The sequence below is a fragment of the Candidatus Palauibacter polyketidifaciens genome (assembly GCF_947581785.1).
GTDB classification, from domain to species: Bacteria; Gemmatimonadota; Gemmatimonadetes; order Palauibacterales; family Palauibacteraceae; genus Palauibacter; species Palauibacter polyketidifaciens.
Map to the genome: position 1 here is coordinate 173,015 of NZ_CANPVO010000015.1, position 115,343 is coordinate 288,357.

Sequence of the window (115,343 nt, forward strand, 5' to 3'; positions counted from 1 at the left end):
AGACGCGGTCCTCCAGCCAGCCGTCCCCCTTCTGCATGGCCTTGATGATCGCGGCCGCGTGTACGCCGGTCCCCGTCCGGAAGGCGTCGTCCCCGATGACCGGATAGTTGTGGGGCACCTCGACTCCGCACATCTCCGCCGTGAGCCGGCAATAGTCCGAAAGCCGGTCGATCGGGTGATTGTGCGTCCCGAGCAGGTGAAGGTTCACGAGCAGCAGATCCATCTCGACATTGCCGATCCGCTCGCCGATGCCGAGCGCGGTGGCATGCACGCGGTCCACACCTTCCTCGATGGCCGCCAGCGCATTCGCCAGCCCGAAGCCGCGGTCCCGGTGTCCATGCCAGTCGATCTTCACGGACTCTCCCGTGCCGGCCACGATGTCCTTCGCGAAACGCACGAGTCGCCGCACGCCGTGGGGCGTCGAGTGACCGACGGTGTCCGCGAGACAGATCCGCCGCGCCCCCGCCTCGACCGCGGCCGAGAAGAGCCGGGCGAGCGTCCTGGGCCGCGACCGCGTCGTGTCCTCCGTCACGTACATGACGTCGAGTCCCTCGCCGATGGCGAACCCGATGGCGTCGCGCGTCGAGGAGAGGATCTGGTCGACATCCCAGTTCTCGGCGTACTGGCGGATCGGCGAGCTTCCGATGAAGGTGGCGACCTCGATTTTCAGACCGGTCGCCTGCTGGACGCGCGCCACGGGTTCGATGTCGGCCCTGACCGTGCGGGCGGCCGCGTTGGCCCCGATCGGGAGTGCGCACTCGGTGATCTCCCGGGCCAGCGCGAGGCACGACTCGTAGGCACGGGGGCCGGCGCCCGGAAGGCCGATGTCGACAGCGTGGATGCCGAGGTCCACCATGAGGTGGAGGAGTTCGATCTTCTTCTCGATGGGCGGGTCCTTGACGGACGGATTCTGCAGGCCGTCGCGCAGTGTCTCGTCGTCTAGTTCGACGCGGGTCGCCTCGTAGTCGTGGCTCCCCGGAAGCGCGTTCCAGTCGTATATGAGTTCGTCCTGGCTCACGTCCGCTCGCCTTCGACGACCCCGTCGTCGCCCACGTTCACTCTTCCGCGCACGCCCCGCAGCGTCACGCGGTCCCCGACGAGCGAATCTACGAGGTCGCAGTCTTCGATGACGCTGTCCGCGCCGACGATCGTGTGGCGGAGGCGCGACCCCCGGACCCGGCTTCCGGATGCCACGCTCACGTTGGGGCCGACCGCCGAAGTCTCGACGACGGCGTCCGCCGCGACCGCGATGGCGCCGTCGACGGCGACGGAGTCCGGGAGGTCCGGGTCCCCTCCGTGCCCGCGCTCGAGCATCGTCCGGTTCGTCTCGAGCAGCGTCTCGGGCTTCCCGCAATCAAACCAGCCGCCCACTTCCGCCGTATGGAGACGTGCGCCACGGTCGATCATGTACTGGAAGGCGTCCGTGAGAAAGAACTCCCCGAGCCCGGGATCCCGGTCCATCACATGCCGAACCCCCTCGAACAGCAGCTCATGATCCTTCACGTAGTAGACGCCGATGTTCGCGAGCTTCGACACGGGTTCCGATGGCTTTTCGATGATCCGCTTCATGTATCCCGCTTCATCGGTGAGGATGACGCCGAACCGCTGGTAGTCCTCGACTTCCTTTGCCCAGATGATGCCGGACGCGGAGGCGTGGCGGTGCAGCACGCTGAAGTCGGCATCGAAGAGCGTGTCCACGAAGACGATGATGACCGGCCCGGTCACCCAGGGTTCCGCCAGCGCGACCGCGTCGGCCGTCCCCCGCTGGGTGGCCTGCTCCACGTAGGTGATCGAGAGGCCGGGGAACTCCTCGGCCATGAAGGCCCGGATCTGACCGGCGAGGTGCCCGGTGATGAAGATGAACTCGTCGACGCCCTCGGCTCTGAGCTGCTCGACAACGTAGGAGAGCACGGGCCGATTAGCCACGCGGAGCAAGGGTTTGGGACGGGTGTGGGTGTGGGGACGGACCCTTGTACCCATTCCCGCCAACGGTATTATGGCCTGCATGTTTAGCCGTCAGAGTTTCGGGAGAGTGGTCCTGCTGTCTGCGGGGGCCGGGAGCCCGGGCCAACCGGGCCCCGCGGACCGCCAAGCTATCCGACCGCAGCGGACGCGGGCAACCGGGGAAAGGGGATTTTCGGGGTGACGGAGGCATCTCCCGACGGCGGGCAGGCCGGCGGGCTTTCCCGCTGGTTCCACCAGAATTCGGCAGATACCCGTGCGCCGGACGGGCCGGAGCCGCGCCTCTATGAGGTGGCCTTCTCCCGGGTCTGGGACCAACTGCTGAAATACGCGGGGCGGCGCTGGTTGTGGACACTCGCCCACCGCGACGAAGACCTCGGACTCATCTCCGTGAGCTGCACGGTCCCGCTCCTGCGGTGGGTCGATGACCTGACGATCTGGGTCGCCCTGGATGCGAACGGACTCACGCGGGTCGAGGCGTTCTCTCGCGCGCGGCGGCGAAATTTCGATCTGGGCGTGAACCGGCGAAGGATCCGGCGCATGCTGAAGTCGCTAGACCGGGCCCTGGGACCGCGAGCCAGGCTGCCCGACCCCGCTCCCGGCGGGGACGCCTGGGACGCGCCGGGGGAGACGTGATCGGGCGATGGTCGTCCGGTGTGGCGGGCGCCGCCCTGATCCTCTCCGCCTGTGCAGGGCCTCCTCCGGATGGAACAGCGGAGGCTCGCGGAGAAATCGCCGGCGGCCCGCTCACGCCGGCGGTCGACGCACGGTATCTGACGCACCTGCTCTTCGCCGCCGACGACGGGACGACGTTCATCGGCTCGTTCGATCAGACGGCCGAGGGCGAAGATCTGCTCCTCGACTACGACGTGCGCCTCGCAGAAGGAGACGCGTGGCGGTCCCTCGTTCTGACGCACGACACGGTGTCCGTGGCCCGTGCGGCGTGGCGCCTTCTGCCTACGCCGGCGATGGCAGTGCGTATCGGCGACGCCGGCCAGGTCGTGAGCCTTCTGTTCACCGAACCCGACGGCGGAGGCACGGATTCGGTGCGTCTCGTCGCGGGCGAAGAGGTGTCCGTCTGGACCGGACCGACGGGGCAGCGCGAGTCGCTGGGGATCGCGGCGATGGTGATGAACGACAGGACCGTGCCCGGCATCCTCTTTTTTCGTCGCGCCGCCCGGGCGCTGAGCATCCCCGGCGCGTCGACGGATGGCCGGACGTTCGTGTTCGCCGACTCGCTCGGGAACGGACTCGTCGTCCATGCGGGCACCATCGGCCAACCCACCGTTGCCCACACCTGGCTCCATGGGATAGAGGCGGCCTGGGGCGATGTCACGCTCGAATCGCCGGAGGCGGGTCGGACCGGGGGTTCGGACTCGGCCTGGCGGTTCGAGATCTCCGGTACGACGGTCCGCGGGAGCTTTCGGCCGCTGATGGACGGAGACCCCGGCGACGGGACGCTCATCCGCATGGAGGCCACCGTCTACGTCGGAACGGAAGTGCTTTACTTCAACGGGTTTGCCGCCACGCTGCCATCTCCCTGATGGAATTCGACTGGCTGCGCGCCCTCGTCACGGTGGCCTTCGGCGCTCTGGCGGGCGGGATTACGAACCGGATCGCCGTATGGATGATCTTCCATCCCTACCGTCCGCCGAAGGTTCTTGGCCGCCCCGTGCGCTGGCTGCAGGGAGCCGTGCCGAAGAATCAGAAGCGGCTGGCGGATTCGGTCGGTGGCGTCGTCGGCGGCGCGCTCCTCACGCCGGAAGACATCACCTCCGAACTGCGGCAACTCGAATCCGCCTTCAGGGAGCGGCTGCGGGAACTCGCGGTCGAACTCAGCGAGGGCGAGCAACCCGCGCTCGCCGACCTCCTCCCCGAGGCCGCGCTCGTGGAGGTCCGCACGATCCTCACGCAGATTCTCGGGCAGGGCCGGGAGTTCCTGGCGGGGACGCTGGATTCCCCGGACTTCGGGGACGAATCCGGGCGCCTCCTCGAATCGATCCGGGAGTCGCTGAGCGACGAATCCCTTGCGCAGACGCTGGAGCCGGAACGGATCGCCGCCATCCGCGACACGATGGACGGCTGGCTCGCGCGGCTCGCCGATTCGTCCGCCTTGGAGATGACGGTACGCCGCCATCTGGACGAGGCCGCGCGGCAACTGCTCAGGCCGCACCGGACCTTCGAGCAGCTGATTCCCGCGGGGCTCGTGGCCGCACTGGAGCACGCGATCAAGGACTATCTCCCGGTCGCGATCGAGCGTTTGAGCCGACTGTTGGACGACCCGGATGCGAGGAAGCGGATCGAACACGTGCTCGGGGAACTGTTCGACCGCTTCATGCAGGATCTCCGCTTCCACCAGCGCGTCGTGGCCCGCCTCGTTGTCACCGAGGAAACGGTGACGCACGCACTCGATACCCTCCGGGAGGAAGGCGCCGACCGTCTCGGCGGCGTGTTGCGCGAACCGGAGGTCCAGACGGCGATCGCGCGGCACGTCAACGATGGCGTCGTCGAGTTCCTCCGGCACCCTCCCTCCGAGGTCATCGGCGACGCGGGCGATCCCCAGGTCGAGAGCGCGCTCGATGCCTTGGCGGAGTGGCTCGTGAAGGCGGCGCGGGACCCGGGCTCGCGTGCCTTCCTGCTCGACCGGCTCGAGGGACTGCTTGAACGCTTCGGCGAGAGGAGCTGGGCGGACGTGCTGAATGCGGTTCCAGCCGACCGAGTGGCGGCCTCGCTCGCCGCGGGCTTTCGGTCCGACGCGGGACGCGTCCTCTTCGACTCGATCGCCGAGCCGATGGCGGACCGGCTCCTTCACACGCCGATCGGGCGGCTCGGGCGTTTCCTGCGCGAGGACGCCGCGGTACGGCTGGCGGATACGCTGGCTGCGCCCGCATGGGACTGGATCGTAAACCGGGTGCCTGAGGTGGCGAAGCGGATCCGGATCTCCGAACGTATCTCGACGAAGATCGAGAACTTTTCCATCGAGCGGATCGAACACCTTGTTCGCGATATCAGCCAGCGCGAATTCGACCTCATTGTGCGGCTCGGATACCTGCTCGGCGCCGGCATCGGCACCGGGCTCGTGATTCTGGATTCCCTCCCGGTACTCGAGTTTCTCCGGGGGCTGTTCGGATGAGGCCGGCGCGCGTCGGCGTGCTCGGCGCCGTTGTGTGCAGCGTCGGTCTCGCCGTGTCCGCCTGCGCCTCACCCGACACGGCGATCGACCGCACGGAGGGCACGGGGGAGCTGCGCGGGCTCGCGCTCGAACAGCCGTTCGAGGTGCCGGAGTTCAGCCTCAGGGATTCCCGGGGGCGCCGGTTCGACTTCCGGCCGGAGACCGCGGGGTCGCTCACGCTGCTCTTCTTCGGTTATACGCACTGCCCCGACATCTGTCCGGTGCAGATGGCGGTGCTCGGCGCCGCGCTCGACGATCTTTCGTACGCGGACCGCCGCGAGATCGAAGTCGTCTTCGTGACGACGGATCCCCAGCGCGACACGCCGGACCGGCTCCGGAGCTGGCTGGACCTCTTCGATGCGTCCTTCGTCGGCCTCAGCGGGGAGTTGGAGACGGTGAACGAGATCCAGGCCGGATTCCACCTTCCGCCGGCGCGGATCGAGGAGACCTCGCCCCCGCCGGGTGCGGGAGAGCCTTATCTGATGGGACACGCGACGCCGATCGTCGCCGTCACGGGCGACGGCGTGGCGCGGGCGCTGTACCCGAGCGGCGTGCGCCAGACCGACTGGCGTCACGACCTCCCCCTGCTCCTGCGCCTCAACCGGTCGGTTTCGCCGCCGGCGGGCGGAGCGGACACGAGCGGCGACTGAGGCCACGCGATGCAATGGTGGTGTGCGGCCCAGAGCATCCCGTGGGACTGGTCGTGGCGCCCCTATCCGGGCGTCTGGCTCTTCATCGCGTTCGTGTGCCTCGCCTATCGCGCCTTCACGCGTGGCGCCGCGCCTTCGCGACTCGAGATCGCCCGGTTCGCCGGCGGGGCGCTCGCACTCTGGATCGCGCTGGACTGGCCGGTGGGCGCGCTGGGCTCGGGATACCTGGCTTCGGTGCACATGGTGCAGTTCCTCCTCATCGCGCTGCTCGCCCCGCCTCTCCTCATCGCGGGGCTTCCCCGCGAGGCGCTGGAGCGAGTGCGCGGCGGCAGGGCCACCTCCGTCCTCGAGTTCCTCGCGCGACCGCTCATCGCGCTGCTCTTCTTCCACGCGATCGTCGTCGCGACGCACTGGCCGGAGGTCGTGGACGGCCTCATGGCTTCGCAGGCAGGCTCGCTCGCGCTCGACATGGCCTGGCTGGGCGGCGGACTCGCCTTCTGGTGGCCCGTCGTGAGTCCGGTCCCGCACCGGCCGCGTTTTCCGCTCGGCGTGCGGATCTGCTACCTGATCGCGAGCACGGTGTTGATGACGCTGCCGTATGTCTTCCTGACGTTCGCGGAACTCCCCTTCTACGCGACGTACGAACTCGCGCCTCCGGTGGGCACGCTCTCCGCGGGCGAAGACCAGCGGCTCGCGGGGCTGATCATGCGGATCGGCGGAGGCACGATCCTGTGGACGGCGGCGGGCGTCGTCTTCTGGTTCTGGTACCGCTCCGAGAACGACGCCGCCCGCTGAGGCGCGGTAGCGCTAGTCGTTCACCTGTTCGGTGACCCACTCCATGTAGGGTGGGGAGCCGGCGGCTACGGGGATGAAGAGAACCTCCGGGACGGCGTAGGGGTGGAGTTCGCGGATGCGGCGCTCGACGGCATCGCTGCGGGACGCGGTCGTCTTGAGGATACCGAGGGCTTCCGCTTCCTCGCATACCTCGCCTTCCCATCGATAGACGGAGGTCACGCGGTCGACGACGTTCAGGCAGGCGATGAGCCGTTCGTCGACGAGGACCCGGCCGATCCGCACGAGTTGTTCGCGGTCGGGCCCCGTGACGAGCCCGGCCACGACATCGTTCACGGGCGGTCTTGCTCTCTTTCGCGCCCGCTCATGGCGTCCTCGGCCCGCTCGTAGAGCGCTTCGATCGCGCCGGCGAAGCGGGTCTCGATCACGCGACGCTTGACCTTGAGCGTCGGCGTCAGCTCCCCGCCCTCGACGGTGAACGGACCAGGGACGAGGAGCACGTCGCGCGGCCGCTCGTAGTGCGCGAAGTCCCGGCAGCGTTCCCGCACGGCGCCTTCGATCATTTCCCGCGTCCGGGCGTCCGTGACGAGGTCGGCGTCCGCCGCTTCCTCGACGCCGTGCAATTCCGGGCGGACAGCCTCGAATTCGGGCACGACGATGACGATCGGGAACTTTCGTCCGTCGCCGAGCATCACCGCTTCCGCCACCATCGGGTGCCGCTTGATCTCCGCTTCGACGGGCTGAGGGGCGATGTTCTTTCCGTAAGCGGTGATGATGAGGTCCTTCTTGCGATCCGTGATTCGGAGGTACCCGTCCTCGTCGATCTCGCCCACGTCGCCCGTGTGGAACCAGCGGTCCCCGTCGATGGCTTCGACCGTCGCCCCGGGCTTGTTGTAGTAGCCCGCCATGATCTGCGGCCCGCGGATGAGGATCTCTCCGTCCTCGGCGATCCGGATTTCGGTGCCTGGGATCGGTTTCCCGACCGTGCCGAGTCGGATGGCGTCGATCGGATTGAAGCTGACGGCGGGCGAGGTCTCCGTGAGCCCGTAACCCTCGACGATGGGCAGGCGCGCGGCGAAGAAGAAGCGGGCCACGGCGGGAGAGAGGGGGGCTCCGCCGCTCACGAAGTAGCGGACCTCCCCTCCGGTGCGGGCGCGCAGCTTCGAGAACACGAGGCGGTCGGCGAGCGCGGACTGGAGCTGGAGACCCGGCCCGACCCGGCGACCCTCGAGTTCCGCCATCGCGCGGGCTTCGCCGACGCGACGCGCCCAGTTGAAGATCTTCTGCTTCGCGCCCCCCGCCTCCCGGGCGGTGGCTTCGGCCCTCTCGAGCACCTTCTCGAACACGCGCGGAACGGCGGCCATGAAGGTGGGCGAGACCTCGCCGAGGTCCCGGGCCACCGTGTTGGGGGACTCCGCGTACGCCACGGTGACCCCCGCCCGCCACATGATGTAGTGGCCGACCGTGCGCTCGAACACGTGCGCGAGGGGCAGGAGCGCGAGGGCCACGTGGGTGGAGTCGATCGGGAAGACCCGCAGCGCCATGTCCGCGTTCGAATGGAAGTTGGCGTGCGTGAGCATCACGCCCTTCGGGTCGCCGGTCGTGCCCGAGGTGTAGATGAGCGTCGCCAGATCTTCCGGACGCGTCTTTCGGGCGTGCGTTTCGTAGGTCGACGCGAGCGATTCGGGCGCGGACTCGCCGAGATCGGAGAGGGCGTCCAGCTGCATCGCGGCCAGCGAGGAGCCCTCGGGTGCGGTCACGGGCCCGAAGGCGATGGCCAGCTCCAGAGCGGGGAGGTCGTGTTCTACCTCCGCGACCTTGTCCAGCTGCTCCTGGTCTTCCACGAATACGGCTCGCGCACCGGAGTCCGCGAGGATGTAGCGAACCTGGTCGGCGGGAAGCACCGGATAGACGGGGACGGAAGTGAGCCCCGCCATGACGATGCCCCAGTCGGCCAGGGCCCACTCGAGGCGGGTCTGCGAGAGGATCGCGATGCGGTCGCCCGCCTCGAACCCTCGTGTCCGGAGCCCGAGCGCGATGGCGCGGGCGCGGCGTCCGATGTCATCGGTGGAGGTCGAAACCCAGACGCCGTCCGCTCCCCGCGTCCGCGCCGCATCATCCCGCGGCCGCGAGAGCCCGTCGAGGAAGAGGTCCGGCAAGGTGCCGGGCCGATAGTCGTCCGGGAGCGGGCTCGAGGCTTGCACGCTGCTGGTGCGCGGCCGCTAGTGCGCGACCGATTCCGCGGCCGGCACCCCCAGCCGCTGCAGCGTGCGCCGGGCATGCTCGAGGTGCCTCGGTTCCTCCCGGTCTCCGCGCGCGTAGGCCAGGAACTCCTGAAGGTGGCGCGAGGCGTCCCGCTCGGCGCCCTTCTTCAACAGGAGGAACGCCAGGCCGTAGTGCGCCGCGGTGCTGCGCGGGCGCTCCTCGAGGGCGGCCCCGTACGCGCGAACCGCATCATCGGTCAGTCCAATGTGCGTGTACACCACGGCCATCTGTTCGAGCGTGGCCGGATGCCGCGGATTGTACTTCAGGGAGAGACGAAACGAGATGAGCGCTTCATGGTAGAGCTCCTGCCGAACCAACTCCACGCCTTCCTCATAGAAGTCCGGCTGCTTGCGTCGGCGCCGTCCGTCACTGTCCCAGATCTTCCACCACACCATTCCACCCATGCCATCCTCCCCCGAGCGAGCTGGATCTTACATCTCACTCAACGACCTTCCACACATTCCCCACACATCTGGCGACAACAGGGAATTATAGCGTCTTGTCAAGCTGTGGCAACTTTCTTGTCAAGCCGTGGCAACTTGCTGACTCCGTTCACCGACCCAGACGGTGGCGTCGGAGGCGACCTCCGTGAACTCCGACGCGGCGAGCGCGTCGAGATCCGCGGGGGTCGGCGTCTCCACGACGAGGCGCGCGCCGGGCCGGGCGCAACGCGTGATCTCGGATAGTGGTAGCGCGATGGGAGCGGCGAGCGCGATGCCGTGCAGTGCACCGGAGCGGATCGGCCAGCGGTTCGGCGCGGCGCCCAGGAGGGGATCGACGCCGGCAACGAGATCCTCGACGACCGCGGCGCCCGAGGGGGAACGGTCGGCGGCGTCCGTCAGCCAGACAAGTACCTCGAGACGGTCTCCGAGGCGGGCGATCGCAGCGGCGTGCGCGGCGAGCCGGGGGCCGAGGAGCACCACCATGCCTGTCCGGTCGCTCACGCCCAGCAGCGCCGCGAGTCGCAGTGGCGCCTCCGGAGCGGTCTCCCCGGCGGGGTGCTCCGTCCCGGCGGGCGGCGTGGCGCGTCGTGCGGCATCGGAAAGATCGAACCGCATCGTCCCGCGACGGATGGGCACCTCGATCTCGCACAGGGGGCAGCCCAGCCGTCCCTCGACCACGCGACGCGACTCCGCCCGGTCGACGAAGGTGACGAGCCCGACCGACTCATCGCAGTCGGGACAGTCCAGGACCTCAGCGAGTTCAAGAAACATGTCGCCGCCCCGTACCGCCGGGCGTCGCCCCGTCCCGCCCGGGATGCAAAAGGGGCGACCCGTGGGTCACCCCCCCTGTAGAATCGGATGCAAGGTGATTTCTTGAAGCCCTCCGCAACACGGTTCGGCCCCTCCCATCGGTTTTCGCCGTCCCCGCAGGGCATGACGTCCGCCTCCGGATCGGAGACTCTATGGGCAATTGTTGGCTCAAGAAATATGGCCCTGCATCCGTCTTCGTGAAGGTTAGTGCGGCTTCGGGTTCGCGGCAAATCCCTCTGGCGCTCGAGGAACGGGCGACGGTGGCGCGCGGCGATCATCGAAGTCATGATCCTTCCGAACCTCTTCCCAACGGAGGCGCCATGGCCCGCCGACCCGCTCCGCCGCGTTCGGTCACGTCATCGCAGGAGGTGACGGACGAACAACTCGACGCGTACATCCACACGCGCCTCGCGCTGCTCGGGGTCGATCTCTCCGTGCTTCCCGCCGACGACGAGGATGCGCCGGCCGACCAACGCCGCATCATGGCGTCCGCGCGGCGCTTCCTGCGGTCGACGCCCGGCGCGATCGCCGATTTCGAGTTCGACCCGATGGGGCCGGCGCCCGCCATCTATCCCGCCGAAGTGAGCGCGTGGAACCGTGGGTGAGGTGAACCGGCGCCGCTTCCTCGAGCGGATGACGGCGCTGACCGCGACGGCCGTGGCGACGCCTGCAACGCTGGGCGCGATCGCCAACGCGGGGTCCCGATTCCCCGGCGAGACCCGAGCGAGCAGCCGGGTCGTGGCCGGACACCCTGACGAGCTGAACCTCCCGCCGGCGGGCCGTCCGCAACCTGCGGAGCTGACCGAATTCACGCTCGCCGAGGCGGCGCGACTCCTTCGCGACGGCGACGTCGGCGCGGTCGAACTCGTGGAGGCGTATCTCGCGCGGATCGGCCGCTGGGACGCCCGCTATCAGGCGTTCAACACCGTGGCTTCGCGGGGCGCGCTCGAGGCGGCCCGGACCGCCGACCGGACGCGCGGCCGGGCGCCGCTGACGGGCGTGCCGCTCGCGATCAAGGACAACTACTTCACGGCCGGGGTCCGCACGACGGCGAACTCGTTCATCTTCGAGGACTTCGTACCGGACTTTGACGCGACCTCGTGGGCCCGGCTTCGCGACGCGGGCGCGATCCTGCTCGGCAAGACGCAGATGGGACCGCTCGCGACGACGGCCGCCTCGACCCCCAACGGAGAGCGCACGACAGCGAACGCGTGGGCACCTCACCACGACGATGTGAGCCCCGGCGGGTCCTCGAGCGGATCGGCGACGGCCGTCGCCGCGCGCATGGCCGCGTCAAGCACCGGGACGCAGACGGGCGGCTCGATCACGAACCCCTCGAACGCCCAGGGCCTGACGGGGATCAAGCCGACGATGGGCCGGGTCTCGCTGCACGGCATCCTCCCTCTCACCTACACGCGGGATCACCCGGGTCCCCTGGCCAGGGACGCGGTCGATGCCGCGCTGATGCTGCAGATCATGGCGGGACCGGACCCCGCGGACCCCCGGTCCCTCGGTCTCCCGCCGGTCCCGGATTACCTGGGGGCCGTACGCGAGGATGCCGGCGGGCTCACGCATCCAGAGCGCGGAGGGCCGGTGCGGATCGGCGTCCTGCCCGGCTTTCTCGACGAGCCCGAGCCGCCGGAAGATCCCGGGCCTGACCCGGACCCCGATATCGACCGCATCGGGAGTTCGTTCCCGCGGCGGGAGCGGACGCAGGCGGCGTACCGTCGCGAGGTCGCGACGGTGGAGGCGCGGCGGCGCATGCTCGCGACCCTCGAGGAGATGGGAGCGGAAATCGTCGAACTCGACTTCCCCACCCACTGGGAGGCGTTGACGAGCTTCAACTTCAACAACGTGCGGCTCCCCGAGCGCTCGGAGATCTTCCTCGAACACCTTCGGGATGACGTGAGGAAGTTCGGCGTCTCGCTCGCGCCATGGATCAACGGGCTGCTCCTTCCCGCGGCGGAGTACGTGCGGGGCTCGCGGGCCCGGCTCGTCCTCCTGAAGGAGGTCCTTGACGAGGTGTTCGGCCGCTGCGACCTGGTGACGCAGACCGCGCCCTACCCCTTCGACATGGTGGGGCTGCCGCTCATCGGCTTCCCGATCGGGTTCGAGGCCGGATCGACGGGATACCCGAGGCCCATCGGCGGCATGTTCGGCGCGGAACCCTACGCGGAGCACCACCTGCTCGCCGTCATCGCGGCGTATCAGCGCGCAACGGACTGGCACCTGCGGCGACCCGCGGACCCCGGCGAACTCCGGCCCGCCGAAGGGGACGGGGGCGGTCCCCGCGGCGGAGCCGACGGCGCGACCGGCCGCGAGCGTCTACCGGGGCGCTACGATCTGTTCGATGTGATGGAGCGCGGCGAATAGCGAGCCGTCACCATGCGATGCCGTAGTCGTCGCCGTGGTGGCTCGATCCACCCCAGAAGGCGTCGTTCTCCCAGTCGAAGAAGATCGCGTTGATCGGCCCCGACGTGCGCTCCGCGAAGGTCAGGTCGTATCCCATCGACTCCAGCGCGGAGCGGATCCAGGGCGGCGTCGCGTCCTGCAGGAGCATCCGCCCCGGGCGCGTCTCGTGCTGGCCGAACGAACCGCGCATCTGGAAGCTGTTCATGTTCGGCGCCTCGACCGCCTGCTGCACGTTCATGTCCCACTCGACCACGTTCAGGAAGAACTGGAGCAGATTCTGGTCCTGCCCGTCGCCGCCCTGGACGGCGAACGAGAGGAACGGACGGCCGTCCTTGAGCGCCATGCCCGGCGTGAGCGTGGCGCGCGGGCGCTTTCCGGGCTCGATCACGTTGTACGGGTTGTCCGCCTCGTCGAGGACGAAGCTCTGGGCCCGCTGCGAGAGCCCGATCCCCGTCTCCCCGGCGACGACGGCGGGGATCCAGCCGCCGGAGGGCGTGATGGAAACGACCCAGCCCTCGGCGTCCGCCGCCTGTACGGAGGTCGTGCCGAGATAGAAGTCTTCATCGAGTGTCGCGTGGTCCTCCAGCGACAGTTCGACCCCCTGTTCCGTCGTGACGGCGGCCCGCGTCCCCCAGCGCTCGAGCAGGTCGGCGAAGGGGTTCTCCTCCCCCTGGAAGGGATAGGGATCGCCGGGCCCTGCGTTCGGATCGTTCCGGTCCCATTCGATGGTTTCGAGCCGGGCCCGTGCGTAGTCCTTCGAAAGGAGTCCCTCGATCGGCTCCGCGGGCGGGAAGTAGGGGTCCCCGTAGTAGAAGTCGCGGTCGGCGAAGGAGAGGTTCATCACCTGATAGAGCGCGTGGAGGTAGTTCGCGCTGTTGTATCCCATGGCTTGCAGGTCGAGTTGCTCGGCCATGTTGAGCGCCTGCAGCATCACGGGTCCCTGGACCCACGTCGTGAGCTTGTAGACGTCGATCCCCTTGTAATTCGCGGTGACGGGTTCCTCCAGGTGGACCTGCCAGTTCGCCATGTCCTCCATCGTGATGAGCGCGCCGGCCGCCTGCGCGCCCGCGACGAAGTCCGCCGCGATGTCGCCCCGGTAGAAGGCGTCGTAGGCGGCCTGGATCGCCTCCTTGCGGCTGGCGCCTCCCGCCAGCGCCTCGGCTTCGGCTTCCACGAGGCGTTCGAGCGTCCGCTTGAGACCGGGCTGCCGGAAGACCTCGCCCTCCCGCGGGCCCGGGTTCTCCACGTCGTCCGGGTGGGTGAAGTAGACAGCCATGGACGACGGCCACTGCCGAATGTCGTCCGCCGAATTCCGGATGCGGCGCGCCGCGTCCGCTTCGATCGGGTATCCCTCCGCCATCTCGATCGAGGGCTGAAGCACGTCGGCGAGGCTCAGCCGGCCCCATTCGGCGAGCATCGTCATGAGCCCGCCGGGCGTGCCGGGGGTCACGGCAGACAGCGGACCGACCTCGGGCGGAAAGTTCTCGTGTCCCTCCGCGCGATAGTGGTCGGGGGTTGCGCCGGTCGGCGCCACGCCGAGCGCGTTGACGCCGATGACGCGCTGTTCTCCCGGATGATAGACGAGCGCCTGCGTCTCCCCTCCCCACGAGAGCACGTCCCACATGGTGGAGGTCGCGGCGAGCATGGCGGCGGCCGCGTCCACCGCGTTTCCGCCCTGGTGGAACATGCGCGCCCCGGCGGTGGCGCCAAGCGGCTTGCCGGTGATCGCCATCCAGTGGCGCCCGTGCAGAACCGGCTTGGCGGTGCGCTGGGCTTCGACGATCGGGGGCAGAGTCAGGAGCAGCAGCACTGCGAGCGCGACGCGGGGCGCCGCGACGCTGCAGGGGGGGCGGGAGCCGAAAGCGACAGACATCATGGAATCCTCCGGATAGGAACCGAGCGAGCCGACAGCCGAATATGGACCCCGCCATGCACGTGGCGAAAGCCGGGCCGAGGCTATCGCCGGCGTCGGATCCCGCGCCTCAGGGCCGTGGGCTCGGGGCGCTCGACCTCCGGCGCCTCCGGGGGCGGCGGCTCCACATCGGGTTCGAAACCCGGGATGACGCGCCGCTCGATCGTGTCGCCCAGGAGGCGCTCGATCGCTCTGATCTCGACCCAGTCGCTCGAGGCCATGAGCGTGATGGCGTCGCCGGTGTCGTCGCCGCGCGCGGTGCGGCCGACGCGGTGCACGTAGTCTCTGGGGTCTTCGGGCACGTCGAAGTTCACCACGTGGCGGATGCCGCGGATATCCAGGCCTCTCGCGGCCACGTTGGTGGCGACGAGGACGCGGATCGAGCCTTCGCGGAACCGGCGCAGCGCCTTGTCGCGCTGGTCCTGGTGCTTGCCGCCGTGCAACCCCGCCACGGCGACGTCGTGCGACCGCAGATAGTCGGCGAGGTAGGTCGCCGTCACCCGCGTCCGCGTGAAGACGAGCACCTGCCCCTCCGGCCACTCGCCGAGCAGGTGGTGAAGGAGGGCATGCTTCTGCGACCAGTCCACCGGATGGAGAACCTGGCGGATGCCCTCCGCCGCGGTCTCCCGACCGACCTGTACCTCCTCGGGGTCAGTCATCAGTTGATGGGCGAGCCAGCGGACGCCGTCCGGCATCGTCGCCGAGAAGAGGAGCGTCTGCCGGTCGTCCGGCGTGTGGCGAACGATCTCCTTCACGTCGTCGATGAACCCCATGTCGAGCATGCGGTCGGCTTCGTCGAGCACGAGGACCTGGACGCGGGACAGGTCCGCGTTCCCGCGCTTGATGTGGTCCAGCAACCGACCCGGCGTGGCGACGAGCACGTCGCACCCGAACGAGAGTTCCGCCTTCTCGGGCCCGAGCGGGGTGCCGCCGTGGACGACGACGGACTCGATGGAGGACGACGCGCCGTATGTCGTGACCGCCGCCCCGACCTGCTGCGCCAGTTCCCGCGTCGGCGTGATGACGAGGCCCCGCGGGGCGGTGGACGACTCCGTGGCCACAAGCCTCTGCACGGCCGGGAGGGTGAAGGCCGCCGTCTTGCCGGTACCCGTGTGGGCGGTGCCAAGCACGTCGCGGCCGGCGAGGATGGCGGGGATCGCCTGGCGCTGGATCCCGGTGGGCTCGACGTAGCCCGCCCTTGCCACGGCCTCGACGAGGTCGGGGGAGAGACCGAGTTGGGCGAAGGGGTGCCCTTCCTGACTCATGTGCGTACAGCCTCCTGTGTCGCGGAGCGCAGCGGGCCGACGGCCGGACCGCCGAGTGAGAGGTCGCACGCCATGAGGTCGTCGTCCGTCTCGCGGCGAACCACCTCCCGCGCCCTTCCGGCCCGCACGAAGACGACGGCGGGGCGTCCGACCCCGTTGTACCGGCTCGACATCGCGAACACGTAGGCGCCGGTGCCCGGGATGGCGAGCACGTCGCCTACGGCCGTGTCGCCCGGCAGCGTCGCCGCCGGCGCGATCACATCGCCCGACTCGCAGTGCCTTCCCACGACCCGGAAGGACCGCTCGGCCTCGCCGCGCCCGCGCGATGCGTTGAGCACCTCGTAGCTCGCGCCGTACAGCGACGGGCGCGGGTTATCGGAGAGCCCGCCGTCCACGGCCAGCGCCTCCCCCGCCCCTTCGAGGCGCTTGCGCGCGTGAACCGTGTAGAGGGTGAGACCGGCGTTCGCGATCACGGACCGGCCCGGTTCGACGATGAGCCGGTACGCGCCAAGCCGCGCCTCTGCCTCGGACCGGCGCAGGCCGGCCTCCAGCGCCTCGGCGTACTCCCGGGGCGAGGGCACCTCCTCCCCGGCGCGATAGGGCGCCGCGAGCCCTCCCCCGAGATCCAGATCGACCGTCCCCGGAAAACAGCGCCGCAGCGGCGCCACGAAACCCACCGCCGCCTCCGCGACCCGGGAGAAGAGCGCGGGATCCCGAATCTGGCTGCCCGCGTGGATGTGGACCCCCGCCAGGCGCCACTCACCCGCGCCCGCGATCCGGCGCGCGACGGACGCCGCGAGGGACGGCGACATCCCGAAATGCGTGCCCGGCCCCACGGTTCGCACCTTCTCGTGCGTCTCCGGGGTCAGGTCCACGTTCAGCCGCAGGAGCAGGTCGGGACGATGGTCGGCACCGGTCGCGGCCGAGGCTTTCCGCAGACCCCCGATTTCGTCCGGATGGTCGATGACGATCCGTCCCACGCCGTAGACGATGGCTCGTTCCAACTCGGAGGCCGACTTTGCGTTCCCGTGCAGGATGACGTTTCGTCCCGGGAAGCCGGCGCGCCGCACAAGTTCGAGTTCCCCGCCGGAGACGACATCCACCAGCCAGCCCTCCCGGTCCAGGAGCCGCGCGAGGGCCCCGCACAGGAAGGCCTTGCCGGCGTACGTCAGTCCGGCGTCCGCTCCGAAAGCGGCGCGAAAGCGGGCGAGGCGATCCTCCAGGTGGCCCTCGTCGACGACGATCAGCGGCGTCCCGAATCGCGCGGCGAGTTCCGGCAGGGCCACTCCGCCGACGCGCCCGCGTCCGGCGCTCTCCGTCCACGAGACGGGCAGGACGTGCTTCACATCAGCGCTCCGACGACGGCGAAGCCAGCGGTCGCGATCCCTCCCGCGACGAGCGCATAGGGAATCTGCGTGCGGACGTGCTCGATGTGATCGGTGGCCGACGCGAGCGAGGCGATGATCGTCGTATCGCTGATCGGGCTGCAGTGGTCACCGAAGATGCCGCCCGACAGCACCACCGCCACGAACGGCGCGGGCGGCAGGCCGAGGGCGTTCGCGAGCGGTATGGCCACCGCGAGCATGATCGCGAAGGTCCCCCAGCTGCTCCCGGTGGCGAAGGCGATCCCGCCCGTGACGACGAACACCAGCGGCAGCAGCGCCATGAGCGGGAAGGTGTCTCCGACGATGCCCGCCGCATAGAGACCGGTCCCCAGCGACCTCGTCACGTCGCCGAGCGACAGCGCGAGCCAGAGCACGACCGCCATTCCGGTGAGCGCCCCCGCCCCCTTCAGTCCCACTCGACTCAGGCCCTCCAGATTGAGTGAGCGGTGGGCGAGCGCGAGAACCCAGGCGAGCCCCAGCCCGACGATCACGGCCCACAAGACGCTCGTCGAGCCCGAACCCTCCCTGATGTCGCCGCCACCCGTCACCCACATGAACACGGGCATGGAGACGACCATCGCCGCGATCGGGATCAGCATGTTGCGAGGCTTGAGGACGACGCCCTCGGCCGGCGGCGGCGCGATCTCCTCCGGGTCCGCGAGCGCCACGGCATGGTCCCAGTGGAGACGCCCGTCCTGCGTGCGCGCCTCGGCCTTCTTCATCGGGCCCCAGTTCCAGCCCCGGAAGGCGGTCAGGCCCGCGAGCACGAGAGCCACGACGGCATAGAGGTTGAGCGGAATCGCAATGAGAAAGACACCGAGCGGGTTGCCTACGCCCTGCTCCGTCAGAATCCCCAGGACCAGCGCGCCCCACGCGTTGAACGGAATGAGGATGCAGACGGGCGCCGAGGTCGAGTCGACGATGTAGGCCAGCTTCTCCCGCGAGATCCGGAAACGGTCGAAGAGGGGCCGGGACACGGAGCCCGCGACGAGGATCGTGAGATTCGATTCGATGAAGACGACGATCCCGATCAGCCAGGCCATGATCTGCGCGCGCCGGGCATTCGTCACCCATCGGGCCTCCTCGACCCAGCGCACGAAGCCCCGCATGCCGCCGTTCGCCTCCACCGTGGCGATGAGGGCGCCGATGAGGAACGTGAAGACGATGACCCGCGCGTTGCCCGCGTCGCCGAGCACGCCGATCGCGCCATCGATCGCCCCCGCGGCGCCCGCGGCCGGGTTCCAGCCGGCGAGTATCGTGTGGCCGAGCCAGATGCCGGCCGCCAGGGAGAGAAAGACCTGGCGCGTGTAGATCGCGAGTCCGATGGCCAGCAAGGGGGGGAGAAGCGAGGCGAAGCCGTACGTACCGACTTCCTGCAGAGCGATTTCGGCCATTCAGCTCCTCCCCTCTCAGCGCTTCGAGACCCAGCGGCTCCGTCGATCGTAGAACCTGAGGGGTTGGTCCGCCGCGCGCGAGATCCCGATCCGCGTCGTGACCCGCACGGCAGCCTCCGGGACGGATTCTCCCCAATGCAGGGAGAGCGGAGGATGGTCGAGCCGATGCCCCTGCATCTCGGGGCCTACTCCGAGCGCCTGGGTGAGGCGGGCCGGGCCATTGGTGAGTTCGGCGCGACCGCGACGGCGGCGCATGACGTCGAGACCCGCGGTCGGCTCGACGGCTCGCAGGAGGACGCCGGCCGGGAAGCCTTCCGGTCCCGTGACCACGTTCAGGAGCCAGTGGATACCGTAGTTCCGGTGGATGTACGCGGTGCCCGGAGGTCCGAACAGCGGCGCGTTGCGCGCGGTGCGGCCGATCCGCTCGGCCGCGTGGCAGGCGTCGTCCTCGGGTCCGGTGTAGGCTTCCGTCTCGACGATCCGGCCGACCGTCCGCCCGTCGGCGCAGTCGGAGCGCACCGTGCAGCCGAGCAGCGCCCGGGCCACCTCGACGGCGGGGCGAGCGAGGAAGTCGGCGTCGATCGGTCCGGACCCGAGGCCCGAACCGGCCGCGTCGTTCAGCTCTCCAGCTCTGCGCGCCGGGCTTCGCGAACCACCTTCGCCCGGCCCTCCGAGAGCACTTCCGTCAAGCGCGCCGGCTCGGAGTCGATGACGTCGAAGACGCGGTCGCCGAAATGGTCGAAGAGCACCTCCGCGGTCCGCTTCCCCACGCCCGCATAGTTGCGGACCATGTGCCCGATGGGCCCTCCGGCCGGTTTCGCGGCCGACCTCGCAGCCGGCTTTGCGGTTCCGCCGGCCGACTTGCCGGCCCCTCCGGTCTTGCGCGCCGCAGGCCTGTCGCGAGTCGGAACGTCCTCGATCTTTGCGTCTTTCTTTGCCTCTCCCCCGGCCGCTTCGTCATCGGCGACCAGGCCGATGCGAGGCGCCCCCCCCTTCTTCGCCGCGCTCGGCGCAGCCGTCCGCCCGCGGGACCCCGACCGGTAACGTCCCAGCGTTCGCCGGGAAGATGTCTTCTCCCGGGCGCTCGGCTGGCTGTCCCGGGTCTCCGGCTCGCGCTTCGGCGCGGACGCCGCGGGCTGCTTCGGCGCCGCTTCCTCGCGATTCGGCCCCGCATCCCGCTTCCGCTGTTCGCGCGCCTTCGGCTGGCGGCGGCGCTCGGCGGAGCTGCCACCTCGCCGATCCGGCCGACCCTGGTCCGCCGGGCCCTGATCCGCCCGACCCTTCGCGGCTGTCTTCGCGCCCCGCGCGCCGGACGGGTCCTTACCGCCTCGTTCGGGTCGAGCCGACTCCGCCTTCCGCTGCTGAGCCGGCCTTTTCCGCTGACCCGGCGCGTCCGCACCGGCCGCCCGGGACGACGGCGCACTCCGAGGCACCGGCTCTTGCCGGGGTGCCGGCTTGCTACGGGGTGCCGGCTCGCTACGGGGCGCTGCCTCGCTGCGGGACGCCGGCTTGCCCGGGGACGCCGCCTCGTGGCGGGGTGCCGGCCCGCGCCGGAGGCGGTCGAGCGTCTTGCGCGCGGCCCTCGCCGCAGCGGACAGGGGAGACCGCCCACCCGCCTCGTCCGGGCTCCCGTCCGGCGCTGGCTCCGCCTTGCGCGCGGGCACGGCCGGGGCGGCCGGGGCGGCCGTCGCGGTCAGATAGTGATTGCCGTCCTCGTGCCGGGACATCCGGACAACGCCCGCGTCGTGCGCCGCCCGCAGGAACAGGCTGAACTTGCTGAAGCCGAAGACGCCCTCATCGAAAGCGGCGTCGTACTGCAGGAGCTTGCGCTTGGCCATGGAATCGCGGACCGGGGCTCCGTCCCGGGAGAGTTCGGCCACCGCGCGCTTCAGCGCCTCGTAAGCACCTTCGACGGCGGCTGCGGAGGAGTCCGTCGTCTTTGCCGAAGGTTTCCCGGCCTTCGCGGGTGCGCGTTCTTCCGGGGCTTTCGGAGCGGACGCGCGGCCGCGGCCACCGCGACGGCCGCGCCGACTGCGGCTCTTCGCCGTCGCGGCCTCCCCCCGGGAGGAAACCGGGTCGCCGCCCGCCGCCGACGCCGCGCCGGACGGCAGGCCGACATCGTACTGGCCGTTTTCCCGCTTCTGCAGCACGATTCGATTGCGTTTGGCCGCTTCGCTCAGAAATCGATTGAATCGGGAGAAACCGGCCGTCTTCTCGTCGAAGCCCGGGTCCATCTCCAGCATCACCTGCTTGAGGCGATCCGACCGCATGACATCGCCGCGCTCCGCCATGCGCGCGACGGCCCTGCTCGTCAACTCCCACGGGTCGTGTTTCTCGGTCTGGAGTTCGTCGGCCGCCGTGAGCCCGGACAGTCGGTTGTAGCTGTAGTACTCGTCGCAGTTCTGGACGAGGATGTCCGAAGTGGACTCCTGGAGCCCCACGCCGATCACGTACTTCCCGTACTCCTTGAGTTTCAGCACGAGGCTCGAAAAGTCGGAGTCCCCGGAGAGGAGGATGAAGGTTCCGATCTCGGGGCGCGTGAACACCAGTTCGAGCGCGTCGATCGCGAGCCGGATGTCGGTCGCGTTCTTCTTCGACGACCCGTAGGCGGGCGCGAAGATGAGGTCGACGGAGGACTCGGAGAGCGGCACGATGTACTGGGGGTAGCGTCGCCAGTCCGCGTACGCTCGCTGGACGGCCACCTTGCCGCGGATGATGTCCGAATCGAGGAAGTTCCGGAGTTCCTGTCCCAGGTTGGACCGGATCCCCATGGTCACGTTGTCGAAGTCGATGAGAAGCGCCGCGGCGTCTGCCATATCGGCGGAGGGGCGCCGGTGAGGCGCCCGCGTATACATGTCGTTCATGTCCCTCTTGTCCGTTCGTTTGCCGCGAACGGTCCGAGGTGGCCCCTCTGCCTCGCCCCCGGTGGCGGGGGGGATGGTGAGAGGGGTCTACGGACAGCCGTTCGCGTTCTCGCCGGTCCGATCGCGGGCCGCTTTGCCCGACGACCGCCGCGGCGATCTGGTCTAGTCGGCCTCGGCGCGTACGATGCGGGCCAGACTCACGCGGCGCGCTTGTGCGCTGGAGGCCTCCGGAAGCTCATCCAGAAAGTGAATGAGATCCGGCACTCTGTGCTCTGCCAGAGATTCGTGGCAGAAATCCCGGATTTCGTCGGCCGTGATCAGGGCCCCTTCGGCGGTGACCACGCAGGCGCAGATGAGTTCACCCAGCACGTCGTTGGGGATCCCGAGAACCACCGCTTCTTCCACCGCGGGGTGGGACCGGAGCTGCGCTTCGATTTCGGCGGGGTGAACGCTGTTACCCCCGCGAAGAATCACGTCGCTCAGGCGGCCGACGATATGCAGGTAACCCTCGGGGTCGACCATCGCAAGGTCGCCGGTCTTGAGGAAGCCGTCTTCCGTCATGGTTTTCCGGGTCCGGCCGGGCTGATGGAAGTACTCCCGCATCACGTTGAAACCGCGCACGGCGAGCTCACCGACGGACTCGATGGGGAGCTCCGCGTCCGCCTCGTCAAGCACCTTGAGTTCGACCCCCTTGAGCGGGCGGCCCACCGTGTGGGCCCGTTTCGCCTCGGGATCCGACGGGGTCGTGATCGAGACCGTGGGGGAGGTCTCGGTGAGGCCGTAGGCGCTTTCGAGATCGGGGATCAGGCGTCGGCGCACGTCGCGCACCAGGTCGGCGCCGACCGGGGCGCCCGCGATGACCCCGGTGCGCAGGGAGTCGGGCCGGACCCCGCCGCGTTCCAGCGCCCGCAGCAGCATCACGAACATGGTCGGGACGCCGTGGACGACCGTGGCCTCGTGCTCCCGCGCGAGTGCGAGCGCGACCGCCGCGTCGAAGGTCTCCTGCAGCACGAGCGTCCCGCCGGTGCCGAGCGTCATGAGCAGGGCGGTGAGCCCGAAGATGTTGGGCAGCGGGACGATGCACAGCGTTCGATCGTCGCCGTCCAACCCCAGCCGCGCCGCCGTGGCGAGGGCGGTCCGCACCAGGTTGTCGTGCGTGAGGACGACCCCCTTCGGAGCCCCCGTCGTCCCGGGCGTGTACAGGATCGCGCACGGATCCCGCTGCGGGTCCACCTCCGTCGGCGCGAATTCCCGGCCGCGGCCGCTCGCGATGAGGTCCTCGAACTGGAAGATCCGGTCGTCGTACCAGAGGTCCTCCTCTCCGACCGTCACCACGTACTGGAGGTCCGGCAGCCGCGTAAGGAGGTTCTCGAAGCGCTGCAGATAGTCCACACCGTCCCAGTTCTCGGCCGAGATCGCGACGGCGGCCTCGGAATTCCGCAGCGTGAAACGCAACTCGCGCGCCGAACAGTTTGGACCGATGGGCACGAGGACGGCGCCCGCCTCCGCGACCGCGAGGGCCGAGATCACGAATTCGGGCCAGTTGGGCAGCTGGACCGCGACGCGGTCGCCGGGTTCGACCCCCAGGCGGTGGAGCCCCACGGCCAGCGCGCGCGCCTGCGCCGCGACACGGGAATAGCTCCACGACCCGTCCCGCGCCCGTATGCAGGGCGCGTGCGGGCTCAACTCCGCGTGTCGGGCGAAGAGGTCGGCGACGCTGAGCGCGGCGGTCGGTGACGGTTCGGCTGGGATCACTTCGTGCCGGTCGGTAAATGGGTCTGCGAGCCCCGGGCGCTTTCCGTTACGGTCGCCGACAATGTCAAACGCCCCGGGCCGGTCGTAAAGCCGTTGCGAGAGGTTCTGCGAGATCTTCCTCGGCGAGAGCGAAGCTGTGTCGTCCATCCGCGTCGGTGGCCACCTCGCCGAGGTGCGATAGGAATACGCAGCGGATCCGAGCCTGACGCGCCTTCTTGTCCTTCGACATCGCATCCCGGATCTCGGTTGGCTCGCGGTCGGTCTCCCAGTCGCCGCCGAGCCCGCACGCCTCCAGCAGCGCGGCGAGCCGTTCGGAGGTTCCCTGCTCCGTAATCCCGAGCAGTTCCCCGAGGCGCGATTCGACGCGCATGCCCGCGGCGACGGCCTCGCCGTGGAGGAGCCTGTAACCCTCGAGAGCTTCCAGCGCGTGGCCGACGGTGTGTCCGAAATTCAGGATCTCGCGGCGGCCGCGCTCCAGCGGATCGTCGCCGACCACCTCCGCCTTGTGCCGCGCGACGCGCTCGATGAGCTCCGCGGATGCGTCCGGGTCGCCGCTCGACAACGCCGAAGACCCGCGCACCATCCAGTCCCATAGTTCCACATCGAGGATCGCCGCCGTCTTCATGGCCTCCGCCAACCCGGCGCTGCGCTGGTGCCGCGGCAGCGTCTCGAGCACGGCGGGATCGATGAGTACGGCCGATGGGTGATGGAAAGCCCCGATCAGATTCTTGCCCGCTTCGGTATCGACCCCCGTCTTCCCTCCCACCGAACTGTCCAGCATGGCCAGAAGCGTCGTGGGAATCTGAATGACGGGGACGCCGCGCATGTACGTGGCCGCGACGAAACCCGCCAGATCGCCCGCCACGCCGCCTCCGAGCGCGACGACGGCGGAATCGCGGCCGAACCGCGCGTGAAGCATGCGATCGCTCAGAGCCGCCCACTGCTCCCGGCTCTTGTTCCACTCGCCCGCGGGGAACGGGAAGAGATCGGCGGCGAGACCGGCATCCTCCAGACCGGAAACGACCCCGGCGCCATAGAGCCGCGCGACCTGGGAATCCGCGATCACGGCATACCGGTGCGCCGGCGCGTGTCGTCGGCAGACCGACGCCGCTTCGGCGAGCAGGCCCGGTTCGATGTGAATCGGGTAGCTCCCGCTTCCGGTAACCTGAACTTCCAGAGTCCTGCGGCTCATGGGCCTCCATCGGAAGCACCGGTCAGGCGCAGATCCGTGACGGCGACACCCTCCGGTTCGATAGCGGCCGCCAACTCGGCGATCGAGCGCCCGAGCGCGGGATGTCGCCAGGCGCCGGCGACCTCCGCCAGCGGCAGGAGAACGAAGGCCCGCTCCGCGAGGGCGGCGTGTGGAATCGTCAGGCGCGGTGTCTCCGAAATCTCGTCCGCGTAGAGAAGGATGTCGAGATCGAGAGGGCGGGAGGAGAATCTCGGCGCGTCCGGGTCGCGTCCCGCGTTCGATTCGAGCTCCTTGAGGGAGACGAGCAGAGCGCCGGGCTCAAGACGGGTCCATCCCACGCAGCAGGCGTTCAGGTAGGCGGGTTGGTCCAGGCCGTACGCGGGCGCGGTCTCATAGACCCTGGAGAACCGGGGTTCGACAAGCACCGCCTTCGCCAGACGCCGCGCGGCGGCGCGCAGATGGTCGATGCGAGAACCCAGATTCGATCCCATCCCGAGGGCAACCTCCCGCAGCGAGACGTCGGTACCGGAGGATGGGACACCGGAGGATGGCCGATCGGACCCCTTCAAGGCGCGCCGGGCGCCGAATCGCTAACGACTCTCCGGGAGGATCGGGACGATGTTGTTCCCCGGATTCGTGTTGCCCGGCTCATCGAGCGCGGTGTCTTCCGTCGAATCGACGGACGGAACCGTGGGCCCGACGGTGAGGTCCAGACACCCGGTCGCCGACACCCCGGCCAAACCGATCAGGATCGCACATGTCGCCAGGAAGTGCGTGGCCCTCAGTCTCGCTCTCAATCTCATGTATGCCTCTGTACTCTTGCTCGGGGGTCGTTCTCCGCGGCCGGAAGCTAGTGGGGCGGACGACCGCCGCACAACGAGGAAACGTCCGAAGTCCGCCTTTTCTGACACGCCGAGTCCGGGATGCGCGGAGGCCACCGGGACGAACCGGTGGCCTCCGCCGCCAGCCCCAAAGACCCCCGCGGGCACCCCCGCACGGATCCTCCGCTAACGGACTACGAGATCGGCGTTTGCCGCCCGGCTCTCAGTCGCGAGACTCCTCTGGATACGCTCCAGGGAGTACGCCGCACGCAGCAGCGCAGCGTCGAGACTGCCCGGCACGATCGCGGGCGGGATGGGATTGCCGGCCGAACTCGCCTCCCCCCCGCCGAAGGTGTAGATGTCCCGCTGCAGCACCTCGAGATCCGCGGCCGGGATCGGCAGTTGCAGGGCACTCCCCGCCGGCATGATGTCGTTACGCCGTCCGTGCCAGAACTCGAGTCCGCCGAACACGTTGAACACGTTCTCGAAGTGCTCGAACCACATCGCGTCGCGCAGGTTCCCGCAACGGCCCTGCACATCGTACCGCTTCCGCGGCGTGCACTCGCCCGCCGCGTTGGTCGGCACCGCGTCCGTCGGGTTCGACGGCGCGGGCGGCAGGCCCGCCTCCATGCGCGTCTTGTTCACGATGTCAGCGGCGGCTCCAAAGTTCCCCATGCGGTAATGGGCTTCCGCGACGTAGGCGTCCATCTCCTGGTGCGTCATGGACTCCATCGCGCCGAACTCGCAGCGGCTGCAGCTCAGCGTGTAGTCGTCGTATCGCGAGTCGCCGTAGTGCGACTGCCGGTACGTTCCGCGCTCCGGCCGGAAGATGATCGTCGCGTTGTACCGGTGCCGCGGGCCGTACGAGGCCGCCGAAGGGCTCACCGGCTCCCCGAGCGTACCGTGCTCGTTGACCGCCGGGAACCGCTTGTCGTCCCCGAACGTCATCTCGCGTGCCGTCCGCTGCTCCGTGGGGAACGTGAGCCAGTCCTGATACTGGCCGCTCTGATCCGCCATGCCGACCCAGTCCATGTGCATCCGGTGCCAGGTCCGGTTCTCCTGCATGAAGATCTTGATGCCGCTCCACCATGGAGTGCCTGAGGAGCGGTCCTCGCCGATGGCCACGAGTTCGCGAATGCCGTTCTCGGCATCCGAAATGACCTTGCCCCAGCTCACGCCCGCAGCCTCCGCATCCGTCCGCGGCAGGTTGGCCGCACAGCGCGCTTTCCAGCTCACCAGGTAGTCGGCGAACTGGTTGTTGTCCCAGGGATTCCCGTTGATCCACGTTTCCGGGAGCGTGAACGAGGACGAGCGGGCGGCAGACTCCGCCGCATCGAGCCGTTGAACGGCGTACTGATAGACGGCGTTATAGTCCACCGTGTCCAGCTCGCCCGTCAGATCCACTGTCTCGTCGACGATGAAGGCCTGATCGTACCAAAGCGAGAGCAGGCAGTTCAGTATGGCCTGACTCGCCATCGCGAACGTTCGTGCGCGCACGTTACGCTCGCCTCCGGGGCCGATCTCCAGTCCCTCGTCGAGGGCCCGGATCCCGTCCGAGGCCGCCGAGATGCCGCCGTAGGCGTCACCCCAGTTCGCCTCGAAGATGTACGACGGACTGTACGAAGCCGAGTTCGGCAGCGGCTCGCGGGGCTCACGGCCGAGGTCGTTCATCCCCATGTTGCCCCACGTCGCCGTGTGGCGACTCGACATGTGGTTGAAGGCGAAGTTCGCGTTGTTCCAGTAGTGCCCGATTTCCCAGACCTTGAGGTAGGAGCTCGCGATGAGCGTCTCCACATCGTCCGGGCCCGCCAGGGCTCGCGCACGGTCCGGCTCGTTCAGGTTGTCGACTGCGAGGTCGCAACCCGTAAAGCCGACCGTCAGCGCCAGCGCAATGGCAGGCAGCGTCAGCTTCCTTTTCATGACCCCTCCATTACTCAAATCCATGTCAATCCGAACCCCCGTTCCTGGAGGGCGTCAGAAGACGAGTTCCGCCGAGAAGGTGAACGTTCGGAAATTCGGGTAACCGAAGCTGTCGTAGCGGTTCAAGGTCGCGCTTCCGACCTCCCCGCCGTCTCGCCCGACTTCGGGATCGTACCCGCGGTATGCGGTGAACGTGAACAGGTTGCGTCCGATCGCATTCAGCGTGACCCGGTCGAACACGTCTCCGAACACGGACGAGGTGAGCGATGCCGGCAGCGTGTAGCCGAGCGACAGCTCACGGACCTTGAGCCAGTCGCCGTCCTCGCGGAACCAGGAGTTGTCCGACCCGACGTTGTAGATGACCGAGGCGTAGCCGGTCGGCTTGTTCAGTTCGAGCGGCTTGCCCGTCTGGTCCACGTCCTCGCCCCGCAGTTCGCGAAGCGCCCACTGCGCCGTGTTGTTGTAGATCGAGTGACCCACCGACGACTCGAGGAGCGCGTTCAGGCTGAGGTTCCGATACCGGAAGTTCGTCGCGAACGAAGCGCTGAAATCCGGCGTCGTGTTCCCGAACGGGAGGAAGTCCGTCAGCCGGCACTTCTCCATATAGTCGCCCGGATTCTTGGAGACGCAGGCCGGCGAGTAGTCCTGCACCATGAAGGGGTGTCCCCACCTGTAAGTGCGGTCGCCGTCCGGAGTGGACACGGTCCCCTGCGTGCCCCACAGCTTCTTCGTGAAGCCTTCCGTGTGGTTGTGCCCGCCGGTGTAGACGAGAAGGCCGTCGTCGTTGACCTGGAAGTTGGCGCTGCAGTCGGAAGCCGACACGCCGACCGGCGCAAGGTCCGCACAGCTCGTGGCCAGGACTTCGCCCCACATCTCGCCCAGCGGACGACCCTCGGAAACGTAGTAGGTCGATACCGTGTAGTCGGGAACGTCCAGACGCGTGATCTCCTGCTGGGTCCGGTCCCAGTTCAGCCGGAACTGCAGGCCCATATCCTGCTCGTCGATCGCCGCGTAGCGCAGCGAGATCTCGTACGTCTGCGCCGCGATCTCGCCCGCGTTCTGCCACTGGTTCGAGAAGCCCACGAACGCCGCCTGCGGAACCTGCAGCAGCTGGTCGTCGGTCGTCTGCCAGGCGTACGTCAGGTCGAGACCGAGGTTCTCGAAGAACACGAAGTTGAGCCCCGCTTCGCGCTCCGTCGTGAACTCCGGCTTCAGCGCCCGGTTCCCGAGGTTGATCGGGAAGATCGCGCCCTGTGCGACGCCGAACGTCTCGTACTGGGCATAGAAGTTCGGGCGGCCGCCCGCCGTACCCAGCGAGAAGCGCAGCTTCAATTCATCGATCGCGTCGATGTTCCAGAAGTCTTCCTGCGTCACCCGCCACGCGACCGAGCCACGGTAGTACGTCTGCCACCGCTCATCGGGCCCGAACAGAGAGGAGCCGTCGCGACGGATCAGGCCGTCGAGGATGTAGCGGCCCTGGTAGTCGACGCTCGCGATCCCGAACAGCCCCTCCGCCTTGATCGAGCGGACCTGGTTTTCGCCGCTGGTCTCACCGATGATCGCGCCGAAGTTCGGCACATCCTGCACCGAAAAGCGGCTGCCGAACACGCCGTTCGACTTGAAGCTCTGGTCTTCGATGAGGTAGCGGGCCTTCGCGCGCACCGTGACGTCGCCGTCCATGAACGTCCGGCTCGCGCCGAGCGTCACGGACGCATTGATCGCCTCATCGGTGAAGTTGAACTCGCGCAGACTGCCGCCGGTGAGTTCGCCCGTGCCGCTGGCGCTTGACGTCCGCTCGTTCTTGGGCCGGATCGTGTAATCGCTGAAGTCCGTCCGGTCGAAGGAGGCGTTCGCCTCAAGCGTCAGCCAGTCGATGGCCGCGGGCGAGAAGTTGAGGTCCACGGAACCCATCGTCCGCGTGCGCTTGTCCCGACTGTCGTTCACCGCGAGCAGGTAGAGCGGGTTCGCCTCGATCGACTGCGGATCCGCGTCGATGTCGGGGTATCCGTCGAACGGCGACACGCCCGTCAGTTCGATCGCGGGCGACATGAAGGTGAGCCGCGAGAAGGCGCCTGTCGTGACCGCCTTGTCGTCCTGGTCGGAGCGCGAGTAGAAGCCGCTCGCCGCGATGTCGAGATCGCCGAAGCGCGTGTCGACGTTCAGGCGTACGTTCTGTCGCTCGAACCCTTCGTCGTTCGGAACGCCGACGTTGAAGGCCGACAGGCCCTGCGCGACGCGATCCGCGTTGAGCGTGGCGAGGTTGTCGATGCACTGCGAGCAGCTCACTACACCCGCCTCGCGGAACTGGTCCACGCTCACCCGGAAGCTCGACTCGCCGAAACGGCCCGTCACCGCGCCGTAGAGGTCCATCGTCTCGCCGGGATCGAAGAACGTGTCCATGTGGTCGAACAGTTCGCCCGGGAACGCCTGGTTCGCGAACGCGGTGGATGTGGTGCCCGGCTCGCCCGGATTGATCTGGTTGTAGAGCAGCGCCGAGCCGAACCCCTGCCGATTGAGGTCGCGGAAGTCGACCTCGTTGCCCTGCGAATCGATGAACTTCGTGCCGGACGCGTTCATGGTGTACGGATGCGAACGCACGAGGCCGATGTCACCGACCAGTTGGCCCAGGCCGTACTCGCCACGCGCGAGGACGTTCAGCGAGTTCGTCTGCAGGTCCGTGCCGCGCTTCGTCGTGATCTCGATCACGCCGTTCTGCGCTCGCGAACCGTACAGCGACGCCGCCGCCGCGCCCTTCACGATCTCCACGTGGTCGATGTCCAGCGCGCCCACGTCCGAAAGCGATGCGCCCTCGGACTGGATCACGCCGTCGATCACGATCAGCGGTGACGTACTCCGTCCGTCCGCGTTGATCGACGTCGGGCCGCGAAGCATGATCGAGGCCGGCTGGCCCGGCTGGCCCGAAGCGGAGATGACGGACACGCCCGCGGCCTTACCCGCCAACAGCGAGGAAGCGTCCGCCGCCGGGACCGGAAGGTCCTGCGCCGACAGCCGCTCCACCGTGAACGGGAGCTTCACCTGTGGCGTCTCGCCCACCACCCCCGTTACGACGATGTCCTGTAGGCGAAGCGCCGTCTGCTCCACGGAGAAGTCCGCCGTCGCCACCTGACCCGACGCCACCGTCACCGTCTGCGACAGCTCCCGGTAGCCGATCAGGCGGACCGTCACGGTCTGCTCGCCCGCCGGTACGCCGTCCAACCGGTACGTGCCCTCCAGACCTGTCAGCCCACCGATCACCGTTCCCGCAACGAACACCTGCGCGCCGGCCACCGGGGCCAGCGACTCCGCGTCGGTCACCGTCCCCGAGATCGCTCCCTGAGCGAGCAGCGGGGCCGCGCCGATAAAGAGCCAGGCGCTCACTGCCGTGGCGGCCAGCGCGCTCGCGCGCTTCCGCCGTCCTGACAACCTGAACAACATGGATCACTCTCCTTGTAGCAGTGAGATCCGTTGGTGCTTCGTATACGACCGTCCTTTATCTGAAGTCAGACCGGGAGGCACCCGGTGGCGCCCCCCGGACGTTTCTCCTCAACTTTCAACGCACGACCAGATCCTCGCTGGCGCGCGCGGCCTTCTGGTGCCGCTGGAGGCGATGCAGCGTGAAGGCCGCCCTCTCCAGCGCCGAGTCGAGGCTGCCCGGTACGATCGACGGCGGCGTCGGATTGCCGGCCGCACCGCCCGCGCTCCCGCCGAAGGTGTAGATGTCCCGCTGCAGGACCTCGAGGTCCGCGGCCGGCATCGGCAGTTGCAGCGCCGTGCCCGCGGGCAGGATGTCGTTGCGTCGCCCGTGCCAGAACTCGAGCCCGCCGAACACGTTGAACACGTTCTCGAAGTGCTCGAACCAGATGGCGTCCCGCAGGTTGCCGCAGCGCCCCTGCACGTCGTATCGCTTCCGGGGCGTGCACTCGCCCGCACCATTGGACGGGACGGCGTCCGTCGGATTCGACGGTGCGGGAGGCAATCCGGCCTGCATCCGCGTCACATTGATGATGTCCGCGGCCCCGCCGAAGTCGCCCATCCGGTACAGGCCTTCCGCGACGTAATGCTCCATCTCCTGGCCCGTCATCTCCTCCATGTCCCCGGACTCGCAGAAGTTGCAGCTCAGGGTGTAGTGGTCGTACCGCGCATCTCCGTAGTGCGACTGCCGGTACGTCCCGCGCGAGGCGATGAAGATGATGTTCGCGTTGTAGCGGTGGACGGGACCCGTGGACGCGGCCGTGGGACTCACGCTCTCGCCCAGCGTCCCGTTCTCGTTCACCGCGGGGTAACGCCGGTCATCCCCGAAGTCCATCTTGCGCGCCGTCCGCTTCGAGGTCTCGAAGGAGAGCCAGTCCTGGTACTGCCCGCTCTGGTCCGCCATGCCGGCCCAATCCATGTGCATCCGGTGCCAGGTACCGTTCTGCTGCGCCTTGGCCTTCATGTCGTCATACCAGGCCGTGTCGGACGAACGGTCCTCGCCTACGACGACGACATCCTGGATGCCGGCCCGCGCGTCGGAGATGATCTGGCTCCAGTTCGCCCCCGCCGCCTCGGCATCCGTCCGCGGCATGTTCGCCGCGCAGCGCGCCTTCCACCCCACCAGATAATCGGCGAACTGGTTGTTGTCCCAGGCGTTCCCGTTGATCCAGGTGTCCGGCAGCGAGAACGACGTCGCCCGCACGGCGGACTCGGCCTCGTTCAGCTTGCCCATCGCATAGCTGAACATGCTGTTGTAGTCGACGGTCTCGAGTTCGCCGGTGAGATCCGTCGCCTCGTCGACGATGAAGGCCTGATCGTACCACAGCGAGAGCAGGCAACTCAGCATCGCCTGACTGGAAAGGGCGAAGGCACGGGCCCGGGCGTTTCGCTCGCCCCCCGGCCCGATCTCCAAGCCCTCGTCGATGGCACGGATCCCGTCCGACGCCGCCGCGATCCCTCCGTAGGCGTCGTTCCAGTGCTCCGAGAACACGTACGACCAGCGATAGGAGGTCGAGTTCGGCATCGGCTCCCGGGGCTCCCGGCCGAGATCGTTCTGGCCGTTGTTGCCCCACGTCGCCGTGTGCCGGCTCGACATGTGGTTGAACGCGAAGTTCGCGTTGTTCCAGTAGTGGCCCATCGCCCACACCTGCTGGTAGGAACTGGCGATGAGCGATTCGACGTCATCCGGGCTGGCCAGAGCGCGGGCCCGGTCCGGCTCGTTCGGATTGTTGACCTGAAGGTCGCAACCCGAAAAGCCGACTCCCAGAGCCAGCGTGACGGCCGGCAGTGTCAGCTTCTTTTTCATGACCCCTCCGTTAACTCGATCAATTCCCGTCCGACCTCCGTTTCGCGGAGGGAGCGTCAGAAGACCAGTTCCGCCGAGAACGTGAACGAGCGGAAGTTCGGATAGCCGAAGCTGTCGTACCTCTGCAAGCCCGCGTTCGTGAGTTCGCCGCCGCTCCGGCCGACTTCGGGATCGTATCCGCGATAGTCCGTGATCGTCAGCAGGTTACGGCCGATGGCGTTGAGTGTGACCCGGTCGAACATCTCGCCGAAGAGGCTCTGCCGCATCCCGTCCGGCAGCGTGTACCCGATCGACAATTCGCGAATCTTGATCCAGTCGCCGTCCTCGCGGAACCAGTCGTTGTCGTTGTTCGAGAGGTAAACCCCCGCCACGTAACCGATGGACTTGTTGAACTCGAGGGGTTTCCCGGTCTGGTCCACGTCCTCGCCCCGGTCATCCCGGAGCGCCCACTGCGCCGTGTTGTTGTAGATGGAGTGACCCATCGACGACTCGACGAGGGCGTTCACGGCGAGGCTCTTGTAACGGAAGTTGGACCCGAACGACACGTTGAAGTCCGGCGTCGTGTTCCCGAACGGAAGCACATCCGTGAGCTGGCACTTCTCCATGTAGTTGCCCGGGTTCTTCGCCACGCACGCCGGCGAGTAGTCCAGAACCTTGATCGGGATGCCCCACAGATACGTGTTCTCGCCACCATCGGTCGTGGGCACCGTCCCATCCGTGCCCCAGAGCCTCTTGCTGAACCCCTCGGTGTAATCGGCTCCGCCCGTCCACACGAGGATGCCGTCGTCGTTCACCTGGAAGTTCGCGTTGCAGTCGGACGCCGCGATGCCGACGGGTTCGAGGTCCGCGCAGGTCGTCGCGAGCACGTGTCCCCACATCTCGCCCAGCGGACGACCCTCCGAGACGAAGAACGTCCCCTGGCGGTACGCGGGAACATCCAGTCGCGTGATCTCCTGGCGCGTCCGATCCCAGTTCAGCCGGAACTGCAGGCCCATCTCCTCCGTGTCGATCGGCGCGTAGCGCATGGAGATCTCATACGTCTTCGCCGAGATCTCGCCCGCGTTCTGCCACTGGCTCGAGAAACCCACGAACGCCGGCTGCGGGACGCGCAGCAACTGATCGTCCGTCGTCTGCCACGCGTACGTCAGATCGAGACCGAGGTTGTCGAAGAAGACGAAGTTGAGCCCCGCCTCGCGCTCCGTCGTGAACTCCGGCTTGAGCGCCGTGTTCCCGAGGTTGACGGGGAAGATCGCGCCGCCCGCAATGCCGAAGGTCTCGTACTGCGCCTGGAAGTTCGGCCGCCCGCCCGCCGTACCAAGCGAGAAGCGCAGCTTCAGTTCATCGATCGCGTCGATGTTCCAGAAGTCCTCCTGCGTCACGCGCCATGCAAACGAACCGCGGTAATAGGTCTGCCACCGCTCGTCCGGCCCGAAGAGGGACGAACCGTCGCGCCGGATCAGACCGTCGAGGATGTAGCGGCCCTTGTAGTCCGCGCTCGCGATACCGAAGAGCCCTTCCGCCTTGATCGCACGGGTCGAGTTGCTGCCCGTCGTGGATCCGGTGATGGCGCCGAAGTTCGGGACATCCTGCACCGAAAACTGAGTTCCGAAAACGCCGTTCGACTCGAAGCGCTGGTCCTCGATCAGATAGCGGGCCTTGCCGCGCACCGTGAGGTCGCCGTCCATGAACGTCTCGCTCGCACCAAGCGTCACCGATGCGTTGATCGCCTCGTCCTCGAAGTTGCCTTCGCGCAGGCTGCCGCCGGTTGGGCCCTCACGAGTCTTCTCGTTCTTCGGATAAAGTTCGTAATCGTAGAAGTCCGTCCGGTCGAAGGACGCATTCGCTTCGAGGGTCAGCCAGTCGAGACCCGAAGGAGTGTAGTTGAGGTCGACCGAGCCCATGGTCCGCGTCCGCTTGTCCCGACTGTCGACGATCGCCAGGAGGTAGAGCGGGTTGTTGGAGATCGACTGCGAATCCGCATCGATCAGCGGATATCCGTCCACCGGGTCGATCTGTGCCAGGTCGACGGCCGGCGAGGCGAAAGTCAGCTGGCTGAATGCGCCGTTCTCGAGCGCCTTGTCGTCCTGGTTGGCGCGCGAATAAAACCCGCTCGCCGCAATGTCCAGGTCCCCTAAGCGCGTGTCCACGTTCAGACGCACGTTCTGTCGCTCGTATCCGTCGTCGTCCGGCAGCCCTACCTCGAAGGCCGTCAAGCCTTGGGCGACCCGGTCCGCGTTCAAAGTGGAGAGGTTGTCGATGCACGGCGTGCACCGCACGATGCCGCCCTCCCTGAACTGGTCCACGCTCACCCGGAAGCTCGACTCGCCGAAACGGCCCGTCACCGCGCCGTAGACATCGAACGTTTCACCGGGATCGAAGAACGTGCTCATGTGATCGAACAGCTCGTGGGGGAACGCTTGGTTGGCGAACGACGTGAAAGAGTCGCCCGGTTCGCCGGGGTTGATCTGGTTCGCGAGGACCGGAGCACCGAATCCGCCGCGGCTCAGGTCGGTGAAGGTGACCTCGTTCCCGTCGGTGTCGATGAACAGCGTTCCCGCCGCGTTCATCTGGTAGGGGTGGGACCGCGTCAGGCCCACATCCCCCACCAGCTGGGCGATGCCGTATTCGCCACGGGCCAGGATGTTGAGCGAGTTCGTCTGCAGGCCCGTGCCGCGCTTCGTCGAAATCTCGATCACGCCGTTCTGCGCTCGCGAACCGTACAGCGACGCCGCCGCCGCACCCTTCACGATCTCCACGTGGTCGATGTCCAGCGATCCGATGTCGGAGAGCGAGGCCGACTCCGATTGGATCACCCCGTCGATCACGATCAACGGCGATAGCGATCGACCGGATGAGTTGATGGAGGTTGGACCGCGGAGCATGATGGATGCCTCTGCTCCGGGCTGGCCCGAGCCGGAAACGACGGAGACGCCCGCGGCCTTCGCTGTCAGCAGCGAAGAGACATCCGCCGCCGGGACAGGGAAGTTCTGCGCCGACAGCCGCTCCACCGTGAACGGGAGCTTCACCTGTGGCGTCTCGCCCACCACCCCCGTTACGACGATGTCCTGTAGGCGAAGCGCCGTCTGCTCCACGGAGAAGTCCGCCGTCGCCACCTGACCCGACGCCACCGTCACCGTCTGCGACAGCTCCCGGTAGCCGATCAGGCGGACCGTCACGGTCTGCTCGCCCGCCGGTACGCCGTCCAACCGGTACGTGCCCTCCAGACCTGTCAGCCCACCGATCACCGTTCCCGCAACGAACACCTGCGCGCCGGCCACCGGGGCCAGCGACTCCGCGTCGGTCACCGTCCCCGAGATCGCTCCCTGAGCGAGCAGCGGGGCCGCGCCGATAAAGAGCCAAGCGCTCACTGCCGTGGCGGCCAGCGCGCTCGCGCGCCTCCGCCGTCCTGACGACTTGTGCAACATGGACTGCCCTTTCTCTAGCGTCATAGCCTCGGCGACCCGAACCCCTTCCCCACCCCACAAATGGAAATGATCGGGGGGCGCAGGACCGCGACCCCCGATCATCGTTTCGTAAGCGTTCGCCTCGTCGTTAAGCGCACGCCTCCCGGAACCGTCACTGACGGCGCCGGGAGGCGTCCACTCTCCCTGGAAGGGCTGCCTAATCAAACAACCGCCTTCCTGGTTCAAAACCTTGGGGTAGAACCCATCCCCTGCCCGGGCCTTGCCGGGCCTACTGCCTGCTACCGAACGACGAGATCCCGCGCCCGACGTTCCGCAGCCTGTTGCTCACGAATGCGCTCAAGCGCAAAGGTCACCCGCTCCAGTGCAGCGTCGAGGCTGCCGGGAACGACGCTCGGAGTAGGATCGCCGGCCGAACTCGCCTCTCCACCACCGAACGTGTAGATGTCGCGCTGAAGCACTTCGAGGTCGGCGGCCGGCAGCGGCAGTTGCAGAGCCGTACCCGCCGGCAGGATGTCGTTGCGACGCCCATGCCAGAACTCGAGTCCGCCGAACACGTTGAACACGTTCTCGAAGTGCTCGAACCACATCGCGTCCCGCAGGTTGCCGCAACGCCCCTGCACGTCGTACCGCTTCCGCGGCGTGCACTCGCCGGTACCGTTGGACGGGACGGCATCCGTCGGATTCGACGGAGCCGGAGGCAGCCCGGCTTCCATCCGCGTTTTGTTCACGATCTCCGCAGCGCCCGCAAAATTGCCCATGCGGTAGTGACCCTCGGCGACGTAGTGATCCATCTCCTGCGACGTCATGTGCTCCATGTCGCCGAAGAAGCAGAAGCTGCAGCTGAGCGTGTAGGCGTCGTACCGTATGTCGCCGTAGTGCGACTGGCGGTACGTACCGCGCTCCGGCCGGAAGATGATCGTCGAGTTGTACTTCGACCGCGGACCGTCGGAGGCAATCGATGGACTCACGACCTCAGACTTCGCGCCGTTCTCATTAGCCGGAAAACGCATGTCGTCTCCGAACGACATTTTGCGCGCGGTGCGCTGCTGCGTCGGGATCGAAAGCCAGTCCTGGTACTCGCCGGTCTGGTCGGCCATGCCCACCCAGTCCATGTGCATCCGGTGCCAGGTGTTGTTCTCCTGCATGAGCGATTTGAGGCCGTCGAACCACGGGCTGTCGGACGACGAGTCCTCACCCGTGATCACGACGTCCCGGATGCCGTTCTGGGCGTCGGAGATGATCTGGCCCCAGTTGGCGCCCGCAGCCTCGGCGTCGGTTCGCGGCATGTTCGCCGCACAGCGCGCCTTCCAACTCACGAGGTAGTCCGCCCACTGGTTGTTGTCCCACGCATTTCCGTTGACCCACGCGTCGTCGAGCGTGAACGAACTCGCCCGAGCCTGCGACTCCGCGGCGTCCAGCTTGCCCATCGCGTAGCTGAACATGCCGCTGTAATCGACCGTTTCGAGTTCGCCGCTGAGGTCGGTCGTCTCATCGACGATGAAGGCCTGGTCGTACCACAGCGCGAGCAGGCACGAGAGGATCGCCTGGTTGCCCGCCGCGAGGGCGAGGGCGCGAGCGTTCCGCTCACCACCCGGCCCGATCTCGAGGCCGGCCTCGATGGCCCGGATCCCGTCCGATGCTCCAGAGATTCCGCCGTACGCGTCACCCCAGTTGGCCTCGAAAACGTAGGCCCAGCGATACGAAGGCGAGTTGGGCAGGGACTCGCGGGGCTCACGGCCGAGGTCGTTCATCCCCATGTTGCCCCACGTCGCCGTGTGGCGACTCGCCATGTGGCCGAACGCGAAGTTCGAGTTGTTCCAGTAGTGTCCGATTTCCCAGACCTTGAGGAAGGAGCTCGCGATGAGCGTCTCCACATCGTCCGGGCCGGCGAGGGCTCGCGCCCGGTCCGGCTCGTTCAGGTTGTCGACCTGAAGGTCGCAGCCCGAAAAGCCGACCGTCAGCGCCAGCGCAAAGGCCGGTAGCGTCAGCTTCGTTTTCATGATCTCTCCGTTGTTCAATCGGGTGTCTTCGGACCCCGTGTCGCGACGAGGCCGGGCCGCCCTCCGAAGAGGGCGACCCGCCACTGCCACGGGCAGGGAATCAGAATACCAGCTCAGCCGAGAAGGTGAACGACCGGAAGTTCGGATATCCGAAACTGTCCACCCGGTTGAGCGCGGCACTACCGAGCTGGCCACCGCCCCCACCGACCTCGGGATCGTAGCCGCGGTAGTCCGTGATCGTGAATAGATTGCGACCGATCACGTTGAGCGTAACCCGGTCGAAGACGCCGCTGAACAGGCTTTCGACCATGTTCTGGGGCAGCGTATACCCGAGCGAAAACTCACGCAGCTTGACCCAACTGCCGTCCTCGCGGAACCAGGAGTTGTCGGCGTTGACCGAGTAGACCGCGGAGGCGTAGCCCACGGGCTTGTTGTGCTCCAGCGGCTTGCCCGTCTGGTCCGTGTCCTCGCCCCGCAGCTCGCGAAGCGCCCACTGCGCCGTGCCGTTGTAAATCGACTGGCCCTGCGAAGTCTCCACGAGCGCGTTCACGCTGAGACCGTGATACCGGAAGTTGGTCGCGAAGGACGCGTTGAAGTCCGGCGTCGTGTTCCCGAACGGCAGGAACTCGGTCAGCGTGCACTTCTCCTCGTAGTCGCCGGGATTCTTGGAGACGCACGCCGGCGAGTAATCCTGAACCTTGATCGGGAGGCCCCAGTGGTACGAGTTGGAGCCGTCCGCCGTGGCGACCTCGACCTGGGTTCCCCACAGCTTCTTGCTGAAGCCTTCCGTGAAGGCCGCGCCGCCCGTCGGGACGAGGAGGCCGTCATCGTTGACCTGGAAGTTGGCGCCGCAATCGGAGGCCGACACGCCGATCGGCTCCAGGTCCGCACAACTGGTGGCCCACACTTCGCCCCACAGCTCGCCCAGCGGACGACCCTCGGAGACGTAGAAGTTCCCGAACGTGTAGTCGGGCACGTCCAATCGCGTGATCTCCTGCTGGGTCCGGTCCCAGTTCAGCCGGAACTGGAGGCCCATGTCCTGCTCGTCAATCACGGCGTAGCGCATTGAGATCTCATACGTCGATGCCGCGATCTCGCCCGCATTCTGCCACTGGTTCGAGAAGCCCACGAACGCCGGCTGCGGAACCTGCAGGAGCTGCTGGTCCGTCGTCTGCCACGCATACGTCAGGTCGAGACCGAGGTTCTCGAAGAACACGAAGTTCAATCCCGCCTCTTTCTCGGACGTGAACTCCGGCTTCAACGCGCGGTTCCCGAGGTTGATCGGGAAAATCGCGCCCGCCGAGACGCCGAACGTCTCGTACTGGGCTTCGAAGTTCGGCCGACCGCCCGCCGTCCCCAGCGAGAAGCGCAGTTTCAGCTCATCGATCGCATCGATGTTCCAGAAGTCCTCCTGAGAGACCCGCCACGCGACCGAGCCGCGGTAGTAGGTCTGCCACCGCTCATCGGGTCCGAACAGCGAGGAACCGTCACGCCGAATGAGGCCGTCGACGATGTAGCGGCCTCGGTAGTCGGCGCTCGCGATACCGAACAGCCCCTCCGCCTTGATAGCGCGGACTTCGTTTTCGCCGCTGGTCTCGCCGATGATCGCGCCGAAGTTCGGCACGTCCTGCACCGAAAAGCGGCTGCCGAACACGCCGTTGGACGCAAAGCTCTGGTCTTCGATCAGGTAGCGGGCCTTCCCGCGAACGGTCAGATCGCCGTCCATGAACGTTCGGCTCGCGCCGAGCGTCACGGAGGCGTTGACCGCCTCGTTCACCTGGTTGCGCTCCTCTAAGCTGCCGCCGGTGAAGTCGCCGACGCCGCCGCCACCCAGGCTACGCTCGTTCTTGGGCCGAATCGTGTAATCGCTCCAGTCCGTCCGGTCAAAGGATGCGTTCGCCTCGAGCGTCAGCCAGTCGATGGCCGCGGGCGAGAAGTTGAGGTCCACGGAACCCATCGTCCGCGTCCGCTCGTCCCGGCTGTCGTTCGTGGCCAGCAGGTAGAGCGGGTTCTCCTCGATCGACTGCGGGTCCGCGCCGATCTCGGGATATCCGTCCGTCGGATCGATCCGCGTGAGGTCGATCGCGGGCGACATGAAGGTCAGCCGGGAAAAGGCGCCGGTCGACACCGCCTTGTCGTCCTGGTCGGAGCGCGAGTAGAAGCCGCTCGCCGCAATGTCAAGATCGCCGAAGCGCGTGTCGACGTTCAGGCGCACGTTCTGCCGCTCGTAGCCTTCGTCGTTCGGGAGTCCGACGTCGTAGGCCGACAGGCCCTGTGCGACGCGGTCCGCGTTCAGCGTGGCGAGGTTGTCGATGCAGACGGAGCAACTCACGACACCGGCCTCGCGGAACTGGTTCACGCTCACCCGGAAGCTCGACTCGCCGAAACGGCCCGTCACGGCGCCGTAGATGTCCATCGTCTCGCCGGGATCGAAGAACGTGTCCATGTGGTCGAACAGCTCGTCCGGGAACGCCTGGTTCGCGAACGCGGTCTGCGGCGTTGCCGCGTCGCCCGGATTGATCTGGTTGTAAAGCCGGGCGGAACCGAAACCGGGGCGGTTCAGGTCGCGGAAGTCGACCTCGCTGCCCTCGCTGTCGATAAACTTCGTGCCGGACGCGTTCATCTCGTACGGGTGCGAACGCACGAGGCCGACGTCGCCGACGAGCTGGCCGAAGCCGTACTCGCCGCGGGCCGTGATGTTCAGCGAGTTCGTCTGCAGGCCCGTGCCGCGCTTCGTCGTGATCTCGATGACCCCGTTCTGCGCCCGCGAACCGTACAGCGATGCCGCCGCCGCGCCCTTCACGATCTCCACGTGGTCGATGTCCAGCGCGCCCACGTCGGAAAGCGACGCGCCGTCGGCCTGGATCACGCCGTCGATTACGATCAGCGGCGACTGGCTCCGGCCGGTGGCGTTGATCGACGTCGGGCCGCGCAGCGTGATGGACGCCTCCGCTCCGGGCTGGCCGGAACCGGAAATTACGGACACGCCGGCCGCCTTCCCCGCCAGCAGCGAAGAGGCGTCCGCGGCCGGGACCGGAAGGTCCTGCGCCGACAGCCGCTCCACCGTGAACGGGAGTTTCACCTGAGGCGTCTCGCCCACCACCCCCGTTACAACGATGTCCTGTAGGCGAAGCGCCGTCTGCTCCACGGAGAAGTCCGCCGTCGCCACCTGACCCGACGCCACCGTCACCGTCTGCGACAGCTCCCGGTAGCCGATCAGGCGGACCGTCACGGTCTGCTCGCCCGCCGGTACGCCGTCCAACCGGTACGTGCCCTCCAGACCTGTCAGCCCACCGATCACCGTTCCCGCAACGAACACCTGCGCGCCGGCCACCGGGGCCAGCGACTCCGCGTCGGTCACCGTCCCCGAGATCGCTCCCTGAGCGAGCAGCGGGGCCGCGCCGATAAAGAGCCAGGCGCTCACTGCTGTAGCGGTCAGCGCGCTCGCGCGCCGCCGCCGCCCTGACAAGTGAAACAACATGGATCTCCCTCCTGTGGCAGTGGGATCCTCTACGACCCGAACCTGTTCGAGGGCCGAGCCCCCGCCCGACGCGGCCGGGTCATTTCACCGCGTCGAGACCAACCAAAAGAGCCTTCCGATCGTCGCTACCTGCGCGTCGTGTCGTGTCACTACTCCTTTACAACGATTGGCGGAACCGTTTTGCGACGTACCGGACGCCGCAACGTCGGATGCGCGGCCGCGGCGGACCGAAACCACGCTCTCCGCCACGCTCCGAAGCTCGACGATTCCACACGTGGGCGTGCGGCAGTCTGACGCACACCCGCAACTTCCCCGACGAACGGGACCGGTCAACATGAGAACCAACTTCGGCCCGTGCAAGACCCTTGAAGGGACCGCTGCGGGACCCCGTGCGCGGCCGCTCGGGCTGTCGAAAGCCGGGGTCTCAGGGCCGGAGGGCGACCCGCGCGAAGGTTCGTTTGCCCCGCTGCACGAGGTACTCGCCTTCTCCCAGGCGGAAGTCGCCCTCCCGGATCACGCTCCCGTCCACCCGTACCGCTCCCTGGCGTATGAGGCGACCCGCCTCCGAGGAGGAGGCCGCGAGCCCCGAATCTCGAAGGACGTGGGCGATCCAGAGCGTCTCCCGATTCCCGAGCGAGAGCGACAAGGCAGGGACATCTTCCGGCACCTCCCGGCGCCGGTGCAGGCGGTCGAACGCTTCGCGTGCCTCCTCGGCCGCCGTCGTGCCGTGGTAGCGGGCCACGAGGTCGCCGGCCAGCCACCGCTTGGCAGCGAGCGGATCGGTCTCCGCCTGAGCGCGGCGGGTCGCGAGCGCCCTGCCGGAAGCGCTGGATACGATCACGAGCCACTCGTCGAGCAGCGTGTCCGGGATTGACATCACTCGCCCGAACGTCTCTCTCGCCTCCATCGCGATACCAACGTAGTTGCCGTAGCTCTTGGACATCTTCCTATGCCCGTCGGTCCCGCGCAGAAGCGGCATGATGAGGCACACCTGCGGCTCCTGGCCCGCGCGCTCCTGAAGCGTTCTCCCCAGCAGGAGGTTGAACCGCTGATCGGTGCCGCCGAGTTCGACGTCGGCCCGCAACGCGACGGAATCGTACGCCTGCATCATCGGATAGAGGAATTCGACGAGACTGATGGGACGCCCCTCCCGGTGGCGCGCGGCGAAGTCGTCGCGCTCGAGCATGCGGGCAACGGTGTACTGCGAGGTCAGCCGCAGGATGTCCGCCAGCGCGAGGCCGGCGAGCCATTCGCTGTTCTTCCGGATCTCGGTCGCCTCCGGATCGAGGATGCGAAACACCTGGTCCTCGTAGGTGGCCAGGTTCGACTCGATCTCTTCTTCGGACAGCATCGGCCGCGTCTCGTCCCTGCCGCTCGGGTCGCCCACGCGGGCCGTGAAGTCGCCCATCACGAAGACCACGCGGTGGCCGAGTTCCTGGAATGTCCGCAGCTTGTGGATCGACACACCGTGGCCGATGTGGAGATCGGGCCGGGTCGGATCGAACCCCTGTTTAATAAGGAGAGGCCGATCCTCTCGCGCCGAACGCTCGAGCTTGGCCACGAGTTCGTCTTCGGGGACGATGGACTCGGCCCCCGCCCGGATCCGGCGGATCTGTTCGTCTACGGGGAGAAACATCTGCGCCTGGTGTCGGTATATTCCCTATCGTCCCGTCGCGGGTCGCTCCCGCCGGGGGACGGCGTGACGATAGAATCGGACCATCGGCGGTTCGACGCGAGGGGTGAAGAGTGAACGGCCGGGAGAACGTAGGGGGGGAACGGGGATGATCCGTCGACGACGAGGCGCGGGCCGGTCGCGGGGCGCGAATGGGCGGACGTCCCGGAGGCGGACGTCCCGGACGCGGAGCCACGTGCGCCGGGCTCTGGTGCTCGCGGTTCTGGTCGGCGGCGGACTGGGGGGAGGCGTGGCGTGGCGCGGGTGGACGCACGTCTGCGACGAGTGTCCCTCCATCGCCCAGATCTACGCCTTCGAACCCAGGGAAGCGACGAAGCTCTTCGCGGCGGACGGATCGCTCCTCGCGGAACTCGCCATCGAACGGCGGACGCCCATCCGGATGGAGGGGCTTCCGCGCCATGTGTACAACGCCTTCATCGCCGTCGAGGACAAGCGTTTCTGGGGGCACGCGGGAGTGGATCTGCTGCGGACCACCCGGGCCTTCTTCGATTTCCTGATGAGGGGGTACGGGGCCGCGGGCGGCAGTTCGATCACACAGCAGCTCGCAGGCAACATGTTCGAGAGTTCCGTGAACCGGCGCGACATCAGCATCCGGAGGAAGCTGCGCGAGATGCGGGTCGCGATCGATCTCGAGCGCGCGTACAGCAAGTGGGAGATCCTCGAGGCCTACCTCAACCAGATCAATTTCGACGGGGTGTTCGGGGTCCAGGCCGCGGCGGAGCGCTACTTCGGAAAGACCGCTGCGCAGCTCAATCTGCCGGAGGCGGCGCTGCTCGCGGCGATCCCGCGGAATCCGGCGGGGTACAACCCGATCCGCCGCCCCGAGCGGGCCGTCGGACGGCGCAATCTCGTCCTTCAACTGATGGCCGCGCAGGGACTCGTGAGCGTCGAGGACGCCGAGGCGGCGAAGGCGTATCCTCTGGAACTCGCGCGGGGAGCCCGCATCGAGCAGGACGCGCCCTACTTCGTGGAATGGGTGCGGCAGCGGCTCTACGATCGATACGGCACCGACATCTACGAGAAGGGGTTCCGCGTCTACACGACGCTCGACCCGGATCTCCAGGCGGTCGCGGATTCCGCGCTTCTCGCCCAGCTGGAGTGGGTGGACCGCCACCCGGCCTATTCCGGCGTCACCTTCGAGGAGGTGCGGGCGTGGCCGCCCGACAGCCTGTATCAGGTGAGCCGCGGAGGCGCGGAGATGCCGTACGTGCAGGGGATGTTCATCGCGCTGGATGCGGCGACCGGCGACGTGCGGGCGATGGTGGGCGGGCGCGATTTCGGCGACTCCGAGTTCAACCGCGCGACCCAGGCCATCCGGCAGCCGGGTTCCGTGTTCAAGCCGTTCGTCTTCGCGACGGCGATCGCGGCCGGCATCCCGGCATCGGAGATCATCTACGACCAGCCGTACTACCTCGAGAATGTCGGCGGCGATCCCTACGCACCCCGCAACTTCGACAACGACTTCAAGGGCCCGCTGACGCTGCGGCGGGCGCTGGCCCGGTCGATCAACATCGTGGCGGTCAAGCTGGGTCAGCGCGTCGGCGAGGAGTCGTTCGCGCAGATGGCCGAGCGCATGGGCATCTCATCGAATGTCCCGCGGGTGCCGTCGGCCGCGATCGGCTCGATGGACGTTCGTCCGATCGAGATCGCCAGCGCCTACAGCACCTTCGCGAATCTCGGCGTCCGGGTCTCTCCCCGGTCGATTCTCCGCGTGGAGAGCAAGGACGGCCGCGTGCTCTGGGAGAGCCGGGTCCAGCGTGAGCGGGTACTGGAGCCGGACATCGCCTGGATCGCCCAGTCCATGCTGCGTGATGCGGTGGACCGGGGGACCGGGACGCTGGCGGTGAGGTCTCGCTATGCAATTCCCTTCTCCGTTCCGGTGGCGGGCAAGACGGGAACGACGAACGATGCGACCAACACCTGGTTCGTCGGATTCACGCCGGACCTCGTGACGACGACGTGGATCGGGCTCGACCGGCCGCGCCGCATCTACAACGGCGCCACGGGCGGAGGCACTGCGGCGCCGGTCGGAGCCGCAGTGCTCGCACACTACTACGAGACGCGCGAACACCCCGACCCGTGGGAACGGCCGCCCGGCCTCATCGAGCGGATCGTGGACGAGACCACGGGGTTGCTGTCCACGCGCTGGTGCCCGGTGGAAGCCAGTTATGTCGAGATCTACCTCGAGGGGACGGAACCGACCGAGACGTGCGACGAGCACGGTCCGTGGAGCGGGCACGCCCCCGGCCGGGGAGACTTCGCGCGACGCTAGCCGTTCAGGCGATCCGCTCCAGGATCAGCGGTTGCTGCGCGGCCGGTTCTGGAGAGACCCGGATCGCGTCCCTGAGGCGGTGGGCGGCCGTCGCGGCGCCCGCCGCGCCCGCCGCGTGTACGGTGACGAGAGGCTCGCCTTCGGAAACTCTGTCGCCGGCGTGGCGGTGAAACTCGAACCCCACCCTCGGATCGACCGCATCCTCGACGCGCCGGCGACCGGCTCCGAGCTCCACCGAAGCGACGCCGACCCTGCGAGCGTGGATGTCGAGCCAGCCGGAGCCGGGGGATCGGAAGGGTTCGCGGATCGGAGCCGTGGGGAGGCGCCCGGGGTCGTCGGCTACCCTCGGATCCCCTCCCTGAATCTCGATGAGCCGCACGAAGCGCTCGAGCGCGGCCCCGCCATCCAGGATCGCGCCGAGTTCCGCCGCAGCCCGTTCGGCGTCGGGGGCGCGACCGACGGAGACGAGCAACTCGGCGCTCAGCGCGAGAGTGACGTCGCGCAGATCCGCGGGACCTCCGCCTCTCAACGTCTCCATCGCCTCGCGCACCTCCAGCGCGTTGCCGACGGTGCGACCCAGGGGGGCGTTCATTGCGGTGAGGAGCGCGCTCGTCCGTACCCCCTCGGCGGCCGCGAGGTCGACCATGGTCCGCGCCAACCCACGCGCCTGCTCGCGGTCGGTCATGAAGGCGCCACGCCCGCACTTTACGTCGAGCACGAGCGCCCCGATCCCTTCCGCCACCTTCTTGGAAATGATCGAGGCCGCGATCAGGGGCGGGGAGGGCACGGTCCCCGTCACGTCCCGGAGGGCGTAGAGACGTCCGTCGAGCGGCGCGATCTCCTTCGTCTGGCCGATCATCGCGCACCCGACCTCGTCGAGAATGGCCCGGAACCGTCCCAGATCCACGGACACGTCGAAGCCGGGGATCGCCTCGAGCTTGTCCAGCGTCCCTCCGGTATGCCCGAGACCGCGACCCGACATCATGGGGACGCGAAGTCCGGCCTCGGCCAGGAGAGGCGCCAGGACGAGCGAGACCTTGTCGCCGACGCCGCCGGTGGAGTGCTTGTCGACTGCCGGCGGACCGTCGTCCTCGAACCGCAGCCGCTCCCCGGAGTCGAGGATCTCCCGCAGGAGCACGGAAAGCTCGGTGGGATCCAGCCCGCGGATGAAGGCGGCCATGAGGAAGGCGGACATCTGATACTCGGCGACGTCTCCCTCAAGATATGCGCGCAGGAAGGCCGCGAGTTCGGCGGACGAGAGCCGCCCGCCGTCCCGCTTTCTCTCGATGAGCCGGGTGGGGAGCATGGGGCGCCAACCTTGTCCGGCCCCGGCGCCCTGTCTAGCTTTTTTGGCGATGATCACCCCCACGCAGGTCCCTTCCGCCATCCTGCCGAGGTCGGTCCTCGCGGATCTCTTTCACCGTTGCGCGAGTCTGGGCGACGCCGGTATCGCGGCGTTGAACGAGGCAGGGGACCGTACCGGAGCGGCGGCCGTCGCCCTGCTCGGCGACTCGCCGGACGCGCTTCCCGCAGCGGAGTTCTGGGCCTTCCTCGACGAGATCCTCCGGAAGGCGGGCCTCGGATCGATATCGTTCAAGCCCGGGGGAGGAGCATCCGCCGCCATCGCCTGGCGTGACCCGGCGGAGGCCACGGCCGCAGGGAACGTCCGCTGCCACTTTTCGGCGGCGCTGTTGCGCGGCGTTCTCAGCCGCGTGGCGGACCGCGCGGTGGAGGTCGCGGAGGTGCAATCCGGCGGCGGCACGGAGCCATGGTGGTTCGTGTTCGGCTCCGCGGAGACGATCGAACGACTGCGGGCCGGCGGTCAATCGCGGGCCGGGGACCAGGCGCACTGAGCATGCCCCGCGGTCGTTTGATGGCGCTCGACTACGGCCGGCGTCGCATCGGGGTGGCCGTCACGGATCCGACACGGACGATCGCGGCGCCCCACGGCGTGGTGGAGAGGTCCAACCGACGGGCTCCGGGAACCGCGATCCCGGGTGGGTTGACCGAACTCGTGGCGGAAATGGATCCGTCCGCCATCCTCGTGGGTATTCCGTTCTCGATGGATGGAACCGCGGGCGAGATGGCTGAAGAGGCGCGGGCCTTCGCCCGGGCTTTGGAGGATGCGACGGGAGTACGAACGATCGAGTGGGATGAGCGGCTGTCGACCGCCCGGGCGGAACGGGAGATCCTCAGCATGGATCCGCCTCGAGGCCGACGGCGGCGGAAGGGCCGGACGGACGAAATGGCCGCGGCACTGATGCTCGCCGCTTACCTGCGCAGCGCCCCTGCCGGTGCCAGCGTCCCCCGCGGCTCATGAAACGCCGGTCGAAGGGGATGGGTATTCGCCTGTTGCTCGCGGCTCTCGGCGCCATGGCGCCCGTGGCATACGGGTTCTTCTCCGTCGAGTTCCGGGGCCGCGGCGTTCCCGATGGGTCGGTGGTCGAGGTTCTCGTCCCGGATGGCGCCGCGTCGCTCGAGGTCGCCGGCGTGCTCCGGTCGCAGGAGCTGATCTTCCATCCCCGCATCTTCGACGCGTACGTGCGCCTCAAGGGTCAGGGGCGGCAGCTGAAGGCTGGCCGGTACGAGATTCCGCGCGGCGCCTCGTACACCTACCTGCTCGAGGTGCTCCGAACCGGAGCCGTCGCTACGACGCCACTCACGATCCCGGAGGGTCTTCGGGTCCCGCAGGTCGCGGAACGCCTGGCCGAGTACGTCGGCGATTCGACCGCGACCGTCTTCGCCTACCTGACGAACCCGAAGCGGGTCGGAGAGCTGGGCGTGCCGGGCCCCACACTGGAAGGGTATCTGTTCCCGGAGACGTATCGATTCGCCGATGGTGTCGGACTCCCGGTCATCGTCCAGGCGATCGTCGGACGGTACAGGGCTTTCTGGGGGGCCGAGGAGCGCGCTCAAGCTGCCGTGCTCGGCCTCGATGAACGAGAGATCGTGACGCTCGCGAGCATTGTCGAGAAGGAAGTCCGGTGGGACGACGAGCGTTCGGTGGTCGCGGGGGTCTACTGGAACCGCCTTCAGCGCGACATGCTGCTGCAGGCGGATCCCACGGTGCAGTACGCCCTCGGCGAGCCGCGCGCGCGCCTGCTCTACCGCGACATCGACTCCGTCGCCGATCACCCCTACAACACCTACACGCAGCAGGGACTGCCGCCCGGGCCCATCGCTTCGCCGGGCGCGGCCTCGCTGCACGCTGCCCTCCGGCCCGCCGACCACGAGTACATCTTCTTTGTGGCACGAAACGACGGCTCGCACGAATTCACCCGGACTCTGCGCGAGCACAACAACGCTATAAACCGGATACGCCTCGACCGCGAGCCGGCGGAACGGTAGGACGAGAAGGATCATGCCCGGCTCGCCCACGTCGGATGGCTGGCCTCTGATGGTGATCACGCACCCGCGGCCCGCCTGCGGCCAGCCGCTCGAGCGGGTCGTGGCCGAATGCGTGCACGCCGGGGCGCCGGCGATCCAACTCCGGGACAAGACCGCGGACAGCCGGGCGCTCGCCACGACCGCCGCGAGGCTCCGCGCGATCACGGAGTCCGCGGGCTCCGCCCTGATCATGAACGATCGTCTCGATGTCGCGCTCGCCACCGGCGCGGACGGCGTCCATCTCGGTCCCGACGATCTCACCGTACCGGCGGCCCGTGACATCGCGCCGCCGGACTTCATCATCGGCTATTCCACCGATGATCCCGAGGAGGCTCGTCGCGCCGCGGCTGCAGGGGCGGATTATCTGGGCGTCGGAGCCGTATTCGGCACGCGCTCCAAGCCCGGCCTCGCCAACGAAGCCATCGGCCCCGACCGAGTCCGGCTCGTCCGGGAGGCCAGCGGTCTCCCCTGTCTCGGAATCGGGGGCATCACGCTGCAAAACGCCCCCGAGGTACTCGAGATCGACGCCGGTATCGCGGTTCTCTCCACGGTGATGTCCGCATCGGACCCGGGTGCCGTCGTACGGAGGTTGCTGCGTATCGCCCGGGGAGGAGGAGGGTGTCGCCGGTAGCTTGCTGGTGAACGCCGCGGCCGTGCCGACCGGCCGGGGCGGATCCCGTCGCGCGGCGGCCCGGACGCAAAGGGGCCGAGTTCGCAGGCGTTCAAGGCTGGCGCTACCGGCGACACCCTCCCCCTCCCCGGCCCCAGCATTCACGGTCCGCCCGACCCGCGGTCTGCCCCCCCCCCCCGCGACGATCCGCATCACGACCCCTCGTCTACCCCCACACCGGCGGCCGGGAGGGCGAGGGGAGCCGACGGCTCCCCTCGCCCTCTCCCACCCCGATGCAGAAAACGCCTCGCATCCGCAACGGACACGAGGCGTTTTCAAAAAAGTCGCCGGCAGCGACCTACTCTCCCAGGGCGTCCCCGCCCAAGTACCATCGGCGCTGAGGGGCTTAACTGCTGGGTTCGGGATGGGACCAGGTGTTTCCCCCTCGCTAAAGCCGCCGGCAATCAGGGATCCGGCTAACGAGTCGAGTGCAGGGCGATCGAGCGCGCTGAAGCGCTTATCGACCTCATATGGAAGATATGGATCAAGCCTCACGGATGATTAGTACGGCTCGGCTGAGACGCTCACACGCCTTACACCTGCCGCCTATCTACGCAGTCGTCTCCTGCGATCCTTCAGGCACCTTTGCGGTGCGGGAGATCTCATCTTGAAGTAGGCTTCCCACTTAGATGCTTTCAGCGGTTATCCCTTCGCGACATAGCTACCCTGCGATGCCCCTGGCGGGACAACAGGTACACCAGCGGTCACTCCACTCCGGTCCTCTCGTACTAGGAGCGGCTCTTCTCAAATCTCCAACGCCCACGGCGGATACAGACCGAACTGTCTCACGACGTTCTAAACCCAGCTCGCGTACCGCTTTAACGGGCGAACAGCCCGACCCTTGGGACCTTCTCCGGCCCCAGGATGCGATGAGCCGACATCGAGGTGCCAAACCGCCCCGTCTATGTGAACTATCGGGGGCGATAAGCCTGTTATCCCCGGCGTACCTTTTATCCGTTGAGCGACGGCCCTTCCATTCGGAACCGCCGGATCACTAAGGCCAACTTTCGTTCCTGCTCGACCCGTCGGTCTCACAGTCAAGCTCCCTTATGCCTTTGCACTCTTCGCGCGATTGCCGACCGCGCTGAGGGAACCTTTGCGCGCCTCCGTTACCTTTTGGGAGGCGACCGCCCCAGTCAAACTACCCGCCTGACACTGTTCCCAGACCGGATTCACGGCCCCAGGTTAGAATCCAGACATCGCAAGGGTGGTATTTCACCAGTGGCTCCACAGAACCTGGCGGCCCTGTTTCAATGCCTCCCACCTATCCTACACAGACGGTGCCCGAACCCAATATCAGGTTATAGTAAAGGTGCACGGGGTCTTTTTGTCCTGCCGCGGGTACTCGGTATCCTCACCGAGACTCCAATTTCGCCGAGCTCTTGGTTGAGACAGTGCCCAAGTCGTTACGCCATTCGTGCAGGTCGGAACTTACCCGACAAGGAATTTCGCTACCTTAGGACCGTTATAGTTACGGCCGCCGTTTACCGGGGCTTCATTTCAGAGCTTCGCCGAAGCTAACCCTTCCATTTAACCTTCCGGCACCGGGCAGGCGTCAGTGCCTATACGTCGTCTTGACGACTTTGCAGACACCTGTGTTTTTACTAAACAGTCGCTTGGGCCGATTCTCTGCGGCCGATTTCGGCTCCCCTGCGCGAGGCAGGATCACCTACCGCCGGCTCCCCTTCTCCCTAAGTTACGGGGACATTTTGCCGAGTTCCTTAACCAAGACTCACTCGAGCGCCTGAGGCTACTCGCCTCGCCCACCTGTGTCGGTTTGCGGTACGGTCACACGCACTCCTCGTTCACGAAGCTTTTCTTGGCAGTACGATTACGGTCCCTTAGCGAAGTCCGAAGACTTCTTCGGCATCGGATCTCGGCTTCACCAGGCGGATTTGCCTACCCGGAAACGCCTACCTCCTTACATCGTTCATGTCCATTGAAACGACGGACCTTTCACCTCTGCGTCCCTCCGCGAACTCAAGCGCAGTATCGTGTGGTACGGGAATGTTGACCCGTTTTCCATCGGCTACGCCTTTCGGCCTCACCTTAGGGGCCGACTAACCCTGAGCTGATTGGCATGGCTCAGGAAACCTTGGGCTTACGGCGACAAGGGTTCTCACCTTGTTTCTCGCGTACTCATTCCGGCATTCTCACTTGCCTGCGCTCCACGGGTAGCCTTCCGGCCCCGCTTCACAGCTCAGGCAACGCTCCCCTACCCCGCGCGCAGATGCGCGCAGCCTTAGCTTCGGTGGCTAACTTGAGTCCCGACCATTATCGGCGCAGATCCGCTTGACTGGTGAGCTATTACGCACTCTTTCAAGGATGGCTGCTTCTAAGCCAACCTCCCAGTTGTCTCCGCAAATCCACCACCTTTGTCACTTAGCTAGCACTTGGGGACCTTAGCTGAAGGTCTGGGCTCTTTCCCTCTCGCGCACGAACATTATCGCACGTGCACTTCCTCCCTGAGACCAACTAACGGGCATTCGGAGTTTAGTAGGGGTTGGTACCCGGTTTAGGGCCCTAGCCCTTCCAGTGCTCTACCTCCCGCAGTCTACACTCAGAGGCGATACCTAAATATCTTTCGGGGAGAACCAGCTATCTCCAGGTTTGATTGGCCTTTCACCCCTATCCACAGCTCATCCGAGCAGTTTTCAACCCACAACGGTTCGGTCCTCCACGAAGCATTACCCTCGCTTCAACCTGGCCATGGATAGATCACTCTGGTTTCGGGTCTGTCCCCAGCAACTTTACGCCCAGTTAAGACTCGCTTTCGCTTCGGCTCCGCCGCTGAACGGCTTAACCTCGCTACTGAGGAACAACTCGCCGGATCATAATGCAAAAGGCACGCGGTCACCCGACGTCTCTCACGAAGAGAGGGTCGAGCTCCCACCGCTTGTAGGCACACGGTTTCAGGATCTGTTTCACCCGCCTCCCGGCGTACTTTTCATCTTTCCCTCACGGTACTCGTTCGCTATCGGTCACGGACGTGTATTTAGCCTTGGCAGGTGGTCCTGCCGGATTCAATCGGGATTTCACGTGTCCCGACCTACTCAGGAATGATCCAGAGATCGCGACGTCGGCTTCGCCTACGGGGCTGTCACCCTCTATGGCTTGGCTTTCCAGACGGATTCGACTCACCGCCGCGCGACGCTCCGAGAGCCGGCAGACTCTCACGAACCACCCTGCTACCCCATGGAAGCAACGGCTGCCGCCTTGACACCTCCATGGTTTGGGCTCTTCCCCGTTCGCTCGCCGCTACTGAGGGAATCACGGTTGTTTTCTCTTCCTCGAGGTACTTAGATGTTTCAGTTCCCTCGGTTCGCTTCCCAACGCCTATGTATTCAGCGAAGGGATGACCGGGCATCACCCCGGCCGGGTTTCCCCATTCGGAAATCCGGGGATTAACGCTTGCTTGCAGCTACCCCCGGCTTATCGCAGCTTGCCACGTCCTTCATCGCCAGTCCGTGCCTAGACATCCACCCTGTGCCCTTGATCGCTTGATCCATCTTCGTTGACGGCATCAAGCACCTCAGACGCACTCGGCGCCCAGCACTCTCACTCGCTACCAGATTGTCAAAAAAGCGGACCCCGCAAGACGCCCCAGGGCGCTCGCAGGGAAGACGGATAAAATAGGGTCGTTTCGGAGGGGCGTCAAGCACCTGCCACGGAGCGAGAAAGCGTCAGTTCTCCGCGGCCGGCTCGACCTCTTCGGCGAGGACGGCGACCGTGTTGTCGAGGACCTGCAGGAAGCCCCGGGCAACGCGGAAACGGCGCGGGCCGTCGTCCGTACGGATGCGAAGCAGGCCCTCGCCCAGCAGGACGACCATGGGCGCGTGGCCGTAGAGAATTCCCAATTCGCCGTCGTGCGCGGGGGCGATGATCGACGTTGCGACGCCGGAGAAGGCGGCGGCCGACGGTGAGATCACCGTGACGTTGAGTCGCCGGTCGGCGGACGCCGTCGCCGTCATGCGGCCTCCGCCTCCAGCTTCTTCGCCTGCTCGATCGCTTCCTCGATCCCGCCGACCATGTAGAAAGCCTGTTCCGGCAGGTGGTCGAACTCGCCCTCGACGACCCGCTCGAACGACTCGATCGTCGTCTCCAGCGGAACGTAGCGACCCGGGATGCCGGTGAACTGCTCGGCCACGTGGAAGGGCTGCGACAGGAACTTCTGGATCCGCCGGGCCCGGTTCACGATGACCTTGTCCTCCTCGGAGAGTTCGTCCATCCCCAGGATCGCGATGATGTCCTGCAGATCCTTGTAGCGCTGCAGCGTGCGCTGCACGGCGGTCGCCACGCGATAGTGCCGCTCGCCCAGGAACTGCTCGCTGAGGATGCGGCTGCTGGAGTCGAGCGGGTCCACGGCCGGGTAGATGCCGAGTTCGGCGATCTGGCGCGAAAGGACGGTCTGGGAGTCGAGGTGCGTGAAGGCCGCGGCCGGCGCCGGGTCCGTGAGGTCGTCCGCCGGCACGTAAATCGCCTGCACCGAGGTGATCGAGCCCCGCGTGGTCGACGTGATGCGCTCCTGGAGGTTGCCCATCTCCGTGGCGAGCGTCGGCTGGTAGCCCACCGCGCTCGGCATGCGGCCGAGCAGTGCGGACACCTCGGACCCGGCCTGGCTGAAGCGGAAGATGTTGTCGATGAAGAGGAGGACGTCGAGCCCTTCCACTTCGCGGAAGTACTCCGCCACCGTGAGGCCGGTGAGTCCCACGCGCAGGCGCGCGCCCGGCGGCTCGTTCATCTGCCCGTAGATGAGCGCGGTCGAGTCGATGACGCCCGATTCCTTCATCTCGAGCCAGAGGTCGTTCCCCTCCCGGGTGCGCTCGCCGACGCCGCAGAAGACGGAGCGGCCACCGTGCTCCTGCGCGATGTTGTTGATGAGCTCCATGATGATGACGGTCTTGCCCACACCGGCGCCGCCGAAGAGTCCCGTCTTGCCGCCCTTCACGTAGGGGGCGATGAGATCCACGACCTTGATCCCGGTGACGAAGATCTCCGTCTTCGGCTCGAGGTTCTGCAGCGTGGGCGACTTGCGGTGGATCGGCCATCGCTCCGTCGCATCGACCGGACCCAGCTCGTCCACGGGCTCGCCGAGGACATTGAGGATGCGGCCCAGCGAGGCCTCGCCGACGGGCGCCGAGATGGGATGTCCCGTGTCGACGACTTCCATCCCGCGCGTCACGCCGTCCGTCGCGTCCATCGCGACGGCGCGCACCTGGTTGCGTCCGATGTGCTGCGCCACCTCGCACACGAGATCGTGCACGGTCCCGTCATCGTCCTCCCAGGACACGGAGAGCGCGTTGTAGATCTCCGGCAAATGCTCGGGCTCGAACTCCGCATCGATCGTGGGTCCGATGACCTGCACGACCTTGCCGGTGCCTCGTTCGGTCGATCCTTCAGACATATGTCAGCCTCATGGCTATCGGGTTCTCGGGGGCGCCGCCGCCCCTGTACGCTGTTCGTCCGTTACCCGTCCAACGCGTCCGCGCCGCCGATGATCTCCGCGATCTGATTCGTGATCTCGGCTTGGCGGGCGCGGTTGTACGTCCGCCGCAGGTTGTCGAGGAAGTCGTTGGCGTTGTCCGTCGCCGATTTCATCGCCGTCCGGCGGGCCGCCTGCTCCGCCGCCGCCGTCTCCAGGAGCGCGCTGTATGTCGAGTTCGTCACATAGAGCGGCAGGAGGTGGTCGAGGATTGCCTCCTCCGACGGGTCCAGGATGTAAAAGGGCTGCGGGCCCTTGCGCGCTTCCCCTACGCCGACCGGGAGCACCTGCCGGACCGAAGGGGGCGTGCTCACCATGTTCCGGAACTCCGCGAAGACGAGCCGCACGGCGTCCAGCTCGCCGGCCACGAAGCGGGCGGCCAGGTCGTCGATGAGCGCGCGGGCGTCATCCGTCGTCGGAGGATCCCCCAGGTCGTTGCGCGTGTGCGCCATCTCGACGCCGCGGAACCGGAAGTACGAGATCCCCTTGTTCCCGTAGACGTGGAACTCGACCCGGGCTCCCGCTTCCTCCAGCTCGGCGAGCTGCGCCTGCGCGGTGCGAATGAGATTCGCGTTGAAGGCGCCGCACAGCCCGCGATTGCTCGTCACGAGCACCACCGCGGCGCGTTCGATGCGCGCGGGCTGGCGCAGAAGCGGCCGGGACTCCGCCAGATCCGGCGTGGCGAGCCGGGCGATCATGTCCATCAGTTCGGCCGAATAGGGACGTGCGCGAATCACCCGCCCCTGCGCCTGCGCAAGCTTGGCGGTCGCGACCATCTCCATGGTGCGCGTGATCTTCTTCGTGCTGTCGACGGATTTCATCCGCCGATAGATGTCCCTCGACTTGCTCATGCCGCGGCGTCCGAGGCGTCCCCTCGGGAGGCGTCGTCATGCACGAAGGTGTCGGAATAGGACTCGATCGCCTCGCGGAGCGCGGCTTCGGTCTCGTCCGACATCACGTTCTCCGCCCGGATCGCCTCCCCGACCTCCGGATGGTTCGTGCCCATGTACTCGAGGAACCCGACCTCCCAGCCGCGAATCCGCGACACGTCCAGGGCGTCCAGGAACCCCTGGGTGGCCGCGAAGATCACCATCACCTGCTCCTCGACCGGCATCGGCTCGTACTGGCCCTGCTTCAGGATCTCCACGGTGCGCCGGCCCCGGTCCAGCTGCCGCTGCGTCGCGGCATCCAGTTCCGTGCCGAACTGCGCGAAGGCTTCGATCTCACGGAACTGCGCCAGGTCGAGCCGCAGACGTCCGGCGACCTTCTTCATCGCCTTGATCTGGGCGTTTCCGCCCACGCGCGAGACCGAGATCCCCACGTTCACCGCCGGGCGCACGCCCGAGTAGAAGAGGTCGGTTTCGAGGAAGATCTGGCCGTCGGTGATCGAGATGACGTTCGTCGGGATGTAGGCGGACACGTCGCCGGCCGCCGTCTGAATGATCGGGAGCGCGGTCAGCGAACCGCCGGGCTTCCTGATGTCCGGGTGGCCGGCGATCGCCTCGGGATCATTGCTGATCTTGGCCGCCCGCTCGAGCAGGCGGCTGTGCAGATAGAAGACATCGCCCGGGTATGCCTCGCGCCCCGGCGGACGCCGCAGGATGAGCGACGCCTCGCGGTAGGCGTCGGCCTGCTTCGTGAGGTCGTCGTAGATGACGAGGACGGCTTTCCCCTCCTCGTACATGAAGTACTCGCCGATCGCGCACGCGGCGTAGGGGGCCATGAACTGCATCGGCGCGGGCTCCGACGCGTTCGCGGCGACCACGACCGTGTAGTCGAGCGCGCCCTCTTCGCGGAGCCTTTCGACGATGCCGGCGACGGTCGAGCCCTTCTGCCCGATCGCGCAGTAGACGCAGACGACGTCCTCGCCCTTCTGGTTGATGATCGCGTCGATCGCCACAGCCGTCTTGCCCGTGCCCCGGTCCCCGATGATCAGCTCCCGCTGGCCGCGGCCGATCGGAATCATCGAGTCGATCGCCTTGAGGCCCGTCTGGAGCGGCTCGTTCACCGGCTGGCGGTACACGATGCCGGGCGCCTTACGGTCGACCTTCATGTAGGTGACGGACTCGATCGGCCCGCGGCCGTCGCGCGGCTGCCCCAGCGTGTCCACGACGCGGCCGAGAATCTCCGGGCCGACGGGCACGGAGAGGACGCGGCCGGTGCGGCGCACCGGATCTCCCTCCTTGAGGGCCAGGTAATCGCCGAGGATCACGGCGCCGATGTTGTCTTCCTCGAGGTTCGAGGCGAGACCGATCACGGAGACCCCGGTGTCGCGGGACGTGATCTCCAGCATCTCGTTCGCGACGCACGTGGAGAGGCCCCAGATGCGGGCCACGCCGTCCTTCACCTCGAGGACCTCGCCCACCTCTTCGACCCGGAGTTCCTCCTCGTAGCGGTCGATCTGCTCGAGCAGGGCCTTCTTGATCTCGCTCGCTCGAAGGGAGCTGTCGAAACCTGTCATCGTCTTCTCTTCTCTGTTTTTCGTTACCGAGCGTTTCGCTACCGAGCGTCTCAGTACAGTTCGCGCCGCATCTGTTCGAGTTGCCGCCGCAGCGAGGCGTCCAGCAACTCGTCGCCGACGCGGATGATCACGCCACCCAGAATCTTCGGGTCCTCGTGGAACTCCGGGACGACCTCCCGCTCGAAGCGCCGCTCGAGCGCCGAAACGACCTCGCTCCGGACGCGGTCATCCGCCTCGAAGGGCAGCGTCACCGTGGCGCGGACACGTCCCGCCCTCTCGTCCAGAAGGTCGCGGTAGGCGCGCGCGATCCCGGGGAGGGCCCGCTGTCGGTGGCGATCCAGGATGATGAGCAGAAAGCGGACGAAGAGATCCGGCGCCCTTTCGGCAAGAGCCGCCTGAATCGCCTCCTTCTTCTCGAACAGCGACACCGCGGGCACTTCGAGGAAGCGCTGGAAGTCCGGGACGTTCGCGTACAGGTCCCCGATCTCTTCGATCAGCCGCCCGTACTCGGCCTCGCTCCCGTCCCGGGCCGCGAGTTCGAAGAGGGTCGCCGCGTAGTTGCGGGCCACCGCCGACGCGCTCATCGCTCCGCTAGACGTCCGACACGAAGTCGTGGACCAGGCGCCGGTTCTCTTCGGCGTCCAGCCGCGTCCTGATCAGCCGCTCGGAGGCTGCCAGCGCGAGATCCACGGCATCCCGCCGGATCTCCTCGCGCAGGCGGTCCCGCTCATGACCGATCTCGCGGCGCGCGTCGTCGAGCATCTGCGACTGCTGAGCCCGCGCCTCCTCCAGCATCTCCTTGCGAAGACCGTCGGCGTGCTGCCGCGCGCTCTCGAGCATCTCGCGAGCTTCGCTGCGGGCCGCTTCGAGCGCGGCCTCCTGCTGCGAGAGCAGCCCCTTCGCCTCGTCGCGCGCGGAGAGGGCATCGTCGATCGCGCCCTGGATTTTCGCGTGCCTCTGCTCAAGTCCGCCCGCGATGAGCGGAAAGACCCACTTCGCCAGGACGAGGAGCGTGAGCCCGAACAGGATCACCGTCCAGACGAAGAGTCCCAGATTGAGCGAGAAGATCCCGGTCTCCGTCTGGGCCGCCAGCGCCGTCGGCGTAGCGAGCCCGCAGCAGCCGGCGACCCCGGGCGAACGCATCATCCGCGGATGAAGCCGGCGATCACGAGTCCGAACAGCGCCACACCCTCGATGAACACGGCCAGCACGATCGCGGCCGTCTGGATGGTCTGCGCCTCCTCGGGCTGGCGGGCCATCGCTTCCGTCATGCGCCCGCCGATGAGACCGATTCCGATACCGGCTCCGAGCACGGAGAGCCCGCCCCCGACGATGGCGAGACCGATCGCGAGGCCGTCTCCCGTCGACATGCCCTGCAGCAGCGTCAACATGTTCAGCATCGTTTGCTCCAGTTCCCTTTCTCAGTCGGGGGTTCGGACGACACCCCCCGTTCCATCCGCGCCTCCCCGGCGCGGAAGTTGCCCGCGGACCCTTCCGGATCAGTGCGCGTGGCGAATCAACCCGATGAATACCGAGACCAGCATCGCGAAGATGTAAGCCTGAAGAAGCGCGATGAAGATCTCCAGCATCATTACGAACAGCGCGAGGCCCATGGACCCCAGAATCGTCGCGGCGCCGACCGTCGTTCCGAAAATTCCCTGGCCGACCATCGAGCCGTAGGTGAGGATGAGACCCATGAAGGCGAGGATGACGAAGTGTCCCGCCGTCATGTTGGCGAAGAGCCGGATCGCGAGAGCCATGATCTTCGAGAACTTCGCGATGAGTTCGACCGGGGCCATGATGAGCAGCGTGACCGGCTTCAGCGGCCCGGGCAAGCCGGGCGGGAGGAAGAAGACGGTCTTCGCGTAGCCCAGCGGGCCGAGGGCGATGAACCCCGCCGTCTCGATCACGACAAGCGCGATGATCGCGAGGGCGGCCGTGACCATGATGTTCCCCGTCGCCGTCGCGCCGAAGGGGATGAGGCCGAGCAGGTTCGCATAGAGGATGAAGAAGAAGAAGGTGATGACGAGGGGGACGAACCTCTCTCCGCCGCGGCCGATGTTGGCCATCACGACATCATCTCTCAGGTAGAGATAGAAAGCCTCGATCCCGTTGAGGAGCCCTCCGGGCGCCTTCTCGCCCTCCTCGAGCCGCTCCGTCGAGCGCGCGGCAAGGAACATCGTCACGATCGTGAGGACGGTCGCGAACATCAGGAACAGCACATGCTTCGTGATCGAGAGGTCGATCGGGTGACCCGCGATCTCGAACGGCAACGGAGGAAACTCCGGGAGATGGATCTCGCCGAACGGCTTGAACTCCCAGATGTTCGAGTCCACGACGTGGTGCATCATGACCTCGGTGCCCCACTCCTCGGCGTGCTCGCCCGCCGCGGCGGCTTCGCCGTGGTGTTCCTGGGCGGACGCAGCCACGGGAGCGGCGTGCTCCTGGAGCCAGCCGCCGAGATTTCGGAAGGGGGCCATCGATCTATCGAGCACCGGGTTCATCCGGTTGTGCGTTCCGTGTCGAGTTGGTCTTCTTGCTCTTCGTGCGCGCGAGCGCGAGCCACAAGGCTTCCGTCCACAACAGCACCAGCATGGCGAGTCCGTACGCGATGGGCAGGTCGGGCGTCGCCGACCCCGTCCATGCGAGTCCGCCCGTCACGACCAGCCCTCCCATGCGGAGGCCGATCCCGGTCATCCAGGGCCGGGTCGCCCGCCGTCCCTCCAGGAGCGCCCGGTTCAGAGGCCAGACCGCCACCACCTGAATCAGCCAGGCCGTCGCGATCCCCCACGTGCGCTCGCCGTCCTGCAGCCACGCGGCCGCCACCGCCGCGAGCCCCAACGTGGCCAGCGCATAGGTCGGCGTACGCCGCGTCCAACCGGCGGGAAATCTCTTCACTTCCTGCCGTCCGCCTCCCCGTCCGTCTCATCGGCCCCGGAGCCGTCGCGCTGCGCGGCCAGCCGGCCGAACATGCTGTAGCAGCCTCCCGCGAACCCCGCGAACACTCCGAGGAGCACGAAGAGAGGCGCGGTCCCGAGACGGTCGTCGAGCCAGTTGCCGCCAACGGCGAGGAGCGCAATCGCCAGGCCCATCGCGATGCCGAGGCTCGCGAATTCCGAGCCCGCCGCCTTCGCGTACCGGCGGCCGATGCTCCCCTGTGGTTTCTCGGGTTCCGGCCGGTTTGTCGAACCGGGAGGCGGCTGGTACATGGGGATACATCTCCGTCGTCAGAGCCCCACGCCGACCGCTTGTGAAAAATTTCCCAAGCCCAATCTGTCCGCTTGTGAAAAATTTCGCAATGCCGGTTTCGCTTGACGCTGGGCAGAGAAGGCCTAGGTTGCTGCCACCATATTGAAGGCCTCTGGTCAACTCCGAAATGGCCTCGCCGACGCCCGGGTCTCGCATTCCCGCGGCCCCCCTCACGCCTGGAGCCGATTGAGTCTTGGAAGCCGGTCGAAAGGTCGAGACGGATGACGTTCGGCTGCTCGAGGAACTGGGTCACGCCCGGCTTCGGATCGAGGAGGAAGTCGGGAAGCGGATCATCGGGCAACGGGAGATCGTCGAGAAGCTGCTCATCACGCTGCTCGCCGATGGACACGCGCTCCTGGTCGGCGTCCCCGGCCTGGCCAAGACGCTGCTCGTCTCGACGCTCGCCGAAGCGCTTCACCTGGAATTCAGCCGGATCCAGTTCACACCGGACCTCATGCCCTCGGATATCACCGGGACGGAGGTGCTGCAGGACGATCAGCGCACGGGGGAGCGCCGCTTCGCCTTCGTCCGGGGGCCGATCTTCGCGGATGTGATCCTGGCGGACGAGATCAACCGGACGCCGCCCAAGACGCAGGCCGCCCTTCTGCAGGCGATGCAGGAGGGGGAGGTCACGGTCGGCAACGAGACGTTCCCGCTGGGCCGCCCGTTCTTCGTCCTCGCGACGCAGAACCCGATCGAGCAGGAGGGAACGTATCCGCTGCCCGAAGCCCAGCTCGACCGCTTCATGTTCGAGCTTCGGATCGGGTATCCGACGGCGGAGGAGGAGTCGGTCATCGCGGACATGGCGGCGAGCGGACCGCCCGCCCAGGTGAACCCCGTCGTGACGGCGGGCCAGCTTCTCGATTACCAGGCGCTCGTGCAGAGGGTTCCGGCCTCGGAATCGGTGGTCGGCTACGCGGTGCGGCTGGCGCGCGCCACGCGGCCCCGCGAGGCTTCCGCGCCGGAATTCGTGCGCCGCATGGTCAGCTGGGGCGCCGGGCCTCGGGCCTCGCAGCACACGGTGTTGGCGGCGAAGGCGCGGGCGGCGCTCGATGGCCGCCCCGCCCCCAATCTCGACGACGTGCGGGCGGTTGCGCCCGCCGTGCTCCGGCATCGGGTGGTTCCGGGATTCGAGGCGGAGGCCGAAGGGAAGACCGCGGACGACATCGTCGCGGAGTTGATCGAACACAGCCGCGGCTGGTAGACGTTGGACGAAACCGACAGTACGCAGCGCTGGTCGACCGTTCGCGCGGGCCGTGAGGCTCGGGCCGGAGTCCCCCGTCCGTGACCGGCACCTTCGCGCTGCTCGTCTTCCTTCTCATCCTCTCCGGGGTCTTCTCCGGCGCGGAGATCGCACTCTTTTCGCTCGGAGAACCCCGGGTCCGGGCCCTGGTACGCGCCAAGCGTCCGGGAGCGCGCGCGCTCGAGAGGCTGAAGCGAAACCCCGAGCGCCTGCTCATCATCCTCCGGATCGGGAACAACGGCGCCAGGATCGGGGCCGCGGCGGCCACGACCTACGCGGCGACCGAACGTTTCGGTTCCGCGGGGGTGGGGCTCGCCGCGGGCGCCATGACCCTCCTGGTCCTGTTCTTCGGAGAGATCACGCCGCGGAGCTTCGCGGCGCGCCACGCGGACCGGCTGTCGCTGTGGGCCGCCCCGTTTCTCGCGGGCCTGGGGCGCCTGCTCCTGCCGGTCATCCTCCCGCTCGAATGGCTCGCGCGACGGGTGCTGCCCGACGGCGGCGGCGACACGCACGTGAGCGAGTGGGAGATCCGCTCCATGGTGCGCCTCGGGCATCAGTCGGGCGACATCGAAGCGCACGAGCGCCAGTTCATCGACCGCGTGTTCACTCTGGACCGCCTGCGGGCGAGGGAGATCATGACTCCCAGGGTCGAGATCCTCGCCTGGGAGGACTCGCGCAGCCTCGGTGACATCGCGGACGAGCTCGCCGACGTGCGCTTCAGCCGGATCCCCGTGTACGGCGAATCGCTCGATGACGTGACGGGCGTGCTGTACCGCACGGAGGCGTACCGGGCGCTGCTCGGCGGCCAGCAGGACGCAGCGCTCTCGAGCATCGCCCGCGAACCCTACTTCGTCCCGGATACGATCACCCTCATCGAACTGCTCGAGCAGTTCCGGGCGCGACGCGTGCACATGGGGCTCGTTGTAGATGAACACGGCGGGCTCGACGGGCTCGTGACGCTCGAGGACATCCTCGAGGAACTCGTCGGCGACATCGTGGACGAGACCGACCTGCCGCCGGAGCCGATCATCCGGCTCCGGCGGGACGAGATCGCCGTGGACGCCGGGGCGGAGCTCCGCGAGATCAACGATGCCTTCGGCACTTCGTTTCCGGTGGACGAGTACCGCTCACTGAACGGGTTCCTGCTCGGCGTACTGGGCCGGGTTCCGGCCGCGGGAGAGACCGTCGAACATGGCGATGTTCGAATCCGGGTCGTCGCGGGCACGGACACGCAGGTGACGCGGGCCCGCATCCGCCGCCGCTAGCGCGGCGCCGCGGCAAGATCCGGCGGCGGCGTCGCCGCAGGGCCCGGTGCGGCCGATCGCAGGTACCAGTCGAACAGGGCGTCGCCGAACAGGAACGCGAGGGCCGCGCCGAGCGAGAGGAAGGTTCCGAAGGGCACGGGCCTCCCGGTGCGAAGTGCGATGGGCCCGAAGACGATGGACCCGGCGAGCGCTCCCATGAAGATCGTGAGAAGGGCGCCGGCGGGCCCGAGGAACGCTCCCACCATCGCCATCATCTTCACGTCGCCGCCGCCGAGCGCCGGCTTCCGGAGCACCTTCTCGCCCAACCAACCGACCAGGTAGAGAATTGCGAACCCGAGCGCCGCCCCGGCAACCGCCGCAAGCGGCGTCGTCGATCCCGGGAGCGCGGAGAGGGCGAGGCCCGCGGCACACCCCCCGAGCGACAGCTCATCGGGGATGATGTAGTGGCGCGCATCGATGACCGCGATTCCGATGAGCAGGGTGAAGAGGACCGCGCCCGCCAGCGCCGTGGGCGACGCGCCGTATGCCCAGGCCATGCCTCCCCAGACCAGAGCGGTCGCGACCTCGATGGCCGGGTAGCGCCAGGAGATGGGGACGCCGCAGTCGCGGCACCGTCGCCGCAGGAGCAACCAGGAGAGGACGGGGAGATTGTCGCGCCAGCGGATCGTCGCCCCGCATGCCGGGCAGCGGCTGCGCGGACCCACGACGCTGCCTCCGGCGGGCAGACGCGTGATGCACACGTTGAGGAAGGAGCCGAGCGCCGCGCCGAGCACGGCGGCCGCGCCCAGGGTAGCGGCGCCCGTCAATCGGGTGTCCGGGCCAGCAAACGGTCGAGCAGGATGGCGCCGGCCGACGCCACGTTCAGCGACTCCACGCCGCCGGCGAGCGGCACGGAGACGGCGCGGTCGGCGACGGCGCGGAGAGAGGCGGAGACGCCGTGTGCCTCGCTCCCCAGTGTGAGCGCCACAGGTCCGGGAGATGGCCCCTCGAGCGGCGGGGCATCGGCTGCGGCGACCCATATCGGGATCCCCCGCTCGGCGAGCCGCTCCACCGCCTCCCGGGCGTCCGCGCGGAAGACGGGGCCGCGGAACGACGCTCCCGCCGAGGCCCGCAGCGCCTTCGGCCCCCAGGGATCCGCAGTCTCCCCGACGCCGATCACGGCGGCCGCTCCGAGCGCGAGCGCGGTGCGCAGGAGGGTGCCGACGTTGCCCGGATCCTGCACGCCGTCGAGAAGCACGATCGCGCCCTCGCCCACGTCGTCCCAGCCGTACGCCGGGATCTCGCCGACCGCGAGGATGGGCTGGGGCGTGGCGGCATCCGCCAGGGTCCGGACGACGGCTTCGGGCACCGCCTCGGTGCGCTCGCCCCGGGCCGCCGCACGCGCGAGCAACTTCTTCACGTCCGGCTCGGCCCCGGCCGCGTCCGCGTGCAACACCGCGACCGTGCGGCCCGGCCACTCGAGCATCTCGCCGACGAGCCGCCGCCCCTCGGCCAGGAAACACCCGGTTTCCCGGCGTCCCTTTCCGCGGTGCAGCGACCGCCAGGTCTTGATCTCCGCGCGCGTCGGCATGCCCTTATTTTACGCCGCGGCGCAACGGGGTGTCATCGGGGCGCACGCGGGAACGAGCCTGTCGACCTTGCGGACCTGAACGGAGTCGAGCGTGAACCCGATGAAAGCGGCCCGAGCGACGGCCCTGACGATCGCGGGAAGCGATTCGGGAGGCGGAGCCGGCATCCAGGCCGACCTCAAGACCTTCCACGCCTTCGGCGTGTTCGGAACGAGCGCGGTTACCGCCGTGACCGCGCAGAACACCCTCGGGGTCCAGGCGGTGCAGGCGCTCGAGCCGTCGATCGTGCGGGGCCAGATCGAATCGGTGCGGGCGGACCTCACGCCGGGGGCCGCGAAGACGGGGATGCTCGCCCAGGAGGACATCGTGCGGGCCGTCGTCGCGGGGCTGCATGGCTTTGAAGCGCCGCTGGTCGTCGATCCCGTGATGGTGGCGACGAGCGGCGACCGGCTGCTCGACCCGGCCGCCGTCGCCGCCATCGTCGAGGAACTCCTGCCTCTCGCCGCCCTCGTCACGCCGAACCTGCCGGAGGCCGAGATCCTGGCCGGACGGACCGTGAGCACAGAAGCCGACATGCCGGCGGCCGCGAGCGCCATCCTCGCGCGCGGAGCCGGGGCCGTGCTCGTGAAGGGCGGGCACCTGGACGGCGAGGAGGTCGTCGACCTGTTCCGGGACGGGAATCGCGAGCGCGTGTGGCGGACGCCCCGCATCCGGACGACGGAGACCCACGGGACCGGTTGCACGCTCTCGGCCGCGATCACGGCGGGGATGGCCTCGGGGCTCGCCCTCGAACCGGCGATCGAACGAGGGCTCGCCTTCACTCATGCCGCCATCGCCGCGGCGCCGGGTCTCGGCTCCGGCCGCGGCCCCCTGGATCACTGGGCCGACCCCGGCGCCGGCTCCCGCGACTGAAGATTACTCTCCGTACGGAACCCAGATGTTTTTGATCTGGGAGGCGTGCCGGAGGAACTCCCGTCCCTCGCCGCCGGCACCGAACCAGTCCCGCCGGCGGATGGCCTCCGTCCACGTGCACTTCAGATTGGAGGCGGAGCGGCGCTCCACGTCGGCGGCCCCCTCTGCCGTCCCGAAGTACCACATCCCATCCACCGCAGCGTGGCCGGAGAGGGTGGGCCGCAATTCCTCCTCGAGGCCTGTAAGGATGTTGATGACCCCCGGAGGCACGTCAGAGGTCTCGATCACCTGTTGGAAGTCGGTGGCGAGGAGCGGCCAGCGCTCCGAGGCGACGGCGACGACGGAGTTCCCGAGCGCGACCGGCGGGATCACGGTGGAGATGAAGCCCAGGAGGCCGGGCTCCGGCGGACAGACGACCGCCATCACGCCCAGCGGTTCGGGCATGGCGAGCGTCACGTTGCGGAAGGGCGTCCGGTGGACGGCCCCGTCCCACTTGTCCGCCCACGCCGCGTAGGTGAAGAGGCGGCGCACGGACGCTTCGACCTCCCGCCCCGCCGCTTCCGCATCGCAACCGGTGAGCGCGCGCAGCCGGTCCTCGAACGCCGTCCGGCGGGCGTTGAGATTCTCGCCCAGGTAGTAGAGGATCTGCGCCCGCAGGTGGGCCGTCGTGCGGGCCCAGCCCGTGGCGAGCGCCACCTCGACCGCGTTGCGCGCGTCCTTTCTGTTTGCGCGGGCCACATCTCCCGCGGCGCGTCCTCTGTAGTCGAGGACTTCGAGGCTGTAGCCGCCGTCCGGCCGGGCCTGCCGCCCACCGATGTAGAGCTTCGCCGTCCGGTCTATCGTGGGCATCGGCGCCGCGGGTGCCCGGGCCGTCTCGCTGGCGTCTCCGCGCCCGTCGCGCGCCTCTTCCCGTCCGTCATCTTCCGCGGTCTCCGCGTGCTTTTCGGGGGTCGGCTCCACCGGCTCCGGGTTCCGGCGGACATACTCGCGGAGTCCTTCCCGGCCGCCCTCGCGGCCGAATCCGCTCTCGCGGTAGCCGCCGAACCCGGAGGCGGCATCGAACACGTTCGTGCAGTTGATCCAGACCGTCCCCGCCTTGATCTGCGAAGCGATGTCGAGGGCGAGGTTCACGTTCTCGGTCCAGACGCTCGCCGCGAGGCCGTAGCGCGTGTTGTTCGCGAGCGCGACCGCCTCGTCGGGCGTGCGGAACGTCATCTGAACCACGACGGGACCGAAGATCTCGACCTGTGCGATCCGCGCGGCCGGCGACACGTCGGTGCACAGGGTGGGCGGATAGAACCAGCCGTCCCTAGGCACGCTCCAGGACGGTTGCCAGATCGCCGCACCCTCCTCGCGGCCCTCCTCGACGAGCGACTCGATCTTCTTCAACTGGACCGGGGCGATGATCGCGCCGATGTCGACGCCCTTGTCGAGCGGAGCCCCCATGCGGAGAGTCTCCATGCGGGCGCGCAGCCGGTCGGCAAGCGCGTCGGCGATCCCTTCGTGGGCGAGGATGCGCGAGCCGGCGCAGCACACCTGGCCCTGGTTGAACCAGATCGCGTCGACCACGCCCTCGACCACGCTGTCGAGGTCCGCGTCGTCGAAGACGAGGAAGGGCGACTTCCCGCCGAGTTCCAGCGAGATCTTCTTACCGGTCCCGGCGGTCGCTTCGCGGATGAGGCGCCCGACCTCCGTCGAGCCCGTGAAGGCGATCTTGTCGACGTCCGGATGTTCGACGATCGCGGCGCCGGTGCGGCCATCGCCGGTGACGATGTTCACGACACCCGGCGGGAGATCGATCTCGCGGCAGAGTTCCGCGAACCGGAGCGCGGTCAGCGATGTGAACTCGGCGGGCTTGAGGACGACGGCGTTCCCGGTCGCGAGGGCGGGCGCAATCTTCCACGCGAGCATGAGGAGCGGGAAGTTCCAGGGGATAATCTGACCCGCGACGCCGAGCGGCTCGCAGTCCGCGAGTTCGGCGTCCATGAGCTGGGCCCAGCCCGCGTGGTGGTAGAAGTGCCGCGCGACGAGCGGAATGTCGATGTCGCGCGATTCGCGGATGGGCTTCCCGTTGTCGAGGGTCTCGAGCGTCGCGAAGAGTCGCGAGTGCTTCTGCAGATGACGGGCGATCGCGTACAGGTAGCGCGCCCGTCCGTGTCCTCCGAGGTCACGCCAGGCCGCCTGGGCCGCCCGCGCCGCCGCCACCGCGCGGTTCACATCGCCGGGGCTGCCCTGCGCGATCTCGCCCAGCTGCTCCTCGTTGCTTGGGTCGAGCGTCGCGAAGAACTCCCCGTCCGCCGGTTCGCACCAGGCGCCGCCGATGTAGTGCCCGAAGCGGGGCCCCCGTTCGGCGATCCACGCCCGCGCCTCGTCCGCGGCCTCCGGGGCGGGACCGTACTCCATCGTCTCGAACAGTTCCGCGATCTTCGGCATCTCCCTCAACCCCCTCTCAACCCGACCTCACCACCGGCCTTATCCGAGCGGATGCCGGTGGTATGCGGAGTACCGCCCCGTCACGTGGTGCTCCAACTGGCGTTCGATGTCCGCGAGCAGCGAACTCGCGCCGAAGCGGAACAGCGACCGGTGGAGCCATGCCCCGCCCAGTTCCTCCTTGACCATGATCAGCCACTCGATCGCCTGCTTCGCCTTTCCGATGCCGCCAGCCGGCTTCAGGCCCACGTGGAAGCCGGAGAGCTGGCGGTAGGCGCGGGTCGCGCGCGCCATCACGAGCCCGACGGGGAGCGTCGCGTTGACCTTCTCCTTGCCGGTCGAGGTCTTGATGAAGTCGGCTCCAGCCATCATGCACGTCCAGCTCGCGCGGGCGACGTTGCGCAGGCTCCCGAGCTCGCCCGTGGCCATGATCGTCTTCAGGTGGGCCTCGCCGCACGCCTCGCGGAAGGCGCGGACCTCGTCGTACAGCGCCTGCCAGTCGCCGGTGAGCGCGTGGCGGCGGGTGATGACGATGTCGATCTCGCGCGCCCCGGCCTCGACCGCTTCGTGGATCTCCTCGACGCGCTGCGCGAACGGGGTGAGTCCGGCGGGGAAGCCGGCGGCGACCGCGCACACCGGGATGTCGTGGCCGGCGAGCGCTTCCACGACGGCCGGAACCATCGTCGGATACACGCAGACGGAGGCCACGCGCAGGCCGAGATCTTCCACTTCCAGCGCGCGGAGGAGGTCGGGGCGCACAGGCTGGCGGGCCTTGGCCGCGAGGCGGGCCACCCGTCCCGGGGTATCGTCGCCGGCGAGCGTCGTGAGGTCGATCATCGTCACGGCGCGGAGGAGCCAGGCGGCCTGCCATTCTTTCTTGACGCTGCGGCGCTTCCCCAGCGTCGCGGCCCGGCGCTCGATCGCACTGCGGTTCGCGGCCTGCCCCCGGATCAGATCGAGATCGAGCGGCGTTCCGGCATTGCGCCCCCGCATGGGAACGACATCGGCATCCGCTCCGGCGAAGACGCCCAGGGACGACGAAGCCGCATCTGCGGGCGTGACGCCGCGTTTCGCCGCTCTCGTCATGATTCGTCCGCGGGTTCCGATGATCGCTGGAAGATGTCCATCGTTGGAATATCGTTAGGACGCCGAGCTCAGGCGAATGTACCTTCCGCCCGGAGGACGGTGTTGTCCGCGACGAGGCGCCGACGGTTTCTTGACGCTCGGCCGCCTCCGGGCCGAAGCTGTTGCCCGGACACCCTGAGAGAACCCTACGGTTGACCATCCGGAGAATCCCATGACGACCAACGAAAGCTGGTGGCCGAACCAGTTGAGCCTGAAGGCTCTTCGGCAGAACTCGCCCGCGTCGGACCCGATGGGCGAGAGCTTCGACTACGCGGAGGCGTTCAGGAACGTCGACGTCGAAGAGCTGAAGCGGGACATCGAGGAGGTGATGACGACCTCGCAGGACTGGTGGCCGGCGGACTACGGCCACTACGGACCGCTCTTCATCCGCATGACGTGGCACGCGGCGGGCACGTACCGTATCACCGACGGCCGCGGGGGCGGCGGCTCGGGCTACCAGCGCTTCGCGCCGCTGAACAGCTGGCCCGACAACGGCAACCTGGACAAGGCGCGCCGGCTGCTTTGGCCGGTCAAACAGAAGTACGGCCGCAATCTGTCGTGGGCCGACCTCATCATCTTCGCGGGCAACTGCGCCCTGGAGTCGATGGGGTTCCGGACGTTCGGGTTCGCCTTCGGCCGCCCGGACGTGTGGGAGGCCGACGAGACGGACTGGGGATCCGAGACCGAGTGGCTCGCGGACGAACGCCACGACGATGACGGGGAGCTGCAGGAAGGACTCGGCGCCGACCACATGGGTCTCATCTACGTGAACCCGGAGGGTCCGGGCGGCAAGCCGGATCCCGCGGCCGCCGCGAGGTTCATCCGCACGACCTTCGCCCGCATGGCGATGAACGACGAGGAGACGGTCGCGCTCATCGCCGGCGGCCACACCTTCGGCAAGGCGCACGGCGCCGGCCCCGAGTCGCACGTCGGCACGGAGCCGGAGGGCGCCGGGCTGGAGGCGCAGGGCTTCGGGTGGCACAGCAGCCACGGCAGCGGCAAGGCCGGCGACGCGATCACGAGCGGCCTCGAGGGCGCCTGGACCACCGAACCCACCCGGTGGGACAACAACTTCATGGAGAACCTGCACGACCACGAGTGGGAGTTGACGAAGAGCCCCGCGGGCAAGTCGCAGTACACGCCGGTCAACGCCTCCGAGGTCGCCACCGTGCCGGACGCGCACGATCCCTCGAAGAAGCACGCGCCCATGATGCTCACGACGGACCTCTCGCTGCGCGAAGATCCCGTCTACGCGCCGATCTCGAAGCGCTTCCACGAGAACCCGGCGGACCTCGAAGACGCCTTCGCGAAGGCATGGTTCAAGCTGCTTCACCGCGACATGGGGCCGCGCAGCCGGTACCTCGGGCCGCTGGTCCCGGCGGAGCCGCAGCTGTGGCAGGATCCCGTGCCCGACGTCGACCACGAGCTGATCGATGAGGGGGATGTCGCGGACCTCAAGGCCAGGGTCATCGCTTCCGGCCTGTCGGTTTCCCGGCTGGTTGCGACTGCGTGGGCGTCGGCGGCCTCGTACCGCGGCACCGACAAGCGCGGCGGCGCGAACGGGGCCCGCGTCCGCCTCGCGCCGCAGAAGGACTGGGAAGCGAACGACCCGGCGGAGCTGGCGGAGGCGCTCCGGACGCTGGAGGGGATTCAGGCGGCGTTCAACGGCGCGCAGGCGGGCGGGAAGCGGGTCTCGCTGGCCGACCTCATCGTCCTCGCCGGGTGTGCGGGCGTCGAGCAGGCCGCGCGCGCTGCCGGACACGACGTGCAGGTACCGTTCTCGCCGGGGCGCACGGACGCGTCGGAGGAGTGGACGGACGCGGGGTCGTTTGCCGTGCTGGAGCCCGCCGCGGACGGATTCCGCAACTATGTCAGGGACGGGAACGGGGCGTCCGCGGCCGAGCAGCTGGTGGAGCGGGCCTGCCTGCTCACGCTGACCGCGCCCGAGATGACGGCGCTGGTCGGCGGCATGCGCGTCCTCAACGCTAATACCGGTGGGGCCGCGCACGGCGTGTTCACGGCCCGGCAGGGCGCGCTGACGAACGACTTCTTCGTGAACCTGCTCGACATGAGCACCGAGTGGCGGGCGTCCTCCGATGGCGCCTTCGAGGGCCGCGACGCGGCCTCCGGCGACGTCAGGTGGACGGCCACCGAGGTGGACCTGGTGTTCGGTTCGAACTCCGAACTCCGGGCCCTCGCGGAGGTCTACGGGTGCGACGACGGGCAGGAGGTCTTCGTCCACGACTTCGTCGCCGCCTGGAACAAGGTGATGAACCTCGACCGCTACGATCTGACCTGATCCGCACCGCACCGCGGGCGAGGGGGTCCGGTGCCGGACCTCAGAGTCCTTCCATGTCGAGGGCCACGATGGAGGATTCGTCCAGGCTGCCGGTGTGGAGGGCCCACACCCTGCGCCCTCTCGCTTCCAGCAATCGGTGATCCTCCGGAAGGCGGATCGAACCGAGGAATCGCCCGGACGGGAGGAATACGTCGTGCCTGGCTCCCGGGGCCCCGTGTGGGCCGGCTGTCCCGGGGGCCGGGCGGTCCCGCTGGACCCAGATGCGTCCGTCCACATCGACGACGATGCGGGAGATGGCGGCCGGTAGCGGGGGCTCGCCGGCTTCGGCCAGGGCTTCGCCGAGGGTGCTCCGCCGAGCGTCGGGCAGCTCCTCATTCAGCTCCTCCCCGCGCTCGGCAGACGAGAGCGGGAGCGGTTCCCCCGGGTGGCAGAACCGCACGAGGCTGGTGCCGTCCCGGTCGAAGACCTCCAGTTCGTAACGCCCGTCCGGGTCGGAGACGACCCGGGTCTCCGACCCGACACCGAGCAGCGATCGCGGCCAGGCGGCGAGTGCCACGCCCGAGGGCACTCTCACGCGCGACCGTACCACGGTATCGTGTGCGGCCGCGTCGGGAGACCAGCGCACGAAGGACCGCTCCTCCCAGCCATCCTCCACCGGGCCGGGGGATTCGATCCACACGCTCTGGTCCGGCTGGAGGGAGAGGAACCCAACCTCGCCGGACATGACCACCGGCATGAGCAACGTCGGATCGACCGCCGTCACGCCGCTCGAACGCGGCGCCAGGTCGAGTGAAGTCAGCCGATTCGTGCCGAGGTCCAACACGAGGATGGTGTTGGCATCGACCCAGGTCACCGCGGCCGGCGCCTGGACTTCGCCCGGGCCTTCGCCGCGTGTCATGACCGGCCCCAACCACTCTCCATCGGGGTCGAGCAGGATGACTTCGGCGAGGCCCCAGTCCGCGATGGCCACCGATCCGTCGGGACTCACGGCGACGTCAGCCGGAAAGATCAGTTCCTCCGCTTCCTCGGTGCCCCCGGCACGCCACACCTCACGCCAGGAGAGCTCCGCGGGCCAGATCCCGACGCCCGTGTTCCCTACAGCTCGACCATCGGCGTCTGCGACCTCACACGCGGGGGATCCGGACCGGCCGCAACCGGCGACCGCGGCGGCAAGGACCGATGTAAGCGCCCAGGATCGGAGAGTCATGTACCTACGCTTCTTATGGGAAACGCGTGATCGACTCGGCGACGAGGCGCTGGAAGTCGGCCTGGGCGAGTTTCGTCGTCTCCAGCACTTCTTCGTGGTTCAGCGGTTCGTCGAGGACCCCCGCCGCGTAGTTCGTGAGGCAGGAGACGGCGACGCATCGGATGCCGACGGCGCGCGCCGCGATGACCTCGGGCACGGTGGACATGCCGACGGCGTCGGCGCCCAGCGCCCGCAGCATGCGGATCTCGGCCGGGGTCTCGAAGGCGGGGCCGTGCATGGCCGCGTAGACGCCCTCGTGCAGCGTGTGGCCCAGGTCGGACGCGGTCCCGCGGACGATCGCGCGCAGTTCCCGATCATGGGCGAACGTCAGGTCGGGGAAGCGACTTTCTGTTCCGACGGCGGGGCCGAGGAGGGGGCTCGTGCCGGTCAGGTTCAGGTGGTCCGAGATCAGCATCAGTTCGCCGGGGTGCCAGCCCTCCCGGATCGCCCCGGCCGCGTTAGAGAGGAAGAGGATCGGGATCCCCAGCGCCGCCGCGACCCGCACGTAGAAGACGACGCGGTCCGGCGGGCCTCCCTCGTAGAGGTGGACGCGTCCGCTGAGACCCAGCACGGGCCGGCCGCCGAGCGTCCCGATCAATGCGTGGCCAGCGTGCCCTATCACCGTCGGGAGGGGCCAGTCGGGCAGATCCTCGTACGGCACCCGCACCGGGTCCTCGATCTCCTCGCCGAGGCCGCCGAGTCCGGAGCCCATCGTGATTGCGACGTGCGGCGCGTCGCCGTTCAGCCGATCCCGGATGGGGACCCGCAGCGCCGCGGCCGCCGCTTCGACGCCGGCGCGGATGTCGGCGGCGCGGGTCACGCGAGGACTCCGGCCAGCGTCGCCGTCATCCAGGTCGCGACCGTCCCCCCGAGCATCGCCCGCAGGCCGAGTTTCGACAGATCCTCGCGGCGGCCGGGCGCGATCCCTCCGATGCCCCCGATCTGGATCGCGATCGAGCTGAAGTTCGCGAAGCCCGTCAGCGCGTACGTGCAGATGATGAGCGACTTGTTCGAGAGTTGAAGGTCGCCGGCGAGGCCGGCCCCGAGGTTCGTGAAGGCGAGGAACTCGTTGGCGACCATCTTCACCCCGAACAGCGTCCCGACGTCGACCGCGTCGGCCCACGGCACCCCAATGAGCCAGGCCACCGGCGCGAAGACCCAGCCGAAGATCCGCTCGAGCGTGATTCCATCCACGCCGAACAGCCCCGTCACCCAGCCGATGATGCCGTTCCCCAGGGCGATGATGGCGAGGAAGGCGAGGAGCATGGCCCCCACGTTCAGGGCGAGCTTCAGCCCGTCCCCCGCCCCTCCGGCCGCCGCGTCGATCACGTTCGCGTGCGCCTGCGGCGGGTCGATGTCCAGCGTGCCGTGCGTCTCGGGTTCTTCCGTCTCGGGCATCAGCATCTTGCTCACCACGATCCCCGCCGGCGCCGCCATGATGCTCGCCGCCAGGAGGTGCCCCGCGATCCCCGGGAACACCCCCACGAGGATCGCGACGTACGCCGCCAGCGCGCCGCCCGCCACGGTCGCGAAGCCTCCCGTCATCACGGTGTTGAGTTCGGACATCGTCATCCGGTCCACGAAGGGCCGGATGAGGAGGGGCGCCTCCGTCTGGCCGACGAAGATGTTGCCGGCCGCCGAGGTCGTCTCCGCGCCGCTCGTCCCGAGGGTTCGCTGCATCGCCCACGCGACGCCGCGCACGACGCGCTGCATGAACCCCAGGTGATAGGCGAGGGCCATGAGAGAGGAGAAGAAGATGATCGTGGGCAGGACGCTGAAGGCGAAATTCGCGCCGATGTTCACGACGCCGCCGGCACCCCCGTCGACCGGGGTCCCATAATCCACGAGCGACCCGAACACGAAGCGCGAGCCGGCGTTCGTGTACCCGATGAGCGCGACGAACACGTCGTTGACGGCACTGAAGAAGGTCCGTCCGAGCCCCGTCTTGAGGACGAGGAGGGCGAAGACGACCTGAAGCCCGAGCCCCTTCGCGACGAGCGGCCAGGCGATCGACTTCCGGTGCGCGGAGCAGAGCCACACGGTCGTGAGCAGGAAGGAGATCCCGAGCAGGCCCCGCAGGAGGCGGGAGAGGAACGATTCGTCGATCGCGCCGCCCACCCCCTCGAGTCCCTGCGCCGCCAGCGGCGCCGCGCCCGCGGCCAGCAGGACGCAGAGCACCGCCGTTGCGGCCGCCGCGGCCACTGCGGAGCGGGGTCGGTCGCGACGCTGGGACATCGGCGCACTCCGGTTGGGGTTCGGGGCGACGGGAACGGCGGAAACATACCCCGTCCCGTCTTCCGCGCCACGCCATGCACGCCTACATGCCAATTTGGCACCTCGCGCCGGCCAACGGCTCCGGCGAATGCCATTTTGTCTGAAAAGACGGCGTACAGGCGGGCCGCCGCGCGGCACGGCGCTTGCAACTTCGTTTCCTGTTCGCGGGCGTGCCGGAAAATCGCGGTGCGGGACCCGCGCGAATCGAAACCCGATGGAAGAACAACCGGACAAGGAAAACCAATGGGCAAGATCATCGGAATCGACCTCGGGACGACGAACTCGGTCGTCGCCGTAATGGAAGGTGGAGACCCCGTCGTCATCCCGAGCGCGGAGGGCGCGCGCACCACGCCCTCGGTGGTCGCCTTCACCAAGGAGGGAGAGCGGCTCGTCGGGCAGGTCGCCAAGCGGCAGGCCGTGACGAACCCGCTCAACACCGTCGCCTCGATCAAGCGCTTCATGGGCCGCAAGCGGTCCGAGGTGGGCGAGGAGATGAAGCTCGTCACCTACGACATCCAGGGCGACAACCAGGACCGCGTTCAGGTGCGGATTGCGCACGCGGACAAGACCTTCACGCCGCCCGAACTCTCGGCCATGGTGCTGCAGAAGATGAAGCAGACGGCCGAGGACTACCTGGGACAGGAAGTGACCGAGGCCGTGATCACGGTCCCGGCCTACTTCAACGACGCCCAGCGGCAGGCGACGAAGGACGCGGGCCGCGTGGCCGGCCTCACGGTCCGCCGGATCATCAACGAGCCGACGGCGGCGGCGCTCGCCTACGGCCTCGACAAGAAGTCGGACGAGAAAATCGCCGTGTTCGATCTCGGTGGCGGCACCTACGACATCTCCGTGCTCGAACTCGGGGACGGCGTGTTTGAGGTGAAGGCCACCAACGGCGACACGCATCTCGGCGGCGACGACTTCGACCAGCGCCTCATCAACTGGCTCGTGGACGAGTTCAAGAAGGACCAGGGGATCGATCTGTCGGCCGACCCGATGGCCCTGCAGCGCCTCAAGGAGGCGGCGGAGAAGGCGAAGATCGAGCTCAGCTCCACGATGCAGACCGACATCAACCTCCCCTTCATCACCGCCGACGCGTCGGGACCCAAGCACCTCAACCTCGCCCTCACGCGGGCGAAGTTCGAGCAGCTGGTGGACGACCTGATCCAGCGCACGATTCCGCCGATGGAGAAGGCGCTGGCAGACGCCGGTCTCTCGGTCGACGAGATCGACGAGGTCATTCTCGTCGGCGGCTCGACCCGGATCCCCAAGATCCAGGACGTCGTGAAGGATTTCTTCGGGCAGGACCCGCACAAGGGCGTGAACCCGGACGAGGTCGTGGGCATCGGGGCCGCGATCCAGGGCGGCGTGCTCGGAGGCGACGTGAAGGACGTCCTCCTCCTCGACGTCACCCCGCTCTCGCTCGGGATCGAGACGCTGGGCGGCGTCATGACGTCGCTCATCGAGCGCAACACGACGATCCCCACGAAGAAGTCGGAGATCTTCTCGACCGCGGAGGACAACCAGAACACGGTCGACATCCACGTGCTCCAGGGCGAGCGGAAGATGGCGAGCGGAAACAAGACGATCGGCCGCTTCCAGCTCACGGGCATCCCGCCCGCGCCGCGCGGCGTGCCCCAGGTCGAGGTCACCTTCGACATCGACGCGAACGGCATCCTGCACGTGAGCGCCAGGGACAAGGCGACGGGCAAGGAGCAGAAGATCCGCATCGAGGCGTCTTCGGGGCTCTCCGACGCCGAGATCGAGGGCATGGTGAGGGACGCGGAGTCGCATGCGGCGGAGGACCAGGAGCGTCGCGAGACCGTCGAGGCCCGCAATCGGCTCGATTCCCTCGTGTACCAGACGGAGAAGAACCTCGAGGACTGGAAAGAGTCGCTCGACGACGCGGACCGGTCGGCAATCGAGGAGACGCTGGAGCGGGGGCGGGCGGCGCTCAAGCAGGACGACACCGAGGAGGTGGGCGCGGCGAGCACCGCCATCCAGGAAGCGGTCGGCGCGGCGGCGCAGAAGATGTACGCCGCGGCCGGGATGGGGGCCGACGCTTCGCCGGGCGACATGCCGGGCGCCGGCGACGAAGAGGCCGAGGTCGAGGTGGAGGCGGACGACGCGGCTGAAGAGGAAGTCGTCGAGGCGGATTACGAGATCGTCGAGGAGTCTGACGACAAGTAGCCCTCCGGCGCAGCCCGGCGCCGCGCGACCCGGGGGCGTTCCACGGGCAACCCCGGGTCGCGCGCCGTTCATCCCATGGTTCGGCGTGCCAGGTGACGGGTGGGGTCTCGTCGCCGTCATTGGTGCGGGAGTTGAAGGAACGCCAATCGGGTCTGCTATATTGGGTTCTTCGGCCGTGGAGTCGCGGCTGGTGATGAGGGAGACAGAGTGATGAGCGAATCGTTGCGTACTCGACTGAATCTGCTGATCGCCACGGCGATCGCGTTCGCGTTCGGCGTGGGGCTGGCTTCGGTGCTGGACCTGACCCCGGTTTCGATCGCGGCGGACACGGACAGCGATCCGGGGTGGGTGATCGGAGCCCCCTCGGGCGCCGCGGTGACGATGGAGGACGGCTTCTCCGAAGTGGCCCGGCGCGTGGCTCCCGCCGTCGTGACCATCTACCTCACGGCCGTCCGGGAGGTGAGCACGGCCGACTTCCCGCCCGGTTTCGAGTTCCCGCCCGGTTTCGAGTTTCCCCCCGGCTTCGAATTCCCGCCCGGCGTCCGACCGCCCTCGGGCGATGAGCCCCCAACCGACGATGCGCCGCCCGAGGCCGACCCGCCCGTGCGTAGGGACTCCTGGAGCGGATCCGGGTTCATCGTCTCCGAGGACGGCTATGTGGTCACGAACAATCACGTGGTCGCGGGCGCCGAACGCATCGACATCGAACTCCACGACGGACGGGTCTTCGAGGACGTGGAGCTGGTGGGGCAAGATCCGCAGACGGACGTCGCGCTGCTTCGCCTCGAGGGGGACGACATCTCCGTCCTGCCGATCGGCTCCAGCGACGAGACGGGGGTCGGGGAGTGGGTGCTCGCCATCGGGAGCCCCGGTTTCCGCACGCAGACGGGGCCGCTCCTCTCTTCGGTGACCGCGGGGATCGTCTCCGCCAAGGGGCGCAACATCCGCATCCTGCAGAACCGCTCCCCACTCGCGATCGAGGACTTCATTCAGACCGACGCGGTCATCAACCGGGGCAACTCGGGCGGTCCGCTCGTGAATGCCGCGGGGGAGGTGATCGGCATCAACACCGCGATTCTCTCAACGTCCGGAAACTACCAGGGGTACGGTTTCGCCGTGCCGATCGAACTCGCGCGGGAGGTCGTCGACGATCTCATCGAGTTCGGGGAAGTCCGCCGGGCCCTCATTGGCGTCTCGATCACGGATGTCAACGCAGCGGACGCCGCCTTCTACGGACTCGATCGAGTCGGGGGGGCGAAGATCCAGACCTTTTCCTTCGATGACAGTCCCGCCCGGCTGGCCGGACTCGAAGGCGGGGACGTCATCGTGGGCGTGGCGGGACAACCCGTCTCCGGCGTGTCGGAGTTGCAGCGGCGGATCCGCGCCTTCGAGCCGGGGGAGACGGTGGAACTGGACGTCGTGCGCCGCGCCACTCTGGAGCGCGATCAGGCGCGCGTCCGTCTCATTCCGGCGGAGAGCGACTTGCCTCCCCGGCTCGCGGCGCGCCCCGAAGCGCCCGAACCGACGGGTGACGTCCTCGGCCTCGAAGTCCGGGATGACAGGCAACTCGAAGCGCGCCATGACGATTATCGGATCGATCCCGGGTTCACGGGCGTCCTCATCGTCGACGCCGATTCGCGCGGCGCGGCGGGACGGGCGGGCATCCTTCCCGGCGCGCTCATCGTCGACATCAACGGCGAGGAGATCCGCTCGGGGGCCGACTACGAGCGAATCATCTCCGGACTCGGTCCCGGGGACGCGGTGAGCCTGCAGTACAGCTTCCCCACGCCGGATGGGGGCCGGCAGAGCCAGTTCCGGAGCGTCGTGATCCCGGAGCGTTGAACCGCCGGGGCCGAACCGGGCGGGGGCAGGCGCTTGCTTGCCCCTGCCTCAATCGGTCCCGAGATTCCCGCCCGATCCGGTGCCGCGCCGGGCCGAGCGGAGTCGCGCGAAAGTGGCGGAACTGGCAGACGCGCCAGCCTTAGGAGCTGGTGGCCCTTGGCCGTGGGGGTTCGAATCCCCCCTTTCGCACTTCGCCACTCGAACGCAGCAGGGCACGAGCGGGAGCCATACCGACCTTGACCGCAGCCGATTCACAAGCCACCGCGACGGATCCGTTCGACATCGCGATCAAGCGGGAGAACGACTACCTGCGCCGTCTCGATGTGACCGTGGACCCCGCACAGGTGGCGGCGGCCCGCCGCCGGGAAGCCGCCAGACTCCGGAAGACGACCCGCATCAAGGGGTTCCGGAAGGGGAAGGTCCCGGTGCGGATCATCGAGGAACGCTACGGGCCTCTCATCGACGAACGGACGGTCGATGCGCTCGTCAACCGGGCGTACCGGAACGCCGTGCGGCGGCACGATCTCTCCACTATCGGGGAACCCGTGGTGAGCGAACTGGATTACCGGCCGGGGGAGCGGCTCTCCTTCCGCATCGACGTGGAGGTGATGCCGGTGGTCGAACTCGCGCGGACCGGAGGGTTCCGGATCAAGCGGCGCGATGTGGCCGTCGAGGAAGCGGACGTCGATGAGGTCATCGAGAACATCCGCAAGGAAAACGCCGTGCTCCAGCCCGTGGACCGGGCGCCGCGCAGCGGGGATGTCGTCGCCGTGGCCATCAGGGAACACGAGGGAGGCGACGGCGCCGAGGAGAAACCGTACCGGTTCGAGCTCGGTGCGGGCTACGCGATTCCGGACGTGGAAGACGCGATCCTCGCGCTGGCGCCCGGCGAGGAAGGCACGTTCACGGTCTCCTACCCGGATGACTTCGGGGCCGCGGAACTCGCGGGAACCACCCGGTCGCTGCAGATCCGTCTCGACGAGGTCCGTGCCAGCGAGCTGCCTGAGCTCACGGACGAGTTCGCGAGCGAGATCGGAAATTTCGAGACGCTGGCGGCGCTTCGTGAAGCGGTCGAAAAGGAACTCCTGGCACGCGGTGAACGTCAGGCGGAGGAGGAAGTCGGCGAACAACTTCTCGACGCGGTGATCGAAGCCAACGCCTTCGAGGTGCCGCCGAGTCTCACGTCGCGTTATCTTGACCGGGTGATCGACGCCCCCGAGGGAGCGGATCCCGAGCAGGTCGAGGAGGCCCGCAAGTCCGTGACCCCCCAGGTGGAGCGTCAGATAAAGCGGGATCTGGTGCTCGAGCGACTCATCGAGGATCAGGGACTTGATCTGTCGAGCGAGGAGTTCGACGAGCGCCTGTCGGAACTGGGGAAGGCGAGGGGCAAGAGCCTGGTGGAAACACGCAGGCAGCTCGCGAAGGAGAAGCAGCTCGATCCGCTCCGCCGCCGCTTTGCCATCGACAAGGCGTTCCGATTTCTGATCGACGGCTCGGAGGTGAGCTGATGGACTTCGCAAACCACGTGAGGGACTGACTTGAGCACGATATTCGCACCGTACGTCATCGAACGGTCGAGCCGCGGGGAACGCACGTACGACATCTTCTCGCGTCTCCTCATGGACCGGATCGTCTTCCTCGGAGCTCCGATCAACGACGATGTGGCGAACGTGGTGATCGCCCAGTTGCTCTTCCTGGAGGCGGACAACCCGGAGCGCGAGATCAACATCTACATCAACTCGCCGGGGGGGAGCGTCCAGGCGGGACTCGCGATCTACGACACGATGCAGTTCCTGAACGCTCCGGTGGCGACGATGTGCATGGGGATGGCGGCGTCGATGGGAGCGTTCCTGCTCGCCGCCGGTACGCCCGGCAGGCGGCGCTCGCTGCCGAACGCGAGGATCATGATCCACCAGCCTTCCGGCGGCTCCTACGGGACGGCGGCGGACATCGAGATCCAGGCGAAGGAAATCCTCAACGCCCGCGAGCGGCTGAACGGGATCCTCGCCGAACACACCGGGCAGGACCTCGATCGGATCGCCGAGGATGTCGACCGCGACCGCTTCATGTCCCCCGAGGAAGCGCGGGACTACGGGCTCATCGACCTCGTGGTCGCGCGCGAGGCGGAGGTCGACGGCAAGAACGGCCGACCCGGCCCCGCCGTGGCAAAGTAGCGCCGGAGCAACCCGAGGGACCGAGGGGAGGCGACGATGCCGAGCGACAAGCACCTGCGCTGCTCCTTCTGCGGCAAGTCCAAGGACGCCGTCCAGAAGTTCATCTCCGGACCCAACGTCTATATCTGCAACGAGTGCATCGCGCTCTGTAACGAGATCCTCGCCGAGGAAGAGGAACGCGAACAGTGCGGGCGCTTCACGGAGATCCCGACGCCGGCGGAGATCAAGGCGACGCTCGACGAGTACGTGATCGGCCAGGAGATGGCGAAGAAGACGCTCTCGGTCGCCGTCTACAATCACTACAAGCGGATCAACCACCGCAGCCTCGTCGACGACGTCGAGATCGAGAAGTCGAACATCATGCTGCTCGGCCCCACCGGAGTGGGCAAGACGCTGCTCGCGCAGACGCTGGCGCGGATTCTCCAGGTCCCGTTCACGATCGCGGACGCGACGACGCTCACCGAGGCGGGGTATGTGGGGGAGGACGTCGAGAACATCCTCGTCCGGCTCCTGCAGGCGGGCGAATACAACGTGGCGGAGTGCGAGCGCGGCATCGTCTACATCGACGAGATCGACAAGATCGCGCGCAAATCGGACAACCCGTCGATCACGCGCGATGTCTCCGGCGAGGGCGTCCAGCAGGCGCTGCTCAAGATCCTCGAGGGGACGGTGGCATCCGTGCCGCCCCAGGGCGGGCGCAAGCATCCGCAGCAGGAGTACATCCAGATCGACACGCGGAATATCCTCTTCATCTGCGGCGGCGCCTTCGATGGGCTCGAGGAGATCATCCAGGAGCGGCAGGGACGTCGGCAGATCGGTTTCCGGGATGACTTCATCGCGGGAGGGGTGGCGCCGAACGACGAGGAGAACCTCCTCGCCTGCGTCGAGCCCGAGGACATGCTCCGCTACGGGCTCATCCCCGAACTCGTCGGGCGGCTGCCGGTGCTCGTTGCGCTGCACGACCTCGACGAGGATGCGCTGGTCGAGATCCTGCAGCGTCCGAAGAACGCGCTGCTCAAACAGTACACGAAGATGTTCGAACTCGAGGGCGTGGGCCTCACGCTCGACCCGGAGGCGCTGCGCGCGATCGCGCGCAAGACGATCGACCGCGGGACGGGCGCCCGCGGACTGAGAGCCGTGATGGAATCCATCATGCTCGACGTGATGTTCGACCTGCCGGGGCGCATGGACATCCGCGAGGTCGTCGTCACGCGGGAAACCGTCGAGGAGAGCAACCAGCCGCTCCTCATCCTCGAGCCCGGGGCCAAGCGCAGGGAAGCGTAGCGGGCCGGTGCCGCCGACGGATCGGGGCGTCGCGCGTGTCAGGACGGTGGAATTTGTCGGCGCCATCGGGGCGGCCGGCCAGGAGCCGCCGTGCGACGTCCCCCAGGTCGCGATCGCCGGGCGCTCGAACGTCGGGAAGTCTTCGCTGCTCAACCGGCTCGTGGGGCGGAAGAGCCTCGCGCGAACCTCGAAGCAGCCGGGGCGCACGCGCGAGATCAACTTCTTCCTCGTCGACGACCGCTACATGCTCGTCGATCTGCCGGGCTACGGGTTCGCGAATGCGCCGAAGACCGTGCGGAAGAAGTGGGGACGGCTGATCGACGGATACCTGCGCCGGACGCCGAAGCTGCTCGGGCTCGTGCTGCTCGTGGACGCGCGCCGCGGACTCACGGACGACGATGAGCGGATGATCGAGTTCCTGGGGGCGACGGGGACGCCGACGCTCTTCGCACTCACGAAGACGGACAAGCTGAACCGGTCCGCGCGCGGACGGGCAACGAAGAAGCTGCGCGAGGCGCTCGACCTCGATGCGGATCAGCTGGTCGAGACGTCGGCCCGCACCGGCGCCGGCGTCGACACGCTGGGAGAGAGCATCGCCGCCCTCATCGCCGAGGCGGCGCCCGGCTAGCGGCCGGCTCGACGGACTCGGCGGCGATCCCCGGATCGTGCCGGGACTCATCAATCGCCTGTCGGCGCAACTGCTCGGACGCCTCCTGCCGCGCCGAACGGCGATCCGACTCATCGCCCGCAGCACGCGGCACATCGAGGCCACGGGCTCGGGCCGAAAGGAGACGCGATGAGAGGGCTCGTCATCGGACTGCTCGGGTTTCTTCGGCGCCTCTCGCTCGCGGCGCAGAAGCTTCGGGGCCGAACGCCGGCGGACACGGCCGCGCAGCGCGTGGTGAGCGGAAAGTCGTGGGATGAATTCTGCGACACGCTCAAGGCGGCCGGAGCCGCGCTCACCTTCCCGGGCGCGCCCCGCGATCCCTTCAACCAGGCGGAGGGATACCGGTATCTCAGCCGCCTGGCCCGCGGGGGGCTCATGGCTTTCGTGGAACACGCCGACCCACGGGCACCCGTGCTGCACCGCGTGGCCCACGAGACCGTGAAGCTGGGGAGCGACAACCCTGACAACTACTATCAGACGGCCGCGATTCACGGCGACTTCGAGTACCGGATCTCGGGGCGGCGCAACACCGTGAGGTACCTCGGCTTCGGAACGCAGGCCGGCCACTACGGGCAGGGCGGAGGTCTGCCCCCCACGGGTTATGTCGAGGCGAGCGAGATCGAGATCGGCGATGTCGGCACCTTCGAACTCATCGTCAGCACCCGGCACCACGAAGGGAACTGGCTTCCGATGACGGCGGAGAGCCGGACGCTGATCGTGCGCCAGACCTTCCTCGACCGGGAGACCGAGGAGCCGGCCGAGTTGCACATCGAGCGCATCGGCTGTCCGGACGACGAGAAGCGGCCCGGCCCTCTCACACCGGAGCAGATCGATGAGGGGCTGAAGTCCGCCGGGACGCTGGTCGCGGGCGCGGCGATGCTGTTCGCGAACTGGGCCCGCGGCTTCCGGAAGCACTCGAACACCCTGCCGATGTTCGATCCGGACGTTTCGCTTCAGGCGGGGGGCGACCCGAATATCGTCTACTATCACAGCCACTGGGCGGTGGCGGAGGACGAGGCGCTGGTGATCGAGGCGGTGCCCCCCGAGTGCGAGCACTGGAACTTCCAGTTGAACAACTACTGGATGGAATCGCTCGACTACCGCTATCACACCATCCACACGAACAAGCACCTCGCGCACCGCGAAGAGGACGGCTCCATACGCCTGGTGGTGGCCCACGAGAACCCCGGGCTCCCGAACTGGATCGAGACCGCTGGCCACACGTCCGGGACGATGTGCTTTCGCTGGATCCGAGCGGAGGCGCATCCGCAGCCGCAAACGCGGCTCGTGAAGTTCCCGGAGCTGGACGCGCTCCGCGACTAGTCGGGGGGACGAGCACCCGGTGCAGACCTCGACGGAGTACCGCAGGCCGTACCGGCCCCTGCTCGTGTCGATCTTCAACGCCGCGGGACGCGCGGCCCGGAGGCTCGGCTTCGGCGGCCCCCTGGACGTCGACCGAATGGTCGCCGCGGCGAGGCGAAAGACGGGGCTCTCCGACTTCGGCGATGAGTGGTTCCGGGAACCGCTCGATGTCCTCGTGCGATCGATGAACGCCGAGGCGAGGCTGACGCCGCTGGGGGCGAGGATCCAGCGCGTACGGATCGTATCGGCGCTCTGCACCCGGCTGCGGGTGGAGCGGCTGCTGCGGGAGAAGCCGGAGATTCTCGACATCCGGCTCGGGAAGATCATCCTCATCGCGGGTCTCCAGCGGACGGCCACGACGCTGCTGCACCGGCTGATCGCGGCGGACCCCGGGATCCGCTCGCTGAAGTCCTGGGAGGCGCTGAATCCTCTCCCCCTCCCCGGCGAGCGGACGGGCGACCCGCGAGGCCGCATCGGACGGGCGAAGCTGGCGGTCGGGACGATCCGCTTTCTGGCCCCCGAGTTCCTGGCGATCCACCCCATCGACCACGATGCGCCGGAGGAAGATGTCCTGCTCCTCGACCTCTCGTTCATGAGCCAGTCGGCGGAAGCGGCGATGCACGTACCGAGCTATTCGGCGTGGCTCGAAGGGCAGGATCACACGAGGTGCTACGAATACCTGCGCACGATGCTCAAGATCCTGCACTGGCAGCGCCCGGCTGCCGGCTGGGTGCTGAAGACGCCCCACCACATGGAGCATCTCGATGTCATCCGCGATGTCTTCCCCGGCGTCTGCGTCGTCCAGACGCACCGGGACCCGAAGAGGTCCGTTCCCTCCTTCTGGAGCATGGTGGCCCACGGGCGGGGAATCTTCAGCGACCACGTCGACCCGGAGGAGATCGGGACGCACTGGATGCGGAAGACGCGGCGCCTGATCGAGCGTTCCATGGCGGTGCGAAGGAGCGCCGGGGATGGGGGGTTCGTCGATGTGTCCTACTACGATGTGCTTGGCGACCCGCTCGCGGAGTTGCGAAGGATATACCGGGCCGCGGGGATCGGCTTCACCGCGGAGGCCGAGGCCGCCGCGGAGGCCGTGTCGCGGCTCAGTCCCGCGGGTCGCCACGGCCGACACGTGTATTCGGCGGCCCACTTCGGTTTCGACGACGCCAGGATCGACGATGACTGCGACGCCTACCGGCACGAGTATCGCATCCCGGACGAGACCGCGATGCCCGATGGCGGCCCGCCGGGAACCCGCGACGAGAAACGGTGAGACATGCGAACCACGAAGTACAACCGGAAATTCAGCGCCTTCGCCAGTGGGGTCGTCGATCGTCTCACCCAGTGCCCCACGCTGCGCCCCGTCGCCGAGCGCGTCCGCCTCGACGGCAGGGTGTGCCTCGTCACGGGGGCCAACCGGGGGCTCGGCAGGGCGGTGGCCGTCGACCTGGCGAAACGGGGCGCGGAGGTGCTCATGGCCTGCCGGAGCGGTCATCCCGATGCCGGAGAGGACGTCAGGCGGCTCGCCGGCTCCAATGCGGTCGACATGCTGCACGTGGACCTGGCCGACCTCGACTCCGTACACGCATTGTGCGACCGCCTCGAACGCGAGCGCCGCAGGGTGGACGTCCTCGTCCTGAACGCCGGCGTGATGCCGGCGAAGGCACGCAGATCGGCCCAGGGCTACGAGCTGATGTTCGCGGTTCACTTCCTGGCCAACCGCGTACTGATCGACCGGCTACTGGCGGGCGGCACGATTCGACCCGCCGACCGCGACAGCGGGATTCCCAGGATCGTCTTCATCGTGTCCGAAACGCACCGGGCCGCCGATTCGATCGACTTCGGCAATTTTGCTGCATTCACCGATTACGGCTTGAAGGACGGCCTGAAGTACTATGCGTCGAGCAAACTGCACCTGTGTACGTACGCGCAGGAGCTGTCGCGCCGGCTGAACCCGGAAGCAGAGGTGAGGATCGCCGTGAACTCGCTGTGCCCGGGTGCGGTCGACTCCGACCTGATGCGGGAAGCGCCGTGGTTCCTGAAACCCCTGCTCCACGTGGCAAAACGCCTGCTCTTCGCGGCGCCCGACAAGGCGGTGGCGCCTGTGGCCCATGCGTGCTGCGCGGAGGACATGGGCCGGCGGAGCGGGGTCTATCTTCACCTGATGCGGGAGAAGGAGATGTCCGCGCCGGCCATGGACGCCGCGGCGGGCGCACGACTGTGGCGGGAGAGCGAGGCGCTGCTGGCGCGACATCCGCGACCGGGCGAAGAGAGTCCCCGCGGGCTCGCCACGGGTGAATCGGAGTGAGATCGCAGCGGAGGGGCTGCGCCTTGTTCAAGGGGCACGTGAGTTCGGAACCCGTGGAGATCGACGCGCCGATCGAACGGGCGTGGGAGATCCTGGCCGACTTCGAGCGCTACGGCGAATGGAATCCATTCACGCCCTCGGTCGCCACGGACTTCGAGATCGGCTCGCCGGTCGAACTGTACGTCAGGATGGGACCCTGGAGACTGAAGCAGGTCGAATGGATCGAGGCCGTCGAACCGCCCCACCTCATCGCGTGGAGCACGACGATGGGCCACCGCTTTCTGATCTCGGCCCTGCGGGAGCAGCGTCTCGAGGCGGTGGGCGATGGACGCTGCCGGTACCGCACGAGGGACAATTTTTCGGGCCTCCTCATCCCCCTCGTGATGCTGTTCTTCGGAGGGTTCGTGCGCCGCGGCTTCAACGACGTCGCACGAGGGCTGAAAACCCGCGCGGAGACCGGATCGGCGGAGTGACGCGGCCCGCGCCGGCCGGGAGACGACGCTGGCGACCGGTGGCTGCTAGTGTTCGATGCCGTACTTCCGGATCTTGCGGTAGATCGTGCGCTCGCCGATGCCCAGGGCCTCGGCGGCCCTGCGCCGGTTGCCTCCGGATTGGCGGAGCACGGCGATGATCGCCTCGCGCTCGATCTCCTCCATCGTCATCCCGGGCCGGATCGCGATCATGTCCGCGTCCTCCGGGTCCGGGCTCTCCTCCGCCGGTGAGACGACCTCGGTCCCGGTCGCATCGATCGCATCGACCGCGTCGGTGATGTCGATCGCGATCGCGTCCTCGATGTCCTCCCCCGCGCCGGGCCGGGGGGGGGCCGGGGGGAGCTGGCGGGCGCCCAGCCTGTAGGCCTCGAACTCCCGTTTGAGGTCATCGATGTCCACCTTGAGGTCGACGAGCGTGCGGAAGACGAACGCGAGCTGCGGCGAACTCGGGATGGACCCGGCGCCCGCGTCGACCACAGGCGCGATGTGCGCGGGGGAGGGCACGAGGCTCACGCCGCCGGACCGGATCTCGGGCGGGATGTCCTCCGGACGAATGACGGAGCCGGGCGCGAGCACGACCATGGACTCGATCAGGTTGCGGAGCTCACGGACGTTCCCCGGCCAGTCGTAGTCGAGGAGGATCTGGAGCGCTTCCGGGGCGAGTCCGCGGAACTCCCGGTCGTGCTGGCGGCTGAACTCCGAAATGAAGCGGCGGATGAGGACGGGGATATCGCGGCGCCGTTCCCGGAGCGGGGGGACGTGGACGCTGAGGACGTTCAGGCGGTAGTACAGGTCGCGGCGGAACTCCCCCGTCTCGACGGCCTGCCTGAGGTCGCGGTTCGTGGCGGCGACGACGCGCACGCTGACCTGGATCTCGTGGTCCCCGCCCACCCTCATGAAGCGGCGGCTCTCGAGAACCCTCAGGAGCCGCGTCTGAGTGGGGAGCGGCATCTCGGCGATCTCGTCGAGGAGAAGCGTGCCGTCATCGGCGAGTTCGAACATCCCCCGCCGCAGCGAGGTCGCTCCGGTGAAGGCGCCCTTCTCATGCCCGAACAGTTCGGATTCGAGCAGCGATTCGGGGAGGGCGGCGCAGTTCACCGCGATGAAGGCCCTGGCGCGCCTCGGGGAGAGCCGGTGGAAGGCGCGCGCCACGAGTTCCTTGCCGGTTCCGCTCTCGCCGGTGAGGAGCACGGTGCTCATCACGGGGGCGATCATGTGCACCCGCTCGAGGATCTCGCGGACGGCTTCGGTGCGCCCGATGATCCCCGTCTTTCGCTGGAGGTCGTAGCGGTCGAGGTGCGTCTGCAGGACGACCCGCATCTCGTCGGGATCGATGGGACGCGAGAGCGCCTCGTCGAGATCGAAGGACCGTGCGAGCTGCCGTCGCGCGTCGGGGTGGGTTTCGTCCGTGAGTCCGAGCACGGGTGGGCGCGGGATTTCCGCCTCGAACAGGCCGCGCATCGCGGCGGCGCGCGATTCGTCGGGAGGACCCGTGAGGACCAGCGCGACCTCGGCCGCCCCGCCCAGTCGTCCCTCGAGTTCGCGCACGGACTCCACGAACTCGACCTCGTGCCCATCGGCCTGCGCCGCCTGGCGGACGGCGATGGCGGCCTCGACCGCGCGCCCGTCGACGAAGACGCGCGCCATCAGCCGCCGGGAGACGCGTGCACGGTATCGCCGCGCAGCAGGTCGACGGCGTGGTCGATCACCGGCTCGAGTGCGGCGAGGCCTTCGGAGACGCCCTGCGGGCTCCCCGGCAGATTGACGATGAGCGTCTCGCCGCGAATGCCGGCCAGCCCGCGGCCAAGCGCGGCATACGGCGTCGCCTCGGCGCCGATGCGACGCAGCATTTCAGCGATGCCCGGCGACTCACGCTCCAGGACGGTGCGCGTTGCCTCCGGGGTTACGTCGCGCGGGGCAAGCCCGGTGCCGCCGGTCGTGAGGACGACATCGACTCCCTGGACATCGCACCAGTGCAGGAGCCGCGAGGCGATAGCCTCGTTCTCATCGGGCGCGACGTCCGCGCCGGCGAGCGAGTACGCACGCCCTCTGATCCACGTCTTGATGAGGTCCCCGGGTCCATCTTCCCGCTCTCCGGCGAACACGGCGTCGGACACCGTCACGACCGCGATCCGCGGCGCGATGCGGTGCAGCGAGCCGCGCGGGTAGAAGGGCGGTCGCACGACCTCGGCCGCGATCCCCTTCCCGCGGATCATGATCTCGACCGCATCGCCGATGCCGGCCTCGACCGGCAGGTACGCGGTGGCAATCCCATGACCCATCGAGGGGCTCACGGTGCCGCTGCGCACCCTCCCGACGGTCTCGCCGTTGAAGCACACGTCGTAGCCCGCCCTCGGGAATCCCCTCTCGAGCAGCCGCAGGAAGCGGAGCTTGCGGGTGAGACCCTCGGCACGCTGCGCCGCAAGCGCTTCCCCGCCCATGAAGTCGCCCTTTGCGTGCTTCACGAGCCACCCGAGGCCGGCCTCGAGCGCGGTCGTTTCGTCGTCCACGTCGTTGCCGTAGAGCGCGTACCCCATCTCGAGCCGGAGCGAGTCGCGGGCCCCCAGGCCCGTGGGGACGGCGCCGGCCGCGACGAGCGTCCGCCACGTTCGCACCGCGTACTCGTGGGGCAGGTAGAGTTCGAATCCGATCTCGCCCGTGTACCCTGTCCGGGAGATGACGCACGGCGCTCCTGCCACCTCTCCGTGCGCGAAGCGGTAGTACTCAATGTCCGCCAGCGGGTACCCGGTCAGCGGCTCCAGCATCACCTCGGCCAAGGGGCCCTGGAGGGCGAGGAGGGCGATCTCATCGCTCTCGTCCGTCATCTCCACGTCGAAGCCCTGCGCGAGCCCGCTGAGGTGCGCCCAGTCCTTGGCCATGTTGGCCGCGTTCACGACGAGTCGATAATCCGCTTCGCCCATGCAGTAGACGATGAGGTCGTCGATCACGCCGCCGGTCGCGTGGCACATCGCGCTGTACTGCGCGTCTCCCGGCTCCAGACCCGAAGGGTCGTTCGTCGTCGCGTAAGCCACGAACGCCTGTGCGTCTTCGCCGCGCACGCGGAACTCTCCCATGTGGGAGACGTCGAAGAGGCCCGCCTTCTCGCGCACGGCGCGGTGTTCGGCCCTGATGCCGGTCGGATACTGGACGGGCATCGCGTAGCCGGCGAAGGGGACGATCTTCCCGCCCAGCCGGACGTGTTCTTCGAATAGCGGGGTCTCTTTCAGGTCCTTCACGCTGCGGCTCCCATGAGCATGGCGAGGATCGCCTTTTGCGAGTGGAGCCGGTTCTCCGCCTCGTCCCACACACGCGACGCCGGCCCGTCGATGACTTCGGCGGCGACTTCCTCGCCGCGGTGGGCGGGGAGGCAGTGGAGAAAGATCGCATCGTCGGCGGCCCGGGCCATGACCTCCGCGCCTACATGGTATCCCTCGAAGGCCCGCGCGCGTTCCGCGGCTTCTTCCTCCTGTCCCATCGAGGCCCATACGTCCGTCGTCACGACGTGCGCCCCTTCGGCCGCCTCCGCGGGCGCCCGGAGGAGATCGACCTGCGTCGCGCGTCCCGCGGCGGCGAGGATCGCGGAGTCCGGATCGTAGCCCTCGGGGCAGGCGAGACGGAGCCGGAAGCCGAGCTTCGCCGCCGCGTTCAACCACGAGTTCGCGACGTTGTTGCCGTCGCCGATCCAGGCGACGGTCCGTCCGGACAGGTCGGGACCGAACTCGGCGCGCGCCGTCTGCAGATCCGCCATGATCTGGCACGGGTGCAGCAGATCCGTGAGTCCGTTGATGACGGGAATGGCGCCGTGCTCGGCCAGCGCCTCGACATCGGACTGCGCGAACGTCCGGATCATGATCCCGTGCACGAAGCGCGAAAGGACCTGGGCCGTATCGGAGAGCGGTTCCCCGCGCCCGATCTGGATGTCGCGCGAGGACAGGAAGAGAGCCTGCCCACCCAGTTGGTGCGTCCCCACCTGGAAGGAAACCCGGGTGCGGGTCGAACTCTTCGCGAAGATCATGGCGAGCGTCTTCCCGGAGAGGGGACGGCCCGCCGCGTCGGGATCGGCCTTGAGGCGGTCGGCGAGGTCGAGGGCCTCGCGCAGCCGCTCGGGCGACCAGTCGGCGATCGAGAGAAAATGTCGGGTCCGGTCCATGGCTTCGTGAGTCCTCGGCTCTCCGTTCAGAGGATGTATCGTCTCAGATCTTCGTCGTCCGCGATGCGCGAGAGGCGATCCCGCACGAAGTCCGCATCGACGCTGATCGTCTCGTTCGCCCGCGCTTCCGGCAGATCGAAGAGGATCTTCTCCAGGAGCGTGCTCAGCACGGTATGGAGACGCCGGGCGCCGATATTCTCCGTCCTCTCGTTCACATCGCTGGCGATGCGTGCGATCTCGCGGACCGCGCTCTCCTCGAACTCGAGCCGGGCGGACTCGGTCTCCACGAGTGCCTGGTACTGCGCGAGGAGGGCGTAACGGGGTTCCTGGAGGATGCGCTTGAACGCCTCGGCGTCCAGACTCTCGAGTTCCACGCGGATCGGGAAGCGGCCCTGGAGTTCGGGGATCAGGTCCGAAGGCTTCGCGATGTGGAAGGCCCCGGCCGCGATGAACAGGATGTGGTCCGTGCGGACCATCCCGTGCCGCGTCTTGACCGTGGATCCCTCGACGATGGGCAGGAGGTCGCGCTGCACGCCTTCGCGCGAAACGTCGGGTCCGGTGCTGCCGTGCTTGCCGGCGACCTTGTCGATCTCGTCGAGGAAGACGATCCCCATGCTCTCGGTCCGGCGGAGCGCCTGCTCCGTGACCTCCTCCATGTCCACGAGGTTCGCGAGTTCCTCCGAGCGGAGGATCCGGCGGGCGTCCGCGATCGTGACCCGGCGGCGCCGCGTCTTCTTCGGCAGCACTCCCTTGAGGACTTCCCCGACGTTGAAGTCCACGTCCATGCCGCCCCCCACATCGAGCATCGGGATCGAGCTGTCGCTGACCTCGACTTCGACTTCCCGCTCATCGAGCATCCCGTCGCGCAGGAGGCCGCGGAGCTTCTCGCGCGTGCGCTGCTTGCGCTGCTCGGAAGGCTCATCGGAGCGGGTCTCGGACGCCTGTCCCGCGAGCGACACGACGAATTGCCGCTGCGCGCCCCCGCCGGAACCGGCCGCGGGCTCACCCTCCGCCACGGGAGGGAGAAGCAGATCGAGGAGGCGCTCCTCGACCCGCCGGTCGGCGACCTCTCCGTGCCGGGCCTCCTGCTCCTCCCGCACGAGCTTGATCGCGATCTCGAGGAGGTCGCGGATCATCGATTCCACATCGCGGCCGACATAGCCCACTTCGGTGAACTTCGAGGCCTCGACCTTGATGAACGGAGCCCCCGCGAGCCGCGAGAGGCGGCGGGCAATCTCGGTCTTCCCCACGCCGGTCGGGCCTATGAGGATGATGTTGTTGGGGAGGATCTCCTCCCGCATCCCCTCGTCGACGTTCTGCCGGCGCCAGCGGTTGCGGAGCGCGATCGCGACGGCCTTCTTCGCCTCGTCCTGTCCGATGATGTACTGGTCGAGTTCCTCGACGATCTGCCGCGGGGTGAGCGCCGCCGCGATGCCGGGGTCGCCGGGATCCGGGGCGGGGCTGATGTCGGGGCGGTGCGTTACCTGTCCGCCATCGCTCGTCGTCATGGTTCGTTCCCGTTGCTGTCGTCGCTTCCCGAAAGCTCGAGCACCGTGATCTCCCGGTTCGTGTACACGCAGATCTCCGCCGCGATCTCGAGGGCCTGCCGCGCCACGTCCGCGGCCGGCAGATCCGTCCGGCGGGCGAGGGCCCGCGCGGCGGCGAGCGCATGCGGCCCTCCGGAACCGAGCGCGAGAATGCCGTCGTCCGGTTCGATGACTTCGCCCGTGCCGGCGATCAGCAGGCTCGTCTCCCGGTCGGCGACGGCGAGCAGCGCCTCGAGCCGCCGAAGATAACGGTCGCTCCGCCACTCCTTCGCGAGTTCCACCGCCGCGCGGGTGAGGTGGCGAGGGTAGCGCTCGAGTTGCGCCTCGAACTTCTCGAACAGGGTGAGCGCGTCGGCGACGCCGCCGGCGAAGCCCGCGAGGATCCGGCCATCGCGCATCGTGCGGAGCTTGCTCGCCTTCGCCTTGACGACGGTTTCTCCCATGGTCACCTGGCCGTCACCGGCCATCGCGACCTCGCCCCCGACCCGAACGCAGAGGATCGTCGTGGCTCGTATCATTCTCTTCATTCTCCTCCGCGCGGATGGGCTCGGGAGTGTACGCGCTTGAGGCGGTCCACGGATGTGTGCGTGTAGATCCGGGTCGTACTCAGGCTCGCGTGCCCCAGCATCTCCTTCACCGAGACGAGGTCCGCCCCCCGGTCGAGAAGGTGGGTCGCGAAGGAGTGACGCAGCGAATGAGTGGTCAGCCGCTCGCCGTCCGCGACCCGCGCGAGTTGGGCCGTCACGTCACGCTGGATCTGCCGCCGCGAGAGGCGGGTGCCGCGAACGGAGAGGAACGCGGCGCGGGAGTCGCCCTCCCCCCGCTTCCCGAGATAGGCGCCGAGCGCCTCCGAGGCGCACCGGCCGAGAGGGACGACGCGCTCCTTCCCGCCCTTGCCGAGAGCGCGAACCTGCCCGGTGCCGCGATCCACGGCGGTCACATCGAGACCGTGCACCTCCGCCAGCCGCAGGCCGCACGAGTACAGCAACTCGAGGAGGGCCCAGCGCCGGAGCGCCACCGCGGATCCGTCCCGCCGCGCCGCCTCGCCGGCGGAGTCGAGCAGTTCGCGGGCGTCCTCCTCGCTCAGAAAGGAGGGCAGCGTCCGGTCCTTCCGCGGTGTGCGGATCAGCAGCGCCGGGCTGGACTCCACGCGGTCCGTGCGCTGGAGGAAGGCGAAGAAGGCGCGCACAGCGGCGAGCTTGCGGGCGATCGAGGAACGTTTCAGCGGGCGCCTTGGGCGGCGCGTCCGGCCGCCCAGCTCGAGAGCCCCCATGAAGGATCGGATGTCCACGCGATCCACATCCGCCCAACCCCAGTCGTCCCGCCCCCGGTGCTCGTTCATGAAGGTCTCGAACTGATCGAGATCGCGGCGGTAGGCGGACACCGTGCGAGGGGACAGCCGACGCTCCGCACGGGCGTAGCGAAGGAAATCGTCGACCCATGCGCGCCGGGCTCGCGCTCGCGCATCGGCGGGCGCGGACGTTCGGGTCATTTTCTCGACGACTTCCCGCGGGGGCTGCCGCGCCGCCCCCCCGGCTTCCTGGTCGCGTCGCGCTCCTTCCGCTTCTTCAGCAGGTCCAGCGCCACATCCATCGTGAGCTCGTCGGGTTCCGTCCCCTTCGGCAGCGAAGCGTTCGTCTTGCCGTGCTTCACGTAGGGACCGTAGCGACCCTTGTAGATCGCGATCGACTCGCCGTCCTCCGGGTGCGCACCGACTTCCCGCAGCGGCGTGGCGCTCGCCCGGCGGCCCCGCGTCTTGGGCGCGGAGAGCAGCTCCATGGCACGCTCGAAGGTCATCTCGAGCGGATCGTCGTTCTCCGTCAGCGAGCGATAGTCCCGCTGGTGGACGACGTACGGGCCGTAGCGCCCGATTCCCACCTTTACCGGGTCGCCGCTCTCCGGGTGCGGGCCGAGCGGGGCCGGCATGGCAAGCAGCTTGAGCGCCGTCGCCAGCGACACATCTTCGGCCCGAAGGTTCTTCGGGAGGGACGCGCGTTTCGGCTTCTCCCCGTCCACCCGCTCGCCTCGCTGCACGTAGGGGCCGAAGCGCCCCTCCATGAGGTAGATGGCCTCCCCGGAATCGGGGTCTTCCCCGAGACGATCCGGACCTTCCGCCCGCTTCCGGAGGAGGTCGATCGCCTGCTCCTCGCTGAGGTCGGCCGGAGCCACGTCGTCGGGGAGGGACGCGGTGAGCCGGTCGCCGTTCTTCTCGAGCTCGAGGAAGGGCCCGTAGCGGCCGATCCGCACGCGGGGCGTGAGGTCCTGGAGTCGCACGGTCGAGGCCTCGCGGGGGTCGATGGCCGCTTCGCGCTCGACAAGCCGCGCTTCGAGACCGTCTCCGCCGCTGTAGAACTCCCCGAGGTAGGCGCGCCAGTCCACATTGCCCCGGGCGATCTCGTCCAGCGCCTCCTCCATCTCGGAGGTGAACCCGGTGTCGACGAGGTTCGGGAAGTGATCCTCCAGGAGACCCGTCACCGCGAAGGCGATGAAGGTGGGGACGAGTTGTTTGTTCTGCCGTACCGCGTACCCGCGATCGACGACGGTCGAGATGATGGCGGCGTACGTGGAAGGACGCCCGATGCCATCCGCCTCCAGCTCCTTCACGAGCGCCGCGTCCGTGAAGCGGGGAGGCGGCTTCGTCTCGTGCTTCCGGCTCTCCAGCTTGCGGTTCTCGAGCGTCTGGCCCTCCCGCATGTCGGGGAGGACCGTCTCCTGGTTCTCCAGCGCCGCGTCCGGATCGTCGGAGCCCTCGACGTAGGCGCGGAAGAAGCCGGGGAACTCGATCACCTTCCCCGCGGCCCGGAAGCGCGCCTCCTCCGCATCCACCCGTACCGTCAGGTGCCGCAGCCGGGCATCGGCCATCTGCGTCGCGACGGCGCGTCGCCAGATCAGCTCGTAGAGCGCCTTCTGCCGGCCGGTGAGTCCGAGTTCATCCGCGGTCCTCATGTCGGTGCCGGCCGGGCGAATCGCCTCGTGGGCCTCCTGCGCCGAGCGGGACTTCGTCTTGTAGCGCCGCGGGGAGGGGCTCAGGTATTCCTCCCCGTATCGGGCCGCCACGCGGCTCCGGATCGCCGCGATGGCGGCTTCGGAGAGCGTGACGGAATCGGTCCTCATGTACGTGATGCGGCCGGCCTCGTAGAGCGCCTGCGCGATGCGCATCGTTTCGCGGGCTCCGAGGTTCAGCTTGCGGTTGGCCTCCTGCTGGAGGGTCGCCGTCGTGAACGGAGGATAAGGGCTTCGCTTCGACCGCTTCTCCTGCAGGCTGACGACCGTGAAGGTCGCGTCGGTCAACCGCGCGCGCAGCGCCTCGGCGCGTTCCTGGTCCAGCAGGACGACCTTGCGGCCGGCCTTGAGGGTGCCGGTGCGCTCGTCGAAGTCCCGGCCCGTCGCGATCGCCACCCCGTCGAGGGCGGCGAGGTCGGCCGTGAAGGCGCCCCCGTCGGCGGCGAGGTGGGCGCGCAGACGCCACCAGGCGCCGCTCCGGAAGGCGCGACGTTCCCGTTCGCGCTCCACGAGCAGGCGGACGGCGACCGACTGCACGCGGCCGGCCGAGAGTCCCGGCTTGATCTTCTTCCACAGGAGCGGCGAGACCCGGTACCCGACGAGACGATCCAGAATCCTGCGCGCCTGCTGGGCCTCGATGCGGGGCAGGTCGATCTCTCCCGGCTCCTTTAGCGCCTCGAGCACGGCGCTCTTCGTGATCTCGTTGAACGTGATGCGGTGGAACCGCTCCCGAAGCGACCGCTTGCGCGCGGTCAGAGCCTCGACGATGTGATAGGCGATCGCCTCGCCCTCCCGGTCGGGGTCCGTGGCGAGAAGGATGGAATCCGCCTTCGCCGCCGCCGCGCGCAGCTTGCGGAGCACGGGTTCCTTGCCCTCGATCGTGACGTACTCCGGCTCGAACCCCTTTTCGACGTCAACGCCGAGGCCGCTCCTGGGGAGGTCCCGGACGTGCCCGACGGATGCCTGCACGCTGAAGCCGGCCCCGAGATACGACTCCAGGGTGCGGGCCTTCGCGGGCGACTCCACGATGACGAGATTCACGGGCGGTCTCTCAACTCTCCTGTTGTCCTTCCGTCGATCCTTCCCCGTCCGCCGACGGGCGGGGGGCGAAACGCCGCAGATTCCTCAGCGCGGCCTCCACGACTTCTTCCGGTTTTCGTCCATCCGTTTCCAACACCACTTCGGCCTCCGCGTAGGCGGCCTCCCGCGCCGCGAGCAGCGTGGCGAGCGCGACCGCGGGGTCGGGTCCGGCCAGCAGCGGCCGGGCCTCGGCACCCTCCCGGGAGAGGCGATGGATCGCGGTCTCGGGGCGAACGCGCAACCAGACGCGCACGCGGCCGCCGGACGTGCGGTCGATGTCCCGCCGCGCCATCCACCCGCCTCCGGTCGCCACGACGACATCCGTTTCCCGCGCCGCCCGGGACGCGGCCCGGGCCTCGAGCCGTCGGAACCCCGCTTCCCCGCCGTCGCGAAACAGGCGAGGAATCGTCGCCCCCGCCAGCTCCTCGACTTCGCGGTCGAGATCCACATAGCGATACCGCAACCGCCGCGCGAGAAGGCGACCTATCGTGCTCTTTCCCGCCCCGGACAGGCCGACGAGCCAGATCCTTCGGGGCACGCTCGACACGTCACGTCCCGATCAAGGCGAGATAGCTCTCAACGTTGGACCGCATCTCCGCGAGGCTGTCGCCGCCGAACTTCTCGATCCAGGCGTCCGCCAGCACCAGCGCCATCATCGCCTCCCCAACGACCCCGGCGGCCGGGACCGAGCACACATCGCTGCGCTCGAGGAACGCCTTGGCCGGTTCTCCGGTCCGGGTGTCCACGCTGTCCAGCGGGCGGCGCAGCGAACTGAGCGGCTTCATCGCCACGCGAGCGACGATGTCGCCCCCCGTCGTCATCCCGCCTTCCAGGCCTCCCGCGTTGTTCCGCCGCCGCCCGTAGCCTCCGCTCTCGCGACGCGCCGCATCCCGTTCGATCTCGTCGTGGACATCGGACCCGCGGAGTCGCGCGGCTTCGAACCCCATCCCGATCTCGACGCCCTTCATCGCGTGGATCGACATCATCGCGCCGCCGATCCGGCCGCCCAGGCGGGTCTCCCACGTGACGTGACTCCCGAGGCCCACCGGCACGCCGCGAGCCACGACCTCGAACACGCCTCCCAGCGAGTCGCCGGCGCGGCGGGCGGCATCGATCGCGTCGATCATCGCGGCGGTCGCATCCGGGTCGATGCAGCGCACGGGCGAGGCGTCGGCCACGGAGAGAAGGTCGTCCGGCAGCGCCAGCTCCGGCGGCATCTCCACCGGACCGATCGACACCACATGACTCTCGACGCGCACGCCGAACTCGCCGAGCAGCCGCTTGGCGACGGCCCCGGCGGCGACGCGGGCGGCGGTCTCCCGCGCGCTCGCCCGCTCGAGGATGTCGCGCGCGTCCTTCCGCCCGTACTTGAGCATCCCCGCGAGGTCGGCGTGTCCCGGCCGCGGCAGGTACGCCCGGCGCAGGAGTTCGTCGTCGTCCACCTCCGGCGCCTCGACCGCCATCGCCACGCCCCAGTTTCTGAAATCGCGGTTGGGAATCCGGACCGCGACCGGAGACCCCAGCGTCTCCCCGAGACGCACGCCGCCGAAGATCTCGCCCTCATCCTTCTCGATCTTCATGCGGCCCCCGCGCCCGTGCCCGCCCTGCCGGCGCGCGAGTTCCCGCGCGACATCGTCGGGCTCGAGCGCCAATCCGGCGGGGATCCCCTCCAGCACGGCAACCACGGCGGGGCCGTGGGTTTCACCTGCCGTGGTCAGCCTCAGACATCTCAACATTCTGTCAGCATCGCGTGGATTCTCTCCTCATCGAACGGCCGTTCCAACGGCGGGAAAAGGATGCGCCGAGGCTGGAGCCGCAACTACGGCACCCTCCAGGACCCTCCAGGGAGAGGCCGAATGATGTGGGGAGTGACGAGGATGATGAGGTCCTGCTTCACTTCATTCTCCTTCGTGCTGCTGAACAGGGCCCCGAGCAGCGGAAGGCTCATGAGGCCGGGAATGCCGCTCCGACTCCGACTTACTTCGCTCAGCGTGAGTCCTCCGATGACGGCCGTCTCCCCATCCTCGAGCAGGAGGGTCGTCTCTCCGATCTGTTTCTCGAACACGAAACCGACATCCGACAGACCGAGCTTCAGGCCGGACCGCTCCGCCATCAGCTCCAGCCTGATCTGGTTGTTGTTCGTCACGTGCGGGACGACATCCAGAATGATCCCCGTGTCCTGGAAGTCGACGTTGACGCGCGCGGACTCGGTCTGGGCTCCCGGTTCCAGGACCCGGATCGGGGTGCGTTCGCCCACCTGTATCCGTGCATGCGCGTGGTCCACGACCCGGATGGAGGGCGCCGCCTGCACGTCCGACAACTGGTGGGACTCGAGCGCTTCAAGGAACGAGAAGAGCGAGAACTCACCGAACGCCACGGCGGTCAGGATCTGGAGCGCTGGGCCGATTGGGCGATCGTTCGCGTTCGCCAGCGCCGCGACCGCCGTACCTCCCAGGCTCACGAGCGTCTCGTTCGTCCGCCTGACGAACCCCTGATCGACCGTACCATCTCCGTCTACGTCGACGAGTTGGGGCGGCGAATCGGCGTCGGGCGCCGCGATGAGATCGTTGATGCCCTGCTCCACGAAACCGCCGTCGCGCTTCTTGAGGTCGTACACGATCCCCAGTTGCTGTACGTCCGTCCGATCGACGAACACGATCTTCGCCTCGATCGCGACCTGGGGGAGACGCCGGTCCAGCGCCGCGATGATCGTGTCCATCCGCGCGACGACGGATGGTGCATCGGTCACGATGACGGTGTTGCTGCCGGAGAACGACACCACCTGGCCGCGGTCGGGCGTGGCCAGATGCCGGAGCGTCTCCGCAACCGAATCCGCCCGAGCATAGTTGACCCGGATCACGCGCGTTTCGCTGAGCAGTTGATCCCGCGCCTGGAGGTTCTCCAGCCAGTCGACGACGATGATCCCGCTCTCGGTCCTGTGCCAGCCGAGGTTCTGCGCCGACAGGATCGCGTTCAGCGCCACATCCCACGGCTGGTCTCGGATGTCGATGCCTCGCACGACGACGGACGCGACCTCTCCGTTCGGAACAACCGAAATGTCCGCGAACTCCGAGAAACCGGCGAGGACGTCGAGCATGCTGGCGCTGTCGTACACGACGGAGATCCGCGGCAGGACCTGCTCGGGGAGTTGGGGCGGCCGGAGAGTATCCGGCGTTCCCGGGGCCTCGGCTGTCGCGATGGCGTCGGCAGTCGACCAAGGAGGGAAAGGCGGCCCGGGATTCAGGAAGGTCACGCGAACCGCACCGGAGTCCGCGGTTACGTGGTAGGCGGTTTCCCGCTCGAGGTCGAATACGAGCCGCACCGTCTCGGGCTGGAACTGGGTGGAACGCATGCCGAGAACTCCGCCGCGGTCGATCCGGTCGTAGTGGCGGCGCGCGAGTCCCCGGGTCACGCCGTCAATGTCCAGAAGCAGCCGCGGGGGATTGGCGAGTATCATGTGGCGGGGCGTGAACCGTCCGCCGACGACCACCGTGATCTCGGTCTCCGTCCCCTCGGACGCGATCCTCACTTCCCGCATCTCGGTTGGGGACGCCGTCGCGACCGCTGCGGCGAACGCGAGAATGGCCCGGGAGATCATCCGCCTGTCCCCCGTTCGCGCCTTGCCCGCAACGTCTCCTGACGACTGACCCCGAAGGTCGTGATCACGAAATCCACCTCCTCCATCCGAATGCGCACGACGCGGGCCGCGCCGATGGTGTCGCGTTCCCGGGCTCGATACCGCCGGCCCGTCGATCGATCGGTCAGAATCGCTACGCTTCCCAGTTGTGGGTTGTACAGCACGCCGGCCAGCGTCAGGTCTCCGAAACGGGGCCCCGCCAGTGTATCGAGGTGAAGCGGCTGGAACGGGTCGCGTCGGTCGAAGGCAGGGTAGGTGAAGACCTCCCGCTCGTAGATCGGCGGCGGCCGTGTCTGCGCCGCGACCTCCAGTGGCCCGGCCTTGAACGCCGCGGCGAGCGCGACGGCGAAAATCAAGCGAATCATCCTTCCTCCGGCGAAGCGCGGTCCTCCGGCGGAAGCACGAAGCTCTCGAGGCGGAAGCGCGCGTGAACGAGTTGCCGCCCCGAGTTGGTGATCCGGGAGGGTGCGATCTCTTCGACCTCGGGCCGGACGATTCGGGCAAAGCCGGCGATTCGCGTCAGGAGCATCCCGACGTCGTGGTACGCCCCCTCCACTTGGAGCGCCCATTGTTGCCGCACGAAGTAGCCGGTGGAGTCGGCCACGGGATCGGCGGGGAGAGCGTGGACGAGTTCGAGACCGAGGGACTGCGTTTCGGCCGCGATGGCTTCGTAGATAGCTTCGACTTCACCCTCTCGCGGAACGAGTCGTTTCAGCACGGCGAGTTGCCGTTCACCGAGCTCGAGACTCTCACGTATCGCGTCCAGGTCGCCTGCGGGCAGCTCGGCGAGGGCGTTGGCCCGCTCCGCGTGCTCGACCCGCGCCGCCAGCTCGGCCAGCTCCTCCCTGCGCGGGTTCGCGAAGTACAGATGGAAGGCTGTCCCGCAGCCGAGCAGGAGTGCGAGTCCGAGCACGCGGTACTGCCAGCGGGAATCCCTCGGCGGCACGGTCACGTGGGTTCGACCCGCCGAAAGGCGGACGCAGGAGCGAACCGAAGAACGAGGGTGAAGGCCTGCCGGGAGAGCTGATCGGGATCGGATCCCTGCTGCTGGCTGCCGACGATCTTCACATCGGCGATGTAGTCCGAGGCTCCCAGACTGCGGACGAATTCCGTGATCGCGAGCGGATTGCCCGCGACCCCCTGGAGCTCGACAGCGAGGTCGGGCGGCGGCGACAGTTGTCGCATGGAAATCAGCCACGCCGGCGGCGGGAGTGCGCGGCTGATTTCATCCATCATGTGCGGCCACGCGAACCGGTCGCGGTCCAGTTGTTCCACCAGCGCGACGCGCTCCCGGATCTCGCGGGACCGCTCCGATAGACTGTCGCTTGCGGCACGGAGTTCGGCGAGCCTCGCCGAGTCCGCCATGACCGCTTCAAGACGCGCCCGGAGTTCGAGGGCTTCGGCCCGCTGCGACCACCATAGCGCGACGGTGCCCGGCGGGATGGTCAGTGCCGAAATCAGCAGTGCGATACCCCAAACGTCGATGGGGAAACCGCCTTCGGCGTGCCGGTTGGTCGCGATCCCTTGCCGAGCGCGCAGAGACTCGGGAAAAAGATTGATCTCGATCATGATCGCACTCGCGTCTCCACGTTCAGCCGCCCCGAGCCGGCGGCCGAAGAGCCAGCCCGACGGAGAGCATGAGCATCGGCGCCACCGAGCCCAGGTCCGTTCGGTCCCCGACATCAGGCGCGACCTCGATGCGTTGGAACGCACTCGCGAGGCGCGTTTCCACGCCGGTCGCGTCCCCGAGAATCTCGACCAGTCCGGACGCCGTGGCCCCTCCCCCGCACAGGTATACGCCTGCGATCCCCGGTCCCGTCTCGACGAGCGCTCCCGTCCGGTCGATGCCGCGCGCGATCCGGCGGGCGCACTCTTCCAGTTCGTCCGCGGCCGGGGCGCCGGCGGCCAGTTCGCGGGTCACCAGGGGAAGTCCGTTCCGGAGCAGGTGAATGGCGGTCGAATGGACGCCGATGTCGGCCAGCACGGTCACCTCCCTCATCGCGGCCGGATAGTTCGCCTCGAACGCGTTGCGCAGAGCCAGGACCTCCACATCGACGATCGTCGGGTTCAGGTCCGCCCGCCGCAGGACCGCGACCCGTGCCTCGATGACGTCGCGCTTCGCCGCCGCCAGCAGCACGGTCATCGTCGTGCCCTCTCCGTTCGGATCGATGATCGCGAAGTCCAGTTCGGCGTTCTTCATGTCGAAGGGGACGTGCTGCTCCGCTTCCCACGGCATTACGGCGCGGGCCTCCGCTTCATCCATCCGATCGATTTCGATCACCTTGCTCAGGACATCGCGCCCACCGATGCCGATGGTCACGTTGCGTGGCTTGATTCGCTCCCGCTTGAACAGCGCGGAGAGCGTGTCGGCGACGCGCTCCGGATCCCTGATCGTCCCACCGCGCACGGTGTCCGGCTCGTTCGGGGCGGTCGCGATCCCTGTCAGGCGTGGCCCGCTCTCACCATGGTCGATCACCGCGGCCTTGCTGAAGCCGCTGCCAATATCGACTCCGACGGTCGTCTTCCGGCGCCGCAATCCGAATCCCCTCATGGCTCAGTTCCGGAGCGACATCGCGTAGACGATCTGCCGACCCGCCGCACGTCCGTTTCGGCCGACCGCCGCACCGATCAGCCGGACTTCGCGCACGCGGGAGAGGTCGCCGGACGCTACGCGGGCCTGCATGGCACCGCTCGACAACCGGAACTCGAACGCGGCGCCGGACTCGAGTGGGGACACGAACTCCTGGCCGTTGCGCCGGATGGACACCCTTCCGGATTCGGAATCCGATGCGTGGATCGTGTAGGTGAGCCGCCCATAGACGCGGGCGAGCGAGCCGGGCTCGGGCATCACCGCGAAGCCTCCGCTCCAGCCGCTCGTGCGGCGAAACCACCGGGTCGACACGCGATTCGCGCGATCCGCTCCGGCCGCCCGGCAAGCGGTCTCCGCTGCCGTCGAGACACTGGAAGCGGGCGTGAATCCGTCCGCGTAGACCCAGGCCGCCGAGTATGGCCCGGAGAGCGCCGTGCCGCGCCACCTGGACGGGATATTCGCGGCGGTGGAATCGTAGGCGAAGAGATCGATGGAGCCGCCGCTCGCCGTGTCGCAGACGACCGCCTTCAAGACGTCCACGCGGACGGACACGGTGTCGGGCGTCGCAAGGAGCAGGTCGCCCGGCCCGGCACCGCGGATCTCCGCTCCCATCCCGTCGGACAGCGCGCGTGCAATCTGCGAGGCCTGGATGGCATCCTCGTTACGCAGGTGGAAGCGGCTCTGACTCACCAGCAGGCCTATGGCCAAGCCGATGAGCAAACCGGCGCCTGCCAGCGCGACGAGCATTTCGGCGAGCGTGAACCCTTCCTCGCCGCAGACTCCGGCGGGCGCGAGACGGCGCGGAACGCTCACGGCGCCGCGGGCAGCGGGCGGGGCCGCGAGAGAACGATCTCGAGTTCCGCCTCCGGGGCCGGCGGCAGCGACACCGTCACGCGGGCGTGCTTGAGCCGCAACGACCGTGCGGTCACGGTCCGCGACACGCCGAATCGACGTCCGCCGATATCGACACCGCCCGTGTGGGAGGCCGCGGCAGGATATCCGGCCCGGACAAGCGACTCCACGGCGTTTCGACCTGCGAGCGCGTGCTCCGTGTCCCACGCCGCCCGGAGCGCCTGCGAACGGATCCCGAGTACCACGCCCGCCGCTCCGAGGACCCCGACGGACGTCACGACGATGGCCATCAGGACCTCGACCAGGCTGAAGCCGGCGGTTTTCAATGTTCAAAAGGTACCGGGCGAACCCGGCCCACGAAGTTCGACACCAGCCGAATGCCCCGGTCGCCGCGATACAGGTAGACGCTGCCGGGGGATCCGTGTCCTCGCGCGTTGAAGCGGAGGGTGGAGGGCTGCAGCCGCACCGAGTCGAGCCGGCCTAGAGTGTGCCTCCCGAGGTCGACGCGAGACAGCAGTGAACCCCCTTGCCGCGATACCTCGAGCCGGGTTCCCGCAAGCGTCACCGCGGTCGGCGCATGGGTCGCCATGGCGTGGAGACGTGCCAGTGCGAGTTGCGACTCCGCTACCCTGGCGGCTCGCGTCAGGCTGAAACGGTCGAGGGGGTTGCGAGAGATGATGAAGGCCGCGGCCAGGCCTGTAACCGCCAGCGCGACCGCGACCTCCACCAGACTGAACCCACTCCGCCCTGTGGGGGATCCACGCGATCTACCTGATCCGTCTTGCTGCACGGGGTGCTCCCTTTCGTGAACGAGCGTTGGCAACTCTTTCCGTAAGGATCGCGCCCCGTATCAACGGCGCATCAACCGGTGTCGCGCGAAGCGACACTAGCAACTGGTGGCCTCGATGATCTGTCCGACGGCTCCCGAGGCGTTCGCGGACGACGAATTGACGCACCACGTGTTCGGCGAGGATGCGTGTTTCGCCGTGATCTGGTAGCCGTCCGTATAGGCGGTCACCGCCACCGTGATGTTCGTGCTGGCCTGAAAATCCGGTGTCCCGTCGCCATCCAGGTCCGCGTCTCCGCCGGCGGCCACGCTGACGGCGGCATACGCCTGGTGGTTGAAGAAGTACGCTTCCTCCGCCGTCATCATGTTGCGAAGGTCGCTCTGCGCGGCGGCGTCGAACGCCTTCTCCTTCGTACTTGTGAACTGCGGAATCGCGATGGCCGCGAGAATGCCGATGATGACGACCACGATCAGCAGTTCGATCAGTGTGAACCCCTCCGTACCACCCTTCGTCGTTCTCCTCATCCCTCTCCTCACTTCCGCCCGGGGTTGGATCTTCGGCAGCACCTCCGGTGGGGCTGCACGGGCCGCGGTGCCGGCTGCGCGCCGGCGACCGCGGACGGTTACCCCATAATTAGAGGTCGTCCGGCAACGGGGTATCAACGTCCCAATCCGGCGGTTCATCGAAGCCCGTGGCCGCACGTATTCGGCCACGCCGCACCGACAGCGTCAGCGAATGCACCCGCCCGGCGCCATCGCGGAGCGGCAGGCGGGTGTCCTCCGTCCCGGCCGATGGCTCGGCAGGCGGCAACCCCAGCGCGCGCAACGCCTCCGGCACGGTGTCGAACCCCTCCGCGAAGGCGGCGGTCCACGACCGGACGAGTTCCGGACCGCCGACCCCGCTCGGCCTGGCTCGCAGACGCAACGTCCAGTTCGGAGCCTCGAAACGCAGCCACCGGTCCTCCCCGGCGCGCCGATCCGTCTCCGGGCGTCCGTACCGTTCGAAGGCCGCATCGACCGACTGACCGAGGAGGTCCCTTACGCAGGGCGCCGTCCCGCCCTGGATCGAATCTTCGTCGTTTGTGCTCGCGGGCATGCGGCAAGAAGAGGAACGAGGTGAAACCCCGCAAGCCGCGAGGGGGGTGCATCCCGCGATGTCAGCGGCGACGTCACTGGATCGCGTTGATGAGTTCGAAGATGGGGAGGTACATGGCGATGATCATCCCACCGACGAGACCTCCGAGGATCACGATGAGAATGGGCTCCAATATCCTCAGCAGATTCTCCGCGCCGGCATCGACTTCGTCGTCGTAGAAGTCGGCGATCCGGGCCAGCATCCCATCGAGATCTCCTGTCTCTTCTCCGACGTGAATCATTCGGGCCACCATGGGTGGGAAGGCCCGGGTTTCGCGCAGTGGCCGGGCAATGGAGTCACCCCGCCGGATCGCGTCCCGACTCGCCTGTATCGCTTCCTGGATCACGCGGTTCCCCGCCGTGCGCGCCGTGATCTCGAGTCCCTCCAGAATCGGAACGCCCGACGAGAGCAGCGTTCCCAGGGTCCGTGTGACGCGGGACACCGCGGCCTTCCGGATCAGCGAACCGAGAACCGGCAGTTGCAGCAGCATTCGGTCGAAGTGCCGCCGACCCGCGTCCGTGACGATCCAGCGGCGCAGCATCAGGGCCGCGCCGACCGCCACGGCCAGCAGCACCCACCACCAGTTCTGGACAATCCCCGAGAGACGGATGACCACGCGGGTCGGAAGGGGGAGCGTCGCATCGAAGCTCGCGAACACGGTCTCGAACGTCGGGATCACAAAGAGGAGGAGCGTCGCAACGACGGCCATGGCCACCGCGAGCACGACGGCGGGATAGAGCATGGCGCCCTTCACCTTGCGGCGGACCTCCTCGCTCTTCTCGAGGAAGGTGGCGAGGCGGTCGAGAAGCCCATCCAGCCTGCTCCCCGACTCTCCGGCATGGACCATGTTCACGTAGAGCTGTGAGAAGACGCGGGGGTGTCTGCCGAGCGCGCCGGCCAGGGTGTTCCCGGCCTCGATATCGCGAAGCGTGTCGCGGGCCACCTGCCGAAGCGCGGGGTTCTCCGCCTGGAGCGCGAGGGTTTCGAGCGTCCGGGTGAGTGGCAACCCTGCGCTGGTCATCACCGAGAACTGCCGCGTGAAGAGTACGAGATCACGCGTCTTCACCCGTGCCGGCGGCGCGAAGATGCGCCGCCGCACGCGCCGGCCCATGTCCGCCAGGACGGACGTCACGGGCTCTCGACCGGGAGAGGGGCGGACCGACCGCCAGCCCCCACATCATCCACCCCACGCCATCGCCGGCGGCCGGTCCCTGCTGCCCCCCTCACGTCGACTCCGTCACCGTGCGGATCTGTCCGGCGCGGACGTGCTCGCCATCCGACGGAATTCGGCGGCATCGGAGGTGATCCGGAGGCATTCGTCGAAGTGCACCTGCCGTCGGACATAGAGCCGGTGGAGCGCGTCGTTGAGGGTCCGCATGCCGAACCTGCGCGCGGCCTGCATCGCGGAATGGATCTGATGGACCTTCGCCTCCCGGATCAATGCCCGAACCGCGGGCGTCGCGACGAGAATCTCGCAGGCCACGACGCGGCCGCCGCCCTGCGCCCGGCGAAGCAGCGTCTGGGTGATGACGCCCTCGAAGACGTGGGCAAACTGGGCGCGCACCTGCTCCTGCCGGTGTGACGGGAACGCATCGATGATCCGGTGGATCGACGCCGCCGCCGAACGCGTGTGCAGCGTGCCGAGCGCAAGGTGCCCGGTCTCCGCGACGGTGAGCGCGGCCTGGATCGTCTCGGGATCCCGCAATTCGCCAATGAGGATGACGTCGGGGTCCTGCCGCAGCGCGTAACGGAGGGCGTTGGCGAAGTCGGGCGTGTCCTGCCCGATCTCGCGCTGGTTCACGATGCAGCGTTTGTGTGGATGCACGAATTCGATCGGATCCTCGATCGTCACGATGTGGCCGGCGCGGGCCGTGTTGATGCGGTCCACCATCGCCGCCAGCGTCGTCGATTTGCCCGAGCCGGTGGGGCCCGTGACCAGCACGAGTCCGCGCGGCTTGTCCGCCAGCCGGCCGACGACCGATGGAACGCCCAGTTCACGCAGGCTTGGGATCTCCACCGGCACGCGGCGGATGGCGCACGCCACGCTTCCTCGCTGCCGGAACAGGTTCGCACGAAAGCGGGAGAGGCCGGGAATCGCGAAGCCGAAATCGAAGTCGGGCTCGCCCGCGACACGCGCGCGCTGGTCCTTCGAGAGCATCGAACGGCCGAGAGCCGCGGTATCCTCCGGGTACAGCACGCCGTCCGCACGACTGTCCGTGAGGTCGCCGTCGATCCGGAGCTTCGGGCATTCGCCCGCCGTCAGGTGCAGATCGGACGCACCCCGTTCGACCATCTCGCTCAGCAGTTCAACCAGACGTGCGTCCATGCGGCCCCGCCTACGCCGGCGTCTCTCTGAGCACGTCTTCGAGTGTTGCAATCCCCGTTCTCACCTTGGTGAACCCGTCCTGTCGCAGGGTGATCATTCCTTCGTCGACGGCGCAGCGCTCGATCTCCTCCGAGGATGCGCCCGCCAGAACCAGCCGGCGGATCGCGGGAGACATCGGAAGGACCTCATACAGGCCCTGACGACCCGAATACCCCGACCCGCCGCACGAATCGCAGCCCGCGCCGCGGTAGAAGGCGCCCTTGCCCCGCCTGCCCGTGTCCAGTCCGACCGAATTCAGGATCTCGGGTGCGTAGCTCGTATCGACCCGACAGTCGGGACAGATCCGGCCGACGAGCCGCTGGGCGGTGATGACCTTCACGGCGACGGCCACGTTGAACGCTTCGATCCCCATGTCCACGAGTCGCGTCGCGGTCGAAGCGGCGTCGGTGGTATGGAGGGTGGAGAGCACGAGATGGCCGGTGAGCGCGGCCTTCACGGCGATGCCGCCCGTCTCGCGGTCACGGATCTCGCCCACCATGAGGATGTTCGGGTCCTGTCGCAGGAAGGCTCGAAGCGTCGTGGCGAAGGTAAGGCCGATCTTCGGACGAACCTGGACCTGGTTGATTCCCTCGATGCTGTACTCGACCGGATCCTCGGCGGTCATGATGTTCGCCTCGGGCGTGTTGAGTCTCGCGAGCGCGCTGTAGAGCGTCGTGGTTTTCCCGGACCCGGTGGGACCTGTGACCAGAACCATGCCCGAGGTTTGCGCGATCGCCGCGAGCAGCGCTCGCTCCGCCCGCGCCTCCATCCCGAAGGATTCGAGGTCGAAGGCCTGCCGCTCCCTGTCGAGGATTCGAAGGACGACCTTCTCACCGAACAGCGTGGGAAGCGTCGAGACCCGGAAGTCGATGCCCCGGTCGGCGACCGGCAGGCGGATCCGGCCGTCCTGGGGTATCCGGCGCTCCGCGATGTTCAGGTCCGCCAGGATCTTGAGGCGAGACGTCAGGGCCGCCGCCATCCGGAAGGGCGGGCGCATGATTTCGCGCAGTCTCCCGTCCACGCGATAGCGAACGCGAAGCTCACTTTCGTACGGCTCGAAGTGAATGTCCGAAGCACCGCGATGGACCGCATCGACGAGGATGTTGTTGATGAGCCTGACGGCCGGTTCCTCACCGGCTTCGGCCGAATCTGCCTGGACCGGCGATGCCTGGGCCGGCGATGCCTGGGCCGGCGATGCCTGGGCCACCCCTTCCGCGCGCCCGCCGCCCCGCGTCGTGGCGGCTTCGTAGCTCCGGTCGATCCTTTGGCGCAGCGTGTGTTCCCCCGCTCTTACAGCTTCGATCTCGAACTGGGTGAGGAACTCCAGGTCGTCGATGAGCGCCGCGTCGGACGGGTCCGCCATTGCCACGGAGAGCGTCCGACCGGCGCGCCGCAACGGGAGCACGAGATGCCGGCTCGCGAAGTCCGCCGGGATGAGGCGAAGGACGCTGGGATCCGACGCGAGCCGCTTCCGCCTCGAGGCCGGAGTGTCCGTGGCTGGCGTGTCCGTGGCAGGCATGGGCGTCATCGCGTCCCCGCGCATACCCGTTCCCGGAAGCGGGCCAGGGTGCGTGCCCCGATGCCCTGCACGCGCGTGACGGCCTCGGGCGTCTCGAACAGCCCGTTCTCGCTTCGGTCCTCGATGATGCGGGCCGCGAGGGCGGGCCCGATGCCGGACAGGCTTTCGAGTTGTGCCGGACTCGCCCGATTGAGATCGATCCGTGCGCCTCCGGGCGGACATCCCGGGGACACCGACGCGACGGGAGCGGGAGCCGAGCGTGGCGCCCCGCGCTCGAAACGGAGGTACGGCGCGAGGCGACGCGCGGTGACCTCCCCCACGCCAGGGACCCGCTCCAGGTCGGCGGTTCCGCTGAACGGAGCACGTTCCCGTTCCTCGATGAGAGCCTCCGCAAGGCTCGGCCCGACGCCGGGCAACCGGCGCAGTTCGTCGGCCGGGGCGCGGTTCACATCGATCTGCTCCCCGTCGGCGAGTGGCGTCTGTGCCCGCTGCTCCCGGGTCAGGGCGGCGACGACCTCGCCCTCGACGCCCTCCAGATCCGTCGCGGGGTCGATCATTTCGAGACCGTGTACCCGCCCGGGCTCGGGCGCGAGGAGGGTGCGAGCGATGAGGCTCGTTCCCACGAGTACCAGCGCCGCGCCCAGCGCCTTGCGTTCCGCGCGATTCAGATCCCACACCCCACACCTCCCCGCCCGATTCGGGACCGATTCCTGTTTCTGCCCGAGGATCGGGGAGCGGATCAACTCGTCGTCAAACGGTCATCCACGGACGTGTGGGAAGACGCCGGAAAGCGCCGGAAGGGTCAGAAGATGAAGGTGATCTCGGCCCAGCCGTCGACGGGGTTCCCGTCGCGCAGCGCGGGCCGGTACTCCCACGCCCGCACCTGTCGCATGATGTCGCGGTTGAACCCCTCGTCCGGGGTCGGGGGATCCAGTTCGACGAGGCCCGGGCGCCCGGTGGCGTCGACGAAGACGCGCACCGTCACCTCCATCCCGCGCACGGAGCCGGGGGGGTCCCAGTGCGGCACGACGGATCTCGGGATGGGCGACACGTAGCCGTCGCCCTCGCCCCCGCCCACCCCCTCTTCGCCGGGACCGATCCCCGCCCCGCGCCCGGGCGACGGCGCCGGCGCGCCGACGGGGAGCAGTTCGGAGGACACCTCGATCTCCGTCTCCCGGATCTCGATCTCGGGCATGTCGACGGCGAGGACGGGCCGCGGGGGTGGAGGGATCTCGATCCGCCGGGGCACGGAGACCCGTAGCGCTCTCAGTCCGCCCCCGCCGGCGGGGAGATCCGGATCCACGCCGGGCCGGGCCGCCGCCTCGAACTCGGGCGCCGGGCGCACCCACGCGAAGAAGAGGAAGGCGTGCAGGAGCGCGGAGGCGAGCATCCCGCCCCACCACACGGCCCGCTCCCGGCCGCGGGAGCGCGATGACGCCCCCCGGTATCGCCAGTCCGGCCGTTTCCTTGTCGTCGTGCGCACAGCTCCGATCCGACTCCAGAATGGTCCCGAGGCCATCCGGGACGGCGTCACACGGCGGTCAGCGGCTCTCCGCCGAGATATCGTACGGAACGCCGCCCTTCCGGGTTCCCGGCGCTTGCCGGCCCGTCAGACCCACCGGCACATTGTGCGCCACCCGACACGTCTCCATCAGGAGCCATCTTCCGCCTCCATGAAAGCGATCCGCAAACCCGGGCCGGCCCCCGGCCTCGTGCTGTGCGACGCGCCGGTGCCCGAGATTCGCTCCCGCGACGTGCTCGTCAAGGTGCGACGGGCGGGGATCTGCGGCACGGATCTGCACATTCACCAGTGGGACCGCTGGTCGCGGCATCGCGTGAACCCGCCCGTCATCCTCGGCCACGAATTCATGGGAGAAGTCGTCGAGACGGGCCGGCTGGTTCGGAACATCGAGATCGGCGACCGCGTCTCGGCGGAGGGGCACCTGGTCTGCGGACACTGCGAGTACTGCGGCACCGAGCAGGCGCACGTTTGCCGGGACACCCGGATCATCGGCATCGACCGGGACGGCGCCTTCGCCGAGTACGTCTCCATCCCCGCGGCGAACATCATCCACGTCCCCGATTCCATCGACGACGATCTGGCGGCCGTGTTCGACCCGCTCGGGAACGCTTTCCACACGGTTCTGCACACGGATGTGGCGGGTCGGGTCGTCGCGGTGGTCGGATGCGGTCCGATCGGCCTGTTCGCCGTCGGGATCGCGCGTGCGGCGGGAGCTTCCAGAGTCATCGCGGTCGAGCCGCACGAGGGGCGGCGGGAACTCGCAGCGCGCATGGGTGCGCACGACTGCCTCGATCCGGCGGACGGAGAGGTGGAGGCGCAGATCGTCGACCTCACGCACGGTTACGGCGCCCACGTGGTGTGCGAGATGAGCGGTCACCCCGACGGCGTGCGTTCGGCGTTCCGCATGTGCCGCAACGGTGGCCAAGTCCGGTTGCTGGGGCTTCCCAAGGACGCGGTGGAGGTCGACTTCGCGCGCGACGTCATCTTCAAGGGTATCCATGTGTACGGCGTGGTGGGGCGGCTCATGTACCGGACGTGGATCGAGATGCGGGACTTCCTGGCGGCGGGACGTCTCGATGTCGAGCCGGTGATCACCCACCGGCTCCCGTTCGACCGCTTCGAGGAAGGGTTCGACGCCATGTATTCCGGCGAGGCGGCGAAGGTCGTCCTCGCGCTGGATTAGAAGTTCGGCCCCGTGGCGCGCGCCGCCGCCCCCGTCGTCCCCGCCCCCGTCGTCCCCACCCTCGCCGCTGCCGTGCTGCTGACGGCCGGATGCTGGCGCCTCGGGGACGGCACCTCCAGCGAAGCGCTCGTCACCTGGGTCGCGTATCCCGAGACCGTCGAGGTGGGCGCGCCGTTCTCCTTCGAGTTCGGCGGACCCGTGTCCGAGGACGCCTGCGGGCGGCTGGACACCGCGACGCTTGCCGTCACGGATTCCTCGATCGAACTCGCGGCGCGCCGGACCACCTTCCGGGCGGTGTGCGCGCCCAATCACGTCAGCTACTACGAGGCGCGGCCGATCACACTCGACACGGCCGGGCGCTACCGGATCCGCACCGCGACGGAGATCGATCTCGGCACGCTCGTGGCGACGGACAGCGGAGGGTTCTCCGGCATCCGCACGTGGGGGGAGGGGACGATCCGCGAGGCGGCCGGGTGCTGGCTGTTCGGGCCGGGGTGGATTGGCGGCCAGCGGGTGTTCGCGCTCGACGGCCTGAGCCCCGAGCTTCGCGAGGCGGGGACCGCCCGCGTCCTTCATGTCCGCGGGCGGCTGCGGGGCTTCATCTCGTGCGGAAACTGGGGGTCGCGCCCCAGAATCCGTGTCGACACCGCGTGGGCCACCGACAAGCGGGTCGGCGACCTCTACCCGTGACGGCCCCACGAGCGGCGCGATGACCACGGCGGGCGGATGATGACACTGTATGAGGAGCGGGATGTGATGACGTCGAATGTGAACCGGGGCCTCGAGCACCGCCTCGTCTCCGAACTCGGGGAGATGAGGGAGAACGGGGTTCACAAGGAACTGCTGCACATCATGGGGCGGCAGGCTCCGGTCGTGGACATCGCCGGTCTGGGCGAGACCATCAACATGTGCTCGAACAACTACCTCGGCCTGTGCGACGAACCTTCCGTGATGCGGGCGGTGAAGGAGGGGGTGGACCGGTACGGCGCGGGGACCTCCTCGGTGCGCTTCATCTGCGGAACGTTCGACATTCATCACGAGCTCGAGGCGAAGATCGCGGACTTCCTCGAGACGCCGGCCTCCCTCACCTACACCTCCGCGTGGAACGCGAACGAGGGCCTCTTCGCGCCCCTGCTGGGTGCGGATGACGCCCTGATCTCCGACCGCCTCAACCATGCGTGCATCATCGACGGGATCCGCCTCTGCAAGGCGCGGCGCTTCATATACGACCACATGGACATGGACTCGCTGCGCGACGCCCTCGAGGCGAGCCGCGACGCGCGCCACCGGCTCGTCATCACGGACGGCATCTTCTCGATGGAAGGGGAGATCGCGCCGCTGCCGGAGATCCGGGAATTGTGCGACCGGTACGACGCGATCATGGCCGTGGACGACTCGCACGCGACGGGGGTGCTGGGCGACACGGGACGCGGGACGCCCGAACACTTCGGCATGCACGGCGAGGTCGACATCGTCACGTCGACGCTGGGCAAGGCGCTCGGGGGCATGGCGGGCGGCTTCACGGCCAGTTCCGAAGCCGTGATCGACTATCTCGTCCAGGCGTCGCGTACGCAGCTGTTCACGAACGCCCTGCCCTGCCATTCGGCGGCCGGGGCGATGGCCGCGATCGAGCACCTGGAGGCGCACCCGGAACTCGTGGCCCGGCTCCGCGACAACACGGAGTATTACCGGGAGGGACTCATCGAACTCGGATACAAGCCGATTCCCGGCGGCACGCCCATCGTCCCCGTCATCATCGGAAAGACGGCGGACGCGATACGTCTCAGCCGCGAACTGCTGCGCGAGGGGGTCTTCGTCATCGGGTTCGGGTATCCCGTGGTCCCGCGCGGCGAGGCCCGGATCCGCTGTCAGCTGTCGGCCGCGCACGAACGCGAGCACATCGACGCCGCCCTCGCCGCCCTCAAGAAGGTGGGCGAGCGGCTCAACCTGATCTGACGCCGGCGGCGACGCCGGGACTGCGTGGGAGGTGCGGAGCGTGACCGAACGCGGACTTGATCGGACGTTGCCCGGGGGGATGGTCATCGCCCCGTCGATCCTCGCCGCCGACTACGCGCGGCTGGGAGCGGAGGTCGCCGAGGCGGAGGACGCGGGGGCGGAGTGGTTCCAGCTCGACGTCATGGACGGGCACTTCGTCCCCAACCTCACGATCGGGCTGCCGGTGCTGGAGTCGTTGCGCGCCGTCTCCGACTCGTTCCTCGACGTACACCTGATGATCGACAACCCCGGCGAGTTCCTCGAGCCCTTCGCGGAGGCTGGCGCCGACATGCTCACGGTCCATCAGGAGGTGTCCGCCCACCTGCACGGGGACCTGCACCGGATCCGGGAGCTGGGCTGCTACGCCGGCGTCGCGCTGAATCCGGCCACGCCGGCGGAGACGCTGTCGGAAGTCCTGGGGTACGTGGACCTCGTCCTCGTGATGACCGTGAACCCGGGGTTCGGGGGACAGAAGTTCATCGCCGAGGCCGTGCCGAAGATCTCCACGGTGCTTCGGATGGCGGCAGATCGCGGGCTGCCTCCGCCGGCCATCCAGGTCGACGGAGGGATCGATCCCGCGTCGGCCCCCGAGTGTGCCGCGGCGGGGGCGTCCGTGTTCGTGGCCGGTTCTTCCGTGTTCCGATGGGCGCCGGGGATCGCCGCGAACATGGCGGCGCTGCGCGACGCGCTCGCGCCCTACGGCTGAGGGCGGGGTGGACGGCGACCTTTCCCGCGACGAACTCGTCCGCTACGGGCGTCACGTCAGCATCCCCGAGGTGGGACTGGCGGGGCAGCGCCGCCTGCGGGCTTCGAGCGTGCTCATCGTGGGGGCGGGCGGTTTGGGGTCGCCGGCGGCTCTCTATCTCGCCGCGGCGGGGGTAGGACG

Annotated in this window: 96 protein-coding genes, 1 tRNA gene, 2 rRNA genes and 1 pseudogene (2 of these 100 running past the window's edge); 33 read left to right on the plus strand and 67 right to left on the minus strand. The window is 68.1% G+C overall.

Annotated elements, in window-relative coordinates; translation table 11 throughout:
* On the minus strand, positions 1-1,018 hold the 5' portion of the coding sequence (locus RN729_RS04335; protein WP_310782452.1) for a LeuA family protein. It extends 224 nt beyond the left edge of the window; the window shows 1,018 of its 1,242 coding nt (coding positions 1-1,018); the start codon lies at positions 1,016-1,018; its stop codon lies beyond the left edge, outside the window.
* Positions 1,015-2,007: a sugar phosphate nucleotidyltransferase gene (locus tag RN729_RS04340; protein WP_310782453.1), complete on the minus strand. Its 993-nt coding sequence runs from the start codon at positions 2,005-2,007 to the stop codon at positions 1,015-1,017. The genes RN729_RS04335 and RN729_RS04340 overlap by 4 nt, the downstream gene beginning before the upstream one ends.
* 135 nt (positions 2,008-2,142) lie before the next feature.
* Here RN729_RS04340 and RN729_RS04345 point away from each other — a divergent pair, with 135 nt between their 5' ends.
* Genes RN729_RS04345 through RN729_RS04365 form a run of 5 tightly spaced genes read left to right on the plus strand, consistent with a single transcriptional unit; the run spans position 2,143 to position 6,579 of the window.
* On the plus strand, positions 2,143-2,598 hold the full coding sequence (locus RN729_RS04345) for a DUF1499 domain-containing protein (RefSeq protein ID WP_310782454.1): 456 nt from the start codon (positions 2,143-2,145) through the stop codon (positions 2,596-2,598).
* A complete protein-coding gene (locus RN729_RS04350; protein ID WP_310782455.1) occupies positions 2,595-3,506 on the plus strand; it encodes a hypothetical protein in 912 nt (303 codons plus the stop codon). Before RN729_RS04345 ends, RN729_RS04350 begins: the two co-directional genes overlap by 4 nt.
* On the plus strand, positions 3,506-5,095 hold the full coding sequence (locus tag RN729_RS04355; RefSeq protein WP_310782456.1) for a DUF445 family protein: 1,590 nt from the start codon (positions 3,506-3,508) through the stop codon (positions 5,093-5,095). The genes RN729_RS04350 and RN729_RS04355 overlap by 1 nt, the downstream gene beginning before the upstream one ends.
* Positions 5,092-5,784, plus strand: coding sequence for an SCO family protein (locus RN729_RS04360; RefSeq protein WP_310782457.1), 693 nt, complete (start codon positions 5,092-5,094; stop codon positions 5,782-5,784). Before RN729_RS04355 ends, RN729_RS04360 begins: the two co-directional genes overlap by 4 nt.
* A 9-nt stretch (positions 5,785-5,793) precedes the next feature.
* Positions 5,794-6,579, plus strand: coding sequence for a cytochrome c oxidase assembly protein (locus tag RN729_RS04365; RefSeq protein WP_310782458.1), 786 nt, complete (start codon positions 5,794-5,796; stop codon positions 6,577-6,579).
* 12 nt (positions 6,580-6,591) lie between these two features.
* Here the strand turns inward: RN729_RS04365 and cutA are convergent, their stop codons facing one another.
* The 4 genes from cutA to RN729_RS04385 form a co-directional block, all read right to left on the minus strand.
* Positions 6,592-6,912: a divalent-cation tolerance protein CutA gene (gene cutA, locus RN729_RS04370; protein WP_310782459.1), complete on the minus strand. Its 321-nt coding sequence runs from the start codon at positions 6,910-6,912 to the stop codon at positions 6,592-6,594.
* Positions 6,909-8,780, minus strand: a complete 1,872-nt coding sequence (locus tag RN729_RS04375) for a long-chain fatty acid--CoA ligase (protein WP_310782460.1) — start codon at positions 8,778-8,780, stop codon at positions 6,909-6,911. The genes cutA and RN729_RS04375 overlap by 4 nt, the downstream gene beginning before the upstream one ends.
* A gap of 18 nt (positions 8,781-8,798) precedes the next feature.
* On the minus strand, positions 8,799-9,245 hold the full coding sequence (locus RN729_RS04380) for a tetratricopeptide repeat protein (protein ID WP_310782461.1): 447 nt from the start codon (positions 9,243-9,245) through the stop codon (positions 8,799-8,801).
* Between the two features lie 120 nt (positions 9,246-9,365).
* Entirely contained in the window at positions 9,366-10,055 is a 690-nt protein-coding gene (locus RN729_RS04385) for a hypothetical protein (RefSeq protein ID WP_310782462.1), read from the minus strand.
* 359 nt (positions 10,056-10,414) lie between these two features.
* Here RN729_RS04385 and RN729_RS04390 point away from each other — a divergent pair, with 359 nt between their 5' ends.
* Together RN729_RS04390 and RN729_RS04395 are read left to right on the plus strand one after the other, a co-directional pair.
* Positions 10,415-10,699 carry a hypothetical protein gene (locus RN729_RS04390; protein WP_310782463.1) on the plus strand — a complete coding sequence of 95 codons (285 nt, stop codon included), beginning with the start codon at positions 10,415-10,417 and terminating at the stop codon, positions 10,697-10,699.
* Positions 10,692-12,467 (plus strand): amidase, encoded by a 1,776-nt coding sequence (locus RN729_RS04395; RefSeq protein WP_310782464.1) that lies wholly within the window; start codon positions 10,692-10,694, stop codon positions 12,465-12,467. The genes RN729_RS04390 and RN729_RS04395 overlap by 8 nt, the downstream gene beginning before the upstream one ends.
* A 7-nt stretch (positions 12,468-12,474) precedes the next feature.
* Here RN729_RS04395 and RN729_RS04400 read toward each other — a convergent pair whose 3' ends face one another.
* The 17 genes from RN729_RS04400 to tyrS form a co-directional block, all read right to left on the minus strand.
* On the minus strand, positions 12,475-14,382 hold the full coding sequence (locus RN729_RS04400) for a gamma-glutamyltransferase (protein WP_310782465.1): 1,908 nt from the start codon (positions 14,380-14,382) through the stop codon (positions 12,475-12,477).
* Between the two features lie 80 nt (positions 14,383-14,462).
* Positions 14,463-15,683: a DEAD/DEAH box helicase gene (locus RN729_RS04405; protein WP_310782466.1), complete on the minus strand. Its 1,221-nt coding sequence runs from the start codon at positions 15,681-15,683 to the stop codon at positions 14,463-14,465.
* A complete protein-coding gene (gene lysA / locus RN729_RS04410) occupies positions 15,680-17,029 on the minus strand; it encodes a diaminopimelate decarboxylase (RefSeq protein WP_310782467.1) in 1,350 nt (449 codons plus the stop codon). The genes RN729_RS04405 and lysA overlap by 4 nt, the downstream gene beginning before the upstream one ends.
* Positions 17,026-18,462 (minus strand): Na+/H+ antiporter NhaC family protein, encoded by a 1,437-nt coding sequence (locus tag RN729_RS04415; RefSeq protein ID WP_310782468.1) that lies wholly within the window; start codon positions 18,460-18,462, stop codon positions 17,026-17,028. Before RN729_RS04415 ends, lysA begins: the two co-directional genes overlap by 4 nt.
* A 15-nt stretch (positions 18,463-18,477) precedes the next feature.
* Positions 18,478-19,083 (minus strand): DNA-3-methyladenine glycosylase, encoded by a 606-nt coding sequence (locus RN729_RS04420; protein WP_310782598.1) that lies wholly within the window; start codon positions 19,081-19,083, stop codon positions 18,478-18,480.
* Positions 19,080-21,326: an NYN domain-containing protein gene (locus RN729_RS04425; protein ID WP_310782469.1), complete on the minus strand. Its 2,247-nt coding sequence runs from the start codon at positions 21,324-21,326 to the stop codon at positions 19,080-19,082. The genes RN729_RS04420 and RN729_RS04425 overlap by 4 nt, the downstream gene beginning before the upstream one ends.
* Before the next feature lie 162 nt (positions 21,327-21,488).
* Positions 21,489-23,081, minus strand: a complete 1,593-nt coding sequence (locus tag RN729_RS04430; protein WP_310782470.1) for a class I adenylate-forming enzyme family protein — start codon at positions 23,079-23,081, stop codon at positions 21,489-21,491.
* A gap of 64 nt (positions 23,082-23,145) precedes the next feature.
* The gene (aroB, locus tag RN729_RS04435; RefSeq protein WP_310782471.1) at positions 23,146-24,273 is read right to left on the minus strand and encodes a 3-dehydroquinate synthase; all 1,128 of its coding nucleotides are present in this window, start codon (positions 24,271-24,273) and stop codon (positions 23,146-23,148) included.
* The gene (folK, locus tag RN729_RS04440) at positions 24,270-24,764 is read right to left on the minus strand and encodes a 2-amino-4-hydroxy-6-hydroxymethyldihydropteridine diphosphokinase (RefSeq protein ID WP_310782472.1); all 495 of its coding nucleotides are present in this window, start codon (positions 24,762-24,764) and stop codon (positions 24,270-24,272) included. The genes aroB and folK overlap by 4 nt, the downstream gene beginning before the upstream one ends.
* 99 nt (positions 24,765-24,863) lie before the next feature.
* On the minus strand, positions 24,864-25,076 hold the full coding sequence (locus RN729_RS04445; RefSeq protein WP_310782473.1) for a hypothetical protein: 213 nt from the start codon (positions 25,074-25,076) through the stop codon (positions 24,864-24,866).
* A gap of 204 nt (positions 25,077-25,280) precedes the next feature.
* Entirely contained in the window at positions 25,281-27,014 is a 1,734-nt protein-coding gene (locus tag RN729_RS04450; RefSeq protein WP_310782474.1) for a hypothetical protein, read from the minus strand.
* 54 nt (positions 27,015-27,068) lie between these two features.
* Positions 27,069-30,449 (minus strand): SusC/RagA family TonB-linked outer membrane protein, encoded by a 3,381-nt coding sequence (locus RN729_RS04455; RefSeq protein WP_310782475.1) that lies wholly within the window; start codon positions 30,447-30,449, stop codon positions 27,069-27,071.
* A 115-nt stretch (positions 30,450-30,564) separates the two neighbouring features.
* Complete coding sequence (locus RN729_RS04460) at positions 30,565-32,292, minus strand: hypothetical protein (protein ID WP_310782476.1); 1,728 nt, start codon at positions 32,290-32,292, stop codon at positions 30,565-30,567.
* A gap of 56 nt (positions 32,293-32,348) precedes the next feature.
* Complete coding sequence (locus RN729_RS04465; protein WP_310782477.1) at positions 32,349-35,660, minus strand: SusC/RagA family TonB-linked outer membrane protein; 3,312 nt, start codon at positions 35,658-35,660, stop codon at positions 32,349-32,351.
* A 335-nt stretch (positions 35,661-35,995) separates the two neighbouring features.
* Positions 35,996-37,717: a hypothetical protein gene (locus tag RN729_RS04470; protein ID WP_310782478.1), complete on the minus strand. Its 1,722-nt coding sequence runs from the start codon at positions 37,715-37,717 to the stop codon at positions 35,996-35,998.
* A 100-nt stretch (positions 37,718-37,817) separates the two neighbouring features.
* Entirely contained in the window at positions 37,818-41,195 is a 3,378-nt protein-coding gene (locus RN729_RS04475; RefSeq protein ID WP_310782479.1) for a SusC/RagA family TonB-linked outer membrane protein, read from the minus strand.
* A 427-nt stretch (positions 41,196-41,622) separates the two neighbouring features.
* The gene (gene tyrS, locus RN729_RS04480; RefSeq protein ID WP_310782480.1) at positions 41,623-42,834 is read right to left on the minus strand and encodes a tyrosine--tRNA ligase; all 1,212 of its coding nucleotides are present in this window, start codon (positions 42,832-42,834) and stop codon (positions 41,623-41,625) included.
* 232 nt (positions 42,835-43,066) lie between these two features.
* On the opposite strand from tyrS, the gene RN729_RS04485 reads away from it, so the two are divergent.
* Positions 43,067-45,163, plus strand: coding sequence for a PBP1A family penicillin-binding protein (locus RN729_RS04485; RefSeq protein WP_310782481.1), 2,097 nt, complete (start codon positions 43,067-43,069; stop codon positions 45,161-45,163).
* A 4-nt stretch (positions 45,164-45,167) separates the two neighbouring features.
* On the opposite strand, the gene RN729_RS04490 is transcribed toward RN729_RS04485, so the two are convergent.
* Positions 45,168-46,469 carry a thymidine phosphorylase gene (locus tag RN729_RS04490; protein ID WP_310782482.1) on the minus strand — a complete coding sequence of 434 codons (1,302 nt, stop codon included), beginning with the start codon at positions 46,467-46,469 and terminating at the stop codon, positions 45,168-45,170.
* A 49-nt stretch (positions 46,470-46,518) separates the two neighbouring features.
* Between RN729_RS04490 and RN729_RS04495 the strand changes: the two genes are divergently transcribed.
* Genes RN729_RS04495 through thiE form a run of 4 tightly spaced genes read left to right on the plus strand, consistent with a single transcriptional unit; the run spans position 46,519 to position 49,181 of the window.
* Positions 46,519-47,016, plus strand: coding sequence for a hypothetical protein (locus RN729_RS04495; protein WP_310782483.1), 498 nt, complete (start codon positions 46,519-46,521; stop codon positions 47,014-47,016).
* Between the two features lie 2 nt (positions 47,017-47,018).
* Positions 47,019-47,483: a Holliday junction resolvase RuvX gene (gene ruvX / locus RN729_RS04500; protein WP_310782484.1), complete on the plus strand. Its 465-nt coding sequence runs from the start codon at positions 47,019-47,021 to the stop codon at positions 47,481-47,483.
* A 17-nt stretch (positions 47,484-47,500) separates the two neighbouring features.
* On the plus strand, positions 47,501-48,511 hold the full coding sequence (gene mltG, locus RN729_RS04505; protein ID WP_310782485.1) for an endolytic transglycosylase MltG: 1,011 nt from the start codon (positions 47,501-47,503) through the stop codon (positions 48,509-48,511).
* Positions 48,512-48,524: 13 nt separating this feature from the next.
* The gene (gene thiE / locus RN729_RS04510; protein ID WP_310782486.1) at positions 48,525-49,181 is read left to right on the plus strand and encodes a thiamine phosphate synthase; all 657 of its coding nucleotides are present in this window, start codon (positions 48,525-48,527) and stop codon (positions 49,179-49,181) included.
* 324 nt (positions 49,182-49,505) lie between these two features.
* On the opposite strand, the gene rrf is transcribed toward thiE, so the two are convergent.
* From rrf to RN729_RS04570, 12 genes are all read right to left on the minus strand, one after another.
* Positions 49,506-49,622 (minus strand): 5S ribosomal RNA (gene rrf, locus RN729_RS04515).
* 78 nt (positions 49,623-49,700) lie between these two features.
* Positions 49,701-52,726: ribosomal RNA gene (locus tag RN729_RS04520) — 23S ribosomal RNA — on the minus strand.
* A 177-nt stretch (positions 52,727-52,903) separates the two neighbouring features.
* Positions 52,904-53,191, minus strand: coding sequence for a F0F1 ATP synthase subunit epsilon (locus RN729_RS04525; protein ID WP_310782487.1), 288 nt, complete (start codon positions 53,189-53,191; stop codon positions 52,904-52,906).
* The gene (gene atpD / locus RN729_RS04530) at positions 53,188-54,624 is read right to left on the minus strand and encodes a F0F1 ATP synthase subunit beta (RefSeq protein ID WP_310782488.1); all 1,437 of its coding nucleotides are present in this window, start codon (positions 54,622-54,624) and stop codon (positions 53,188-53,190) included. Before atpD ends, RN729_RS04525 begins: the two co-directional genes overlap by 4 nt.
* Before the next feature lie 62 nt (positions 54,625-54,686).
* Positions 54,687-55,553 carry an ATP synthase F1 subunit gamma gene (atpG, locus tag RN729_RS04535; RefSeq protein WP_310782489.1) on the minus strand — a complete coding sequence of 289 codons (867 nt, stop codon included), beginning with the start codon at positions 55,551-55,553 and terminating at the stop codon, positions 54,687-54,689.
* Entirely contained in the window at positions 55,550-57,163 is a 1,614-nt protein-coding gene (atpA, locus tag RN729_RS04540; RefSeq protein ID WP_310782490.1) for a F0F1 ATP synthase subunit alpha, read from the minus strand. Before atpA ends, atpG begins: the two co-directional genes overlap by 4 nt.
* 50 nt (positions 57,164-57,213) lie before the next feature.
* Positions 57,214-57,747 carry an ATP synthase F1 subunit delta gene (atpH, locus tag RN729_RS04545; RefSeq protein ID WP_310782491.1) on the minus strand — a complete coding sequence of 178 codons (534 nt, stop codon included), beginning with the start codon at positions 57,745-57,747 and terminating at the stop codon, positions 57,214-57,216.
* A 7-nt stretch (positions 57,748-57,754) separates the two neighbouring features.
* Positions 57,755-58,309, minus strand: a complete 555-nt coding sequence (gene atpF / locus RN729_RS04550) for a F0F1 ATP synthase subunit B (protein ID WP_310782492.1) — start codon at positions 58,307-58,309, stop codon at positions 57,755-57,757.
* Positions 58,306-58,563 (minus strand): ATP synthase F0 subunit C, encoded by a 258-nt coding sequence (locus RN729_RS04555; protein WP_310782493.1) that lies wholly within the window; start codon positions 58,561-58,563, stop codon positions 58,306-58,308. The genes atpF and RN729_RS04555 overlap by 4 nt, the downstream gene beginning before the upstream one ends.
* A 99-nt stretch (positions 58,564-58,662) precedes the next feature.
* Entirely contained in the window at positions 58,663-59,658 is a 996-nt protein-coding gene (gene atpB, locus RN729_RS04560; RefSeq protein WP_310782494.1) for a F0F1 ATP synthase subunit A, read from the minus strand.
* Positions 59,648-60,061 carry a hypothetical protein gene (locus tag RN729_RS04565; protein ID WP_310782495.1) on the minus strand — a complete coding sequence of 138 codons (414 nt, stop codon included), beginning with the start codon at positions 60,059-60,061 and terminating at the stop codon, positions 59,648-59,650. Before RN729_RS04565 ends, atpB begins: the two co-directional genes overlap by 11 nt.
* Positions 60,058-60,372, minus strand: coding sequence for an AtpZ/AtpI family protein (locus RN729_RS04570; protein ID WP_310782496.1), 315 nt, complete (start codon positions 60,370-60,372; stop codon positions 60,058-60,060). The genes RN729_RS04565 and RN729_RS04570 overlap by 4 nt, the downstream gene beginning before the upstream one ends.
* A 233-nt stretch (positions 60,373-60,605) precedes the next feature.
* On the opposite strand from RN729_RS04570, the gene RN729_RS04575 reads away from it, so the two are divergent.
* The gene (locus RN729_RS04575) at positions 60,606-61,616 is read left to right on the plus strand and encodes a MoxR family ATPase (RefSeq protein WP_310782497.1); all 1,011 of its coding nucleotides are present in this window, start codon (positions 60,606-60,608) and stop codon (positions 61,614-61,616) included.
* 80 nt (positions 61,617-61,696) lie between these two features.
* Positions 61,697-62,920, plus strand: a complete 1,224-nt coding sequence (locus RN729_RS04580) for a hemolysin family protein (protein ID WP_310782498.1) — start codon at positions 61,697-61,699, stop codon at positions 62,918-62,920.
* On the opposite strand, the gene RN729_RS04585 is transcribed toward RN729_RS04580, so the two are convergent.
* Positions 62,917-63,726 (minus strand): prepilin peptidase, encoded by an 810-nt coding sequence (locus tag RN729_RS04585; protein WP_310782499.1) that lies wholly within the window; start codon positions 63,724-63,726, stop codon positions 62,917-62,919. The genes RN729_RS04580 and RN729_RS04585 overlap by 4 nt on opposite strands.
* Complete coding sequence (locus tag RN729_RS04590) at positions 63,723-64,490, minus strand: RNA methyltransferase (protein WP_310782500.1); 768 nt, start codon at positions 64,488-64,490, stop codon at positions 63,723-63,725. Before RN729_RS04590 ends, RN729_RS04585 begins: the two co-directional genes overlap by 4 nt.
* 100 nt (positions 64,491-64,590) lie before the next feature.
* Here RN729_RS04590 and thiD point away from each other — a divergent pair, with 100 nt between their 5' ends.
* On the plus strand, positions 64,591-65,400 hold the full coding sequence (thiD, locus tag RN729_RS04595; protein ID WP_310782599.1) for a bifunctional hydroxymethylpyrimidine kinase/phosphomethylpyrimidine kinase: 810 nt from the start codon (positions 64,591-64,593) through the stop codon (positions 65,398-65,400).
* A gap of 3 nt (positions 65,401-65,403) precedes the next feature.
* Here thiD and RN729_RS04600 read toward each other — a convergent pair whose 3' ends face one another.
* Both RN729_RS04600 and deoC read right to left on the minus strand, forming a co-directional pair.
* Positions 65,404-67,833, minus strand: coding sequence for an aldehyde dehydrogenase family protein (locus tag RN729_RS04600; protein WP_310782501.1), 2,430 nt, complete (start codon positions 67,831-67,833; stop codon positions 65,404-65,406).
* Positions 67,834-67,872: 39 nt separating this feature from the next.
* On the minus strand, positions 67,873-68,823 hold the full coding sequence (deoC, locus tag RN729_RS04605) for a deoxyribose-phosphate aldolase (protein ID WP_343218897.1): 951 nt from the start codon (positions 68,821-68,823) through the stop codon (positions 67,873-67,875).
* A 295-nt stretch (positions 68,824-69,118) separates the two neighbouring features.
* Between deoC and katG the strand changes: the two are divergent.
* Positions 69,119-71,254, plus strand: a pseudogene (gene katG / locus RN729_RS04610) (catalase/peroxidase HPI); the annotation flags it as partial.
* A 40-nt stretch (positions 71,255-71,294) separates the two neighbouring features.
* On the opposite strand, the gene RN729_RS04615 reads toward katG, so the two are convergent.
* From RN729_RS04615 to RN729_RS04625, 3 genes are all read right to left on the minus strand, one after another.
* On the minus strand, positions 71,295-72,302 hold the full coding sequence (locus RN729_RS04615; protein ID WP_310782503.1) for a hypothetical protein: 1,008 nt from the start codon (positions 72,300-72,302) through the stop codon (positions 71,295-71,297).
* A 172-nt stretch (positions 72,303-72,474) separates the two neighbouring features.
* Entirely contained in the window at positions 72,475-73,269 is a 795-nt protein-coding gene (locus RN729_RS04620; protein ID WP_343218898.1) for a purine-nucleoside phosphorylase, read from the minus strand.
* A gap of 47 nt (positions 73,270-73,316) precedes the next feature.
* Entirely contained in the window at positions 73,317-74,735 is a 1,419-nt protein-coding gene (locus tag RN729_RS04625) for a nucleoside transporter C-terminal domain-containing protein (protein ID WP_310782505.1), read from the minus strand.
* 282 nt (positions 74,736-75,017) lie between these two features.
* On the opposite strand from RN729_RS04625, the gene dnaK reads away from it, so the two are divergent.
* From dnaK to RN729_RS04685, 12 genes are all read left to right on the plus strand, one after another.
* Positions 75,018-76,964 carry a molecular chaperone DnaK gene (gene dnaK, locus RN729_RS04630; protein WP_310782506.1) on the plus strand — a complete coding sequence of 649 codons (1,947 nt, stop codon included), beginning with the start codon at positions 75,018-75,020 and terminating at the stop codon, positions 76,962-76,964.
* Positions 76,965-77,174: 210 nt separating this feature from the next.
* A complete protein-coding gene (locus RN729_RS04635; protein WP_310782507.1) occupies positions 77,175-78,806 on the plus strand; it encodes a trypsin-like peptidase domain-containing protein in 1,632 nt (543 codons plus the stop codon).
* A 106-nt stretch (positions 78,807-78,912) separates the two neighbouring features.
* Positions 78,913-78,995: transfer RNA gene (locus RN729_RS04640), tRNA-Leu, on the plus strand.
* 47 nt (positions 78,996-79,042) lie between these two features.
* Positions 79,043-80,314, plus strand: coding sequence for a trigger factor (tig, locus tag RN729_RS04645; RefSeq protein WP_310782508.1), 1,272 nt, complete (start codon positions 79,043-79,045; stop codon positions 80,312-80,314).
* A 30-nt stretch (positions 80,315-80,344) separates the two neighbouring features.
* A complete protein-coding gene (locus RN729_RS04650; RefSeq protein ID WP_343218893.1) occupies positions 80,345-80,980 on the plus strand; it encodes an ATP-dependent Clp protease proteolytic subunit in 636 nt (211 codons plus the stop codon).
* A gap of 36 nt (positions 80,981-81,016) precedes the next feature.
* Positions 81,017-82,264 carry an ATP-dependent Clp protease ATP-binding subunit ClpX gene (gene clpX / locus RN729_RS04655; RefSeq protein WP_310782509.1) on the plus strand — a complete coding sequence of 416 codons (1,248 nt, stop codon included), beginning with the start codon at positions 81,017-81,019 and terminating at the stop codon, positions 82,262-82,264.
* A gap of 46 nt (positions 82,265-82,310) precedes the next feature.
* Positions 82,311-82,892 carry a ribosome biogenesis GTP-binding protein YihA/YsxC gene (gene yihA, locus RN729_RS04660; protein WP_310782510.1) on the plus strand — a complete coding sequence of 194 codons (582 nt, stop codon included), beginning with the start codon at positions 82,311-82,313 and terminating at the stop codon, positions 82,890-82,892.
* Between the two features lie 37 nt (positions 82,893-82,929).
* Entirely contained in the window at positions 82,930-83,064 is a 135-nt protein-coding gene (locus RN729_RS04665; protein WP_310782511.1) for a hypothetical protein, read from the plus strand.
* Complete coding sequence (locus RN729_RS04670; protein WP_310782512.1) at positions 83,061-84,254, plus strand: DUF1214 domain-containing protein; 1,194 nt, start codon at positions 83,061-83,063, stop codon at positions 84,252-84,254. Before RN729_RS04665 ends, RN729_RS04670 begins: the two co-directional genes overlap by 4 nt.
* 19 nt (positions 84,255-84,273) lie before the next feature.
* Positions 84,274-85,566 (plus strand): sulfotransferase, encoded by a 1,293-nt coding sequence (locus tag RN729_RS04675; protein ID WP_310782513.1) that lies wholly within the window; start codon positions 84,274-84,276, stop codon positions 85,564-85,566.
* 3 nt (positions 85,567-85,569) lie between these two features.
* A complete protein-coding gene (locus tag RN729_RS04680; RefSeq protein ID WP_310782514.1) occupies positions 85,570-86,601 on the plus strand; it encodes an SDR family NAD(P)-dependent oxidoreductase in 1,032 nt (343 codons plus the stop codon).
* Between the two features lie 38 nt (positions 86,602-86,639).
* Positions 86,640-87,074 carry an SRPBCC domain-containing protein gene (locus RN729_RS04685; RefSeq protein ID WP_310782515.1) on the plus strand — a complete coding sequence of 145 codons (435 nt, stop codon included), beginning with the start codon at positions 86,640-86,642 and terminating at the stop codon, positions 87,072-87,074.
* Between the two features lie 45 nt (positions 87,075-87,119).
* Here the strand turns inward: RN729_RS04685 and RN729_RS04690 are convergent, their stop codons facing one another.
* The 24 genes from RN729_RS04690 to RN729_RS04805 form a co-directional block, all read right to left on the minus strand.
* A complete protein-coding gene (locus tag RN729_RS04690) occupies positions 87,120-88,739 on the minus strand; it encodes a sigma-54 dependent transcriptional regulator (protein ID WP_310782516.1) in 1,620 nt (539 codons plus the stop codon).
* A complete protein-coding gene (gene gcvT / locus RN729_RS04695; protein ID WP_310782517.1) occupies positions 88,739-90,328 on the minus strand; it encodes a glycine cleavage system aminomethyltransferase GcvT in 1,590 nt (529 codons plus the stop codon). Before gcvT ends, RN729_RS04690 begins: the two co-directional genes overlap by 1 nt.
* Positions 90,325-91,242, minus strand: coding sequence for an ornithine carbamoyltransferase (gene argF / locus RN729_RS04700; RefSeq protein WP_310782518.1), 918 nt, complete (start codon positions 91,240-91,242; stop codon positions 90,325-90,327). Before argF ends, gcvT begins: the two co-directional genes overlap by 4 nt.
* Positions 91,243-91,268: 26 nt before the next feature.
* The gene (hslU, locus tag RN729_RS04705; protein WP_310782519.1) at positions 91,269-92,750 is read right to left on the minus strand and encodes an ATP-dependent protease ATPase subunit HslU; all 1,482 of its coding nucleotides are present in this window, start codon (positions 92,748-92,750) and stop codon (positions 91,269-91,271) included.
* A complete protein-coding gene (gene hslV / locus RN729_RS04710) occupies positions 92,747-93,307 on the minus strand; it encodes an ATP-dependent protease subunit HslV (RefSeq protein ID WP_343218899.1) in 561 nt (186 codons plus the stop codon). Before hslV ends, hslU begins: the two co-directional genes overlap by 4 nt.
* Positions 93,308-93,312: 5 nt before the next feature.
* Entirely contained in the window at positions 93,313-94,281 is a 969-nt protein-coding gene (locus RN729_RS04715; RefSeq protein ID WP_310782521.1) for a tyrosine recombinase XerC, read from the minus strand.
* Positions 94,278-96,833, minus strand: coding sequence for a type I DNA topoisomerase (gene topA / locus RN729_RS04720; protein ID WP_310782522.1), 2,556 nt, complete (start codon positions 96,831-96,833; stop codon positions 94,278-94,280). The genes RN729_RS04715 and topA overlap by 4 nt, the downstream gene beginning before the upstream one ends.
* Before the next feature lie 10 nt (positions 96,834-96,843).
* Positions 96,844-97,410, minus strand: a complete 567-nt coding sequence (locus tag RN729_RS04725; RefSeq protein ID WP_310782523.1) for a shikimate kinase — start codon at positions 97,408-97,410, stop codon at positions 96,844-96,846.
* A 10-nt stretch (positions 97,411-97,420) separates the two neighbouring features.
* Positions 97,421-98,608, minus strand: a complete 1,188-nt coding sequence (gene aroC / locus RN729_RS04730; protein WP_310782524.1) for a chorismate synthase — start codon at positions 98,606-98,608, stop codon at positions 97,421-97,423.
* A gap of 83 nt (positions 98,609-98,691) precedes the next feature.
* Positions 98,692-100,470, minus strand: a complete 1,779-nt coding sequence (locus RN729_RS04735) for a secretin N-terminal domain-containing protein (protein WP_310782525.1) — start codon at positions 100,468-100,470, stop codon at positions 98,692-98,694.
* Positions 100,467-100,874, minus strand: coding sequence for a hypothetical protein (locus RN729_RS04740; RefSeq protein WP_310782526.1), 408 nt, complete (start codon positions 100,872-100,874; stop codon positions 100,467-100,469). The genes RN729_RS04735 and RN729_RS04740 overlap by 4 nt, the downstream gene beginning before the upstream one ends.
* Complete coding sequence (gene pilO, locus RN729_RS04745) at positions 100,871-101,461, minus strand: type 4a pilus biogenesis protein PilO (protein WP_310782527.1); 591 nt, start codon at positions 101,459-101,461, stop codon at positions 100,871-100,873. The genes RN729_RS04740 and pilO overlap by 4 nt, the downstream gene beginning before the upstream one ends.
* Positions 101,458-102,078, minus strand: coding sequence for a PilN domain-containing protein (locus tag RN729_RS04750; protein WP_310782528.1), 621 nt, complete (start codon positions 102,076-102,078; stop codon positions 101,458-101,460). Before RN729_RS04750 ends, pilO begins: the two co-directional genes overlap by 4 nt.
* A gap of 22 nt (positions 102,079-102,100) precedes the next feature.
* Positions 102,101-103,060, minus strand: a complete 960-nt coding sequence (gene pilM / locus RN729_RS04755; RefSeq protein ID WP_310782529.1) for a type IV pilus assembly protein PilM — start codon at positions 103,058-103,060, stop codon at positions 102,101-102,103.
* Positions 103,061-103,063: 3 nt separating this feature from the next.
* The gene (locus RN729_RS04760) at positions 103,064-103,912 is read right to left on the minus strand and encodes a hypothetical protein (protein WP_310782530.1); all 849 of its coding nucleotides are present in this window, start codon (positions 103,910-103,912) and stop codon (positions 103,064-103,066) included.
* Complete coding sequence (locus tag RN729_RS04765) at positions 103,909-104,277, minus strand: prepilin-type N-terminal cleavage/methylation domain-containing protein (RefSeq protein WP_310782531.1); 369 nt, start codon at positions 104,275-104,277, stop codon at positions 103,909-103,911. The genes RN729_RS04760 and RN729_RS04765 overlap by 4 nt, the downstream gene beginning before the upstream one ends.
* Complete coding sequence (locus tag RN729_RS04770; RefSeq protein WP_310782532.1) at positions 104,274-104,741, minus strand: GspH/FimT family pseudopilin; 468 nt, start codon at positions 104,739-104,741, stop codon at positions 104,274-104,276. Before RN729_RS04770 ends, RN729_RS04765 begins: the two co-directional genes overlap by 4 nt.
* A gap of 96 nt (positions 104,742-104,837) precedes the next feature.
* Positions 104,838-105,263 carry a prepilin-type N-terminal cleavage/methylation domain-containing protein gene (locus tag RN729_RS04775; protein ID WP_310782533.1) on the minus strand — a complete coding sequence of 142 codons (426 nt, stop codon included), beginning with the start codon at positions 105,261-105,263 and terminating at the stop codon, positions 104,838-104,840.
* Positions 105,264-105,372: 109 nt separating this feature from the next.
* On the minus strand, positions 105,373-105,834 hold the full coding sequence (locus tag RN729_RS04780; RefSeq protein WP_310782534.1) for a hypothetical protein: 462 nt from the start codon (positions 105,832-105,834) through the stop codon (positions 105,373-105,375).
* Between the two features lie 73 nt (positions 105,835-105,907).
* A complete protein-coding gene (locus RN729_RS04785) occupies positions 105,908-107,005 on the minus strand; it encodes a type II secretion system F family protein (protein ID WP_310782535.1) in 1,098 nt (365 codons plus the stop codon).
* A gap of 105 nt (positions 107,006-107,110) precedes the next feature.
* Positions 107,111-108,199 (minus strand): type IV pilus twitching motility protein PilT, encoded by a 1,089-nt coding sequence (locus tag RN729_RS04790; protein ID WP_310782536.1) that lies wholly within the window; start codon positions 108,197-108,199, stop codon positions 107,111-107,113.
* Positions 108,200-108,209: 10 nt separating this feature from the next.
* On the minus strand, positions 108,210-109,757 hold the full coding sequence (locus RN729_RS04795; RefSeq protein ID WP_310782537.1) for an ATPase, T2SS/T4P/T4SS family: 1,548 nt from the start codon (positions 109,755-109,757) through the stop codon (positions 108,210-108,212).
* 5 nt (positions 109,758-109,762) lie between these two features.
* On the minus strand, positions 109,763-110,434 hold the full coding sequence (locus RN729_RS04800; RefSeq protein ID WP_310782538.1) for a helix-hairpin-helix domain-containing protein: 672 nt from the start codon (positions 110,432-110,434) through the stop codon (positions 109,763-109,765).
* Positions 110,435-110,559: 125 nt separating this feature from the next.
* On the minus strand, positions 110,560-111,240 hold the full coding sequence (locus RN729_RS04805; RefSeq protein WP_310782539.1) for an energy transducer TonB: 681 nt from the start codon (positions 111,238-111,240) through the stop codon (positions 110,560-110,562).
* 190 nt (positions 111,241-111,430) lie between these two features.
* Here RN729_RS04805 and tdh point away from each other — a divergent pair, with 190 nt between their 5' ends.
* The 5 genes in view from tdh to moeB are tightly spaced (at most 40 nt apart) and all read left to right on the plus strand, a layout consistent with a single transcriptional unit that may run on beyond the window.
* Complete coding sequence (tdh, locus tag RN729_RS04810) at positions 111,431-112,462, plus strand: L-threonine 3-dehydrogenase (protein ID WP_310782540.1); 1,032 nt, start codon at positions 111,431-111,433, stop codon at positions 112,460-112,462.
* Between the two features lie 12 nt (positions 112,463-112,474).
* Positions 112,475-113,152, plus strand: coding sequence for a hypothetical protein (locus RN729_RS04815; protein WP_310782541.1), 678 nt, complete (start codon positions 112,475-112,477; stop codon positions 113,150-113,152).
* A 36-nt stretch (positions 113,153-113,188) separates the two neighbouring features.
* Positions 113,189-114,418, plus strand: coding sequence for a glycine C-acetyltransferase (locus RN729_RS04820; RefSeq protein ID WP_310782542.1), 1,230 nt, complete (start codon positions 113,189-113,191; stop codon positions 114,416-114,418).
* Between the two features lie 40 nt (positions 114,419-114,458).
* Positions 114,459-115,163, plus strand: coding sequence for a ribulose-phosphate 3-epimerase (rpe, locus tag RN729_RS04825; RefSeq protein WP_310782543.1), 705 nt, complete (start codon positions 114,459-114,461; stop codon positions 115,161-115,163).
* Positions 115,164-115,170: 7 nt separating this feature from the next.
* On the plus strand, positions 115,171-115,343 hold the 5' portion of the coding sequence (moeB, locus tag RN729_RS04830) for a molybdopterin-synthase adenylyltransferase MoeB (RefSeq protein ID WP_310782544.1). It continues 988 nt past the right edge of the window; 173 of the gene's 1,161 nt are visible here — the first part of the coding sequence; the start codon lies at positions 115,171-115,173; the stop codon falls past the right edge of the window.

Excerpts from the sequence above, each read along its gene's own strand:
- pilM (WP_310782529.1), bottom strand. The coding sequence starts at position 103,060 with ATGAGGGGATTCGGATTGCGGCGCCGGAAGACGACCGTCGGAGTCGAT.
- RN729_RS04385 (WP_310782462.1), bottom strand. The coding sequence starts at position 10,055 with ATGTTTCTTGAACTCGCTGAGGTCCTGGACTGTCCCGACTGCGATGAG.
- RN729_RS04405 (WP_310782466.1), bottom strand. The coding sequence starts at position 15,683 with ATGAGTCAGGAAGGGCACCCCTTCGCCCAACTCGGTCTCTCCCCCGAC.
- atpD (WP_310782488.1), bottom strand. The coding sequence starts at position 54,624 with ATGTCTGAAGGATCGACCGAACGAGGCACCGGCAAGGTCGTGCAGGTC.
- RN729_RS04790 (WP_310782536.1), bottom strand. The coding sequence starts at position 108,199 with ATGGACGCACGTCTGGTTGAACTGCTGAGCGAGATGGTCGAACGGGGT.
- atpH (WP_310782491.1), bottom strand. The coding sequence starts at position 57,747 with ATGAGCGCGTCGGCGGTGGCCCGCAACTACGCGGCGACCCTCTTCGAA.
- RN729_RS04625 (WP_310782505.1), bottom strand. The coding sequence starts at position 74,735 with ATGTCCCAGCGTCGCGACCGACCCCGCTCCGCAGTGGCCGCGGCGGCC.
- RN729_RS04735 (WP_310782525.1), bottom strand. The coding sequence starts at position 100,470 with ATGATCTCCCGGGCCATTCTCGCGTTCGCCGCAGCGGTCGCGACGGCG.
- tyrS (WP_310782480.1), bottom strand. The coding sequence starts at position 42,834 with ATGTTTCTCCCCGTAGACGAACAGATCCGCCGGATCCGGGCGGGGGCC.
- RN729_RS04525 (WP_310782487.1), bottom strand. The coding sequence starts at position 53,191 with ATGACGGCGACGGCGTCCGCCGACCGGCGACTCAACGTCACGGTGATC.
- RN729_RS04570 (WP_310782496.1), bottom strand. The coding sequence starts at position 60,372 with ATGTACCAGCCGCCTCCCGGTTCGACAAACCGGCCGGAACCCGAGAAA.
- RN729_RS04775 (WP_310782533.1), bottom strand. The coding sequence starts at position 105,263 with ATGAGGAGAACGACGAAGGGTGGTACGGAGGGGTTCACACTGATCGAA.
- RN729_RS04425 (WP_310782469.1), bottom strand. The coding sequence starts at position 21,326 with ATGAACGACATGTATACGCGGGCGCCTCACCGGCGCCCCTCCGCCGAT.
- tdh (WP_310782540.1), top strand. The coding sequence starts at position 111,431 with ATGAAAGCGATCCGCAAACCCGGGCCGGCCCCCGGCCTCGTGCTGTGC.
- RN729_RS04780 (WP_310782534.1), bottom strand. The coding sequence starts at position 105,834 with ATGCCCGCGAGCACAAACGACGAAGATTCGATCCAGGGCGGGACGGCG.
- deoC (WP_343218897.1), bottom strand. The coding sequence starts at position 68,823 with ATGCGGGGGCGCAATGCCGGAACGCCGCTCGATCTCGATCTGATCCGG.
- RN729_RS04470 (WP_310782478.1), bottom strand. The coding sequence starts at position 37,717 with ATGAAAACGAAGCTGACGCTACCGGCCTTTGCGCTGGCGCTGACGGTC.
- atpG (WP_310782489.1), bottom strand. The coding sequence starts at position 55,553 with ATGAGCAAGTCGAGGGACATCTATCGGCGGATGAAATCCGTCGACAGC.
- RN729_RS04455 (WP_310782475.1), bottom strand. The coding sequence starts at position 30,449 with ATGTTGTTCAGGTTGTCAGGACGGCGGAAGCGCGCGAGCGCGCTGGCC.
- RN729_RS04590 (WP_310782500.1), bottom strand. The coding sequence starts at position 64,490 with ATGCCGACGCGCGCGGAGATCAAGACCTGGCGGTCGCTGCACCGCGGA.
- atpA (WP_310782490.1), bottom strand. The coding sequence starts at position 57,163 with ATGACAGGTTTCGACAGCTCCCTTCGAGCGAGCGAGATCAAGAAGGCC.
- RN729_RS04600 (WP_310782501.1), bottom strand. The coding sequence starts at position 67,833 with ATGCCGAAGATCGCGGAACTGTTCGAGACGATGGAGTACGGTCCCGCC.
- RN729_RS04820 (WP_310782542.1), top strand. The coding sequence starts at position 113,189 with ATGATGACACTGTATGAGGAGCGGGATGTGATGACGTCGAATGTGAAC.
- dnaK (WP_310782506.1), top strand. The coding sequence starts at position 75,018 with ATGGGCAAGATCATCGGAATCGACCTCGGGACGACGAACTCGGTCGTC.
- aroB (WP_310782471.1), bottom strand. The coding sequence starts at position 24,273 with ATGAGCCGCAGGACTCTGGAAGTTCAGGTTACCGGAAGCGGGAGCTAC.
- mltG (WP_310782485.1), top strand. The coding sequence starts at position 47,501 with ATGGGTATTCGCCTGTTGCTCGCGGCTCTCGGCGCCATGGCGCCCGTG.
- hslV (WP_343218899.1), bottom strand. The coding sequence starts at position 93,307 with ATGATACGAGCCACGACGATCCTCTGCGTTCGGGTCGGGGGCGAGGTC.
- atpF (WP_310782492.1), bottom strand. The coding sequence starts at position 58,309 with ATGATGCGTTCGCCCGGGGTCGCCGGCTGCTGCGGGCTCGCTACGCCG.
- RN729_RS04360 (WP_310782457.1), top strand. The coding sequence starts at position 5,092 with ATGAGGCCGGCGCGCGTCGGCGTGCTCGGCGCCGTTGTGTGCAGCGTC.
- aroC (WP_310782524.1), bottom strand. The coding sequence starts at position 98,608 with ATGTTGAGATGTCTGAGGCTGACCACGGCAGGTGAAACCCACGGCCCC.
- thiE (WP_310782486.1), top strand. The coding sequence starts at position 48,525 with ATGCCCGGCTCGCCCACGTCGGATGGCTGGCCTCTGATGGTGATCACG.
- RN729_RS04415 (WP_310782468.1), bottom strand. The coding sequence starts at position 18,462 with ATGGCCGAAATCGCTCTGCAGGAAGTCGGTACGTACGGCTTCGCCTCG.
- folK (WP_310782472.1), bottom strand. The coding sequence starts at position 24,764 with ATGGGATCGAATCTGGGTTCTCGCATCGACCATCTGCGCGCCGCCGCG.
- RN729_RS04380 (WP_310782461.1), bottom strand. The coding sequence starts at position 9,245 with ATGGGTGGAATGGTGTGGTGGAAGATCTGGGACAGTGACGGACGGCGC.
- RN729_RS04355 (WP_310782456.1), top strand. The coding sequence starts at position 3,506 with ATGGAATTCGACTGGCTGCGCGCCCTCGTCACGGTGGCCTTCGGCGCT.
- RN729_RS04740 (WP_310782526.1), bottom strand. The coding sequence starts at position 100,874 with ATGATTCGCTTGATTTTCGCCGTCGCGCTCGCCGCGGCGTTCAAGGCC.
- RN729_RS04555 (WP_310782493.1), bottom strand. The coding sequence starts at position 58,563 with ATGCTGAACATGTTGACGCTGCTGCAGGGCATGTCGACGGGAGACGGC.
- RN729_RS04680 (WP_310782514.1), top strand. The coding sequence starts at position 85,570 with ATGCGAACCACGAAGTACAACCGGAAATTCAGCGCCTTCGCCAGTGGG.
- RN729_RS04365 (WP_310782458.1), top strand. The coding sequence starts at position 5,794 with ATGCAATGGTGGTGTGCGGCCCAGAGCATCCCGTGGGACTGGTCGTGG.
- RN729_RS04450 (WP_310782474.1), bottom strand. The coding sequence starts at position 27,014 with ATGAAAAGGAAGCTGACGCTGCCTGCCATTGCGCTGGCGCTGACGGTC.
- ruvX (WP_310782484.1), top strand. The coding sequence starts at position 47,019 with ATGCCCCGCGGTCGTTTGATGGCGCTCGACTACGGCCGGCGTCGCATC.
- RN729_RS04715 (WP_310782521.1), bottom strand. The coding sequence starts at position 94,281 with ATGACCCGAACGTCCGCGCCCGCCGATGCGCGAGCGCGAGCCCGGCGC.
- RN729_RS04460 (WP_310782476.1), bottom strand. The coding sequence starts at position 32,292 with ATGAAAAAGAAGCTGACACTGCCGGCCGTCACGCTGGCTCTGGGAGTC.
- thiD (WP_310782599.1), top strand. The coding sequence starts at position 64,591 with ATGAAAGCGGCCCGAGCGACGGCCCTGACGATCGCGGGAAGCGATTCG.
- RN729_RS04635 (WP_310782507.1), top strand. The coding sequence starts at position 77,175 with ATGAGCGAATCGTTGCGTACTCGACTGAATCTGCTGATCGCCACGGCG.
- hslU (WP_310782519.1), bottom strand. The coding sequence starts at position 92,750 with ATGACGACGAGCGATGGCGGACAGGTAACGCACCGCCCCGACATCAGC.
- clpX (WP_310782509.1), top strand. The coding sequence starts at position 81,017 with ATGCCGAGCGACAAGCACCTGCGCTGCTCCTTCTGCGGCAAGTCCAAG.
- RN729_RS04795 (WP_310782537.1), bottom strand. The coding sequence starts at position 109,757 with ATGCCTGCCACGGACACGCCAGCCACGGACACTCCGGCCTCGAGGCGG.
- RN729_RS04495 (WP_310782483.1), top strand. The coding sequence starts at position 46,519 with ATGATCACCCCCACGCAGGTCCCTTCCGCCATCCTGCCGAGGTCGGTC.
- RN729_RS04445 (WP_310782473.1), bottom strand. The coding sequence starts at position 25,076 with ATGAGATTGAGAGCGAGACTGAGGGCCACGCACTTCCTGGCGACATGT.
- argF (WP_310782518.1), bottom strand. The coding sequence starts at position 91,242 with ATGGACCGGACCCGACATTTTCTCTCGATCGCCGACTGGTCGCCCGAG.
- RN729_RS04340 (WP_310782453.1), bottom strand. The coding sequence starts at position 2,007 with ATGCAGGCCATAATACCGTTGGCGGGAATGGGTACAAGGGTCCGTCCC.
- RN729_RS04490 (WP_310782482.1), bottom strand. The coding sequence starts at position 46,469 with ATGCTCCCCACCCGGCTCATCGAGAGAAAGCGGGACGGCGGGCGGCTC.
- RN729_RS04400 (WP_310782465.1), bottom strand. The coding sequence starts at position 14,382 with ATGATGTCTGTCGCTTTCGGCTCCCGCCCCCCCTGCAGCGTCGCGGCG.
- RN729_RS04670 (WP_310782512.1), top strand. The coding sequence starts at position 83,061 with ATGAGAGGGCTCGTCATCGGACTGCTCGGGTTTCTTCGGCGCCTCTCG.
- RN729_RS04690 (WP_310782516.1), bottom strand. The coding sequence starts at position 88,739 with ATGGCGCGCGTCTTCGTCGACGGGCGCGCGGTCGAGGCCGCCATCGCC.
- RN729_RS04390 (WP_310782463.1), top strand. The coding sequence starts at position 10,415 with ATGGCCCGCCGACCCGCTCCGCCGCGTTCGGTCACGTCATCGCAGGAG.
- RN729_RS04750 (WP_310782528.1), bottom strand. The coding sequence starts at position 102,078 with ATGATCGAGATCAATCTTTTTCCCGAGTCTCTGCGCGCTCGGCAAGGG.